We start from the raw sequence: 115343 nt of genomic DNA, 5'->3' as shown, positions 1-115343 counted from the left end.
TGCGACCATCGCCGAATCGCTGCACGCATTGGCCCCGCAATTCCCGCACGACGCTGCCTACCTCGAGGGACTCGTCTCCGACCTGGCCACCTGGAGTGCCTCGGGCTTTGGCATTCCCGACTTCCTTGACTCGCTGCGCGCCTTCGCCCCGCAGCTGGCGCGCGAGGATGGATTGCGCCATGTGGTGCTTTTCCCGATGTACACGCAAAACGGATCCACCGACAGGCTGCTCGAGGCGGTCCTCGTCGAGGTCATCTGGCCCGAGTTCATCGCCGGGCTTGAGGCCGGGGACTACTCCAACAAGCTCTTTGTCCCACTGCGCTTCCTGGATTTCACCCCGGGCTACGACACCAATTCGGCGGTGCTCTTCCCCGAGTCCGTCGCCATCCGCGAAACGCCCGCCTTCACCTGGGGCGCGATCTTCCAGGACCGCGAGGCGGCACGCTTCCGCCGCGTGCTCAAATCCGCCGCACAGATCACCAACCTGGAGCTGCCGGCGGATGCCGCCGAAATGCTCGAGGACCAGGCCCTCACCGAGGAAACCTTCGTGATGTGGGACCTGATCCACGACCGCACCCACATGCGCGGGGACCTGCCCTTCGACCCGTTCATGATCAAGCAGCGCATGCCCTACTTCCTCTACTCGCTCGAAGAGCTGCGCTGCGACCTCACCGCGTTCCGTGAATGCGTGAAGATCCAGCACGACGCCTCGGCCGACCCCACCACTCGGCACCGTGCCCGGCTGGTGCAGTACGCGGTGATTTTCGACCGGATCTTCCGCTTCGCCATGACCGGCACCCGCACCCGCAACTACGACGCCGTGGGCGGCCAACTGCTCTTCGCCTGGATGCACCAGCACCACGTGCTGCACTGGACCGACACCAAGCTGTCCATCGACTGGGATCAGGTCCCGGAGGTGGTCTCGGCACTGGGAGACGCCATCGACGAGCTGTACTGGCGCTCGATCGACCGCCCGAAGATCGCCCACTGGCTGGCCGCGTACGAGTTGGTCTCCGCGACCCTGGTCCCGCACCCGGGCTCGGTGTGGGCCAAGGGAGCCGACGCGCTGCCGCTTTCCTCCCCGCTGCGCGAGATGACCAACCAGGTCCTCGACGACGAGTTCCCGCACTCGATGTTCTACGAGGCCCTGGCCAAGAAATTGCGCCCGGTCATCGACTCCACCATCGGCATCACCGGCACCTCGTCCATCTGATCCCGCCGCCGAAACCACCAGCAAAGGCTAGACTCGCTTCCATGGCTGACCTCACTGATTTGAAGGTACTCATTGCCGGGGCCACCTCCGCCTCGGGTGTCGCGGCTGCCCATGCACTGTGCGCCGCCGGCGCCACGGTGCTGGCGGCAGGTTCCAATGCCGAAAGGCTTGCCGAACGGCTGCCCTTCGTGCACGGGCGCTACGAAGTCGATCTGGCCAACCACGCTGCGGTGACCGAGCTGCGCCAGCTCATCGACGTGGAGCGCGGTCCCGTCGACGGGTTGCTGCACTTGGTCGGCGGCTGGCGCGGCGGCAAGGGCCTGGCCGGGCAAAGCGACGACGACTACGAATTCCTGCACACGCAGGTCGTGACCACGCTGCGCAACACCACCAGGGTCTTCCGCGACGACCTGGTGGCCTCGCGCCGCGGCCGCGTGGCCATCGTCTCGGCCACCGCCGTCGATGCGCCGGCCGGCTCCAATGCCAACTACACCACGGCCAAGGCCGGGGCCGAGGCCTGGATGCGCGCGGTGGCCGCCGAGCTGCGCACGGCGCAGGCCGGGAACAAGGACAACCCGGTTCCCCAGCGCGCCGCTGCCGCCATCTGGGTCATCAAGGCGTTCACCGACGCCCAGGCCCGCGCGGCGCACCCGGAGCGCAACACCGCCGGACACACCGACGTCGCGGCCCTGGGCGCCGCTGCAGTTGAGCTTTTCTCCGGCGAGGCAGCCACGCTCAACGGTGCGCGCATCCACCTACCCACCCGGTAGCTTCCCCCCGCCCCCGCCCCCCACAATCCCCCCCTGTTAGGACGCAATGCCAGTGACTACTTCGATTCATGATTCCTCTGTGCGCGGCTTCGCCTCGGACAACTACTCCGGTGTCCACCCCGAGGTCCTTTCGGCCCTGACCCAGGCCAACGGCGGGCACCAGGTCTCCTACGGCGATGACCAGTACACCGAGGAACTTGGTTCCGTCGTCGCCGGGCACTTCGGCGAGGGCGCCACCGTCTTCCCGGTGTTCAACGGCACCGGCGCCAACGTCATCGCGCTGCAGTCCCTGCTGCCGCGCTGGGGAGCGGTCATCTGTGCCGCCACCGCCCACATCAACGTCGATGAGAACGGCGCCCCGGAGCGCATGGGCGGCATGAAGCTGCTCTCCGTGCCGTCCACCGACGGCAAGCTCACCCCCGAATTGATCGACATGGAGGCGTGGGGCTGGGGGGACGAGCACCGGGCCCAGCCGCTGGCCGTCTCGCTGACCCAGTCCACCGAGACGGGCACCCTGTACAGCCTGGAGGAATTGCGGGCCATCACCGACCACGCCCACTCGCTGGGCATGCGCGTGCACATGGACGGGGCACGCATTTCCAATGCCGCAGCCGCGCTGGGGGTGGGACTCGGCGAGATGACCACGGGCACCGGAATCGACATCCTGACCCTGGGCGGCACCAAGAACGGCATCATGTTCGGCGAGGGCATCGTGACGCTCTCGGAGGGTCCTGCCGAGTCGATGAAGTACCTGCGCAAGATGAACATGCAACTGGCCTCGAAGATGCGCTTCATCTCCGCCCAGCTGCTGGCGCTCTACGGCTCCGACCTCTGGCTGACCTCGGCCGCGCACGCCAACGCGATGGCCGCCAGGCTTTCGGCGGCGGTCGAGGCAACCGACGGCGTGGAGCTGGTCTACCCGACGCAATCCAACGGCGTGTTTGCCGAGCTGCCCAATGCCGTTGCCGACAGGTTGCGCGAGCGCTTCCGCTTCTACGACTGGAACCGCGCCGCGGGCCAGGTGCGCTGGATGTGCTCCTTCGACACCACCGAGGCGGACGTCGATTCCTTCGTCGCGGCCCTCTCGGAGGAACTTGCCGCCAACTAGGGGGGTGTGGTCCCCCACCGGACGCCGGAGGGCGGGGCGCAACGCGGTCCCGCTCCCCCGGCGTGCCGCAGGCGGCATGGCGACGGCCACACTTTAGAGTGGCCATGTGAGTTCAAACGGACCAGTCCAAGCAGTGCCGCCGGTCTTCCTCGAAGCCCTGGCCGCAGTTCGCCGTGCCAGCTGCCGGCGCGAGATCCAGCTCCAGGAAATTCCCGCACCGGCCCGCCTGGCGCCCTACGCCCTGGCCTTGTCCGCCGATGTCCTCGAACGCGTCCCGCGCAGGACGGACCAGTCGGCACCGGTGCACGCCGAGGAACTGGCCACCGGGCGCTTCGTGCTCTTGCACGATCCGGCCGGTTCAGCCCTCTGGGACGGCACCTTCCGCATCGTGACCTACATCAGGGCCCGCATGGATTCGGAAATGGGCAACGACGCCATGCTGGGCTCGGTGGCCTGGACCTGGCTGCTGGATGCACTGAACGAATCCGGCGCCGACTACCGACAGGCCGGCGGCACCGCGACCCGCGTGCTGTCGGAGAGCTACGGCACCCTGGAGGACCGCAGTGAAACCATCGACATCGAACTGCGCGCCTCCTGGACCCCCGGCGACCACCACATCTCCACCCACCTTGAGGCCTGGGCGGACATGGTCTGCACCTTTGCCGGCCTGCCCCCGCTGCCCAGCGGCGTCACGGCGCTTCCGCACCGCAGGCTCTCCTAGATCCATCCGCCCGCGGCCCGTCAAACCAGGTCCCGGGGCAATCGGTACTAGAATCGATAGACCATGACCAGCACCCCCCATGCCTCGAACCCCAGCCACAGCACCGTGGAGGACGATCCGTCCGCCCCGGCGCACGCCCCGGAAACCGACGAAGCGCCGCAGGAGGTGCTCCCCGAACCCGTCTTGCTGGACACCCCGCGCGACGGTGTTCCCGAGGTCGTCACCACTGAGCCCGGCCTGCGCCGCGCCGCGCGCGCCATTGCCGCAGGCACCGGCCCGGTCTCCGTTGACGCCGAGCGGGCCTCCGGCTTCCGCTACGGCCAGCGGGCCTTCCTGGTCCAGCTGCGCCGCGAAGGTTCGGGCAGCTGGCTCATCGACCCGGTGCCCTTCGAAAACCTGGACCCGATCCAGGAGGCCATCGGCGACGAGACCTGGATCCTGCATGCAGCCTCGCAGGACCTGCCCTGCCTGCGCGAGCTGGGCATGGACCCGGCACGACTCTTTGACACCGAACTTGCAGCCCGCATCGCGGGGTTGCCGCGCGTGGGATTGGGCCCCGCGGTGGAATCCCTGCTGGGGCTGCGGCTGGCCAAGGAACATTCGGCCGCCGATTGGTCGACCCGCCCGCTGCCCGAGCCGTGGCTGCGCTACGCGGCGCTGGACGTCGAGGTCCTTGACCGGTTGCGCGAAGAATTGATCAAGATCCTGCAGGCCGACGGCAAGCTAGGGTTCGCCGAGGAGGAGTTCGAGGCGGTGCGCAAGGCCCCCCCGGCACCACCTCGCGTGGACCCGTGGCGCCGCACCTCCGGCCTGCACCAGATCCGCGACCGCCGGACCCTGGCCGCAGTGCGCGCCCTGTGGGAGACCCGCGAATCCCTGGCCCAGACCCGCGACGTGGCCCCGGGCCGGCTGATCCCGGATTCCGCGCTGGTCGCCGCAGCCAAAGCCATGCCCAAGAGCGTTCCCGCGCTGCTGAAGACCCCCGGCTTCCACGGACGCTCGGCCGCCAAGGACGCCCCCAAGTGGCTGCGCGCCCTGCAGGACGCGGCCGCGACCAGCGACCTGCCGCCCAACCAGGTGCCGTCGAACTCGCCCCCGCCGCCCAAGGTCTGGGCCGACAAGGACCCGGTGGCCGCCGCGCGGCTGCAGACGGCCCGCGCGCGGGTGGCCCGCACCGCCGAGTCACTGAACATCCCCACCGAGAACCTACTCACCCCCGACACGCTGCGCCGGCTGTGCTGGAGCCCGCCGGCGGAGATCGATCCGGACACCGTGTCGGCGACGCTGCGGGGCCTGGGCGCCCGCGAGTGGCAGATCGAGCTGGTGGGACCGGTGCTCACCGTGGCGCTGCTGGATCCGGACGAGTTGGCCAAGCGCTGATGAAGGGCCGGGCAGGTTCCCTCGACAAATCGGGGGAACCTGCCCGGCCTTTTCCTTGCCCGGGAGCGCACGGCTTGCACTCTAAGTTACTCACCAGTAGCGTATGGGGTGGATCACATCCCCATCCCGATCACAAGGAGTACCGGTGAGCCCCCAGCCAGTGAACACGCGCAATGCGCGGCAGGTCCGCGACGTCGTCTTCGTCGACGGCGTCCGCACCCCCTTCGGCAAGGCCGGAGACAAGGGCATCTACCACGGCACCCGCGCCGACGACCTCGTGGTCAAGTGCATCCGCGAGCTGGTGCGCCGCAACCCCTCACTGCCACCCGAGCGCATCGACGAGGTGGCAATCGCCGCCACCACGCAGACCGGGGACCAGGGCCTGACCATCGGGCGCACCGCCGCGCTGCTGGCCGGCCTGCCCCGCTCGGTGCCCGGTTTCGCCATCGACAGGATGTGCGCCGGGGCGATGACGGCGGTGACCTCCACGGCCGGCTCCATCGCCTTCGGCGCCTACGACGTGGTCATCGCCGGCGGCGTCGAGCACATGGGCAACCACCCCATGGGCGCCGGAGCCGACCCGAATCCCCGCTTCCTGGCCGAACGCATCGTCGACCCTGCGGCCCTGAACATGGGCAACACCGCCGAGAACCTGCACGACCGCTTCCCCGCCATCACCAAGGATCGCGCCGATGCCTACGCGGCGGCCTCCCAACAAAAACTCGCCACGGCCTACGCGGCCGGGGACATCCAGCCGGATCTGGTCCCGGTCGCGGCGCGCCGCCCCGGTGAGGGCTTCAAGCTGCACACCTCCGACGAGCCGCCCCGTCCGGGCACCACGCTCGAGTCGCTGGCCGAGCTGCGCACCCCCTTCCGCGCCCACGGGCGGGTCACCGCCGGCAACGCCGCGGGCCTGAACGACGGGGCCACCGCCGCGGTGCTGGCCAGCGCCGAGGCCGCGGCGGAACTGGGCCTGAACGTCAAGATGCGCCTGGTTGCCTACGCCTTTGCCGGTGTCGAACCCTCGGTCATGGGCATCGGCCCGGTCCCGGCCACCGAGAAGGCCCTGGCCCAGGCAGGCCTTTCCATCGACGACATCGGGCTCTTTGAGATCAACGAGGCCTTCGCGGTCCAGGTTCTTTCGTTCCTTGACCACTACGGCATCGAGGACACCGATCCGCGGGTGAACCGCTACGGCGGCGCCATCGCCGTGGGACACCCGCTGGCCTCCTCGGGCGTGCGCTTGATGACCCAGCTGGCCCGCCAATTCGGGCAGGATCCCACGGTGCGCTACGGCCTGACCACCATGTGCATCGGGTTGGGCATGGGTGGCACAGTGATCTGGGAAAACCCGCACCACGCAGACTACGGAAAGGACGCCTAAGGCCATGAGCCAGAGCACCATTGAAAATTTCGCTTCCCTTGCCTCGCTGGTCCCCCACGAGATCATCACCCACTCGCTCGTGGAGGACGTCCAGCTGCCCGGCGGCCACAGGATGGCGCTGTTGACCCTTGACAACGGTTTCGACCACACCAAGCCAACCACCCTGGGTCCCAACACCCTGCTGGAACTGCACGCCACGCTCACCGAGCAAAAGCGCCGGGCCGCCGCCGGGGAGATCCAGGCCCTGGCCGTCACCGGAAAGCCGCACTTCCTGGTCGCCGGCGCCGACCTCTCCGGGGTCAAGAACCTCACCGAACCGGTGCACGGCCGCGCCATGGCGGAACTGGGCCACGCAGCCTACGACCTGCTCGCGGACCTGGGGGTACCGACTTTCGCGTTCATCAACGGCGTGGCACTGGGCGGCGGACTGGAAATCGCCCTGGCCTGCACCTACCGCACCGTCTCCACCGGAGCCAACGGCATCGGGCTGCCCGAGGCCTTCATCGGGCTGGTCCCGGGCTGGGGCGGGGTCTACCGGCTTCCGCGGCTCACCGGGCCAGAGGCCGCCATGACGGTCATGATCGAAAACCCGCTGAACAACAACCGCTCACTGGACGGAACCGCGGCCGCGAAGCTCGGCATTGCCGACGCCTTGTTCGAGCCTGCCGATTTCCTGGAGCAATCCCTGCTCTGGGCCGACGGCGTGCTCGGCGGCGGGACCACGGTGCAGCGCCCGAACGCGGTGGAACCGAACGGCAACCCGGCCATTGCCGCGCGCTGGGCCGCCGCCGCGGCCAAGGCCCGGGCCTTCGTGGAGGCCAAGACCTCCAACGCGGCCCCGGCGCCGGCCAAGGTGCTCGAGGTCTTCGAGGCCGGCGCCTCCATCACCCAGAAGGAATCCGCAGCACTGGAAATCGCGGCCCTGACCGAACTGATGCAGACCAACGCCTTCCACAACACCGTGTACGCATTCCTTGACCTGGTCCAGAAGCGTTCCAAGCGCCCCGCCGGAGCCCCTGACGCCAAGCTGGCGCGGCCCGTCACCAAGGTCGGCGTCGTTGGCGCCGGGCTCATGGCGGGGCAGCTGGCCCTGCTCTTCGCCAAGAACCTCAAGGTGCCGGTGGTCATCACCGACATCGACCAGGCGCGAGTGGACAAGGGCCTGGCCCACATCCACGGCGAGGTCGACAAGCAGCTGGCCAAGGGCAGGATCTCAGGCGATGCCGCCAACCGCACCAAGGCCCTGGTCACCGGCGCGGTGTCCAAGGAGGCCTTCGCGGACGCCGATTTCGTGATCGAGGCGGTCTTTGAAGAGCTGGCCGTCAAGAAGCAGGTCTTTGCCGAGGTCGAGGCAGTCGTCTCCCCCAAGTGCATCCTGGCCACCAACACCTCCTCGCTCTCGGTCACCGAGATGGGCCGGGACCTGAAGAATCCCGAGCGCCTGGTCGGCTTCCACTTCTTCAACCCCGTCGCGCTGATGCCGCTGCTGGAGATCGCGCGGGCCGAACGGACCGGAGAGGTGGCACTGGCCACCGCGTTCGCCGTCGGCAAGGCGCTGCGCAAGACCAGCGTGCTGGTCAAGGACGAGGCCGCCTTCGTGGTGAACCGCATCCTGCTGCGCCTGATGGGCGAGATCGCCCAGGCCTTTGACGACGGGACCGATGCGGCCACCGCCGACGGCGCACTGCGTCCGATGGGCCTGCCGATGACCCCGTTCACGCTGCTGGCAATGGTCGGGATCCCGGTGGCGCACCACGTCTCCGAATCACTGCACGCGGCCTTCGGCGAGCGCTTCCACGTCTCGAAAAACCAGCAGGTGCTCATTTCCCACGGCATCACCTCGCTCTGGACACCCACGGCGGACGGCGGAGCGGAAATCCCGGAGTCCACGCTTCGGTTGCTGGAATTCGGCAACAGCCCGAGCACCGCAGCGGACCTGCTGGTGCGCACGCAGGACGCACTGGCCCGGGAAATCGGGCTGATGCTCGACGAGGGCGTGGTCGCCGGCCCCCAGGACATCGACCTGTGCATGGTCATGGGAGCCGGCTGGCCCATGCACTTGGGTGGCATCACCCCGTACCTCGACCAGGTGGGCGCCTCCGAGCGGGTCAACGGCCGGAAGTTCCACCAGGATTGAGGTTTGGCACGGAAGTCGGCGTGACGCGGGCGGGGCATCGGATCGAACCGTTGCCCCGCCCGCGGCGTCCCCGGTGGTCGGGGGCAAAAAATTCCTGCTCCCTTCCATCGACCTTGGCGCGATTGTGCGCGACACTTTGCTTATGAAAGAAAAGATCACGCTTGTGCCCACCCGCAGAAGTGTCATTGGCGCCGCGCTGGTTTCCAGCGCCGCGGTGACCTTGGTGTCGTGCGGGTCCGACGATAAGCCCCAGGATCTCCCGGAAGCCACCGGCACCGGTACGGACGCCATCGATGTCTCCCGTTTGCCGGTGGACGGTACCGCCTCGGTCACCGTCAACGGAAGCGGATACCTGCTTTACCGCCCAGACGAGGCAACCGTCCTCGCGTACACCTCCGTGTGCACGCACCAGGGATGCAAGGTCGGCAGCGGCAGCGGCGAAACCTTCGAGTGCCCGTGCCACGGCTCCAAGTTCTCGAAAGCCGATGGCTCGGTCGCCCAGGGCCCCGCCGACGCGTCACTGAAGCGCTTTCCGGCTGCGATCGAGGGCGACAAGGTCAAGATCTTCCTCTGATCCGGAAGCCTGCCGGGCCCCGGCAGGGGTTGTAAGTGACATCGCACCGCCAGTTCGATCCTGCCTGCGCACGTGCATGGAATGATGGGAATCATGACTTCGCTTTCTTCCCCCATCACGCGTCGCGCCTTTGGTGGCACCACCGTGGCGGCCGGTGCCACCCTGGCCCTGGCCGCCTGCGGCGACGGTTCCTCGGCGGCACCCAACAACGTGCCCTCCGCCCCTCCGGAGCCCGTCGGCACTGGCACCGTGGTGGCGACCACCGCCGAATTGGCCGTGGGTACTCGCCTGTCGGTTGAAGCGGTCCTCACCCAGGGCGAGGCAGCGGGTAGGCAGGCAGGTTTCCTGCTGTTCCGCCCGAACCAAAAATCCGTCCTGGCCTACTCGGCAATCTGCACCCACCAGGGATGTGCGGTCGGCGCGAAGTCGCCCAACGATGACGAGGCGTTCTACTGCTCCTGCCACGGCTCCTTCTTCCAACCCGAGGACGGCAAGGCCGTCGCCGGTCCCGCCCGCGGCGCGCTGGAGCGCTTTGCCGCGGAAATCAAGGGCGACGACGTCCTCATCTACGTCTAGGCTGCGCCTTGGTTGGGTCTTTCGGCGGCCGGCCATCCGAGACTAGGCATCGAAACCGTGGGTCATGAAACCGATGGTTCCCTCATCGAGCCCCGACAGCGAGAGCCAGCCGGCCTCGCTGGGTGCCCCGGGCACGCCGAAGGCCGTGATGTTCGCTCCCCAGCGGGTGCACACCAGCTCGTTCGCATCGTTGACCCAGTGGGTGGCAACCAACAGTCCGTCGGCCCAGGCCTCGAAACGCCGGGCCGAAAGTACGCCGCCCAACGGGATGGGGAGTTCTTCGGGCGGGCCCACCTGCTGGATCCGCGCATTGGGTTTCGCGCGCCGAGGGACGAGGGGGTCGTGTATCTCCTGGCCGGACTCATTCAGGCGCACATACTCCACCGGGTTCCCGGGATCCCGAATGGCGCGCTGCAACATCAGGATGTCAGCAAAGCTCGGCATGGACTCCGCGGGCGGACCCTGCGTCTCCCGGCGCATGAGCCGGGCCTGGTCCATGGTTAGGTCGCGGAACCAGCTCAGCTCCCAGGCGTCGGAGCCCGGGTCAAACCGCACGCGCGACTCTGCCCGATAGGGTTGGATGCCCTCCTCCACCAGGACGCGGGTCAGCAACACGTTGGATTCAAGGTTCCGGTAGAGCACCCCGATCCGCTGCTGGTCGCGGACCAGCACATCCCACCGTTCAAAATCCTCTGGCATGTTTCTCCCATGGCTCGTTGGCCCCCAAGAAATCCCACACTACCGGCCCCGGCGGTCCCAACGGAGCCGATGCGTGGTTCCGGGACCCGCTTTCCCTTCTATGCCCGGGCGGCCCGGGCAGGTTCCATTCTGTGGACGCGGTGCGCGGTGGCAGCCATGAACGCCTCGTCATGGCTGGAGAAGAGCACGGCCCCGCCGCGGTCCAGCACCTTCCAGATCGCACCGTGCAGCCGCGCCATCCCTTCCGCGTCCAGCGCCTCGGTCGGCTCATCGAGCAACAGCACGCTCGGATCGCGCACCAGTACGGTGGCCAGGGCCACGAGGCGCCGGGCGGAGGCGGGCAACTCGTAGGGGTGGGTTTCCGCCTCGGCGGCCAGCCCCAGGGTGGCCAACACCTCCGGGACCCGCGCCGCCTGGGGACCGCGTTTGGGCAGGCCGAAGGCGACCTCGCGGCGGACCGTCCGTTCGAAGAGCTGGTCGGAGGGGTTCTGCAGCAAGAGCCCGATGGACCCGCCGGGGCGCGCATGCTCAACGACCCGTCCGGCGCCGGGGCGCAGCAACCCGGCCGCTGCCTTGAGCACCGTGGTCTTGCCCGCCCCGTTCGGCCCGGCCAGCGCGACGCATTCACCGGCCCTCACCTGCAGGTCCAGTGAAGCCACCACGGGGTCGGCGGATCCCGCGTAGCCGAGCTCCGTGCCGGCGAACTCGAGCAGTAAGGCCCCGCCAGCGCGCGGATTCCGGCGAGCCGGTGGTGGTGCCGGCACGCTGCCGGCCATATCGGCGCCCTCTACCGGGCTGGTGCTGCCGGCGCGCAGCGACAGCACCCGGTCTGCACCGGCCGCCAACCCATCGAGGCTGCGGGTGAGCAGCACCAGCGCTGTCCCCTCGGAGCGCAGGTGACCCAGCAGGGCCGAGACCTGGCTCGCCGCCGAGGCATCCAGCCCGGCCAGCGGTTCGTCAAGGACCAGCACCGGCGCGGCGCCCAGGGCGAGCGCGGCCAGGGCCACGAGGCGTTCCTGCCCGCCGGAGAGCTTCCCCGAATCACGGGGCAGCAGGGAACCGATTCCCAGTTTCCGGGCCAGCGCGGCGATGCCCAGGCGCATGTCTGCGCGCGGCACCCCGGCGTTCTCCAGTCCCAGGGCCAGTTCCTCCTCCACGGTTTCGCGTACCCCGGAGAGGTAGTGCCGGGCATCCTGGGGCAGCATTCCGACGTGGCGGGCCCACCCCACCGGATCGATGCGCGGGTCGGCGCCGGCACCGTGGCGGATCTCCTGCCCGGCGAGGGTGATGCGCCCTACCATGTCGTCGCCGTCGTGGCGGGGCAACATCCCCGCAAGCACAGCACCAAGCGTTGACTTGCCGGAGCCTGAGTCCCCCACGATTGCCGTCAGCGATCCCGGCGCCAGGGACAGGCACATGCCGGCAAGCGTGTCGTGCTCGGCCCCGGAGTAACGGAAGCGTTCCAATTCCAGCTCGAGCATTGCGTTGCGGGTCGCGGTCATGCGGCGGCCATCCATTCCGGGGCCAGGACCGCCAGGGGGCCGATGATGATGCAGGCAAGCGCTGCCCGGCGCAGTCGGGCCTGGGCGGCCGAGTCAGGAACCGAACGCAGGCGGGTGTGCGGCCCCGCAGCCGGGAAGCCGCGCGCGGCCAGGTGGGCGGAGCGGTCGGCTGCGTCCTGCAGGGCGAAAAGCACCAGCGGCACCGAGCACAAGCGGATCCGGCGCCACCAGCCAACCGGCCCGGCACCGGCGGCCGCCCCTCGCAGCGCCTGCGCTTGCCCGATGGCGCGCTGGCGTTCGGCCAGGCGGGGCAGCAGGGAAAGCGTGGCGGCCACCAGGTAGCCCAGTTGCGGAGGGGCACCGGAGAGATCGACGGCGGCGACGAGGTCGTGCCTGTCGATGAGCAGCGTGCACAGCAGCCCGGCGACCACCAGCACGGCGGTGCGCAGCCCCAGCTGCCCGGCGGTGGCCAGCCCCTCGATGGTGATCCTGAGCGGGCCGGCAACGGCCAGCACATGGCTTCCGGTACGGTCGATGAGCCCGTGGATCAGCAGCTGGGAGCCCCAGGCCGGCAGCAGGATGGCGGCAGCGAGCCCTGCCAGCCTCCGCCCACGGCGCGCCCACATCGCCAGCAGCACGCAGCCCAGCAGCACCGAGGCGCTGAGCCACCAACGGCCGGCCGCCGTGGTGGTGGCCACGACTGCCGCCGCGAGGGCGAGCACCGTGAAGGGATGCAATGGTGCGGTCCGGGGCACTGGCAGCTTCCTAGCGCGAGGCGCGGCGGCCGAGTACCCGATGACGGCGCACGAAGGCGAAGCCTGCACTCAGCCGCCCGGGCAGCGCATACACCAGCAGCGCGGCGAGCAGGAAGACGATGGCCTTGTCCCCGGGATCGGAGATCAGCGCCTGCTTGGTCACGGCGCCCAGCAGCGAGTCCCCCATCGAGCGGAATGCGGCGACCAGCGCGCCGGTGCCCACCCCGGAGGTCCCGCCGAAGACGAAGGCGGCGACGGGTGCGGAGAGAACGCCCACCAGGACCCCGGCCAAGAGCCCGGCCACCGGCGCCAGATAAGGGCGGCGCAGCGCACCGAAGCGGGCGGCGGTGCCGGCCAGGAAGCCGACCAGCGCGGCCCCGGCCGCGAAGGGCAGCACCGTCGGGTTGAACAACGACCAGATGAGCGTGCCGAGCACGCCGGTGGCTGCCCCGGCGCGGCGGCCGGCCAGGAAGCCGACAAGCACCGTGCCCAGCGAGTCCAGGTAAAGCGGGATCATCACGGAGCCGACAAACTGGCCCAGCACGATGTTCAGCGCAAGTGCCACGGGGATCAGGGTGAGCGTGGAGACCGGCAGCTCGGGCAGCACGGCCGCGAGCAGCAGGAGCGCGGCTGCCAGGTAGGCCGCGAAGGTGGCCAGGGCAACCCCTTGGCCGAGGCCGTCGACGAGGCCGGCCGGCTGGGTCAGGACCAGGACGGTGTAGGTGCCGGCCAGCAGGAGCACTCCGGCGGCGGCAAGGATCCGGCCGCGCAGGGCGTGCCCTGCGGCTTTCTCGGGCAGGGTCAGGTTCGGTGACATGATGGGGGCATTCCTCGGGTGCTGGGGGCGCAGCCGGTGAAGACCGGTGGCGCAGCTGGGCGGGAGCGGGGGCCTATGTCACCTCGGCCCGGTGAATGATTCTAGCCGATTTGGCCCGGGCCCGGTTCCCCTTGGGGAGCCCCGTCCAGCCGCCGGGCGAGGGCACCGAGGCGGGAAACGAGTTCGGCAAACCCCGCCGCCGGATCGTTCCAGGACACGACGCGGGCGTTGGCGGGCTTTCCCCAGAGCGCGCGGAAGTCAGCAACGGTGGTTCCCGTCAACAACGGGGATACGGTTTCGACATCCACGGTGGCGCCGGCGCTGCGGTACTCGAGCGTGCCGGCGGCGATCCCGGCGGCAAAGTAGTCGTGTACGTGGGCGATGTAGCCCTGGTCGTAGTGGCGGTGGAATTCGAAGTAGAAACGCAGCGCGTCGGAAAGATAGCGCACCAACGGGTTCGAGGCGGTGCTGCGCGTGCCTTCCGGGTCCCCGGCAAGCACCTGCTCGGGTTCGGCGCAGCCCGCCGCGGCGGCCAGGTCGGTGAGCAAGCCGGGCTGCATCTCGAAGCGCTCGGTGGAATCCAGCGAGCATACGATCGGCAACTTCTGGACGTCGAGACCCGCCTGGGCGGCCGCGGTGTAGGCGGCGTAGACCTCGGCGGCGGCGTGCGGGTCCACGTGGGTGTTCCACTCCGCGGTCGGGGTGGTGTTTCCCTGGTGGTAGAAGGCCCCGCCCATGATCACCACCCGGCCCAACAACCAGGGAAGCCGTGGTTCCCGGCGCAGCGCGAGCGCGAAGTTGGTCAGCGGCGCGCTCAGCAGGGCAGTGAGTTCCCCGGGGTTGGCGCGGGCTGCCTCGATCCAGTATTCGACAGCGTCTATTCCATGGCCGGCGGCGGGTCCGGGATCCGGCAGCGTCGCATAGCCGACCCCTTGCGGGCCATGGGTTTCCGGGGTGGTGGTCAGCGGCACCTGCAGGGGGGCCCGCGCGCCGATGAGCACCGGTACCTGCGGCTGCCCGCACAACGCCAACAGCGCCCGGTTGTTGGCAGCGACCTGGTCGGCGTCGACGTTCCCGGGCGTCGCGGTGACCGCCACGATTTCAACGTGGCCGCAGGCGGCGAGGTAGGCCAGCGCGAGGGCGTCGTCGATTCCGGTGTCGTTGTCCAGCAGGATCCGGATGCGGGGCGTGTCCATTGGCTAGAAGAGCGCGATCTTGGGCACGGCCGGGAAGATCGCGTCCAGCTCGGCAAGGTCCTCGGCGCCTGGCTTCCAACCGGCGGAAGCGGCGTTCTGCTTCACCTGTTCGGGGCGGGTGGCCCCGGCGATGACGCTGGCCACGGCGGGACGGGATGCCAGCCAGGAGAAGGCGACCTGAAGCTCGGTCAGCCCGCGGGCGGCGGCGAACGCACCGAAGTCGCGCAGCTGGCCGAAGTCGGCGGTGTCCATCAGGTGCCGTCGGGCGTGGGTCAGCCTGGAGCCTTCCGGGGCGGAGCCGCCGGAGTACTTGCCGGTCAACAGCCCGTTGGCCAGCGGGAAGTAGGGCAGCAGGCCCAGCGAGTACGCCTCCGCAGCCGGTGCCACCTCGAGCTCGGCACGCCGATCGAGCAGGTTGTAGTGGTTCTGCGTGGAGACGAAGCGTGCCCCGCCGGCGGCGCGTGCGGTGAACTCGGCCTCGGCGATCTGCCACCCGGCGCGGTTCGAGTGCCCGATGTAGCGCACTTTGCCGGCTGTCACCAGGTCATCGAGCGCGGCAAGGGTCTCCCCAATGGGCGTGAGCTGATCCGGGGTGTGGAATTGGTAGAGGTCGATGTAGTCCGTGCCGAGCCGCCGCAGCGATGCCTCGACTGCCCGCACGATGTAGCGCCGCGAGCCGCGGGCACCGAAGTCGTTGCCGTTGGCGCCGCCCATGTCCATGCCGAACTTGGTGCCAATGACCACCTCGTCGCGCCGCTGCCCCAGTGCCTTGCCGAGCATGGTCTCGGACAGCCCGGGCTCCCTGCCGTAGGTGTCCGCGACGTCAAAGAATGTGATTCCCGACTCAAGGGCGGCGTTGATGACGGCGTCGGTGCCGGCCTGTTCCTCGGTCGCGGTGCCTGTCCTGCCCAGGTTGTTGCACCCTAGCCCGACGGCCGAAACCACCAGTCCGGATGCTCCCAATCGACGGTATTCCATGGTGCCCATGCGCATTAGTCCTTTCACCGGTCATCCCTTGGCCAATGCCCCGCGCGTGCGCGGAAGGCATGGAGGCGGGTTGCTGTGCCCGCCTAAGCATTCAAGCATGCACCATGCCGGGCGGCACAGTGTGTCGGGGCCGAGGCGGCGTGGGTTCACGGTAAACGCCCATGAACCCTTAAGATGGGGGTTATGTCTAAAGTCCTCACCTCCCTGCCCGTTGGCGAACGCGTAGGTATCGCGTTCTCCGGTGGCCTTGATACTTCCGTCGCCGTTGCCTGGATGCGTGAAAAGGGTGCCATCCCTTACACGTACACCGGAGACCTCGGCCAATACGATGAGCCGAACATCGACGCCGTTCCGGGCCGCGCCCTGGAATACGGTGCAGAGGCCGCCCGCCTGGTCGACTGCAAGCCCGCCCTGGTCGAAGAGGGCCTCGTCGCCCTGGCCTGCGGCGCCTTCCACATCCGCTCCGGCGGCAAGGCCTACTTCAACACCACCCCGCTGGGCCGTGCCGTCACCGGCACCCTGCTGGTGCGCGCCATGCGCGAAGACGGCGTGGACGTGTGGGGCGACGGCTCCACCTACAAGGGCAACGACATCGAGCGGTTCTACCGCTACGGCCTGCTCTCCAACCCGAAGCTGCGCATCTACAAGCCGTGGCTTGACCCGGCCTTCGTGCAGGAGCTCGGCGGCCGCTCGGAAATGAGCGAATGGCTTGTCGAGCGCGACTTCCCGTACCGCGACTCCGCCGAAAAGGCCTACTCCACCGACGCCAACATCTGGGGCGCCACCCACGAGGCCAAGACCCTTGAACTGTTGAACACCTCGCTGGAATCGGTCCAGCCGATCATGGGCGTGCGCTACTGGGACGAGTCGGTCGAGGTCAAGACCGAAGACGTCTCCGTGACCTTCGAGGCCGGCCGTCCGGTCGCCATCAACGGCGTTCGTTTCGAGAATGCCGTTGCGCTGGTCGACGAGGCCAACAAGATCGGTGGCCGTCACGGCCTGGGCATGAGCGACCAGATCGAAAACCGCATCATCGAGGCGAAGTCCCGCGGCATCTACGAGGCCCCGGCCATGGCGTTGCTGCACATCACCTACGAGCGCCTGCTCAATGCGATCCACAACGAAGACACCGTGGCCAACTACCACGCAGAGGGCCGCCGCCTGGGCCGCCTGATGTACGAAGGCCGTTGGCTGGACCCGCAGGCCTTGATGCTGCGCGAGTCCCTGCAGCGCTGGGTCGGCTCCGCCGTCACCGGCACCGTCACCGTGCGCCTGCGCCGCGGCGACGACTACACGGTGCTGGACACCACGGGACCGAACCTCAGCTACCACCCGGACAAGCTGTCCATGGAGCGCGTTGGCGACTCCGCGTTCGGCCCGCTGGACCGCATCGGCCAGCTGACCATGCGCAACCTGGACATCGCCGATTCCCGCTCGCGCCTGGAGCAGTACGCCAACCAGGGCCTGCTCGGCGAAAAGACCGTGAAGCTGGTCGGCAAGCTTGAAGCCGGCGGCGCATCGGCAATCGTTGACGCCGAGGCGGTCGACGCCGACGAATTGGCTTCCGATCGCGCCCTCGAGCGTGCCGCGTTTGATTCGGGCACCGACTAGCAGCGCATCACCGGTGTGCCCTTAAGGCCGCCACATTTGGGGCGGGGCGCCCCTTGCCGGGAAACCGGCGAGGGCGCCCCGCCCTTTTTCATGATCTGGAATCGATGGCATCGAGGTCGCGCACCGCAAAGCGGTGGTGCTCCCATTCCTCCTGCAGGATCGTGTGGAGGCAACTCAGGATCGTCTCCGGGTGTTGGGGATTCCAGGACTCCCCCGTCTTCGAGCAGGTCAGCGTCGTTGAATGTCGCTCCGTACAGGCCGCCGGATGCGTTGACGACTGCCATGGTGCCCGGGTTCGCAGCACCGGTCCGTGCCGGCTTGCTAGACTTCTCGACCACGCCACGTTGCCTACATTATTCGGAGAAACCTTGTCGAAAAACATCCCACGCGCCCGGCTCTGGTCGTGGGCGCACGCCGAGCGCACCGCCCTGGCCCGCGACCTCGACGGGCTCGAGGACAACCAGTGGGCTACGACCTCGTTGTGCGGGCGGTGGAGCGTGGAAGAGGTCGTGGCACACCTGAGTGCCGCGGCAAGTGTGGGCCCGGCTCGCTGGATGGCCAGCGTACTGGGCGCCAGGCTCAATTTCGACCTGCACAATGACAGGCGCCTGTCAGAGTACCGCGGGGCAACACCTGCCGAAACACTGGCACGCTTTCGCGCGATCCTCACCAGCACCACCTCGACATTCGGTCCGGTCGAGGCGTGGTTGGGCGAAGTCCTCATCCACGGCCAGGACATCCGCGAACCCTTGGGGATCGAACACGAGGTCGATCCGGAGGCCGCCACCGCTCTCGCGGTTTTCCTGGCCCAACGGGATTTCACGGTTTCGAGCAAGACGAACATTGCCGGTTTGCGGCTCGAGGCTACCGACGGTCCTTTTGCCACGGGAGCGGGCCCACTGGCCAGAGGCACAACGATGGCGCTGGTGATGGCAATGGCCGGACGCGGAACCTATTGCGGGCAGCTGGACGGTGCGGGTGCCGAAGCGCTGCTGGCCCGATGCACGGCGGCTACGGACAGCTGATCCTGCCGTTGGACCTGACCTGGACAGCACAATGCCCGGCAACGATTCATCGTTGCCGGGCATTGTGCCCAAGGTGCTAGTCCAAGGTGAACGGTGTCTTGGCCGGAAGCGGGAATGCCTGCCTGGCCTTCTCCGGCGCCTCGAACGGTGCGGTGGCGATGGAAAGCTTGGTGAAGTCCAGCTTGGCCTCGCGCAGGCAGGTCTTGATGGCCGCCACGGCCTTCTTGGGCTCCGGGGACAGGACGCGGATGTTCAGCTTGCGCGGGGCGTAGTCCGAGGACTCCACGGTGCCCAGGCCGCGCCAGGCCAGGTGCCCGACCAGGGCTTCCTTGGCGGTGGATTCCAGGTACTTGTCGCGGTCGGTACCCACGGCGGTCTTCAGCGCGTACTGCACGATGACCCAACCCTGGTCTTCCTCGGCCAGCGGCACGAAGCCGTCTTCCTGGCAGGCCTCGGAGAACGCGTCCAACAGTCCCTCGGCCGTCGCGGGTGTGACGTCCTTGGCGGTCTCGGTCTTGGACTGGTGGCCCACGGTACCGTGGTTCACCACGAACTGGCCGAGTTCTTCGCCCTCGTAGGTGGAGAACCAGGCCTCTCGGAAGTACAGGGTTCCGTCTTCGTCGCGGCGGTAGGTGCGGACTATTGACATGCGGTGGTGCTCCTTAGCGGGATGATGAGTCTGAAAATGCCGTACGGCCGCGTGCGAGCCATCCGGTCGCGGTGCCGTCAAAGGGGGCGTGTGCCCCGCCGAGCGAGCCGAGCAGGCGGCTGGCCTCGTCGCTGATGCACGACACCAGCTCCGGCGGGTAGCCCATGGATGCGCTGTGCTCGGCGAATTCGTCCTCGTCGTCGAGGAAGATGCCGCGTGAGCGCGAGTCTATGACGTCGAGGTCCATGTCCACGGAGTTGGCTTCCCAGCCGCCGCGAGCCAGTTTGCGCCAACCGATCTGGGTCGACAGGTCAAGGTACACACGGAAGTCCTCGGCGGGGTCGTCGTAGAACGTGCCCAGCCATTGCCCGGCACGGGGCACCAGGCAGACCGCATCGGTGTCGGCCCAGTGTCCGTGGCCGGGACGCGATACCAGCGAGCCGGCGGGCTGGTAGATCCAGTGGCCGTGGTCGTCGGCGCCGAGGTAGCGCCCGGGCACCACCCAGTGCGGGTGCCCGTCGTATTTCCAGGCCCTGGCCACCACCAGGTCCCCGGGGCCGGCACCGGCAGGGTCCCGCGGCAGGCCCGCGGGCACCGGTGCTGCTGCGTTCACAGCTGGGGAATCTGTCCGGTGGGCATCTCTGCTCCGGGCAGCGGTCGGGCGAAGGGGACCTTGGTGCCCAGCACCTGGGCCAAGGTGTCGTTGGCGATTCGGTCGGCGGTAAGTCCCACTCGTTCCAAGACCTCGTCGCGGGTGGCGTGGGCCAAGAACTCGGTGGGCAGGCCCACCTCGTTCAGTGCCGTGTCGACGCCCGCCGCGCGCATTTCCTGACGGATACGCGAACCCACGCCGCCGGCGCGGACGCCGTCCTCGACGCACACCACGATGCGGTGGCGGGCAGCCAGGCCGATGATGGAGCGCGGCACCGGAAGCACCCAGCGCGGATCGACCACGGTGACCGTGATGCCCTGGGCGTTGAGCCGGGCGGCGACATCCAGGCAGAGTTCGCTCATGGCCCCGACCGAAACGATGAGCACGTCGCGTTCCTCGCCGCTTCCGAGCTTGGCGAGCACGTCCACGCCGTCGTGCAGGCGCTGGATGGCGACAATTTCCGGGCCCACGCTGCCCTTGGAGAATCGGACCACCGAGGGCGCGTCCTTGATGGCCACGGCCTCGCGCAGTTCCTCGCGCAGCCGCACCGCATCGCGCGGGGCTGCCAGGTGGAGGTTGGGAATGATCTGCATCAGGGCCATGTCCCACATGCCGTGGTGGCTGGGCCCGTCGGGCCCGGTGACCCCGGCGCGGTCCAGCACCACGGTGACGCCGGCCTTGTGCAGGGCCACGTCCATGAGCAGCTGGTCGAACGCCCGGTTCAGGAACGTCGCATAGACGCACACCACCGGGTGCAGCCCGCCGAAGGCCAGGCCCGCGGCGGAGGTCATCGCGTGCTGTTCGGCGATGCCCACGTCCAGCACCCGTTCGGGGTGGCGTTCGGACATGGTCTTCAGGCCCACCGGCTGCAGCATCGCGCCGGTGATGGCAACGATGTCGCTTCGTTCGTCGGCAATGTCGGCGATTTCCTCGCCGAAGACCGAAGTCCAGGAACGGGCAGAGGCCTTGGATACGGGTTCGCCGGTCTGCGGGTCGATGACGCCCACCGCGTGGAACTGGTCGGCCTCGTCGGCGCGGGCAGGGGCGTAGCCACGGCCCTTTTCGGTCAGTGCGTGCACGATGACCGGTCCGCCGAAGTTCCGGGCCTGCTGCAGCGCCTGGTCGACGGCCGTCTGGTTGTGCCCGTCGATGGGGCCGATGTACTTCATGCCCAGGTCCTCGAATAGGCCCTGGGGTGCCCACCAGTCCTTGATGCCCTTCTTGGTGGCATGCAGGGACTTGTAGGTGAACTGGCCCACGGGGCCTGAATCCTTCAGGCGGCTTTTGAGCCTGTCCATGGTGTTTTCGTAGGCCGGGTGCGTGCGGAACATGTCCAGGCGCTGGCGCAGGCCGGCCAACTGGTCGGCGAGTCCGCCAATGGTCGGGGCGTAGGAGCGGCCGTTGTCGTTGACCACGATGATTACGCGGCGATCCTTGTCGGCGGCGATGTTGTTGACCGCTTCCCAGGCCATGCCGCCGGTCAGGGCGCCGTCACCGACCAGGGCGACAACGTAGCGGTCGGCTTCCCCGGTGAGCTTGCGGGCCCGGGAGATCCCGTCGGCCCAGGACAGCGAGGAGGAGGCGTGGGAGGACTCTACGATGTCGTGCACCGATTCGGCGCGTTCGGGATACCCGGAGAGCCCGCCCTGCTGGCGCAGCGTGGAGAAGTCCTGGCGCCCGGTCAGCAGCTTGTGGACGTAGGACTGGTGTCCGGTGTCAAAGATGATGGAGTCGGTGGGTGAATCGAAAGCCCGGTGGATGCCCAGCGTCAGCTCGACCACACCGAGGTTGGGGCCCAGGTGTCCCCCGGTGCGGGCAACGTTCTTGATCAGGAACGACCGGATTTCCTTGGCCAGCTGGTGCATTTTAGCCGCGTCCAGGCCACGAAGGTCCCGCGGTTCCTTGATGGTCGGAAGCAGTGGCACGGAGGCAGTCCTTTCGCAGTGGCAAATACCCGTTCAATCTTACCGCTCGTCCCTTGCCGCCGGGCACCATGGCGGTGCACGCCACAGTGTCCCGTCCCACCATCGGCAGGCGCTGGATCAAGGAAGCCACCCTTGCGTAGGATCAAGTTGCGGGCAAACCCTGCCCTTCGCCATCCCCCGCCAAGCCCTAGGATCCACAGCCCCATGAGCACTTCGAGCCCCCAGACCCCCTCGGTACTCTTCGTCTGCAACACCAATGGCGGGAAGTCGCAAATTGCCGCGGCGCTATTGCGCCAGGCCGCAGGAGATTCCATTGCGGTGAAATCCGCCGGACTCATTCCGGCCCACCACATCAATGAACTGGCCGCCTCCGTGGTGGAAGAAGTAGGCGCCGACATGCGCGCAGAGGTGCCGACCGCGTTGACCGAGGAAGTGCTGCGTGCCGCGGACCGGGTCGTCATCGTGGGCGAGGCACAAGTCCCCGGCCTCGAGGGCGTCGTGATGGAGCGCTGGGTTCCCGCCGAAGCGCCCGCGGAGCTGAGCACCGAGCGCGAGCGCATGGAATTCCTGCGGGATGACATCGCAGCACGGGTTGCGATGTTGAACGATGATCTCGGAACGACTTCCGGTTAATCCCCTGTAGCCCGGAGGACCACCGGCGCCGCATCGGTGTACCCGCCTGCACGCTTTGTCACAGACCAACGTCATGTCATGCATGCAGGGGCGGAGCCAGATGCCGTGTCAGTGCCCGGTGACATCCCCGCCCCGATGGCGCCCGCCGTTTTCGGTTCCGCCGGAGGGATTTGCCTGCGTCGGCTGATCGGGATCTCTGAGTGTGTCCCGTCCAGCCTCGGACGAATCGCCTTCCCGGGTACCCCTGGTTTCGGCGTTCGTATTAAGCGGTTCCCGTCCGGCCTCGGACGCCCCACCATCCCGGGTACCCCTGGTTTCGGCGTTCGGGTCAAGCGCCTTGGCCTTGTTGGCCTGCTCCTGTGCACTGGCCCGTGCTGACTGGGCTTCGGCATTCTGGCTGCGGGCTTCTTTCTGGAGGCGTTCGGCATCAACCTGGGCCTGCTTGGCGTCCGCTGCCGCCCTGGCAGACTTTGCTTCTCTCTCCCGTGCATTGAGCTGCTCGTCGGCCGCCGACTGGCGGAGGGTTTCCGCCCGCTCGTGGTCCTTTTCCTTCTTACGTCGTTGGCCAAAGAAAAGCACTAGTCCAAGGACTACCAGTACGACAACGATTATAACGATGGTCCACACTAGTTGGCCTGAATCCATGATTTTCGACCTCGTTCCAATGGCAACAATGGGTGTAGAACCAGTAAAGCCCAAAACAAGATTGGTTGCCATGGATATGCCGCAGCAGCTCGTCGCGGTGTCCCGATGCCGTGGAATTCTGTGTCGCATTCACACGCGAGCCAGCCCCAGGGATTCTGTGCAGGGAGCGGGCTCCCTGCACAGAATCCGAGTCGGACGAATTGTTCCATCGGCCGCATCCCCCTGGCGTGCGTCTCGAAAATCCAACCCCTGCTGCATTAACGCCGCAAGGGCGGGCCTACCCGGACTTCTCCGGGTCGACCCGCCCTTGCGAGCGTGTATCTTCGCTAACTGGATTAGTTGGCGGAGATCTGACGCAGGACGTACTGCAGGATGCCACCGTTGCGGTAGTAATCTGCTTCGCCCGGGGTGTCGATGCGCAGGACGGCATCGAAGGAGACGGTCTTGCCGTCTTCCGCCACGGCGGTGACCTTCAGGGTCTTTGGGATGGTGCCGTTGTTGAGTTCGGTCACTCCCTCGACGGAGAAGGTCTCGGTGCCGGTCAGGCCCAAGGTCTCGGCGTTTTCGCCGGCCGGGAACTGCAGCGGAAGCACGCCCATGCCGATGAGGTTCGAGCGGTGGATACGCTCGAACGACTCGGTGATGACGGCCTTGACGCCCAGCAACGCGGTTCCCTTGGCTGCCCAGTCGCGCGAGGAGCCCGATCCGTATTCCTTGCCGCCCAGGATGACCAGCGGGGTGCCGGCTTCCTTGTAGTTCTGAGCAGCGTCGTAGACGTAGGCCTGCGGAGCCCCTTCCTGGGTGAAGTCGCGGGTGAAGCCACCCTCGACGTTGTCCAGGATCTGGTTGCGGATGCGGATGTTCGCGAACGTGCCGCGGATCATGACCTCGTGGTTGCCACGGCGCGAGCCGTAGGAGTTGAAGTCCTTGCGGTCCACGCCGTGGGCCAGCAGGTACTGGCCAGCCGGTGAATCGGACTTGAATGAACCCGCCGGGGAGATGTGGTCGGTGGTGACCGAATCGCCCAGCTTCAGCAGCACGCGGGCGCCGGAGATGTCCTCGACCGGTGCCGGGGTTGCGGTCATGCCCTCGAAGTACGGGGGCTTGCGGACGTAGGTCGAATCCTCTGCCCACTCGAAGGTGTTGCCCGCCGGGGTGTCGAGTGCCTTCCAGCGATCGTCGCCGTCGAAGACACCGTCGTAGCCCTTGGCGAACATGCCCTCATCGATGGAGGAATCCATCGTTGCCTGAACCTCGGTCGGGGACGGCCAGATGTCCTTGAGGAACACCTCGTTGCCGTCCGTGTCGGTGCCCAGGGAATCGGTTTCGAAGTCGAAGTCCATGGTGCCAGCCAGGGCGTAAGCGATGACCAATGGCGGGGAAGCCAAGTAGTTCATCTTCACGTCCGGGTTGATGCGGCCTTCGAAGTTGCGGTTACCCGAGAGCACTGCGGTTGCGGAGAGGTCGTGAGCCTGAATGGCCTCGGAGATCTCAGCGTCCAGCGGGCCGGAGTTGCCGATGCAGGTTGCGCAGCCGTAGCCCACGACGAAGAAGCCAAGCTTCTCCAGGTACGGCATGAGGCCGGACTTTTCGTAGTACTCGGTGACGACCTTGGAGCCCGGCGCGACGGAAGTCTTGACCCATGGCTTGGACACCAGACCCTTTTCCACTGCCTTGCGTGCCAGCAGGGCTGCGGCAAGCATGACCGAGGGGTTGGAGGTGTTGGTGCAGGAGGTGATCGAAGCGATCGAGACCAGACCGTGGTCGATGGAGAAGCTGGTTCCGTCGGCCTTGGTGACCTCTACGGACGTCGAGGGGCGACCGATGTTCAGTTCGTCGGCTGCACCAGCTGCGTAGTTGTGGATGTCCTTGCGGAACTGTTCCTTCGCGCTGGAAAGCTCGATGCGGTCCTGCGGACGCTTCGGTCCGGCGATGGAGGGAACCACCGTCGAGAGATCGAGTTCGAGGAACTCGGAGAAACGGATCTCGCGGCTCGGGTCGTGCCACAGGCCCTGCTCCTTGGCGTAGGCCTCGACGAGGTCAACGTTCTCCTCGGAGCGGCCGGTCAGGCGCAGGTAATCCAGGGTGACATCGTCGATCGGGAACATGGCCGCGGTGGAACCGAACTCCGGGGACATGTTGCCGATGGTCGCGCGGTTTGCCAGCGGCACCTCGGCGACGCCCTGGCCGTAGAACTCGACGAACTTGCCGACAACACCGTGCTTGCGCAGCATCTCGGTGATGGTCAGCACAACGTCGGTTGCCGTGGCACCGGCGGGGATCGATCCGTTGAGCTTGAAGCCCACGACGCGCGGGATCAGCATGGAGACAGGCTGGCCGAGCATTGCTGCCTCGGCCTCAATGCCGCCAACGCCCCAGCCCAGCACACCCATGCCGTTAACCATGGTGGTGTGGGAGTCGGTGCCGACGCAGGTGTCGGGGTATGCACGAAGCACGCCGTTGACTTCGCGGGTCATCACGGTCCGAGCCAGGAACTCGATGTTGACCTGGTGCACGATGCCGGTTCCCGGGGGAACCACCTTGAAGTCATCAAATGCGGTCTGGCCCCAACGCAGGAACTGGTAACGCTCCCCGTTGCGCTGGTATTCGATTTCCATGTTGCGCTCGAGGGCACCGGCGTTGCCGGCGACGTCGATCTGCACGGAGTGGTCGATGACCATTTCGGCAGGAGCCAACGGGTTCACCCGAGTCGGGTCTCCGCCAAGTTCCTTGACGGCCTCGCGCATGGTGGCGAGGTCAACGATGCAAGGAACACCGGTGAAGTCCTGCATCAAGACGCGTGCAGGGGTGAATTGGATTTCGGTGTTCGGTTCTGCGTTTGCATCCCACTGGCCTACGGCCTTGACGTGTTCTGCGGTGATGTTCGCGCCATCTTCGGTGCGAAGCAGGTTCTCCAACAGAACCTTGAGGCTGTACGGAAGGCTTTGCGCACCTTCGACTGCGTTCAGCCGGTAAATTTCATATTCGTTGCCCTTGACGTCCAATACGCCCTTGGCACCAAAACTGTCCACATTGCTCACGGGGACTCCTCTCGCCGGAATTACATCTTCGTTGCACGCCCACAAGGAAATCCAGTTAGGCGATCCTAACTGAGTTTACCTGTGTTTTATTAGCGGCAGAGCTATAAACAGTCTATCCCCCGCCACCCTTGAAACCCCGCCATCCCGACATTTTCGGGCCGGACGGGGTCATATCAACGCCTAGTGGCGGACAAACAGTCCCACGGTTTCCATGTGATGGGTGTGCGGATAAAGGTCAATGACATCAACCTCTTCCAAGCGGAACCCCGAAGCCAGGAGATCCGCAGTGTCACGGGCAAACGATGCAGGATCGCACGAAACGTAGGAAATCTTCTTGGCGCCCGAACGCACCATCGCGGAAACGGCGGTTTTGCCGGCGCCGTTGCGCGGCGGGTCGAGCACAATCGAATCCAGCTTGGCCTTGCGCGTATTCAATTCCCTGGACAAGGTCTTTTCAACGCGCCCCTGGGAAATGATCGCCTGGGGGAATTCACGCAGGTTCTTCAGGGCGTCCTTGCTGGTTCCCGGGGCTCCCTCAATGGACAGCAGCATGCCGTCGTCGCCCACGGCCTTGGCCAGCGGTGCGCTGAAGAGACCTGCCCCGGCGTAGAGGTCCGCGATGCGCGTCCCGTAGCCCGGCGCCAACTGGCTCATCACACGCTCCACCAGGGTGGCGGGGGCCAACCGGTGGATCTGCCAGAAACCTTCGCCGGTGATGCGGTAGTCGTGGCCCGCCACCGATTCGGAAAGCCACGTCCGCCCGCGCAAGCGCTGCAGGGCACCGCGCCCGTCGGCAGCCGATCCTCCGACCTGGGTCAGTGCCGCGGCGCTGGTCCCCTCGGGCAGGCGCTTGGCCGCGCGGCCCGCTGCCCCGGCTACCGTTCCGTCCTCGATGAAGAGCACCAGCACCCCGCCATCGTCGCCGGATCCGACGGCAACCTCGACGCGGCTGATGCCTGCCAGCGGCAGCTCCCAGAGCGCCAGCTCGTTGATCTTCGGGTGTGCCAACGGCATTTCCTTGACCGGCACCAGGTCGTTGGAGCGGAAGGCGCTCATGGCCAGGCGGCCCTTGGCGTCCACTGCGAAGGCCGTGCGCGTGCGCCAGCCCAGCCCGTCGGCGGATTCGCCCTCGGGCGCGCGAACCGCGGTGAAGCCGTGCTCGGCCGCGTCGATGCCGCCCAGGCGCTGCATCTGCTCGACGAAGATCTGGCCCTTGATCCGGCGCTGGGCGTCCAGTGCGATATGCCCGAATTCCGCGCCGCCCACCGGCAGGATGCCGCGCGGGGCCGCGTGCAGGGAGTCGGCCTGGGTCCAGAAATGCGGTACCCGGTCCGCTGAGGCCTCGTGGACCTCGACGACGTCGCCGCGCCAGAAACGGGCCTTTTCGCCGTCATCGCGCACGGCGACCGAAACCAGTTCGCCGGGAATGCCGTGGCGCACGAAGATCACCCGGCCCTCGTGTCGGGCGACAGTGTGGCCGCCGTGGGCCGGTGCGTCGAGGCGCACCTTCAGGATGTTTTCGTGCGTGCTCATGGCTTGTCTTTCGGATTGGAGATCTGGGGTGCCGCTGGATGCGGCATGGGCTTGGCGCCTGCCGAGGCTTCCTCGGTGGGGCCCAGGTCCATGGAGGCGTCGGAGGAGGCCAGGCGCCACGGCACCGAGGCCACCACGACCCCGGGCTCGTAATGCAGGCGGTTCTTGATGCGCATGGCGGTCTGGTTGTGCACCAGTTGCTCCCACCAGCGGCCCACCACGTATTCGGGGATGTAGACGACGATCAGGTCGCGCGGTGAATCGCGCTTGATCGAGCGGATGTGCTCAATCAGTGGCGGGGCGATTTCCCGGTACGGGGAGGCAAGCACCGTGATCGGCACCGGGATGCCCAGGGCCTCCCACCGGGCCAGCGTCGCCTCGGTGCGCTCCGAGTCGGCGTCCACCACGATGGCATCGAGTTTCGAGGGACGCGCGGCGCGGGCGAAGGCCACCGCACGCAGCACCGGCTTGCGCAGCGTGGAGACCAGCACCAGTGCGTGCACGCGGGCAGGCAGGGCGGTGGCCGATTCGTCCTCGCCAATGGCAAGTTCCCTGTCCACCTGCACGTAGTGGCGGTGCAGCGAATCCATCATCGCGAACAGCACGGCGATGCCCAGCACCGCCAGCCAGGCGCCGTGAACCAGCCGGGTGCCCAGCACGATGAGCAGCACAGCGGCGGTGAGCGCGAAGCCCGCGAGGTTCAGCAGCCTGGAGCGGTGGATGCGGGCGCGCACGCGCTTGTCCGGGGTCTGGGCCAGTTCGCGGCCCCAGTGCCGGATCATGCCGAGCTGGCTCAGCGTGAAGGACACGAAGACGCCCACCACGTAGAGCTGGATCAAGGTCGGAACGTGGGCGTCGAACACCCAGATCAACGCGATGGCGGCGATGGCCAGGGCCAGGATGCCGTTGGAGAAGCCGAGCCTGTCCCCGCGGGTGCGCAGCTGGCGCGGCAGGTAGCCGTCGGTGGCCAGGTGCGAGGCCAGGTTGGGGAAGGAATTGAAGGCCGTGTGCGCGGCTATCAGCAGCACCGCAACCGTCACCGCCAGCACCAGGTAGAAGCCGATGGACGCGCCGCCGAAGATGGCCTCCGCCACTTGGCCGAGGACCGGATGCTGGATGTAGTCGGCAGGGATCGGACCGCCGTCCAGGCGCAGGCCGGTGGCGGGATCCTCCACCACGCGGACCTGCACTGCCCGCGCCAGGTACATGGTCCCCAGGGTCAATGCGCCGGCGAATAGGCCCAGCAGCAGCAACACCGCAGCCGAATTGCGGGCCTTGGGGGCCGCAAGCTTGTGGACGTTGGAGATCGGGACCTCGACCCCGGTGAGCGCGGCGGATCCCGTGGAGAACGCGCGCAGCACCAGCAGCACCCCGGCCAGACCGGTGAGCCCGTGCGGATAGTCGGGGTCGGGAACCACCTCGAAGCCGGCACTGGGGGCGGTCCCCAGCGTGCCGGTGGCAGCAAGGATCCCGCCGGCTGCGAGCATCACGAGGACCACGCCGATGAACAAGTAGACGGGTGCAGCGGTGCCCATCTTGGACCGGCCCCGCCCGCGCAGGTTCAGCACCGTCAGCACCACGACCCCGGCGGTGGCGAACCATGCCTGGCTTCCGTCCAACGCCGGGAATGCGGCGATGACGTAGTGCGAGGCGGAGGAAATGGACACCGCCACGGTGAGCACGAAGTCGACCAGGAGGGCAGCTGCCACCGTGGTCCCGGCCCGTGGGCCCAGGTTCACGGAGGCGATCTCGTAGTCGCCGCCGCCCGAGGGGTAGGCCTTCACGGACTGGCGGTAGGAGGCGATGATGACAAGCATCACGACCATGACGGCAAGACCCACCGAGGGCGAGAAAGCCATGGCTCCCAGCCCCGCCAGCGCGAGGGTGAGGATCACCTCGTCAGGTGCATAGGCAATTGAGGAGAGAGCAGAGGCCGAAAAGATGGGCAGCGCAAGGCGCTTGCGCAGCGGGGCCTCCTTCAGGCGCTCGGTCCTGAAGGGGCGCCCCACCAGGATCCGTTTCAACGCGTCAAGGAATGAAAGCACGATCCAAAGCTAGCCCCCTTTGCCCGCACCTGTCATACACCACACCGTCGCGGGCGACGTGAAGAATCCCGCATCGGGGGCCCTAACCGTGAAACACTGGGGAATGAACCGTGCCACGGAGGACCGCAGGCACCTCGGCGGGAACAAGAAGGATGGATCATGGCGCACTTCGTCATCATGGGTTGCGGACGGGTGGGCGTGACCCTGGCCCACACGCTCGACGACGCCGGGCACTCGGTGGCGATCATCGACCAGGACGACCGCGCATTCCGCCGCCTGCGCCGCAGCTTCTCCGGACTCAAGGTCTCCGGCGTCGGATTCGACCGCGAAACCCTGGAACGGGCGAAGATCGCGGAGGCCTACGCCTTTGCCGCGGTCTCCAGCGGCGACAACTCCAATATCCTGGCCACCCGGGTGGCCCGCGAGACCTATCACGTCCCGCACGTAGTGGCCCGCATCTACGACCCGGGGCGGGCGGAGATCTACCAGCGCCTTGGCATCCCCACGGTGGCTGCGGTGCGCTGGAGCTCTGACCAGGTTTTGCGCCGGATCCTGCCCGAACATTCGCTTCACGGCGACTTCCGCGAGGCCTCCGGCCGGTTGATCCTCGGCGAGGTGAACATCCACGAGGGCTGGTACGGCTACGGGCTCGAGGAGCTCGAGGCGGCCGCCCCGATCCGCATCGCCTACCTCTCGCGCTTTGGCGAGGGCGTGCTGCCGGTTCCCGGCATGCGGCTGCAGCAGGGCGACATCGTGCACGCGATGATGCCCGTCAACGCCGACAAGGACATTGAGAAGGTCCTCTCGGTCGCCCCCAAACCAATCACGGAGCAAAACACGTAATGAAGGTCATGATTGCCGGAGCAGGGTCCGTGGGCAGCTCCATTGCCAAGGAATTGATCAGCCACGGGCACGAGGTGCTGCTCATCGACGAGAAGCCCGAGGTGGTTTCGCGGGCCGGGGTGCAGGGCGCCCGCTGGCTCTTCGGCGACGCCTGCGAACTCTCTGTGCTCAAGGAAGCCAAGCTCGAGGAAGTCGACGTGGTTGTCTCGGCCACGGGAGACGACAAGGTGAACCTGGTCGTATCGCTGCTGGCCAAGAGCGAATTCGGCGTCGGACGCACCGTCGGCCGGGTGAACAACCCGAAGAACGACTGGATGTTCGACGACGCCTGGGGCGTCGACGTCGCGGTGAGCACCCCGCGGCTGATGACGGCCCTGGTCGAGGAGGCGGTGGAGATCGGCGACCTGGTGCGCCTGATGACCCTGCAATCGGGCGTGGTTTCGATGGTGGAGTTCACCGTCCCGCACGATTCGGCGCTGATCGGGCGGACCCTGGGCTCGGTGTCGTGGCCCAATGAGGCCACGGTGGTGGCGATCCTGCGCGATGACATCCCACTGGCGCCCAGCCAGGATGATGTCATCGAGGGCGGGGACGAGTTGTTCTTCGTGACCACGATCGTGGCTGAGGACGAGTTGCGCACCGTGCTGCGCACCACCGGCGAGCAATAGCCCCGGCGCGAACCCCGCCAACCGCGGTCCACTCCCCGGGACGGCCCAGCGCCGTCCCGGCATGGACGCCAGGTGCACTGGACTGCGTGCGAATCGCGTAGCCGGGGGCCCGCCAGGCTAGGCGATGGTGTCCGGTGTCGGTTGGCCAGCCGGCGCCTTCTGCGGCCGCGAGATCATCCAGGCAACCCACAGCGCCGCAGCATAGAGCGGCACGCCCATGGCCAGGCGCGCCGCGCCCAGGGCCGGGACGTTGTCGGCCAGGTACAGCGGGAATTGGACGACCAAACGCGCGGCAAATACCGCCACCACGATCCAGGTCGCCCAGTCGTATTGCCTGGCGCGCAGCTTGTTTTCCCGCCAATGCGTTTGTTCCGAGCGGATGAATCCGAAGATCACGCCCATCAGGGGCCAGCGGACCATGATCGAAATGACCAACGCCGCCCCGTAGGCGAGGTTCGTGTAGAAGCCGGGGACGTAGTAGTCCTTGGCCTCCCCGGTGACCCTGGAGAAGATGGCGCAGATGGCCACGCCCGCCAGGCCGGTCAGCGCCTGGGTGAGGGAGCCGCGGCGCACCAGGCGCACCACGGTGAACACCAGGGCCACGGTCACCGAGGCAATCAGCGCGGTGTTCAGCTGCTGCCACAGGGTGAAGATGACCAGGAAAACCAGTCCCGGGAGCAACGACTCGACGAGTCCGCGCACCCCGCCAATGGTCTTGAGCACGTCGATCTGCCCGTCCTCGCGGCGTTCGATGCCGGAATTGGCGCCGATTCGCCGGGCCATGTCCTCGGCACCGGGCGCATCGTCCTCGGGCTGGGGCTGCTGTTCGTTGTGCTCGCTCATGGCGGTCCGTTGTCCTTGGGAAGACTCGAGGGTGAATGGGGGGCGGTGCGCACCGCTAGCGGGAGCTGCGCTCGGGCAGGATCTCGTAGCGGGGGTTGAAGACCGTGGGCACCGAATCAAGCGGTGCAACCATGCCTTCGTATTTGATCCGGGAGCCTGCCACGAGTCCCGGTACCCGGCGCTGGCCCAGGAACACCAGCCGCAGGTGCGGCACCGCGCTTCGGCGGCCACCGGGCGGCGCCGGGTGGTCAACGACCGTCGCGGAGAAGGCCGGGGCCTGCGCCAGGGGAAGGATCGTGATGGATTCGACGTAGCCGCGGTGCGCGATGCGCCCGCGTACCGGAAGCTCGGCCAGGGACGCCAGGGGCTGGACGCCCGTGGGTCCCTGCTCGCCCGGCTCACGGACGTCCGCGACTTCCGGTCGCTGCGACCAGGTGGCCTTCACCGCTTTGTCCTTGGGCAACGAATCAGCCGATCTGGGTGATTTCCGGGCCACGTTCGGGACGCTCGGTGCCGGGGGCCTCGCCGGTCTCATCCGGACGGGCCAGTGCACCGGAGGGCACCGTCAGGGACAGCAACTCGGTCGGCGGCATCGGCGTGTCGCCGCGCACCACCACGACCTGTGCCAGGGTGTCCTCCATGATCTTGGATTCGGCCGCATCCGTCAGCGCCGAACCGCCGATGACCGCGCGGAGGAACCAGCGCGGACCGTCGATGCCCAGGAAGCGCAGCGCCACGTGGCCTTGGCGTCCGTCGGGAGCTGTCTGCGGAACCCGGGCCAGCAATTCGTTGCCGAAGCGGCCGGGAACCATTTCCGTTTCCCCGCCCTGGTCGGCGATGCCGGTGGCGATCTGGGTGGAGATGCCTGGCCACAGCTCATCGGACTTGGGTGCGGCGAAGACCTGCAGCTGCATGCGCGAACCACCGATCTCCAGTGCCACGGCGATGACGCGCTGCGTGGATTCTTCGACCTCGAGGCGAAGTTGCAGGCCGGGGACCGGCTTGATCAGCAAGGCTCCCAGGTCGAGGAAGCCCTCGTGGTCCTCGATGTCATCACCGTCAAAGGGCCCGCCCGCGCGTTCCGGGGTTGCCGCCGGCGCGTCCTGCGCTGCGGCCTCCGCCTCTGGAGCCTTGGCAGGCTTTTCCGCCGCCGGTTCCCCGGTCCCGCTGGCGGCCGCGGCATTGAGTCCGGCGATGGTCTGTTCGGGCTGCGCCTCGGCGACGGCCTTCTTCTTACGCTTGAAAATCATTGAAGTTGCTCTCTTGCTGTATCGACCGTGAGATTTCGCTGGCCGGCCCTAGTGGCTGCTGTTTGCGGTTTCGAAACCACCGGTGGAGCCAAAGCCGCCGGCGCCGCGCGAGGAGTCGTCAAGATCTTGGACCTGGATGAAGTGGGCCCGCTCGACCTTCTGGATCACCAGCTGGGCGATGCGGTCCCCGCGCTTGAGCACGATCGGGGTGGTTGCATCCGTGTTCAACAACGTGACCTTCAACTCACCACGGTACCCGGCATCCACGGTCCCCGGCGCATTGACCACGGTCAGGCCGTGCTTGGTGGCCAGGCCGGAACGCGGGTGGATCAACCCGACGTAGCCCAGGGGCAGCGCCAGGGAGACGCCGGTGGGAACCAGCGCCCGTTGTCCCGGCTCCAGCGTCACGTCCTCGCGGGCACACAGATCTGCTCCCGCATCGCCCTCGTGCGCATAACTTGGTGCCGGAAGGTCCGGATCAAGCATTTTCAGGGCGATATCGACTCTCGATTCGGACATCTATTTTCCACTCCAAGGGGTTCAAGATTGGGTTCTGGCCACGGCACGGCCACTGCTGTTTCCCATTAACTCTAGTCCCTCGGGCGCGCCGGCGCTGGCCGGGTACGGACTCCCAACCGCCTATGCTTGAGGGTATGGCCGAGAACCCTTCACCGATGCAACCTGCCCCCGTCCACTTCAGCGAAAAGCTGTGGCCCGCATGGTGGATCTGGGTCGTGACGCTGGGCCTTGGCGCCACCGCCGCCATCGCGTTCATCCCGGTGGGACTGGGCTGGGGAGTCGTGGCCGGCGTCGTCGCCCTGGGCCTGATCTCCTTCGCCCTGGTCATGAGCACCCCGAAGATCGAGGTCCGCGACGAAACGCTGACCGTGGGACGTGCCACCATCGAACGTGAATTCGTTGGCGATGTCACCGGCTACCGCGGCGCGGCGGCCTACCACCAGCGCGGTCCGGGCCTGAACGGCATCGCCTTCATGTGCATCCGCGGCTGGATCGACCCGGTGGTGCGCATCCAGATCACCGACGAGCGCGACTCCACCCCGTACTGGCTGGCTTCGACCCGCCGTCCCGAGGAACTCACCGCCGCCCTGGGCGGCGTCATGGTGCAGTACCGCGAGCCCGTGGAGAACCCCGAGGCGCAGGATGGCAACTCCCCCGATGCCGCGGAGGAATCCGGCACCGCCTAGGCGCCAATCCACCGAGGCACAAAAACGCCCGCCATCCCCCTGCTCCCGCTTGTGCGGGGATTGAGGGGGTGGCGGGCGTTGTGTTGTGGCTAGCCCTCGCAGTCGGTGCAGTAGAGCAGGCCGTCCTTCTGCAGGGCGATCTGCGAACGGTGCCGCACCAGGAAACAGGACGCACAGGTGAACTCGTCCGCCTGCGCCGGCATCACCATGACCGCGAGTTCTTCGCCCGACAGGTCGGCACCCGGCAGCTCATAGCTGTCGGCCAGGGCCGCCTCGTCTTCATCGATGAGATTCGAGGCGTTGGTGTTCGTGCTGCGCTGGGCCTTCAGCTCGGGCAGGGCCTCGGGCTTCTCATCGTCTTCGGCATGCTTCCGAGGTGCATCGTAGTCGGTTGCCATAATTGCTGCTTCACACTCCGCTTGGTTCAAGCTGTTGTTCGTCTTGGGTCGTCCCGGGACCGGTTCCGGTCCCGCGGGTCAATCCACGCAAATTCATGCGCTTATGCTTCAACGCAGAATCATGCTTTTTTGTGCCCGGGCGGGAACCGACTGTTCATCATTGCACCTTCGGGTCCAAAGACGGGATTTTTTACCCGTTTTTACGCGCGTTTTCGGGCTTGGTGGGAATAATCATGAAGCCGGTCCGCGCCACACCAAGGCACCTCTTAGGTATTTGCCCCCGCAGGTGGCAAAGTTTTAGTCACAACACGACGGTTTGTGGAGGATAGTCATGCGTCAACTCCGACTGGTGGGAATCCACGAGAACGGTGAGAGCCTGCACCTGAGCAGCGACGACGGGAACAGTTTTGTGCTGCCCGTCGATGAAGCGCTGCGAAGTGCATTGACTCGAGCAGCCCGGGCCGATCGTTCGGAGGCGCAAGCCGCGCCGTTGTCACCCCGCGACATCCAGGCCCGGATCCGTTCCGGCGCCACGGCAGAGGACGTGGCGGCCGTTTCCGGCATGTCCTTGGAGCGCATCATGCGCTACGAGGGTCCGGTGCTGGCCGAACGCGAATACATTGCCTCCCAGGCGCGCAATGTGGAGGTTTCCGCCCCGCAGACCCATGACGGCTACCGCAGCATCTTCGGCGAGGAACCGGCCAACCTCGGCGAAATGGTCGCCTATCGAATCCACTCGATGGGCATAGACACCGAATCCCTGGCCTGGGACGCCTGGCGCGAGGCAGATGGTTCCTGGGAGGTCGTGGCAACCTTCGATTTGCCCGAATCCGACGCCAGCATCGCCTTGGACGCCGGTTCCGAGGAATCCGTCGCGCGCTGGTCGTTCCACCCGAACCGCAAATCGCTGCAGAACGCCAATCGCTGGGCCCAGGTCCTGAGCGAGCTGGAACCGCTCGACGCGCCGGTGGGTGCCCGCCGACTGACGGCCGTCGCGGACGATCCCTTCGACGTCGAGGCCGACGGGGACGACGTCGACTTTGAGGCAGCCGTGGCCGACTCGGAACAGCTCCTTGACGCGCTCAGCGCCCGCCGCGGGCAGCGCCTGGGACTCGACGAAGAGGGCGACGACGCGCTGGCCGCCATGCTTTCACGCTCCCCTCACCCGGAGGACGACCCGCGTCTGGCTGGCCCCGCGCCGCAGGACGACGGCCTGCCCCGACTCTATGACGGCGTCAGCTCAAGAACCACGACCATTTCCCTGGTGCCGAACCTTCGCCCGGAAACCCCTGACAAGGGGGAATCGGCAGAGGGGTCGGAAGCCGGTGCCCACGACGATGAGGCCGGTGGCAAGAAAAAGGCCAAGCGTTCCTCGGTGCCCAGCTGGGACGAGATCGTCTTCGGCCGGCGCAACAACAACGACTGACTCCACGTAGGCGCTGCACCCACGGGAAAGGTCCGGTTTTTGGCAAGGATTTGATGCCAAAAACCGGACCTTTGCTGTTGGGTGCTATTTCCCGGCCGGGCGCGCCAGGGTCAGCAGCGGAACCTCGCACTCGGCGCGGGTCAGCGAGCCGTGCTGCCCGATCATCGTGAATGCGGCGGGCTTGACCCTCCGCCCGTCGAGGAAGGCAATGTCCTCCGCGGACAGGATGAGCAGGTCCCCGATGCGTTCGCGCACCCGGTCATCCACCGGCCCGAACAGGCCCAGGTCGATGGCCTCGTCGCGGCCGAGCACCCAGGCCTTGGACCCAAAGCGTTCCCGCCATGCCTCGGCCACCGCCTCCCTCTGGGCCGGCGGGGTCTGGGCGTGGAAATGCAATTGCGCCCCTCGCGGCTCGCCGGAGGTCAGTTCGACCCCGTCCACCAGCTCAGGAAACTCGGAGTAGTCGATCCGCCATTTCTCGTCCACGTCGACCATGCCGTGGTCAGCCGTCAGCAGCAGCAACGTGCCGGCCGGGACCCGTGCGGCCAGGGTGCGCATGACCGAGTCCAGGTCCTCCAGCGCGTTTCCCCATTGTGCCGATGCCTTGCCGTGCCGGTGCCCTGCCTTGTCCAGCTCGTTGAAGTAGCAGTACACCAGGGAGCGGGGATTGGCCGCGAGGATCTCGCAGGTGGCGCGCACCCGTGCGTGCGGAGACTCCGCCGCGGTGAATTCGGGGCCGCGCAGTGCTGCCTTGGTCAGGGCCGAATCCCTGAATTGGGACAGGGACACCGTGGCGGTGTGCACCCCGGCCGCCGCCACCTGTTCGAACACCGTCCGGTGCGGCTGCCAGGACAGCGGGTCCAGGTCCTTGGGCCAGCCGCCCAACTGGTTCACGACGCGGCGGCGTTCGGGGTCTACCGCGTCGTAGCCCACGATCCCGTGCTGCCCCGGCGGCAGGCCGGTGCCCATGGAGGTCAGCGAGGCGGCGGTTGTGGAGGGGAAGGAAGCGTGCAGGGTCTGCGAGGTTTCCATGAGCTTGCGCAGGAACGGGGCATGTCCCCCCCGGGCCTTGAGCAGGGCCTTGCCCAAGCCGTCGACCATCACCACACAGATGCGGTTGGCCGTCGGAAGCCCCAGGGCGTTCTCGAAGCCCTTGACTCCCAGTGCCGCCGCCGCGCTGGGCAGCAACTCGGCGATGGTCTTGCTTCCATACGGAGGGGCCGCCGGCAAGGCGGTGGCAGGGGTTCTGCGGGTGCTGGTTGCCACGAGGCGGTGTTCTCCCTTGTGGCCTTAGCCCTGGTGGGTGTTTCGGCCGAAGCGCGAGCCGACGCGTCCGCGCACCTCGGCGGCGGGTCCCGCGGCCACGGGGCGGGACGCATCGGCGCCGCGAGGGGCCGAGGCACGGCGCATTGACTTTGCGAAGCCGCGGGCGGCGGTCACGGCATTGACGCCGTCGGCCTCGGCGCTCACGCGTAGCACGAGGTCCTCCTGCTGGGAGGTGCCGGTGTAACCGTGGTCGGCGTCGCAGGCGGGGTCGGCGCAACCGGCCGGGGCCAGGTCGATCCGCTGGGCACCGGCCCAGGCGATGCCCAGGGTCAATTCCTTGACCATGTCGCCGGTGCTGTAGTTCTGCGGCTGGTGGTATACGTAACTGGTGGCCACGGTGGTGACCTTGGAGAGCTGGACCAGCTCGGTGGAGACCTGGGCCATGACTTCCTTGCCCTTCTCGTCCAGCTGCTGGTCATCGACGTGGGCCACCAGCAGCACGTCCTCGGCCAGCACCAAAACGGTGATGTGCCGGTGGACCTCGTGCTGGTCGAAGTGGGTCTCCAGATGCACCAGGTGCGCGCCGGTCTCCCGCCCATCGAGTGCCTCGTCGATGATGTCGGCAACCATTTTCGGGTAGAACCCGGCACGGTCGAGGTCAGCTTGCAGGTCGGGGCCCGTGGCCGAAGAAAGGGGGGTCATGCCTACCAGTCTACCCAAGGGGACGAACCGGGAGGTCTGGGTGTGGTGTACGCCGCTGCCGCGATGCCGGCTCAGTGGCTCATGGCCCGGCGTGCGGAATCGGTGCGCTGCTCCGGGTTGCCCAGCCAGATCTCGACCGCCAGCACCGTCGTGCCGTTGGCGGTGGCCATGACCGGGTTGATTTCCAGCAGGGACACCTCCGGGTGGTTGTCCTTCAGGGTGGCCACGCGGTTCAACAGGTCTTCCAGTGCACCCAGGTCCACTGCGGGAAGTCCCTGGTAGCCGCGCAGTCGGGCCGAGGCCCGCGGGGCAGCCACCAGGTCCGAAAGGTCGGTGTTTGTCAGCGGCGGGGTGCCGTGCGCCCAGTCGTCGAGCAGGTTCACCGCGTCGCCAGCCAGGCCGAAGGACACCACCGGGCCCAGCAACGGGTCCTCGACGGCCCTGACCACGCAGCCCTGCCCTGCCGGGGCCATGGATTGGACCTCGAGGTCCTTCGCCGCATACGTCGCCAGGATCTCGCGCATGTGCCCGATATTGGAGCGCAGCGAGGCCTCGTCGGTGATATTCAGCCTGACCCCGCCGAGGTCCAGCCGGTGGCGCAGGTGCTCGTCGCGGGCCTTGAGCGCAACCGGCCAGCCCAGCCGTCCGGCAGCGGCAACCGCCTCGTCGGCGGTTTCGAAGCCCGAGGATTCAAGCACCCCGATCCCGTAGTGGCCCAAAAGTTCGGCTGCCTGTCCCTTTGACAGGTGCAGCAGGTCCACGCCCTCCACGGTGTCCAGGGCCTGCTCGATGAAGTCGGCGGCGGCAGGCACGTCGATGCCCGGCGGCTCGATGACCTCTCCCTGTTCCCGGGCGACCCAGCGCGCATAGTGGACGACCGCCGCCAGGGCGTTGACGGCGACCCCGGGGCTGGAATAGCAGGGCAGTCCGTAGTTGCCGCCATCCGGGTGGATCCCGGCATCCAGCAGCCCGTCGACAGTGGCCACGGGATCCATGAGGCCGGTGAACACTGCCACCACGGGCTTGCCCGCCTCAGCTGCCGCCTCGCGGATGCACCGGGCCAGCGCCTGGTTGGAAAGCCCCGGCTCCGGCAGCAAGGTGACGATCCCGCAATGCACTTCGGTGTTTTCCAGCGCCGTGGCCAGGGCCGCGGCAAGCCGCGGCAGCGCCCGGGACTGGCCATCCCCCAGGTGCACCCCAGCATCCGAGGCAACCACATCGAGGTGGTTCTGCTCGGCGGCGTCGGCGACCACGGAGGCCAACGCCGCGGAGTTGGACAACACCGCGATCCCTGGACCGGCCGGCAGCGGCTGGGCAGCCACCACCTGCGCGATTTCCATCAATTCCTCGTTGGTGCGCACCCGGATCACCCCGGATTGGCGCAGCATCGCGTCCACCGCCGCCGTGGGCGCCTGGGTGGTGCGCACCGCGTGGCCCGGCGGCAGCCGCAGCCCCATGACATCGGACTTGGCCACGATCACGGGCTTCGAGTGCGAGAGTCGGCGGGCGATGCGGGAGAACTTGCGCGGGTTGCCGAAAGACTCGAGGTACAGGCCCACTGCGCGGGTGGCGGGATCGTCTTCCCAGAACTGCATGGCGTCGTTTCCCGAGACATCCGCCCGGTTGCCCGCCGAAACAATGGAGGACACCCCGACGCCGCGGCGCACGGAGGCCGCGTAGAGCAGCACCCCGATGGCGGCGGATTGGCTAAAAAGCCCCAAGGTTCCCTGCTGGGGCATGCCGGGGGCGAGGGAGGCGTTCATGGAGGTCGCGGGGTCGGTGTTCACCAGGCCCAGGGATGCGGGGCCGATCACGCGCATCCCGTTGGCCCGCGCCAGCCGGACCAGTTCGCGCTGGCGGGACAGCCCAGCCTCGCCGTCCGCCTCGAAGCCTCCCGTGGCGATCAGCAGCCCCTTGACCCCGGCATGGGCGCACTGCGTGATGACCTGGTGGATCTGGTCCTGCGGGACGGCAATGACGGCCAGGTCGACGGGACCCGGGATCTCGGCCAGCGTGGCGTAGCTGCGCATGCCGCCGAGCTCGAAGGCCTGCGGGTTCACGCCGTAGACGGCACCGGTGAACCCGCCCTCGATGATGTTGTGCAGCAGCGTGTGCCCGACGGTGCCCCATTCGCGGCTGGCTCCGATGACCGCGATGGATCCGGGGGCCAGCAGCCCGGCCAGCGACTTGGCCTCGGCGCGGTGTTCGCGCGATTCCATCACGGCGCGGGACTTTTCCGTGGGGTCGATGGGGAATTCGAGCATCACCACGCCCTCGTCGAAGTGCCGCTTGACCGCATAGCCGGCCTCGGCGAAGACCGTGAGCATCTTACGGTTTTCGGGAAGGACCTCCGCGGAGAAACTCTCAATGTCGTTTTCGCGTGCGGCCGCGGCCAAGTGCTCCAACAGGATCGAGCCCACGCCCATGCCCTGGTAGGCATCGGAGATGTTGAAGGCCACCTCCGCGTCGGTGGGGTCATCAAGCCGGTCATAACGCCCCACACCGATAATGTCCTCGCCCCGGATCACGACGAAGGCCACCCTGTTGACGTGGTCGACCTCGGTGAAGCGCTTGAGCTCTTTGGCGGTGAGCGAGGATTTGTACGTAAAATAGCGCATGTAGACCGAGGCTTCGGATTGCCCGCGGTGCATTTTTTGCAAATTGTCGGCGTCGCTTGGTTGAATCGGGCGTAGATGTGCCGTGGATCCGTTGCGCAGGACAACGTCTGCTTCCCAATGGGACGGATATTCACCGGGTTTACGACCATCCACCATAGGCTTAGCCTAGCGGTCGGCGTCCGAAGAGCACTTGGATCGACGCGCCGGGACCGCAGCTAGAGATGAAACCTGCCCTTGCCCAAGGACAGGCATCAGTACCGAATCGAGGATTCACACCAAATATGGCGCGCAAAAAGCCCGAACCACTGCCCGCGGACTTCGTGGAGCACATCGTAGACATCGATGTGACCAAGGAAATGGAGGGATCCTTCCTGGAGTACGCCTACTCGGTGATCTACTCCCGCGCCCTGCCCGATGCCCGCGACGGACTCAAGCCGGTGCAGCGACGCATCTTGTTCATGATGTCCGAGATGGGCCTGCGCCCGGAAAAGGGACATGTCAAGAGCGCCCGGGTGGTCGGCGAGGTCATGGGCAAGCTGCACCCGCACGGCGACACAGCGATCTACGACGCGATGGTGCGCATGAGCCAAGGCTTCGCGCTGCGCCTGCCGCTGATCGACGGACACGGAAACTTCGGCTCGCTGGATGACGGTCCCGCGGCTCCCCGCTACACCGAGGCCCGGCTGGGGGCCTCCGCGGTGGCGATGACGGCGAACCTGGACGAGGACGTCGTGGACTTCGTCCCGAACTACGACAACCAGTTCATGCAGCCCTCGGTCTTGCCCGCGGCCTTCCCGAACCTCCTGGTCAACGGCACCACCGGCATCGCCGTGGGCATGGCCACCAACATGGCACCGCACAACCTCGGCGAGGTCATCGCCGCCGCCCGGCACCTGATCGCCCACCCGGACGCCGACCTGGCAGCCATCACGAAGTTCATCCCGGGCCCCGACATGCCCACCGGCGGCAAGATCGTGGGACTCGACGGCATCCGTGACGCCTACCGGGCCGGCCGCGGAACCTTCAAGACCCGGGCCAAGGTGGAGCTGGAACAGATCACCGCCCGCCGGCAGGGCCTGGTGGTCACCGAGCTGCCCTACATGGTCGGTCCGGAAAAGGTCATCGAGAAGATCAAGGACGCGGTCAATTCCAAGAAGCTCACCGGCATCGCCGACGTGGTCGACCTCACCGACCGCAACCACGGCCTGCGCCTGGTCATCGAGCTGAAGAACGGCTTCAACCCCAACGCGGTGTTGTCCCAGCTGTACAAGTTCACGCCGATGGAGGATTCCTTCGGCATCAACAACGTCGCCCTGGTCGAGGGCCAGCCGCGCACCATGGGACTGCTGGAGCTGCTCACCGTCTACGTCGAGCACCGCCTGCTGGTGGTTCGCCGGCGCACCGAGCACCGGCTGGCGAAGAAGCTTGACCGGTTGCACCTGGTCGAGGGCCTGCTCATTGCGATCGTCGACATCGACGAGGTCATCGCCATCATCCGGTCCTCGGACGAGACGGCCCAGGCGCGCGAGCGCTTGATGACGATCTACGACCTGTCCGAGTTGCAGGCCAACCACATCCTGGAACTGCGGCTGCGCCAGCTGACCAAGTTCTCCCGGATTGAACTGGAGAAGGAGGCCGAGGAGCTGCGCGCGGCCATCGATGAGTTGCGGGCGATCCTGGACTCCGATGAATTGCTGCGCGAGCTGGTCTCCGGCGAGCTGGCCGACATGGCCGAGAAGTTCGCCACCCCGCGCCGCACGGTGCTGCTGGAGTCCGAGTCGGGATCCCCGCTGAAGGGCACCTCGATGCCCGCGGCGGTGGGCACCGGCAAGGCGGCGCCGATGAGCCTGGAGATCGCCGACGATCCGTGCCGGGTGTTGCTTTCGGCCACCGGGCAGGTGGCCCGCACCGGATCGGCCGACCCGTTGGACGGTGCCGGTGCGCGGGTGAAGCACGATGTGCTCGCCTCCGTGGTGGCGACCAGCGCCCGCGGCGAAATCGGCGGGATCACCTCGACCGGGCGGATGCTGCGCCTGCAGGTCGTGGACCTGCCGCTGCTGCCCCCGGCCCACGGCTTCCCGCAGCTGACCGGCGGGGTGAAGGTGGCCGAATTCGCCCAGCTGGCCAAGGGCGAGAAGATGGTCGCGCTGGTTCCGCTGGATGCGGTGGTGGCCCTTGGCACCGCGAACGGCGTCGTCAAGCGGCTGAGCCCCGACTACCCGTTGAACCGCGACGAATGGGAAGCCATCACGCTCAAGGATGGCGACACCGTGGTGGGCGCCGCCGTGGGACCCGACGACGCGGACCTGGTCTTCGCCACCCGCGGCGCCCAGCTGCTGCGCTTTGCGGCCTCCGCCGTGCGCCCCCAGGGCCGCACCGCCGGCGGCATGGCCGGCATCAAGCTGGCTTCCGACGACAGCGTGATCTTCTTCGGCGTCGTCGAGGCAGCCGCGCAGGCACCCGTCTTCGTCTCGATTGCCACCGGATCCAACACCCTGCCCGGCACCGCCTCGCATTCGGTGAAGGTCACGGACTTCGCCGAGTACCCGGCCAAGGGCAGGGCAACCGGCGGGGTGCGGGCGCACCGCTTCCTGAAGGGCGAGGACCATCTGGAGCTTGCCTATGCCGGGGCAGGTCCTGCCCGGGCATCCTCCGCCGCCGGCGTGGTGCGTGCGCTGCCCACCGAGTACGCCAAGCGCGACGGCTCCGGTGTCCCCCTGGCGCAGGGCGTCGACTTGCTCGGCGGCACCCCGGCGACCGAAGCGTCCCCGGCGGAGGCCGCACTCTCGCCAAACGGAGGATTGCCGCTGCCCGGCAGCTCCACGCGCGCGCCGCTGGCCGCGCCCACCGAGGACAGCAAGCCCTTTGCCGATTCCGGGGTGGTCGAGGTCGAGTCCTCCCGCCGGGTTGCCATCCAGGACTCGTTGCTGGAGGAATAGGCTCCGGGCCCCGCGCACAACAGCGACTGGGGGGAGGTCGTGGACCGTCGCCCACCGTGGCGACGGCCCACGACCTCCCCTTTTCCGTGTCCGGCAACCCCGCGACGCCGATCGGGCACGAGACCAATACCTTTTCATAGGGTTTGGCTGCAAGGATTCCTTCACGGTTGACATGGGGCTTCGAACAGATTCGAGGCCCGCGGGCCCATACCCAAGGCCTTCAGGAAAACCGTCCGGCCTGGGATTCGAGGACTCCCCCACCCAACGAATCCCGGGCACGGAATGGCACCGACGGTGCGGCGCACGCGAGCGTCACGGTTTCCCCAAGCCGGAAACCTCGCGTGCGATCCCCGGCGGGTTCCCATGATCGGGCGATATGGCACCAGCGGAGAGATTGGTCTTCGACGGCCCTGGCCTGTGACCAAGAAAGGCCACTGCCGCTTGCACCCCTGTCATCTTCGTCATCCCGGTCGACCTCTCCCCGTTCCCCCTCTTGTCGGGCCGTGTACACGGAACCGTTGCGAATACCCGACACGGTATATCCCGGGCGAATGCTCCGCCGGGTCCAAACAAGCTCGATCCCCGTGGTCTCCACTGCGGTGGCCGGCAACACCGTCTCGGCCTTGGACGCATGAAAAACAACGTTCCCGGCCTCCCGGTGCCCCATTCCTTGGCGTTCGCGAAAACCGCACTTGACACGCTTATTTGCGGAGTGACGTGCCCAAGGTTTCCCTAAGGTGTTACACGCACAGTTGCCATACCTTTCGGATCGGCTGAGGAGTCAACATGAAATCCAACCAACTCAGGAGCTCGGGGCGGCACACTGCGGCGCCAAGAAACCTTCAAAGAAAAATTGCGATTACGACGATCGGGCTTCTGGCACTGGGCATGCATACCCCCGCCCAGGCGGCAACCCAGGTCATCGTCAAGAACCCCGGGGGAATCGTGGCCGTGGGTCCCGTCAACACGGATACCGGTTTTCCCAGTTTCTACCAGGACAGTGCCGGCACCCGCCTTGAGCTATGTCTTGACGCCTTGAATCCCCTGTGCGGATTCCTTCCCGGTGACGTCCCGAACGCAGAGGCACCGATTACCTTCCCCGACAATTTCCCGGACGAAGCCTTCTACATGCTGGCGTCCAGCGAATTGGAATTCCCCGGCGGGGGAAGCGCCGTTTTGGTCCTTGGACTCGAGGCGGCCTTCGCCAACGCCGTCCAGGCCGGAGACCAGGTCGTTTTCGGCCGACAACGCGTGGTGGTCAAGGACGGACCCGCCAACACGACGTTGACGTTCACTCATCCCTACGGCAGCCTGACCCTCGATACCGATGCAGCCGGGGACGGCAAACTCGTTGAAGACATTTCCCCTGCAATAGAAAACTTCACCACGCCGCTCAAGAGCAATATCGGCCCATTCCTGAAGTGGGATCCGGCCCAGGCCCCGGCAGCGCCGGACGGCTACCTGGGGAACCCCGACGCGGAGCACACCGTGACCGGAAGCCCCTTCGGCACCAACGCCTTCTCGGTCACCGGCGGAGGAGTGAACCTGTCCACGAATCTGTTTGGTCTCCAAGGGAAGATTTCCAGCGATGGAACGGAACCGCCGCTCAATCCCAACGACGTGACGGCTCCCTTGATGACCGCCCAGGCCCCGGCCGCCGCCGCCACCGGCATTCCCGTGGCGGCGAACATCACCGCGTCGTTCAGCGAGTCCGTCGCCGGATTCAACCCGAACAATGTGCGCCTGACGCATGCGGACGGCACGGTGGTCGCATCGACCATCAGCTATGACGCGGCAACCCGCACCGTTACCGTCGATCCGTCGGCAAGCCTGGCCAATAACACCGTCTACACGATGTCGCTGACCGCCGGCATCCAGGATGCGAGCGCCAACGCCCTGGCACCGGTTTCGTGGTCGTTCACCACCGATGTGGCACCGGCCGTCACGGCGCGGACACCCGTTGCCAACGCTGTGGATATCCCCCTCGGAAACACTGTCTCGGCGACATTCAGCGAAGACGTTCTCGGAATCGATGCAACCACCGTGACACTGGCAACGGCCGCAGGGACCGCAGTCCCGGCCACCATTTCCTATGACGCAGCGACCCGCACGGCAACCCTAGATCCGACGGCCAACCTGGCCCTGGGCACCACTTACAAAGTGTCCCTGTCCAACGCCATCCACGATGCGAGCGGCAGTCTGCTTCCGGCCACCGCGTGGACCTTCACCACGGATGCGGCACCGGTGATCACCGGCCGGACACCGGCGGTGAATGCCACCAACGTGGCACGCACCGGCAACGTGGACGTAAGGTTCAGCGAGGTCATGACCGGGGTCAATGCCACCAATATGCGGTTGACCACCTCGACCGGTGCCGCGGTGTCGGCAGTTGTCACCTTTGACGCGGCAACGCGCCTGGCAAGGCTGAACCCGACGGCCACCCTGGCCGCCGGCACCCGTTACACGGTCTCGTTGGGCGCGGGCATCAAGGACCCCCGGGGCAACGCACTGCCGGCCACCACGTGGTCCTTCACCACCGATCCGCTGCCAACCGTCACAGGTCGGACGCCGGCGGCCAATGCCACCAACGTGGCACGCACCACCAATGTGGCGGTGAAGTTCAGCGAACCCGTCACCGGCATCAACACCACCACCGTGCGGCTGACGAACCCGGCGGGAACCAACGTCGCGGCAGCCGTGACGTACAACGCCACCACGCGCACCGCCACGCTCAACCCCTCGGCCACCCTGGCCGCGGGCACCCGTTACACGGTTAGGCTCTCCAACGGCATCAAGGACGCCCGCAGCAACCCGCTGACGGCCACCACTTGGTCCTTCACCACCGATCCGCTGCCGACCATCACCGGACGGACACCGGCGGCCAATGCCACCAACGTGGCACGCACCACCAATGTCACCGTGAAGTTCAGCGAGGCGGTCTCCGGGGTCAACACCACCAACCTGTGGCTGACCTCCCCCACCGGCGCCAAGGTGGCGGCTGCAGTGAGCTACAACGCCACCACGCGCACCGCCACGCTGAATCCGACGGCCAGCCTGGCCTTGGGAACCCGGTACACGGTGCGGCTTTCCAGCGGCATCAAGGATGTCCGCGGGAACCCGCTGACGGCCACGACGTGGGCGTTCACCACCGATCCGGCGCCAAGGGTCACCGGGCGCAGCCCGGCAGTCAACGCCACCAACGTGGCTCGTGCCACCAATGTCACGGCGAAGTTCAGCGAGCCTGTCTCCGGCATCAACACCACCACGGTGAAGTTGACAAACCGGGCCGGCGCAACGGTCGGGGCAGTGGTTAGCTACAACGCCACGACTCGCACGGCCACGCTGAATCCCAAGGCCAGCCTGGCTGCGGGAAGCCGCTACACGGTTCGGCTCTCCAACGGCATCAAGGATGCCCGCGGCAACGCGCTCGCGGCCACCACATGGTCCTTCACGACGGGAGCCCGCTAACGACTCCGTGAAGTCCTAGCACAACAGGCCGGAGGCCAGGCTGCGCACCGCGCAACCTGGCCTCCGGCACGTTTTCCGCTTCCCAGAGTTAGACCGCGGCCGGCACCTGAAGCGACGCCGAATCCAGTTCATGGACCCTGTCAGCCAGTGCAGCAACGGCTCCGTCGTGGGTCACCAGCAGCACCGCTTCGCCGGCCAAGCCCGCGCGGAGATCGGCGACCAATGCCACCGATTCGTCCGCGCCCAGGTGTGCGGTTGGTTCATCCAGCAGCAGCACCCGTGCCCTTGCGGCCAGGGCACGGGCCACGGCCAGGCGTTGGCGCTGGCCGCCGGAAAGCTGGTGGCCCCCGGAACCGATGCGCTCATCCAAGCCCGCTGGCAGCGTTCCCAACCACGATTCCAGCCCGACCTTGGCCAGCACCGCCCGCAGTTCGGCGTCGGAGGGCTGGTCTTCGGCGTCCCTGCCTAGCCCGAGGTTGGAGCGCACGGAGGAATCGAAGAGGTGGGCTTCCTGCGGGCACCAGGCCACCCGGGCCAGGTCAGCGGCACCGATGGGCATCCAATCCCCATCACCCCGCCTGGCCTGCAGGGCACCGGACAGGGGCTTCAGGGCACCCAGCATGGCCGCCAGCAGCGTCGACTTTCCCGAGCCCGAGGGGCCGGTGATCGCGACCCATTCGCCCGGATTCACGTCAAGGTCGAGACCTTGGACAACCGGCTCCCCAGCGGCCCAGCCGATGTCGGCAGCGTGCAGACGCAGTCCCAGTTCCGCGGTCTGTACCTCCGTGGTCTGCACCTCCGCGACGCCGGTGGGTTCCGGGGTGTGGCCCGTGCCGCCGGCAGTGGTCCAGACGCGGCGCAACACGTCATCGAGTTGCGGCAATTGCTGGATGGACATGGAGGTGTTGGCGATCGGCTCGCCCAGGGCCAGGAGCAGCAGCGCGGCCACTGCCGCCGCTTCTCCGCCGGTCCCCACCAGGACCACCGCCAGCACCGCGGCCAGCGAGGAAAGCAGCACCGCCCCGCCCTGGGCGACACCGGCGCCACGGGCCGCGGCACGCAGCAACCTGGTTGCGCTCGCGTCGGCCGCGGTGAACTCCGACAGGGCCCGCGGGCCGACCCGGTTGGCACGCAAGTCCCCCGCCGCACCCAACAGCGTGGGCACCCGGGAAGCAAGCCACATGCGGTGCCGGCTGGTGTGAATGGTGCTGCGCCTTTCCACCGCAAGCACGGCCGCCGGCAACAGCACAAAGGCAGCGAGCCCCAACCCCAGCGCCAGCGGCAACGCCGCCGGGGCCCAGAAGCCGATTCCCACGGTCACGGCAACCCAGGTGGCGATTCCCGCGACCGGCGGCACCAGGACCCGGGGCACTGCGTCGCGCACCTCATCGACTTCGGCCACCAGGTGACCCAGTGCAGCACCCGAACGGGTGAGCCGGCCCCAGCCATGTGGCCGTGCTACCAGCGCATCCCAGAGGCGTTGCCGCAGGGTGGAGGCGAAGCCCATGACGGCGTCGTGCACGCGCAATTGCTCGGCGTAGCGCAGGACCGCGCGGCCGATGCCGAAGGTGCGCACGCCCACGATGGCGACCATCAGGTGCAGCATCGGGGGCTGGTGGCTCGCGGTGACGATGAGCCAGCCGGAGATTCCGGTCAGCCCTGCTCCGAAGATCGCCGCGGCCGCGGCCAGCACGAGACCCGGGAGCATGCCGTTGCGGAACCACGGCATGGAGCCCAGCAGCCGCCAGTGAGCGGCACGCGGGCCCGGGAGCGCGGCCCGGGGTTCGCGCACTGGAGCAGGGTGTGCGGGAACAGCGGCCAAGAGCGGGGGTTGCGCGGGTCCGTGGTCTTCGGCCGCCGGTCGCGCGGCGGCGTCCGGGGCCTGCAGCATCGTAGCCAGGGCCCTGTCGTGGGTGGCCACCAGCAGTGCGCATTGACCGCGCAGTCGGCGCATTGCCAGGCGGATGCGGACGGCGGACTCCTCGTCCAGGTGCGCTGTCGGTTCGTCGGCCAGCACCAGATTGACTCCGGGGTCGGCGGCCACCTTGGCGAGCACCCGCGCCACGGCCAGGCGGCGCAGCTCGCCGGGGCTGCAGTCCACCAGGTTCCGCTGCGCCAGGTGTGCGATGTTCGCCTCTTCCAGGACCGCCCAAAGCATTTCCCCGGACAGTCCTGCGCCGGCGTGCAGCCGGATCTCGCCTGACACGGTGGACTCGGTGAACCGGGGGTGCTGGGAGATGAACGCCGTGCGGGACAGGTCCACGCGAACCTCGCCGCCGATCTCGGCCCCCTGCCCAAGTTGGCCGAGGACCGCCTGCAGAAGCGTGGTTTTCCCGCTGCCACTTTCAGCATCCAGCACGCGCACCGCGCCGGCATCCAGCTGCAGGTCCAGCCCGGAAACCACCGGCTCGGACCGTCGGGCATAACTGACCGAAAGGCCCTTGATGGACAACACGGGCGAGGTCCCGGACGGTGTCCGGAGCCCGGAATCCGGCCCGTCCGATGCAGTGGCGCCTATGAATCCCTCTGTGCGTTCAAGGGCCTGGACCCCATCCTCCGAGGAGTGGAAGGCCGCCCCCAGCGCACGCAGCGGCAGGTAGCATTCAGGGGCCAGGATCAGGGCAATCAACCCGGCTTCCAGGCCCATATGTCCGTAGACCAGGCGCACGCCGATGAAGACGGCGACCACCGCCACCGAGATGGTGGCGATGAGTTCGAGGGCCAGCCCGGAGAGAAATGCCGTGCGCAGCGTCTTCATGCTGGACTCGCGGTAGTCCTCGGAGACCTTGGCCAGGGCCCTGCCCTTGCCCTCCGCCCGGCGCAGCCCAATGAGGGCGGGAAGCCCCTGGGCCAGTTCCAGCAGCTGGTTCGAAAGCCTGTCCAACCCGGCGGCCGCGGCCTGGACCCGATCCTGGGTATGCAGTCCAATCAGGATCATGAACACCGGAATGAGCGGGACCGTAAGGACGACGACAAGGGCGGAAATCCAGTCAGCGGCCAGGATCCTGGCGCCGACCAAGACCGGGATGACCATGGCAGATACCAACGCGGGCAAGTACTTCGTGTAGTAGTTGTCCAGCCCGTCCAGCCCGCGGCTGGCCAGTGCCGCCAGCGCCCCGTTTCCGGGGTCGGCACCGGCAACCCTCCCGTCCAGCCCGGCGGCCAGCAGCCGGGAGCGTAGCTGCTCCTTGGCCCCGAGCCCGGCCCGGTGTGCCGCGAACTCGGTGCCCCACACCGCCGCTGCCCGAAGGATCGTTCCGCCCAGGCCAAGCACCAGCAGCCGCTGGACATCGAGTGGCGAGCCGGCAGCCAGTTGGCTGATGGCAGTGGCCAGGGCGTCGGCAACCAGGACCATGCCACCGGCCTTGAATGCGGCGAGTCCGGCCAACAGGGCCAGGACCTTCCTGGAACCGGTCCCGGCGGGAAGAACGGGTTTCATGGTGGGGTTTCTCCTCGTGCCGGTCAGACGATCGAGGTCACGGTGTGTGCCTCGGGAATGTGGACCTCGGTGACCCGCTTGCGGAACACCCAGTAGGTCCAGGCCTGGTAGGCCAGGACCATGGGCAGGCCGAAAGCCGCCACGATGCTCATGAGCCTGAGGGTGTAGGGGGTCGAGGATGCGTTGGACACCGTCAGGTTGAAGGCAGCGTCAATGGTGGAGGGCAGGACGTTGGGATATGCGGCGGTGAAAATTGCCGCGACCCCCGCCAGCAGGAAGATGCCCAACCCGATGAAAACCAGGCCCTCGTAGTTTTTGCTCGCCTGGAACCAGGCGAACAGCAGGGCGCATACGGCCAGGCCCAGCGGTGCCACGGCGGCCATGCTGTGGTTCAGCAGCACCACCGCAACCGCCCATGCGGCCATGGGCAGCAAGGCCACGGGAAGCCAGCGGGCCACGAGCCGTGCCGCCCGGGTGCGGATGTCCCCGTCCGTTTTGAGGCCGAGGAAGGCCAACGCGTGAATCAGGCAGAATGCCACGACGGCGAGCCCGCCGAGGACCGCGTATATGTTGAACCAGGCAAAGGGCCCGCCCACGCGGTCGCCGTTGGCGTTCAGCGGAAGTCCGGTGGTGCTCAGCGCCAGCATCGCCCCGACGCCGAAAGCGGCGAGAAAGGAGCCCAGGAAGATGGCCCAGTCCCAGGCCTTTCGCACGGCGTGGGTGTGTGCCTTGCCGCGGTATTCGAAGGCCACTGCCCGGAAAATCAGGGCCACGAGCACCAAGGTCAATGGGACATAGAGGGCTGAGAAAAGCGAGGCGTACCAGTAGGGGAACGCTGCAAAGGTCGCGGCCCCGGCGGTGATCAGCCAGACCTCGTTGCCGTCCCAGACCGGGCCGACGGTGTTCAGCAGCACGCGGCGCTGCTTCTCGTTCTTGGCGAAGGTCTTCATGAGCATCCCCACGCCCAGGTCGAAACCTTCAAGGAACAGGTAGCCGCCCCAGAGCACGGCTATCAGGATGAACCACAGTGTGGGCAGGTAATCCACTTGTACAGTCCTAACTCTTGAGTCGGCGGTCAGTAGGCGAAGGACAGCACGTCGGTGTCCTTGTCCTGGTCATCGGGGTGCCCATCGAGCTCGGGCATGGCCGAACCGATCCCGCCACGGACGTAACGGGTCAGCAGAACGACCTCGACCACCAGCAGGAATGCGTAGATGGAGGTCAGGGAGATCAATGAGAAGAGCATCTCCCCCGCACTCACCCCCGGAGAGACGGCGGCCGCGGTGTACATGAAGACCTGGTCGATGCCTTGGAAGCTAGGGTTGGGTGCCACCACGAAAGGCTGGCGACCCATTTCGGTGAAGATCCATCCCGCGGCGTTTCCGCCAAAAGGTGCCAGGATTCCCAGGACGGCGAGCCTGGAGATCCATTTGCTGTGAGGCACGGTTCCCTTGCGGGTCAGCCACAGGGCCACCGCCGCGGCAACCGCGGAGAGTCCGCCCAGGGTGATCATCAGGCGGAAGCCCCAGTAGGTGACCTCCATGACCGGAAGGTAGTTGATCTCGGTTCCGGCGCGATCACCGTAGATCGGGTTGTCCGGAAGGTGGGTTCCGTACTTTTCCTGGTACTCGGGCAGGAGGGTGTTTACCCCCTTGACCTCGGTCGTGAAGTTGTCGTGGGCGAGGAAGGAGAGCAAGCCCGGAATTTCGAAGACGCCGACGACGTCGTCGCAGGTTGTTGCGCCGCCGCCCCGAAGGTCGCCCACCGACAACAGGGAGAACCCCGTGCCGTCATGGCAGGCCGCTTCCGCGGCTGCCATCTTCATCGGCTGTTGCTGGATCATCAGTTGGGCTTGGGCGTGGCCGGAGAGGGCAACACCCATGAACGCAACCATCGCCACGACGGCGCCAATGCGCAGCGACTTGATCCAGACCTGGTAGTCGACCTTGTCGCGGTTTTTCCCCAAGGTTGCAGACTCCCCCACCACGACCTTGCCCGAGGCGTCCATGGTGTCAATGCCCGACTGGCGGCGTTTGTGGAGGTGGTACCAGGAGATGCCCAACAGGAATCCGCCGGCGACGGCAAACGCCCCGAAGATGGTGTGCGGGAACGTGACCAGGGCGGTGTTGTTGGTGAAGACTGCCCAGGCATCGACCATGGTGGCGCGGCCGTCGACGATTTCGGTGCCGACGGGATGCTGCATCCAGGAGTTGGCCACCAGGATGAAGTAGGCCGAAAAGATACTGGCCAGCGAGGCAATCCAGATCGTGGCCAGGTGGAGGCGCTTGGGCAGCCGGTCCCAGCCGAAGATCCATAGCCCCAGGAGGACGGATTCAAGGAAGAACGCCAGCAACGCCTCCATGGCCAGCGGTGCACCAAAGACGTCTCCGACGAAGCGGCTGTATTCGCTCCAGGCCATGCCGAACTGGAATTCCTGGACGATTCCGGTGGCCACTCCCATGATGAAGTTGATGAGGAAAAGCTTTCCCCAGAACTTGGTCATGCGCAGGTATTCTTCCTTGCCGGTTCGGTGCCACGCGGTTTGCATCACCGCGACCGTGAGCCCCAGGCCGATCGTCAAGGGAACCATCAAGAAGTGATAAACGGTGGTGATCCCAAATTGCCATCTGGCAATTTCCAGTGCATCCATGCCAAACCCTTCAGTGCAGTAATTCGCGGCGTTGCTTCGGCCCCGCACCCGAGTTCTACGATCCGTAGAACTTCCTTTCTACCCACTGTAGAACATTTGGCCCCAACGCGGTAAACTGGATCCAGCGGGAAGCACTCAACACACTTCCCGCTGGCCTCTGCGTTAGCTGCACGGGGCCTGGAACACTTTGTAAGGAAATGAGATTGGCCACTCTTGGCGACCTTGAACGCGCAGTAATGGAACTCCTTTGGGATGCCGAATCCCCGCTCACGGCCAATGAACTTCGCGACCAGCTCGCAGCACCCGGCGACGTGGAGGGCAAGGAACTTGCCGTGACCACCGTCCTGACGGTGTTGGCCCGACTGGAAAAGAAGGGCTTGGTGGCGCGTGAGCGCGACATCCGTCCGCATCGCTACACGTCGGTGACGAGCCGCGAGGACCACACCGTGTCCTTGATGAACGAAGCCCTGGGTACCGTGCTGGATCGCGAAGCCGTATTGGCCCGCTTCATCGGCGGCATCTCCGCCGAGGAAGCACAGTCATTGCGCCTGCTCCTCGATACACCACGTAACGCCTAGCGACGACCGGCACGGTTACCAACGTGCTGCTGACGTCTTATCTCCTGGCTGGACTGGCCATTCTTTTGGCATGGCCCGTACCCGTCGCCCTTTCGCGCGCCCAATGGACGGCCCGATCCCCCTTTACTGCGATGGTGGTTTGGCAAGCCATCGCCCTGGCAGGTGGACTGTCCATGATCGGCGCGATGCTCTTTTGGGGCCTTGAGCCACTTGGAAACTCACTCCTGGGTGCGCTGGAAGGCGGGGCAAGGCTCGTCCTCGGCGATGCGGACGTCGCCTCCCCGGGAACCATCCACATCTTTGCCCTGAGCACCGCAGCACTGCTGGGAATCCATTTGGTGCTCACCTTGATCCGGGCCACCTGGCGCATCACCCGCCAGCGCGCACGGCACAGGCACATCCTTTCACTGCTCAGCCAGAAATCCACCGCCAATCCCGGAACCCTGGTGCTGGACCACGAGACCCCCATTGCCTATTGCCTTCCTAGCTTCGCCGGGTCCGTTACCGTGCTTTCGCGTGGCCTGGTTCAGCGATTGAACGAGGATGAACTGCAAGCAGTCCTGGCCCATGAAAAGGCCCACCTGGAGCAACGCCACGACCTTCTCCTGCTGGCCTTCGCCTCCTGGAACGATGCCCTGCCGTGGTTGCCAACGGCCAAGCACTCGCTGGCCGCCGTCCAGGAGTTGGTTGAGATGCTCGCCGATGACGCGGCCCTTAGGGTAGTGACCGCCCCCGTTTTGCTCCGCGCCTTGCTGACAGTCGCCACGGGAGCACTGGGCGAACCGGCCGAGCGGGGGCCGGCTGCCCTGCCGACCGCAGGCACCGGCGGCGCACCGACCGAAGAGCTTTCGTCGCATCGCCTGCGGCGGCTGTTGAGACCGCAGCCACCGTTGTCGACCATGGTGCGCTCCCTGATTCTTACGGCCGCGTTGCTGTTGCTGGCACTGCCCACCACAATGTTGGTGGCCCCGGGGCTCTTCAGCTGATCCAGCTCCGTGTTCAAACATGGAAATGGCCGGTCGGCGCCTACGAGGGCACCGGCCGGCCATTGTTTTCCCGTTATGCGTCGATCCTGTCACGTTCAAGGAGCTCGGCTCCTGAAATGATGAATTCCTTGCGCGGTGCCACATCCGAACCCATCAGCAAGTCAAAGACGCGCTCGGCCGATTCGGCATGTTCCAGCCCCACCCGGCGCAAGGTGCGATGCCGCGGATCCATGGTGGTCTCGGCCAACTGGTCGGCATCCATCTCACCCAGGCCCTTGTAGCGCTGTATAGGTTCCTTGTAGCGCTTGCCATCCTTTTCCAGGGCGGCCAATACCTCGTGAAGCTCGTTCTCCGAGTACGTGTAGACCATCTCGTTGTCCTTGGAGCCGTGGGTGATGACCTCCACGCGGTGCAACGGTGGCACTGCCGCATAGACCCTGCCCTGTTCAACCATGGGCCGCATGTAGCGGAAGAACAGCGTCAGCAACAGGGTGCGGATGTGCGCGCCGTCGACATCGGCATCGGTCATCAACACGACCTTGCCATAGCGTGCGGCCTCGATGTCGAAGCTTCGGCCTGAGCCCGCCCCGACCACCTGGATCAGCGCGGCACACTCCGCATTGGAAAGCATGTCGGCAACCGAGGCCTTTTGCACGTTCAGGATCTTGCCTCGAATCGGCAGCAGCGCCTGGAAGTCCGAGGAGCGCGCCAGGCGGGCGGTTCCCAGGGCGCTGTCACCCTCGACGATGAAGAGCTCGGTCCTGTCCGTGTCGGTGCTGCGGCAGTCCGCCAACTTGGTGGGGAGCGAGGAAGTTTCCAGGGCATTCTTGCGTCGCTGGGTCTCCTTGTGGACACGCGCCGAGATGCGCGACTTCATTTCGCTGACCACTTTTTCCAGCAGCATTGCAGCCTGGGTCTTGTCGCCCTTGGCCGTGGAGTTCAGCTTGTCCGTGAGGCTCTTCTCGACCACCTTGGCAACGATCAAGCGCACCGCCGAGGTGCCGAGGATTTCCTTGGTTTGGCCCTCGAACTGGGGTTCGGCCAGGCGCACCGTCAGGACCGCAGTCAGCCCGGCACCGACATCGTCTTTCTCGATCTTGTCGTTCCCGGCCTTGAGCTTGCGGGAGTTGGCCTCGATGACCTTGCGGAAGGTCTTGAGCAGGGCCTGCTCGAAGCCGGTTTGGTGTGTTCCGCCCTTGGGTGTGGAAATGATGTTGACGAAGGAACGCAGGTTCGTCTCGTAACCAATCCCCCAGCGCAAGGCGATGTCCACCTCACAGGTGCGCTCCACCTCGGTGATCCGGCTGTGGCCCGAATCATCGATCACCGGCACCGATTCCTTAAACGTTCCCGAGCCGTGGAAACGCCAGATATCGGTGACGGCCGCATCGTTGGCCAGGTATTCAACGAACTCGGAGATCCCGCCGTCGTGGTGGAAGACCTCTTCATAGGGGCCATCCTCCCCCAGGGTGCCGACCAGGCCGCGCTCGTCGCGCAGTGTGATCTTCAGTCCCGGCACCAGGAACGATGTCTGGCGGGCGCGTGCCTGCAATTCGGTGTAGGAGAACTTGGCATCGGGCGTGAAGATCTGTCGATCGGCCCAATAGCGCACGCGGGTGCCGGTGACTCCTCGCTTGGCCTTGCCCACCACGTCAAGCACCGAGGCCGTGGAGAAGGGTTCGAAGTTGGAGTCGGGCTTGGGCTTGCCCGTATCGGCAAATCGTCCGGGCTCGCCGCGGCGAAACTGCATCCCATAGGTCTTGCCACCACGGTCCACCTCAACGTCGAGACGGGAAGAAAGCGCGTTGACCACGGACGCACCCACACCATGCAGGCCGCCGGAGGCGGTGTAGGAGCCGCCGCCGAACTTGCCGCCGGCATGGAGCTTGGTGAAGACCACTTCGACGCCCGAGAGCCCGGTCTTTGGTTCGATGTCCACCGGAACGCCGCGGCCGTCGTCGTGGATTTCCACTGAGCCGTCGGCATGCAGGAAGACCTTGATCGATTGGCCGTGGCCCGCCAGTGCCTCATCGACGGAGTTGTCGATGATTTCCCAAAGACAGTGCATGAGTCCACGCGAATCGGTGGAACCGATGTACATGCCCGGACGTTTGCGTACCGCCTCGAGCCCTTCCAGGACGGATAGGTGTCGGGCGTTGTAGTCAGTGCTTTTGGCCACGGTTATTGAACTCCTCAAAAACGTCGGAACGACGCTAACCACAATAGTCTCTGGGCCCGCCATTTCGCTGATGCGTGCCGCCAGTGAGCGGCAGCTCACCCCCTGACGTGCTACGCGGTGAGCGAAAGATCGTATTTTCACGAAGAAAATAGCCCTATTGCTGGTTGTATTGAGTACACATCGAATGAAGGAGGTCATCATGACAACGACCGCAGTAACCCGAGAGCTGAATGCCCTTGATCGTTGCGACCGGTGCGGTGCACAGGCTTTTGTGCGTGCGGTATTGGAGACCTCCGGTGGTGAGCTATTCTTCTGCGGACACCACGCTCGCGCGGTAGAAGGAAAGCTGCGCCCCTTGACCAACGAATGGCAAGACGAAACGGCGCGTCTCTACGAGAAGCCCGTTTTCGACGACGAGGACTAAAAGAGTCGCCAGCCACATGCTGAGATGACCTTTGGGCGGGACCCTGGCTTGATGCCGGGGTCCCGCTGTCGTTTGGCGGGACCTCCCGGATGCGCCAGGCCAATGACGACCCGCTGCTTAAGACACAAAGTGCCGGTGTCGACCCCTGACTAGCTGGGGAAAACACCGGCACCTGCATCGGGCCCTGAGGCCGAACTCCTAGTCCAGGTAGTCGCGCAGGACCTGGGAACGGGAGGGGTGACGAAGCTTGGACATCGTCTTGGATTCGATCTGGCGGATGCGTTCGCGGGTCACGCCGTAGACCTTGCCGATTTCGTCAAGGGTCTTGGGCTGGCCGTCGGTCAGGCCGAAACGCATGGCAACAACGCCGGCTTCGCGCTCGGAGAGCGTATCGAGAACCGAGTGAAGCTGTTCCTGCAGCAGGGTGAAGGACACGGCATCGGCAGGGACCACGGCTTCGGAGTCCTCGATGAGGTCACCGAACTCGGAGTCGCCGTCTTCACCCAGCGGGGTGTGCAGTGAGATCGGCTCGCGACCGTACTTCTGGACCTCGACGACCTTTTCGGGGGTCATGTCCAGTTCCTTGGCGAGCTCTTCCGGAGTGGGTTCGCGGCCGAGGTCCTGAAGCATCTGGCGTTGCACGCGAGCCAGCTTGTTGATGACCTCGACCATGTGCACCGGGATACGGATGGTGCGGGCCTGGTCCGCCATGGCTCGGGTGATCGCCTGGCGGATCCACCAGGTGGCGTAGGTGGAGAACTTGAAGCCCTTGGTGTAGTCGAACTTCTCAACTGCACGGATCAGGCCCAGGTTTCCTTCCTGGATCAAGTCAAGGAAGAGCATGCCGCGACCGGTGTAGCGCTTGGCCAGCGACACCACGAGGCGAAGGTTGGCCTCGAGCAGGTGGTTCTTGGCGATCTTGCCGTCGTGCACGATCTGCTCGTAGTCCCAGCGCAGGCGCTTGTCCATCTTGCCCTCGTCGGCGTTAAGCTTCTCGTGGGCGAAAAGGCCTGCCTCGATGCGCAGGGCAAGGTCGACTTCCTGCTCGGCGTTCAGCAGGGCAACCTTGCCGATCTGCTTCAGGTAGTCCTTGACCGGGTCGGCAGTGGCTCCGGCAACCATGACCTGCTGCTGCGGGGCATCGTCTTCGTCGGAAGTGAGGACAAAGCCCTTGGAGTTCTCGTCGACGGCCGGTGCCTTCGGGGTTTGCTCGGCATCGTCGGCGTCGGTTTCAGCTTCTTCGGACTCTACGTCCTCATCGGCCTTGGCACGGGACTTTGCAGGAGCCCGCTTTGCAGCAGGCTTCTTCGCGGTGGCGGCCTTGTCGGCAGCCGGCACGGCAGCAGCCTTATCCGTAGTTGCATCCTGCGGATCGGCGGCAGCATCCGCTGCCTGGCCATTGGTGGTCGTCTCAGAAGACACGAAATACCTTTCTCACGGTTCGTCCGCGATGCCACCTACCGGTAACACCACTATGACCCTGTCAAGTCCGCGTCCCGCCGATTAACGACGAGTCGGGATTCAGGGTCCAGTAAGTGGAACGCCTTTTTCCCGCCATTTGTTCCCATCGAACCAACTCGATGGTGCCGGCTTGATAGCCATGGAACACGAACCCAACCGGGTCTGTTGGTTAACAGTGTCTCACGTTTCGGGGTCACGCAGATTCATCGGGCGCGTGTGCCGGTGAAATATCTTCCACCGGGCTTCCCTCCTGCATCATGCACTGAGCCGTCCTTCCAAGCGCAGCCGCCAGGCACGCGCCGGATCGGCCACCCACGAGGGCATCTCGCCCGATTCGAGCAGTTTGGCCATGAGTTGCGCCAGCCGGTAGTCCGGATCATTTGCCAGGGCCGTCCCAAAGAGTTTCAGGGCCGAGCTCCCCTTGCCCTTGGCCCAGTTCACCCAACCGAGCAGGCACAGCAACGCGGACGTCTCCTCGCGTTCCGCGACACCAAGCAGGTCGCGGCAAAAGTACCACAAGCGTTCGAGCCGGTCCCACTCGGGCGTGCACGCCGCGGTTCCCAGCAGGAAATCGGAGAAGTCCTGTGATGCGCGCCCGAATTCGACCCCTCGCGAGACTTCCTTCAGCGCCTCGAACGCCTGAAGCGTGCCCCGGCCCGCCAGATAGGGCAGGATGTCCCGAATCATGCGGTCGTTGAGGGAAAGCAGCAACGACGCGCACAACACGTCGTCCGTTCGCAGCCGACGCTCGGCGACGACCGGATCCTCATCCAGCAGCCGGGCCCAGTCCTTGATCAGCGACTCCCGCGGGACGGATCCGGAGAACTCCGCGGCCAGGATATCCAGGTTCGACCGCACTTCATTCTTGTTCTCCCATTCGGCAATCCCTGTGCCGTCCCAGAGTTGGTCCTCGGGTGCCGACCCGGCGACAACCATCCTCAGGTGCGTCTCGGTCAGCGCGAGGTCCGGCAGGTCGAAGCCTTCGCTGGGGCAGCAGTTTTCGCTGAGGCAGAAGTAGCTGTGCCAGCGAATGGTGCCCACGAACCAGGCATCGCGCACCTGGATTCCCGAGCGAACGAGCTCGGGCGCGAGCCGCTCCACGAGTTCGTGCCTGGGCAGGGAGTCATGGTTCCCGGTGGGGCCTTGTCCGGTGTAGACGGCGGCAAAGACTGCGGTGGCATCGGGTACCTTGTGCACCAGCTGAACCAGCTGGTCGGCCCACTGGGCTACCAAGTCGCTCGAGCCTTCCGCCGCCGGCAGGTCAACCCGAAGGGTGGCGGCAAGGCCCTTGCCCTGCATGATCAGCAGGACCACCGCATTACGGGGGTAAAAGCCCAAGGCGTGGGGAATGTATGCCAAGACCTCTTCGGGGCTGGCCAGGGAAAAATTCGACGCTGAAGGTGTAGTAGTCATGCACCCCATGCTGCGCCCCGGTCAACGGCGGCGGCAGGAGACGTCCGGATGCCTGTGGATACGCGCGCCCTTGGAATCGCGCCGGGTCTCCCCCCGTGTGCGGATCAGTGGTGCCGGCAGAAAGTCGTGCGCCCAGAGGGCGCGCTATTCGATTTCGGTGCGCCCGGACAGCCCCCGAGCGGACCGCGGGGTGTAATCGCCACGCGCGGCCATGTTGCGGCGAGCCTTGTTGCGGGTGATGACCATGCCGATCACGCCACCGAAAAGCACCAGGAACTGGAAGGAAAGCGCCCACCTGAACGCATCAAGGGAATAGAGCTCGGCACCGGAACCCGCAGCCTTCTGCTGGAGGTCAAGCAGCCAGCCCACCACGTACACCGTGACGAGCGCGGCCAGGAATCCCCCGACGTTGACGATTCCGGTGGCCGTGCCGATCACGTGCGACGGGTTGAAGGTGCGGGCAAAATCAAAGGCGATCATGGAGGCCGGCCCGCCCAAGGCAACGCATACGATCAGGACAACCAGAAGCCACATCGGCGCTTGTCCCGGCCAAAGCAGCACCACCAGCCAGCTCAGGGCGATCGCCCCAATGACGTTGAAGGCGATCGCCGACCGTCGATGCGGATGGCGCGCCACGGCCGAACCAAGGACGGGACCGGCCACCAGGGCAACCAGGACGAAAATGGATAGCAAGCCCGAAGCCGTGGCCGGACTGACGCCCTGCCCGGAAACCAGGAAGGGGTAGCCCCAGGTCAGCAGGAAGACGTTGGTCGTGAACTGGGTGGTGAAGTGCGTCCAGAAGCCCAGCCGGGTCCCCGGTTCCCGCCACGCATTGGAAAGCAGCACGCGGGCACGGGCGGGGGCCGGTGGAACCTCGTTGCTGAGCGGTCCGTTGCTGATGAGCACCAGGGCCAGGACAAAGCCCAGCACGGACAGCGCCGCCAGGGAAAGGAAGGCCGGGGTCCAGCTCCACGCGTGCAGCAGGGCAACAAACGGGATCAGCGAGAGCAGCTGCCCCAGTTGGCCCACCATGCCGGTGGCTTGGGTGAGCATCGGAATCCGGTATCCGGAGAACCAGATCGGCAGCAGCCGGATGACCGAGACAAAGGTCATCGCATCGCCGGCACCGACGAAGAACCGTCCGACCAGGCCGGCACCGACGGAATCCGCCATCGCCAGCAGGAGCTGGCCGACCATCATCAGTGCCGCTCCCCCGGTGATCATGGCCCGGGGTCCCCATCTGTCCACGAGGATGCCGACAGGAATCTGCAACCCGGCGTAGACAACCAGCTGCACAACGGAGAAGGTGGCAAGGATCGAGGCCGATGCGTCAAAGCGGTCGGTGGCCTCCAGGCCGGCCACACCGAAACTGGTGCGTTGGGTCACTGCGATGAGGTAGGCCGTGATGCTGACTATCCACACCACCCACGAGCGGACGGAGTCGTGGTGTTCGGCCTTGGCCACTAGGAGTCCTTGGCGGCCGTGCCACCTTGTTCGGGGAAGCCGGACAGGAAGGCCTCCACGGCCAGGGCAAGTTCCTCGCCGCCGGGGACCTCGGCATCGGGCGTGACCAGCAGCGAGCGGCGCTCGATATCCGGCACGTGCTGGTCAAAGCGTTCCTCGAAGTTTTCGACCATCCTGGCGACGTCGGGCGTTGCCGCAACCTGTTCGGCGATCTGCGATTCGAGGTTGCGCCCCGCCTCGCGCAGGCGGTCGGTCGGCAGGCCCAGCTCCATGGCGGCGCCGACATATTCCAGGACGCCCACGGCAACCTGCGGGTACTCGGCCTCGGAGAGGTAGTGCGGCACATGGATGGAATAACCCACCGCGTCCCTGCCGGCTTCAATCAGGCGTACCTCGATGAGGCTGGCCAGGCTCGCCGGCAGCTCCGCCGTCGGGGTCCAGGTGGAGATCCCGTCAATCAGGTCCTTGCGGTTGCCGTGTGCGGTGACACCGAGCGGGCGGGTGTGCGGAACCGGCATCGGCACCGCGTCAAAGGAAACGGACAATCGGACATTGAACGCCTCGACCAAGGCGACGATCGCGGCGGTGACCCGTTCCCAGGCCAGATCCGGTTCGGTTCCCGTCAGGAACAGGAAGTCGCGCTCCAGGCCATCGGTCAGGCGGTAAAGCTCCAGGCGCGGGGCCTGGTAGGCAGCGAAGTGGTCGCCGAGGAAGGAAATCTGGGGGCGTCGCTCGCGGTAGTTGACCAGCTGGTCGGTATCGAACGAGGCGATAAGCTTCGGTTCCAGCGAGTCCAGCAGCTCGGAGCGCACCTGGGCCAGCGCATGGCCGGCATCTGCGTGGCCGCGAAGGCCGATGAGCAGGTCAAGGCCCTGTAGCTCGGGTGCGTCCAGGTCGAGGTCTTCGAAACTGACCAAGGATTGTGGGTCAAGCATTGCCGCTGCTCCTTTCGGGTTGCATCGCTGGGTTTCACTGGCCACACCATCGCCTTGGCTCTGGCTCAAGGTGGCCTCCGGTCCCCCGGGCACGACCGATTCGGTGCAATGCCAACGACAGGGAAACCAGGGACATGGTGCGGGCCGGATGAACCCAGTCGGGGTTCTTTCGGTCGCCTACTACTGGGGGTCAACCCCAACTGACGGCGATTTCTTCCCGTGGCCCGCATCCAATTCTAGGCCGATTGGCCGACGAATGCGCTGTGGCATCGGTCTCAGCGATACGATCGCTAAAGGCCGATCGGCTTTTGCGTCCCGGGGACCCCGGTACGCGGCAGCCGTCCCGCCTCCTTCGACGCATGGGCACCTGACATGCATGCACAGAATCCAATGAAGAGGAATCGTTCCGTGATCAACTCCATCGATCTCAAGCTGACCGCCGTTTCGACCGACATCAAGCGCCTGGGCGCGGACGCCCTGGTTCTCGGTGTCGTCAAGGGCACCGATGGTCCCGTCCTGGTGGCCTCGCCCTTCAGCGCCAAGGTCACCGACACCCTCCAGGCCTCGCTGTCGGCCTTGAACGTCACCGGTGCGGCCGACGAGCTGGTCCGCCTTCCGGCCGGCGACGAGACCAAGGCCCGGATCCTGGTACTCGCCGGCCTCGGGTCCCACGAGGAATCCACGCTGACCACCGAGGCGCTGCGCCGCGGCGCGGGCTCGGCGGCACGCCAGCTCGCAGGTCTCTCGACGGTGGTCTTCGCCCTGCCGGCCGCCACCCCCGAACAGGCAGCCGCGGTGGCCGAAGGCGTGGCCCTGGGCGCCTACCACTTCAACAGCCACCGCTCCACGCCGGCCGCCAAGCTGCCGCTGACCGAGGCAGTCATTGCCACTGCCGCGTCGGCCGACCCGGACCTGCCGGCCGCACTGAAGCGCGCCGCAATCCTGGGACGCGCCGTGCGGGCCACCCGCGACCTGGTCAACGTCGCACCCAACGTGCTGTACCCGGCTTCCTTCGCGCAGGAGGTCAAGGACTCCACCAAGGGCCTGCCGCTGAAGGTCATGATCCTCGACGAGAAAAAGCTGGAAAAAGACGGCTACGGCGGCCTGATGGGCGTCGGCGGCGGATCCGATCGCAAGCCGCGCATGGTCAAGATCCAATACGCACCGGCCAAGGCGGGCAAGCACCTGGCCCTGGTGGGCAAGGGCATCACCTTCGACACCGGCGGCATCTCGATCAAGCCGGCCGCAGGAATGCACGCCATGAAGTGCGACATGGCCGGGGCAGCCACCATTTTCCAGGCGATCGTCGCGATTGCGGAGTTGGGCCTGCCGATCACCGTCACCGGCTGGCTCTGTCTGGCCGAGAACATGCCCGGCGGCGCCTCGACCCGTCCGGGCGACGTGATCACCATGCTCGGCGGCAAGACCGTCGAGGTGCTGAACACCGACGCCGAGGGCCGCCTGGTGATGGCCGACGGACTTGTGGCCGCCAGCGCCGAGAAGCCCGACGCACTGATCGACGTCGCCACGCTGACCGGGGCGCAAATGGTTGCCCTGGGCCTGCGCACCGCCGGAGTCATGGGCGACGAGGCGCTGCGCAACGCCGTGGTCTCCGCCGCCGAGAAGGCCGGCGAGACCGCCTGGGCCATGCCGATGCCCGAGGAACTGCGCCCCACCATCGATTCGCAGGTCGCCGACCTGGCCAATATCGGTGAGCGCATGGGCGGGATGATGACCGCCGCGGTGTTCCTCAACGAGTTCGTGGGCGAGGCCAACGGGACCAAGATCCCCTGGGCACACATGGACATCGCCGGCCCCGCCTTCAACGAGCAGGCCGCCTACGGCTACACCCACAAGAACGGCACCGGTTCCTCGGTGCGCACGCTGGTGGCACTGGCCGAGGAAATGGCCTCCGCGAAATAACCCCCGGGAGCTCCGCCCGCCAGGCACGTATTTCTACCCCCTGTAGTAGATATGCGCGCCTGGACGGCCCCGGCGGTCCCTGGGCCGCACCGAAAAGCCCCCGCCGCTGTGCGACCGGTCACAGGCGTGCGCAATCTGCCTCACCGTATGTGGCCGAGCGCGTATCAGGGGGATAAGGTAATCCTGATAGATCACTAGCATCACCGTATTTGCGCGAGCCCTGCACGGGGCCCGCACGTACACCCCATAGACCCACTGGCCGACCACAACGTCGGCCACTACTCATAACGAGGGAGCGTTCACGTGGCCGAATCGGCAGCAACGCAAGAATTCGACATCCTCATTCTCGGCGGCGGTTCCGCAGGCTATTCGGCAGCATTGCGCGCCGTCCAGCTGGGCTTCACCGTTGGCTTGATTGAAAAGGCCAAGCTCGGTGGCACCTGCCTGCACACCGGTTGCATCCCCACCAAGGCGTACCTGCACTCCGCCGAATTGGCCGAGAACGCTCGCGAAGGCGCGAAGTACGGCATCAACACCACCCTCGATTCCATCGACCTGGGTGCAGTGCGCAGCTACAAGGACGGCATCGTCGCCGGCAAGCACAAGGGCCTGACGGGGCTGCTGAAGATGAAGAAGGTCACCGTCATCGAAGGCAACGGCCGCCTGGTTTCCCAGGACACCGTCGACGTTGACGGAGTGGCGTACAAGGGCAAGAACATCATCCTCGCCACGGGTTCCACCTCCAAGACCATGGGCATCGAAATCGGCGGTCGCGTGCTCACCAGCACCGAGGCCCTGAACATGGACACCCTGCCCAAGAGCGCCATTGTGCTCGGCGGCGGCGTCATCGGCGTCGAGTTCGCCTCGGTGTGGAAGTCCTTCGGCGTCGAGGTGACCATCGTCGAGGGCCTGCCCTCGCTGGTCCCCAACGAGGACCCGGCGATCATCAAGAACCTGGAGCGTGCCTTCAAGAAGCGCGGCATCAAGTTCAACACCGGCGTCTTCTTCGAAAAGGTCGAGCAGGACGCCAACGGCGTCAAGGTCTCCCTGGCCGACGGCAAGACCCTCGAAGCCGAGATCGTCCTGGTGGCCGTGGGCCGTGGCCCGGTCACCGAGGGCCTGGGCTACGAAGAGCAGGGCATCCCGATGGACCGTGGCTTCGTGCTCATCAATGAGCGCTGCCACACCGGCGTGGGCAACATCTACGCCATCGGAGACATCGTCCCGGGCGTGCAGCTGGCCCACCGCGGCTACCAGCACGGCATCTTCGTCGCCGAGGAGATCGCCGGCCTGAAGCCGGTTGTCGTCGAGGACATCAACATCCCGAAGGTCACCTTCTGCGAACCGGAAATCGCTTCGGTCGGCTACTCCGAGCCCGCAGCAAAGAAGAAGTTCGGTGACGACCAGATCGAGACCACCGAGTACAACCTGGCCGGCAACGGCAAGTCCTCGATCCTGGGCACCTCCGGCTTGATCAAGATGGTGCGCGTGAAGAACGGCCCCATCGTGGGCGTCCACGGCATCGGCGGGCGCATCGGCGAGCAGATCGGCGAGGCACAGCTCATCGTGAACTGGGAAGCCTACCCGGAGGATGTCGCACAGCTCATCCACGCACACCCGACGCAGAACGAATCGCTCGGCGAGGCCGCCATGGCCCTGGCCGGCAAGCCACTGCACGGTTAGTCACATTTGCTGCACCGGGCATGCGTTCCCCCGCGGAACGCATGCCCGGTGCACTAAGCTCGGAGGCACTGACCTCCCACGGGATGTGCGGGAAACCGCGGATCTCTCGCACACAATTTTTTAGTTAATAGGAGAACGGGAACAAGATGTCTGAAACCGTGAACTTGCCCGCCCTGGGTGAAAGCGTCACCGAAGGCACCGTTACGCGCTGGCTCAAGCAGGTCGGCGACCGCGTCGAGGTCGACGAGCCGTTGCTGGAGGTCTCGACCGACAAGGTTGACACCGAAATCCCTTCGCCGGTCGCCGGCGTCATCGAAGAGATCCTCGTGGCCGAGGACGAGACCGCCGAAGTTGGAGCCGCACTGGTTCGCATCGGCGATGGTTCGGGTTCCGGCTCGGCACCCGCAGAGGCTGCACCGGCCGCCGAGGCTCCCGCCGCACCTGCCGAGGCACCCGCTGCAACACCGGAAGCGCCAGCCGCCGCACCGTCCCCCGCCGAGGCACCTGCAGCACCGGCTGCCGGCGCATCGGGCACCGAGATCACCCTCCCGGCCCTGGGCGAGTCGGTCACCGAAGGCACCGTCACCCGCTGGCTCAAGGCCGTTGGCGAAGAGGTTGCCGTTGACGAGCCCCTGCTCGAGGTTTCCACCGACAAGGTCGACACCGAGGTTCCTTCCCCGGTCGCCGGCACCCTGTTGGAAATCCGCGTTGCGGAAGACGAGACCGTTGAGGTCGGCGCCGTCCTGGCCATCGTCGGCGCAGCGGGAGCAGCAGCACCTGCAGCCCCGGCCGAGGCCGCTCCGGCTCCGGCCGCCGCAACCCCGGCTGAAGCACCGGCCCCCGCTGAAGCTCCTGCTGCACCGGCAGCCGCTCCGGCCCCGGCCCCTGCAACCCCTGCTGAAGCACCCGCCCCCGCAGAGGCTCCTGCTGCTCCGGCCGCCGCTCCGGCTCCGGCCGCTGAGGCCGCAGGCAACGACGGTTACGTGACCCCCCTGGTTCGCCGCTTGGCCAACCAGAACAACGTCGACCTGTCGACCGTCACCGGCACCGGTGTCGGCGGACGCATCCGCAAGCAGGACGTCATCGATGCGGCTGCCGCCGCAAAGAGCGCCCCGGCCGCGGCTGCTTCCACGGCTCCCGCCGCTGCGCCTGCTGCCAAGGCAGCGGCACCGGTTGTCGCGTCCTCGCTGCGCGGCACCGTCGCCAAGGCCCCGCGCATCCGCCAGGTCATCGCTCGCCGCATGCGCGAGTCGCTGGAAACCTCCACCCAGCTGACCCAGGTCCACGAGGTCGACATGACCCGCGTCGCCAAGCTGCGCAACGCCGCCAAGAACGAGTTCGCTGCCGTCAACGGCTCCAAGCTCACCTTCCTGCCGTTCATCGCCAAGGCCGTGGCCGAGGCCTTGAAGCAGCACCCGAAGCTAAACGCCGAGTACGACGAGTCCAAGCAGGAGATCACCTACCACAACGCCGAGCACCTGGCGATTGCGGTGGACACCGACAAGGGCCTGCTGGTTCCGGTCATCTCCAACGCCGGTGACCTGAACCTTGCCGGCTTGGCCGGCAAGATCGCCGACGTGGCAAAGCGCACCCGCGACAACAAGATCGGTCCGGACGAACTGTCCGGCGGAACGTTCTCGATCACGAACATCGGTTCGGTCGGCGCGCTCTTCGACACCCCGATCATCAACCAGCCGCAGGTTGCCATCCTGGGAACCGGTTCCATCGTGAAGCGTGCGGTTGTGGTGACCGGCGTCGACGGCGACGACACCATCGCCATCCGCCACATGATGTACCTGTCGCTGACCTACGACCACCGTTTGGTCGACGGTGCCGATGCAGGTCGCTTCCTGCAGACGCTGAAGGCACGCCTTGAGGAAGGCGCTTTCGAAGCCGATCTGGGCCTCTAACCCCAGGTAGCCTGTGAAAGGGGACGGCCACTGCCCTTGGGCGGTGACCGTCCCCTTTGCTATGTTCTCGACCACCATTGCCGGGACGAATTCATTGTGGTGTGCAGTTTCCATTAGGCTTGCTGGCATGACCTTTTTGCATGCAATCCTCATATTTCTGCACGTTTTGGGTGCAGCCGCGATCGTCGGCGGCTGGCTCGCCACGTTCAAGACCCCGACCGTGAACATCTGGCAGTGGTATGGCGCAATCGCCCAGCTGGTCACCGGCCTGCTGTTGGTCGGACTGGCCGAAATGGGTGACGGACAGGTCAACCATGCCAAGATCGCCGTCAAGCTCCTGCTGGCCGTCGGCGTCTTCGTCGCAGCCCTCCTGGGCCGTCGGAAGATCAAGAAGGGCCTCGAGGTTCCGACCGGCCTGGCCCACGGCACCGGCGGCACCGCACTGATTGCCATGGCGGTGGCCACCCTCTGGGTCTAAACGCTCGCGCGAAGTTTCACCCGGCCCCGCGCCGGAGAACAGTGGCGGTGTGTCATCGGGAGTCCCGATGACACACCGCTCCGCCATTTAAGAGGTTCCTTGGGTTCGACTGTCCCGGGCCATAGGATTGCCGTGGAGGCGCTCGCCTTCGTCCAGTTGCAGATTCAAGGAGTTGTCACCATGGCAGTCACCACCAGAAGCGCAAGCACCGTTTGGACAGGAGACCTGGCGTCCGGGTCAGGGGCGACCACCCTCGAGACCTCGGGCCTCGGAACGTTCCCGGTGACGTGGAAGGCCCGCACCGAGGAAGCCGAGAGCAAGACCAGCCCCGAGGAATTGATCGCCGCCGCCCATGCATCCTGCTTCTCGATGGCACTGAGCAACATCCTCAAGCAGGCCGGCCACGTGGCCGAGAAGCTGGAAACCACCGCCGAGGTGGACTTCGACACCACCGACGGCGCCAAGATCAGCGGAATCCGCTTGACCCTCGAGGCCTCCATTCCGGGGATCGATGCCGCTGAATTCCAGAAGCACGCAAACGCCGCCAAGGAAGGATGCCCCGTCTCCGTCGCATTGGCTGCCGTCCCCTCCATCACCCTGGACGCCCACCTGAACTAGTCGCCGTGCCGTCGGTGTGCCGACGCCGTGCAGGCGGTCCCGGCACACCGACCCAGGCGGGTCACTTTGATCCGGTCACCTGCCACATCCGCCAGGATCCATCGACGAATCGCAGGACCATGCGCACCCTTTGGCTTTCGGACTTCTTGGCGCTGGCGATGACCGCGCCCTTTCGATCGACATAGCGGTAGCCACTTTGCACGCTCGTCGCCTCGATGGTCGCCTCCAACGCGTTCTTCCCCGGCAGTACGGAAACTTCATTCAGGCTCGTCTTCAGCGCTTCAAGCCGAAGTCCAAGGTCCTGCATGCGGGCCACAACCTTTGCGTCCACTGCCAGTGCCGGCGATCCCACCACATGGACCTTCCTTAGCTCCTCCAAGCTCCCGTCCATCAGGCCACGATCTCGGCGCGCCGACAATTCCGCAGCCACCAGCACCAGTTCGCGACGCGTTTCCGGCGCTTCTTCCACATCCGTTTCACCGACACCCGACGGGGCGGCATACACTTGCGCCTGCGGAGGCCCGGCAATGGCCGTCTCGTTGGTCTGTTTGAGCATGCTGGTTGTCACTGCCGCCATGCCCACCACCAACAGCCCGATTGCCGCGGCCGCGGCTAGATTCCGGTTTCCGCGCTTCAATCCGTGGATTCGGTGTTGTTGTGCCCAACGCTGCTCTCCCCCTGCGGATTCGGTCCGTTCCTCCAGACCTGCCTTGACCTCAAACACCGCCCGCAGCCGGCGCGGTACCGGCTTCTGCTGGGCCTTGATCTGGGCCTTGCGTTCCTTCAGCATCACCTTGTCCGCCGCGGTCGGGTTTCCGGTACGCCGGCCTCTGCCCAGCAGCCCTCTAGCGGCGGGCGTTTGGCGCGTGGTGAGCATATGTTTGAGCGCATCCGGTTCGATTGCGGCGCTCAGCTCCACTGCTTCCGGCGTACCCGCAACGAAAATGCGTTGCCCGAACTGGGCCGCGCTCGGACGAAGCTGCGGATCAGGATCCAGCCCCTGCTCCAGAAGCTTCGCGAATTCGTCGTTGACTTCCGGAACCATGGCTCCCAGCGGAACCCTGCGGGCAGTGGCATTGGGCGGCCTGCCGGTCAGCAAATACCACGCGCAGGCGGCCAGGGCGTAGACATCCCGGGCTGGTTGCAGTTCGCCAGCACCTGCACCCGAGCAGGTTTCCGGGGCACAAAAACCCTGCGTTCCATACTCCCCGGGGGTCTGTCCCACCACCCGATGCGTTCCGAAGTCCCCCAGTTTTGGCTTCCCGGCGGCCGTAAACAGGATGTTCCGTGGGCTCAAGTCACCGTGGGTGAGCCCCCGGGCGTGCAAAAACGCCAAGGCTTCGGCGATCGGTGCCATGACGGTGATGGTCTCCCCCACATTCAGCGGCCCCCGCACCGCAACAATCTGAGCGACCGAGCCGGCAGGACAGTATTCCATCAGGATTCCCGGGCCGAGGGAGGTTTCGAGCATGCCAAACGATTCGACCAGGAACTCATGATCGACTCGCAGCGATTCGGCCTCTACGGTACTTCCGGGAGCGTCGTTTGCGAGGATCTTGACGACCAGTTCCTCATGCGTCGTGCTCTCTTGAACGATCCATATGCTGCGGCCCGAACCCTCATCCAAGTGCCGAAGCGTGCGATAACCATCGATCCGAGGGAATGGCAATGGCTCTTTCTGGGATTCCATGGTTCTTTTCTACGCGCAATGGAATTCCTGTGCTTAAGTTATCCACAAGCAACAATGTGTAGCCGATTCGAGGGCGTCCAGGGAAGCGCGTACTGTTGTCGCCATGACCATCAAATTCGAGAGAATTGGCCATGCCCCCGAGCTGGTCGATTACCGCGTTGCATGGGACATGCAGCGCCAGGTACACAAAGAGGTGACCGAAGGGGATTCCGGTCCCGTCGTTTTCCTCCTGGAACACGCGGCCGTTTACACGGCCGGCCGCAGGACCGAACCTGAAGACCTGCCGGTTGACGGCACCCCGGTGATCGATGTAGATCGCGGGGGCAAACTCACCTGGCACGGCCCGGGCCAGTTGGTGGGGTACCCGATCGTTCGTCTGTCCGATATGAAGGGCATCCGCGAATACGTTTCGATTCTCGAAGAAGCCTTGATTAACGTCGCCCTCGGCTACGGCATTGCCGCCACCCGCATCAAGGGCCGCAGCGGAGTGTGGGTGGCCGGGACAGACGGTGGCCAGGACCGCAAGCTTGCCGCAATCGGCATCCGCGTCGACCATGGTGTGACCATGCACGGCTTTGCCTTGAACTGCTCCAACGACCTGGCTCCGTATGCGCAAATCATCCCCTGTGGAATCACCGATGCAGGTGTCACGAGCATCAGCCTGGAAACCGGAACCACCGTCACCCCTGCCGATGTACTCGACAGCGTTGAACAAGAGCTGGATGCCTTGTTGAGCCCTATCGTGTCGCTGACTGCTACAACCCCCGAAGGAGCCCGTTCATGAGTGCCGCACCCGAAGGTCGCCGCCTGCTGCGCATCGAGCAGCGAAATTCCGAAACCCCTGTGGAGCGCAAGCCCGAGTGGATCAAGGCGAAGATCAACATCGGCCCCGAGTACGTGGGCCTGAAAAAGCTGGTCAAGTCCGAGGGCCTGAACACCGTCTGCGAAGAAGCAGGCTGCCCGAACATCTTCGAATGCTGGGAAGACAAGGAAGCTACCTTCCTCATCGGCGGCTCGGAATGCACCCGCCGCTGCGACTTCTGCCAGATCGACACCGGCAAGCCCCAGGCCATCGACCGCGCCGAACCGTTCAAGGTTGCCATGAGCGTAAAGAAGATGGGCCTGCGCTACGCCACCGTAACCGGCGTGGCCCGCGACGACCTCGCGGACGAGGGCACTTGGCTCTATGCCGAGACGGTGCGCCGTATCCACCAGCTGAACCCGGGCACCGGCGTGGAGCTGCTGATCCCCGACTTCTCCGGCAAGCCCGAGTATCTGGACGAGATCGCAGCGTCCGCCCCCGAGGTGTACGCACACAACCTTGAAACGGTCCCGCGACTCTTCAAGTCCATCCGCCCCGCGTTCCGCTACGAACGCTCGCTGGATGTCATCTCGCAGGGACGTGCCAACGGCATGATCACCAAGTCGAACCTGATCCTCGGCATGGGCGAAACCCGTGAGGAAATCACCGAGGCCATCAAGGACCTCGTGGATGCCGGCTGCGACCTGCTCACCATCACCCAGTACCTGCGGCCCACCGAGCGCCACCACCCGGTGGAGCGTTGGGTCAAGCCACAGGAATTCGTCGAGTTGCAGCAGGAGGCCGAGGAAATGGGCATTCTTGGTGTGATGAGTGGCCCGTTGGTGCGTTCCTCCTACCGCGCCGGACGCCTGTGGGCGTCCGCGATGCGCAAGAAGGGCAATCCGATCCCGGAGGCCCTGGCGCACATTGCCAGCTCCGGCGACACCCGTCAGGAAGCTTCCTCGCTGATCAGCTCCTAACAGGTGCCGACATCAATGTAGAATTGAATCACTATGGCCAAAAACACCGATAACGCCTCATCCGAGGCTGCAAGTCCTAAGCGCGGACTGTTCTCGCGCAAGCCGAAGGCCGAGAAGGCCAACAAGGAACCGGGCCGGCTGAAACAGCTGGGCCAGGTCTTCCAGATGACCCGCAAGAACGACCCCATGGTCGTCTGGCTGATGATTCTGGCTGCCCTTGGCGTCCTTGTTGTGGGCCTGATCGTTGGCCTCCTGATCAACAACTGGATCACGGCGGTGCTGATCGCGCTTCCGCTGGCCTTGCTCGCCGCAACCATGATCCTCTCCCGCCGCGCCGAGAAAGCTGCGTTCACGCAGCTTGAGGGACGTCCGGGTGCGGCCGGGGCGGCCATGAGCGTGTTGCGTCGCGGCTGGATCCTGAAGGACGAGCCGGTCGCCGTGAACCCGCGCACCAAGGACCTGGTTTTCTTGGGCATTGGGCGCGCAGGCGTCGTGCTTGTCACCGAAGGACCGAACACCCGGGTCCGCCCCCTCGTTGACGCCGAGCGCCGGCGCATGGGCCGCGTGCTTCCCAACGTTCCGATCCACGTGATCAACGCAGGTAACGAGGAAGGCCAAACCCCGCTTGCCGAGGTCGGCAAGAAGATGAAGAAGCTTCCCAAGTCGATCACCAAGCTGGAAATCAGCGCCGTCGACAAGCGCTTGAGCACACTTGGCAGCGCGAAGCTCCCGATCCCCAAGGGCATCGACCCCAACCGGGCGCGTCCCAACCGCAAGCAAATGCGCTAGCGCCTAGGAACGGGAACCGTTAAGCAAAGGCGGGTTTTGGAACCATTTGGTTCCAAAACCCGCCTTTGCTCTTTTCTCGGTCCTGGCGCTGCGCTAGGCTTTCAGCGATCCGGACTGATCAGATGCGTACCAGGATCGTCTTGCCGACCCGGTCGTGGTAGCCGCGCTGGTCGGAATCACTGAACAGAACCGGAATCACCAGGCAGAGCAGTGCGGTGCGAATGATCCCCGTCAAGGGTTTCACCGCACTGCCATCCAGGCCCTGGACTTGCATCCCGAAGACGCGGTGACCGATGGAGTGTCCGGTGACCCCAACGAAGAGCATCTGAGTGGCGGCGAAGATGACCAAGTTTGCGGTGGGGTCCGAATTGAAGAAGATCAGCGAGATCAACATCGCGATCCCCCAGTCCAACAACAAGGCCGCGACTCGCCGGCCGATGCGGGCAACCGAACCGGGCCCTTTTTCCGGGCGCCCCAAGCGCTTGCCGGGCCATTCCTGATTGCTTAATTGCGGCGGGCCCTCGAGCCACGAGCCAAAGTCTTTTCTTTCCACGTTTCCAAGCCTACCGGGGCAATCCACACCCGTCCGTGGTCGCGCCCTCATTTCAGATTGGGCATCGATGGATCTGGACACAGTGGACGTAATACGTGTGATCTATCCGACACTCTATTCTTGATAATCGCCGGGTGTGTAACGTAACGGAAACAATCGAGACACAGGAGAGTAATCGCTAGGGTCTAGTGTTGATAACACAGGAAGAAAAACGTTGGCAAACGTTTACGTCGCGGCACGCAAGCCGCCACAGCAGAAACCCCACACAGGAGTCCCTGACCATGTTCAAGAGTCCAGAAGAAGTCATCGCATATATTGCCGAAGAAGACGTCAAGTTCGTTGACATCCGCTTCACCGACCTTCCCGGCGTCCAGCAGCACTTCAACGTCCCGGCACGCACCGTCGACGCCGATTTCTTCCTCAACGGCCAGCTTTTCGACGGCTCCTCGATCGCAGGCTTCGCCGGCATCGCCGATTCCGACATGCAGCTGATCCCCGACGTGACTTCCGGCTTCGTTGACCCGTTCCGCCTGGAAAAGACCCTCGCGTTCAACTTCTCGATCATCAACCCGCGCACCGGCGATCCGTACCACCGCGACCCGCGCGGCGTGGCCGAGCGCGCCGAGGCTTACCTGTCCTCGACCGGCATCGCCGACACCGCATTCTTTGCCCCCGAGGCCGAGTTCTTCATCTTCGACAACGTCCAGTACGAGTCGAAGCCTCAGGGTTCCTTCTACAAGGTGGACTCGATCGAGGCACCGTGGAACACCGGCAAGAAGGAAGAGGGCGGCAACCAGGGTTACAAGACCCCCTTCAAGGGCGGTTACTTCCCGGTCTCCCCGACCGACAAGCAGGCCGACCTGCGCGACGCCATCTGCCTGGAACTGGAAGCAGCCGGCCTTGAGGTCGAGCGCAGCCACCACGAGGTCGGTGCAGCCGGCCAGGCCGAGATCAACTACAAGTTCAACACGCTGACCCACTCGGCCGATGACATCCTGAAGTTCAAGTACATCGTCAAGAACGTGGCCGATGCCTGGGGCAAGTCCGCAACCTTCATGCCGAAGCCAATCTTTGGTGACAACGGCTCGGGCATGCACTGCCACCAGTCGCTGTGGGCCAACGGCGTTCCGCTGTTCTACGACGAGAAGGGCTACGCCGGCCTGTCCGATACCGCCCGCTGGTACATCGGCGGTCTGCTGAAGCACGCCTCCGCAGTGCTGGCATTCACCAACCCGACGGTGAACTCCTACCGCCGCCTGGTCAAGGGCTACGAGGCTCCGGTCAACATGGTGTACTCGCAGGGCAACCGCTCCGCCGGTATCCGCATCCCGATCACCGGTTCGAACCCGAAGGCCAAGCGCATCGAGTTCCGCGCACCGGATGCCGCTTCCAACCCGTACCTGGCCTTCGCCGCACAGCTGATGGCAGGCCTCGACGGCATCAAGAACCGCATCGAGCCGGCGGACCCGATCGACAAGGACCTCTACGAGCTCCCGGCCGAGGAAGCCAAGGACATCCAGAAGGCCCCGGGTTCGCTCGACGAGGCACTCGATGCCCTGGAGAACGACTTCGACTTCCTGCTCGAGGGCGACGTGTTCACTGAGGACCTGATCCGCACTTGGATCGAATACAAGCGCGAATACGAAATCAAGCCGCTGTCGCTGCGCCCGAACCCGTACGAGTTCGAGCTGTACTACGGCTGCTAGGTAGAATTCAGGGCTAAACGGGGTTTAGTCCGCAGATGGGTCCGCACGAGCCGCCAGAACGTTATTCACGGCGGAACGTGCGGACTCATCTGTGTCTGGCCACACGTGGCCTTAAACATCCAAGGTTGTCTTTGCCGACGCGTGAGGAGCCGCGCCTGGACAACTTTCACATCAAGCCCCCATGGCCCCGCGCTATCCGAAAGGACGGCGCGGGGCTTTTTGCCTTTTCGTGGCTATTTCGTCGCGAGCGCGAGCGCGGCTATGCGGAGCGGGCAGGGGCGAGTATGGGCATTTGGTAGTTCGGTTAGTGAAGCCCCGCTATGCTGGTGCGGCGAGTTTCCTCCCACGCCGAACCGTCGTGGGTGGTAACCCGCACCTTTTCCAACCTAGGGTCTTCCCAGCCAGCTTTGCCCATTATGTCGAAGGAGAGAGAGTGCAGGTATTTCCCCCGCCAGTTGTTGCTTGAGAGCACAACCACCAAAACTCCCTCTTCGGGAGACGACCAGGAGTCTATGTTCCGGTGCGGGGTGCCCTCCATGAAGCCTGCCAAGCTCGCAGCTCCGTAGCCGTTCAGGAAGTGGTTGATCTGGGTGTCCGCCCAGGCTTGCGAGAGGTCTTCAGCTGAGGCTTCTTGAGTCACCGTCTCTACAACGGGTGGGCTGTAGACCTGAGGCAAGGAACTCTCGGACACGCATCCGGTGAGCGCAAGGGCCAACAGGGCGACGGTAGCTACTCTCTTCATGATTCCTCCAAGTGGTTTAGGTTGAGTCTAGGCAGGTGGGGCAATGATTGACCAAGTGACCACGGTGCTTGGTGGATCTTCCCGGTTAGGTACTCACTAGGCTGCAGTCCGCAGCAGGTCTACCGACGGCCACTTTTCGCCCTTCCTACCCAACAGCAGAACCCCGGAAATCACGCGGGAATCAGCGGCATTCAACCCATGCCAATTACCTTTTTCCAGTTCGAGCCCTACTACGGCTGCTAAGTAGGGCGCCGGGATTCTCCGGGCGCCATTGAAAAAGTCCGTGTGGCTGCGGTTGCTTCATCACGAAGCATCCGCAGCGGCACGGACTTTTTTGCATGTGACATTGTCGGGCAGTGGCCAGGGCTACGTCGCTTGCGCTGGTGCACCGTCTGGCGGCGCGCAGTGCGGCTTTTGGTCCCGCCCCGCCCTAACCGACCAGCGAAGTGAGCAGGAAAGCGCAGTCTTCGGTGGCAACAACGTTGTGAATGGCATCGGGCAGCACGAACAGGCCGCCGTGTGCTATCGCCCGTGAATCGCCCAACCAATTCACCACGATCGACCCGCGCAACACTTGAAGGGTCGCAGCCTCGGGCTTTTCATGGTCGTTCAGTGTTGACCCGGCCAGCAGGGTGATCAACGTGTGGCGCAGGCGCCCATCGTTGAGCACCGCAACGGCGCTGCGGCCGTTGTTGGAGGCGGTCGCCTTCTCAAATTCCCTGGCGACCAGTTGGTCAAGTTCCGCGCTGGTGACGTGCATGGCTATCCCCTGCCCTTTCAAAGACGAACGCATGGCCCCACTGTTTCCATCAGCCTAGGCGGTTCTCTCTTCAAAGCCATAGAAGTGGCGTTCAAAAACCTGCCGCGACCGGCGCGTGGTCTTGAGGTAGTCGTCCTCCATGACCGAGGCCTCTCCCGGTGCGTACCCACACCAGCGGGCCACCGCTTCCATGTCGCGCCAGGAATTCGGCAACACGTCTGAGACCCGTCCGGTGCAAATCAGGCCCCCGCTGCGGATCCTGGTGGCCAGGGACCACGCATCGTCCAGCAGCGCCACCTCTTCGGCGGGGATGAGCCCGGCCTCGGCAATGGCCTTCAGCGCCGGGCGCGTGGAGGTGGTGCGCAACGCCGGGTGGTCCTTGGCGTGCTGCAGTTGCATGAGCTGGACCAGCCATTCGACGTCGCTGAGCGAGCCGCGGCCCAGTTTCAGGTGCCGTTCCGGCTCGGCACCGCGGGGCAACCGCTCGGCCTCCACGCGCGCCTTGATCCTGCGAATTTCGCGAATCTGTTCCTCGCCCATGACCTGCTCGTAACGCAGGGGGTCGACCATGGCCATGAAGTCATCGGCCAGTTTCTCCGACCCGGCCATGGGGGTGGCGCGCAACAGAGCCTGTTGTTCCCAAATCTGGGACCAGCGCCGGTAGTACTCCTCGTAGGAGGCCAGCGAGCGCACCAGCGGCCCGCTCTTGCCCTCCGGTCGCAGCGCAGCGTCGATTTCCAGTCGCGGCTCTGCCTGGATCGCCGGCACCATGGGCCTGCCCAACAGCGACCCGAGCGCAGTGGCGATGCGCAGCGACTGCTCTTGTGCACCCTGCTGGTCGGCCTCGTCGAAGGCCCGCTGGACGAACATCACATCCGCGTCGGAGCAATAACCGATCTCGTGGCCGCCCTGGCGGCCCATCGCCACGACCAGGAATTCTCCCAGCTGCGGGGTCGAGGCGTATTCGGTGCTCTGGGCGACCTCCAGGGCACCGCGCACGGCTGCCCTGTCGTTGTCGGCCAGGGCCCGCCCCACGGTGTCCTGGTCGATGACCCCGGCGCCGTCGGCCAGGGAGATGCGCAGGATCTCGCGGCGCCTGATCACCCGGATCAACCGGATCGCCTGGTCGGAGCCCAGGTTCCGCTTCAGCTTCGAGGAGATCTCGCCCCACAGCGCCTCGTAGCCCAGGGGCTGCAGTGACTTGTTGGATCCGAGCCAGGCCGCCGATTCCGGGGAGACCTCCAGCAGATCGGTGATGAAGCGGGAGTTGGACAGGATCTTGCACAGGCGCTCGGCCGCTGCGGATGAATCCCGCAACATGCCCAGGTACCAGTGCGACTCCCCCAGCGATTCGCTCAGCCGCCTGAAGCCCAGCAAGCCGGCATCCGGGTCCACGCCCTCGGCGATCCACCCCAGGAGCACAGGCAGCAGCTGTCGCTGCAGGGCGGCGCGCCTGCGCATGCCGCCGGTCAAGGCCTCGATGTGGCGCATCGCCGCCTTCGGGTCCACGTAGCCCAGGGCGCGCAGGCGGGATTGCGCCGCTTCCGGGGACAGGCGCACCTCGTCGGCCGACAGGTTTGAGGCGCTGTTGAGCAGCGGCCGGTAGAAGATCCGTTCGTGGAGCAGGCGCACCAGGCGCCTGGTGTCGCCCCAGCGATCAAGCAGGCCGGCAGCGGTGGACAGCTCGACACCCAGGGTGGAGCGCACAGCACGCGCCAGGACGCGCTGTCCCGACTCCTTGTGCGGCATCAGGTGCGTCCGACGCAGGTTCACCAGCTGGATGCGGTGCTCGAGCACGCGCAGGAAGCGGTAGGAGCGGTCAAACTTCTCGGCGTCGTCGCGTCCGATGTATCCGGCCAGGCTCAACGCGGCGATGGCCTTGGTGGTGGAGCGCGCGCGCACGGTCTCATCCACCCGTCCGTGGACCAGCTGGAGCAGCTGGACGGTGAATTCGACGTCCCGGAGCCCGCCGGGGCCCAGCTTGAGCTGGTACGCCAACTCGGCCGGCTTGATGTTCGCGGTGACCCGGCGGCGCATGCGCTGCACCGATTCCACGAAGCCCTCGCGTTCCGAGGAAGACCAGACCAATGGTTCCACCATGGCCTCGTAGGCAGCGCCCAACTGCGCGTCCCCGGCGATCGCCCTGGCCTTCAACAGCGCCTGGAACTCCCAGGACGCGGCCCAGCGCGCGTAGTAGGCGGCGTGGGACTCCAGGGTGCGGCTCAGCGCCCCGTCCTTGCCCTCGGGACGGAGGTTCGCGTCCACCTCCCACAGGCCGGGTTCGATCCCGGCGGAGTCGATGGCCCGGGAGATGCCGATCGCAAGCTCCCTGGCCAGGGAATGGGCCAGATCCTCGTCCAGCCGGTCGCTGGAGTGCACGTAGATGACGTCGACGTCCGACACGTAGTTCAGTTCGTGGGCCCCGCACTTGCCCATGCCGATCACCGCCAGGCGCAGGTCGGCAATGTCCTCGGCTTCGAAGCGGTGCCGGGCCTCGGCCCGGCTGATGGCCAGGGCACCCTCGAGGGCGGCCGCTGCAAGGTCGGCCAGCTCCCGTCCGACTTCCGGCATGGCAGCCAGTGCATCGGCTGCCCCGAGGTCGCGGTGGGCCAGGCCGAGCAGGGCGCGGCGGTAGGCCACGCGCAACACGCGGTGTCCGTCCTCGCCGAAGACGGTGGCCACCGGGGGGATGCCCGATGCCGGGTCGGCTCCCACGGCGATCAGCAGCTCGGCACGCAATTCCTGGGCGCTGCGCCCGTGCATGCGTTCCGGTGCGGGCGCCTGCAGGATCTCCAGGCACGAGGGTTCGCGGATGAGGAAGTTCGCCAGGGCGTCCGAGGCACCGAGCAAGCGCAGGAAGCCCGGCGCGGTGCGCGGGCCCAGCGCCAGTTCCAGGGCCGCCGGGGCGTGTGGGATGAGGCGGATCAGCGCGAGCAGCGCCTGGTCCGGGTCCGCGGCATGGGCCAGGTGGCCCACGAGCGCCCGGTGGTCAATATCCGCCAGTTCCTTGTCGGCCAGAAAGCGCTTGGCACGCTCCAGGTCGTCGAACCCGGCCGAAATCAGCTGCCTCGTCGAGATCTGCAAGGGCATTTCCCTAGAGGATCCCCAGGTAGCGCCGGAGTTCGAACGGGCTCACGTTCTGGCGGTAGGCTTCCCATTCGTCGCGCTTGTTGCGCAGGAACGAGGTGTAGACCTGCTCGCCGAGGATGTCTGCGACCAGTTCGGATTCCTCCATGGCGCGGATGGCATCGTGCAGGGACCCGGGAAGCGGGTCGTGTCCGCTGGCGCGGCGCTCGGCGCTGCTCAGGCCCCACACGTCCTCTTCGGCCTGCGGTTCGAGCTCGTAGCCTTCCTGGATGCCCTTCAGTCCGGCGCCCAGCAGGCAGGCGTAGGCCAGATAGGGGTTGGTGGCCGAATCGATGCCGCGGTACTCGACGCGCGCCGACTGGCCCTTGCCCGGCTTGTAGAGCGGAACACGCACCAGTGCTGAACGGTTGTTGTGGCCCCAAGAGCGGTGGCTCGGGGCCTCCCCGCCACCCCAGAGGCGCTTGTAGGAGTTCACGAACTGGTTGGTCACCGCGGTGAACTCCGGTGCGTGGCGCAGGATCCCGGCAATGAATTGGCGGGCGGTGTCGGAGAGCTGGAATTCACGGCCCGCCTCGAAGAAGGCGTTGGTGTCGCCCTCGAAGAGTGAGAAGTGGGTGTGCATGCCGGAGCCGGGTTCGTCGGAGAACGGCTTGGGCATGAACGTCGCGTAGATGCCCTGCTGGATCGCGACTTCCTTGATCACGGTGCGGAATGTCATGACGTTGTCGGCCGTCTGCAGCGCATCGGCGTAACGCAGGTCGATCTCGTTCTGGCCGGGGCCGTTTTCGTGGTGGCTGAACTCCACGGAGATGCCCACGGCTTCGAGCATTGTCACCGCGGTGCGGCGGAAGTCCTGGGCGACGCCGCCAGTGACGTGGTCGAAGTACCCGCCCCGGTCAACCGGGACCGGGTATCCGTCGGTTCCCAGCTCGGAGGAACGTAACAAATAGAATTCAATCTCGGGGTGCGTGTAGCAGGTGAAGCCCATCTCGGAGGCGACGGCCAGCTGGCGCTTGAGCACCTGCCGGGAGTCGGCTGCGGCAGGCAGTCCGTCCGGGGTCAGGATGTCGCAGAACATCCGCGACGTAGGCTCGGTCTCGCCGCGCCACGGCAGGATCTGGAAGGTGGAGGGGTCCGGCTGCAACAGCATGTCCGACTCGTAAATCCGCGACATTCCCTCGATGGAGGAACCGTCGAAGCCCAGGCCTTCCTCGAAGGCACCCTCGACCTCGGCAGGGGCCAGGGCCACGGATTTCATGGAACCCACCACATCGGTAAACCACAGGCGCACGAAACGTACGTCCCTCTCCTCAATGGTTCTAAGGACGAATTCCTGCTGGCGATCCACGGCGGGTTCCTTCCACAAACGGTTTTGGCGGCGGTTCCCGCCCCACTGACTCACTTTATACGTTTTTACGGCCGGGACACGGGAGGACAGCTGCGCCGAATGTGCATTAGTCTCTTGCCCATGAGTGCTCATCCTTCCACACCAGCAAATTCCCCTGCCACGGGCGCCGTTTCCGGACCGCGAATCCGTCTGCACCACCTGCAAGCGGCGAAAAACGAGGGCCGGAAATTTGCGATGCTCACCGCCTACGACACGATGATGGCGGGCATCTTTGACGCCGCGGGCATTGAGGTGCTGCTGGTGGGCGACTCGGCGGCCAACACCGTGATGGGCTATTCCTCCACCTTGCCGATCACCATGGACGAAATGATCGTCTTTTCCAAGGCGGTGGTCTCCGGCGCCCAGCACGCGCTGGTGGTGTGCGACCTGCCGTTCGGATCCTACGAGGTCTCCCCCGAACAGGCCGTTTCATCGGCGGTGCGTCTCATGAAGGAAGGCGGTGTGCACGCCGTGAAGCTGGAAGGCGGGCAGTTTTTCGTCCCGCACGTGCGTGCCCTGGTGGCCGCCGGCGTTCCGGTGATGGCACATATCGGCTTCACCCCGCAGTCCGAACATGCGCTGGGAGGCTACCGCGTCCAGGGTCGCGGCGACGCCGCTGCGGTACTGGTCGCCGACGCCCAGGCGCTGGAGGCCGCCGGGGCCTTCGCCGTGCTGATGGAAATGATCCCCACCGGCACCGCGCGCCAAGTCGACGAAGCGTTGCGCGTTCCCACCGTCGGCATCGGCGCCGGTGCCGCCACCACCGGCCAGGTCCTGGTTTGGCAGGACATGCTGGGCCTGGGCAGCGGCAAGAGTGCGCGGTTCGTGAAGAAGTACGCGGACCTGCGCTCGGTGGTGTCGGGGGCAGCGACCGCCTACCGCGAGGACGTGCTGGCCGGAACCTTCCCGGCGGCGGAACACGAGTTCGGGGACCGGTAGCCCCCCCTACTCCTCCTCTTCCTCGTCTTCCTCGTCCCACTGCTCGTTGCGTTCGCGCACCTTGCTCATGGCCAGTTCCGCCTCGGCGCGCGAGGCATACGGCCCAAGGAGCTGCGACCAATCGGCCTGCGGCCCGGTTTCGACCTGGCCGGTGGTGATGTTGAACCAGAATTCGCCCTCGCCGGGCAATGCTCCACTCATCGGGATTGACCCACCTTTCGTTGACGCCACATTGACTCGATATGCCACCACCCTACAGCCGACGGCCGCCCGGGCAACGGCCCGACTCCTTGGCACACGGCACCATCGACCCCGCTAGAATGGGAACCATGCCTTTAGCAACAACCGCACCCATCGGATCCCTCGTTCCCGGTACCCCCACTCCGCAGCGAACCGTCCCCAACTCGATCCCCCGTCCCGAATATGTCGGGAGGCCGGCACCGCGCAAATCCGACGCACCCGAAGTCCGCTCCGCGGACATCATCGCCCGGATGCGCGTGGCGTCAAAGATCGCCGCGCAGGCGTTGGCGGAGGTCGGCAAGGCCGTCGTCCCGGGAGTCACCACCGACGAACTGGACAGGATCGGGCACGAATTCCTGCTGGACCACAAGGCCTACCCCTCGACACTGGGCTACCGCGGCTTCACGAAGTCGCTGTGCGCCTCCATCAACGAGGTCATCTGCCACGGCATCCCCGACACCACAGTGGTGCAGGACGGGGACATCGTGAACATCGACATCACCGCGTTCATCGGCGGGGTCCACGGCGACACCAACGCCACCTTCCTGGCCGGGAACGTCGACGAGGAATCGCGGCTGCTGGTCGAGCGCACCGAGGAATCCCTGCGCCGGGCCATCAAGTCCGTCATGCCGGGCCGGGAAATCAACGTCATCGGCCGCACCATCTCCGCCTACGCAAAACGCTTCGGCTATGGCGTGGTGCGGGACTTTACCGGGCACGGCGTGGCAGAATCCTTCCATACCGGATTGATCATCCCGCACTACGATGCGGCACCGGCCTACAGCCAGCTGATCGAACCGGGCATGACGTTCACCATCGAACCCATGCTCACCCTGGGCACCATCGAGTGGGACATGTGGGACGACGGCTGGACCGCCACCACCAAGGACCGCAAGCGCACGGCACAATTTGAACACACACTGCTCGTCAACGAGGACGGCGCCGAAATCCTGACCCTGGCCTAACCCCAGGGACCCCGTTTTAGCCCCCTCCTTAGAGAAAGAGCCCGACCCGCATGTCTGAACGCGCACTGAACCCATCGCCCACGGCCATTGGCATCGACATCGGCGGCACCGGCATCAAGGGCGGCATCGTCGACCTCGTAACCGGAAAGCTGATCGGCGAACGCGTCCGCATCGACACCCCGAAGCCTGCGACCCCGGCCGCGGTGGCCGAGGTGGTTGCGCAGATCGTTGCCCAGCTCGATGAGCGGGACGGGGCTCCCGGGGCGCAGACCCCCGTCGGCGTCACGTTCCCCGCCATCATCCACCACGGAGTGGCCCGCTCGGCCGCCAACGTGGACAAGTCATGGATCGGCACCGACGTTGATGCGCTGTTCACCGCGCAACTGGGGCGCCCGGTCCATGTCATGAACGACGCCGACGCCGCGGGCCTGGCCGAGGCACGTTACGGTGCCGGGGCGGGCGTGGGAGGTTCGGTGCTGGTGATCACCCTGGGCACCGGCATCGGCTCGGCGCTGATCCACAACGGCGTGCTGGTTCCCAACGTGGAGCTGGGCCACCTGGAGATCGATTCGGCGGTCGCCGAGACCCGCGCCTCGGCCGCGGCGCGCGAGCGCGAGGACCTGGGCTGGGACGAATACGCGGTGCGATTGCAGCGCTTCTTCTCCCACGTGGAGTTCCTCTTCTCCCCCTCGCTGTTCATCATCGGCGGCGGCATTTCCAAGCGTGCGGACGACTACCTGCCCCAGCTTTCGCTTTCCACCCCGATCACCGTGGCGAAGTCGAAGAACAACGCCGGCATCGTCGGGGCCGCCCTGCAGCAGTCGGGCCTTTCCTAGCCGGTTCCCGAAAGGGACGCCAATGGCGGGCCGCCTGCATCCCGAATCGGGAAGCAGGCGGCCCGCCATTGGTCTCCATTGCCTTGGTTGCGCAGCGGCGGACCGGGTCCTAGCGCGCGCCCAGCGGACGCTGGTGGCCCGAGGGCCGGGTGTCGCGTTCGGCCCGCAACTTCGCGATGGCCCCTTCGAAGTCCTCCAGGGACTTGAAATCCTGGTAGACGCTGGCGAAGCGCAGGTAGGCGACCTCGTCGAGTCGCTGCAGCGGCGTGAGGATCGCCAGGCCGACTTCGCGGGCGTTGATTTCCGCGGCGCCGCTGGAACGAACCGCCTCTTCAACCTCCTGGGCCAACAATGCGAGGTCGTCGTCGGTGACGGGACGCCCCTGGCACGCCTTGCGCACCCCGTTGATGACCTTGGCACGGCTGAACGGCTCGGCCACCCCGGAACGCTTGAGCACGTTCAGGCTGGTGGTTTCCGCGGTGCTGAACCGGCGGCCGCATTCGGCGCATTGCCGGCGGCGGCGAATCGCGGTGCCGTCGTCGGTCAGTCGGCTATCCACGACGCGTGAATCGGTGTGCCTGCAGTAGGGACAGTACATGGCACCCCTTCCTCGGGTCTCGTTCATGCAAAGCACATGCGTGCTCGGGATTAGTTTAGGGCCACATATAGCGTAGTCACAACAATGTCATTACCATATGTTGTGGTCTTCGCCACACCCCGCCCATCACGTCGCCGCCGGGCGGAACCGCTAGGCGAAACGGATGGCCACCGCGTCGCCGTGTGCTGGCAGGTCCTCGGCGTTGGCCAGGGCCACCACGTGGGGGGCCACCACCGACAGCGCGGCACGGTCGTAGTCGATGACCTGGATGGCCTTGAGGAAGGTGTTGACGTTCAGCCCCGAGGCGAAGGCAGCGGTTCCGCTGGTCGGCAGGACGTGGTTGGAACCCGCGCAGTAGTCCCCCAAGCTCACCGGGGAATGCGCCCCGACAAACACGGCACCCGCCGCTGTGACCAGTGCGGCGTCGGCGGCCGCATTGGCCGTGTGGATCTCCAGGTGCTCGGCCGCATACACGTTGCACACCGCGATGCCCGCGGCCATGTCGTCGACCAGGATCGTGGCCGACTGCTTACCGCCCAGCGCAATGCGCACCCGTTCTGAGTGCTTGGTGGTGGAGCACTGGCCCTCCAGCGCGCTCCGCACCGCTTCGGCAAGCTCGGGCGAATCGGTGATGAGCACCGCCGCGGCATTGGGGTCGTGCTCGGCCTGGGAAATCATGTCTGCGGCGATGAATTCCGGGTTCGCCGTGGCGTCGGCCAAGATGGCGATTTCGGTGGGGCCTGCCTCGGCGTCGATGCCGACCACGCCCTTGACCAGGCGCTTTGCCGTGGCGACAAAAAGGTTTCCGGGGCCGCTGACCACGTCGACAGGTTCGATGGCCAGTTGCGGGTCCATGTCCCCGGTGACCGGGACGCCGTAGGCGAAGGCGGCGATGGCCTGGGCCCCGCCCATGGCGTGGACCTCCTCCACGCCGAGCAGCTGGGCCGCTGCCAGGATCGTGGGGTGCGGCAAACCGCCGAATTCCTTTTGCGGTGGCGAGGCGATGGCCAGCGAGCCGACGCCGGCGGCCAGTGCGGGGACGGCGTTCATGATCACGGAGCTCGGGTAGACGGCCAGGCCGCCGGGAACATAGAGGCCCACACGGCGCACCGGCACCCAGCGCTGGGTGACGGTTGCGCCGGTGCCGTAGTCGATGCGGGTGTCTTCCGGTACCTGGGCAGCGGCAAAGGCGCGTGCCCGGGCAATGGATTCCTCCAGTCCCGCACGGACCTGCGGGTCCAGGTCCGCCAGGGCGCGTTCCATGGCCTCGGCCGGGACGCGGGTGTGGGTCTGGGTGACGCCGTCAAACCTTTCGGCCAGTTCGGACAGGGCGGCGAAGCCCTCGGCACGGACGCGGGCAATGATGCCCTCGACCGCCTCGGCGGCCGTGGCAAAGTTCAGCTCGGGCCGGGGAAGCACCGCCTTGAGGCTTGCATGGTCCAACGCGGCGCCCCGCAGGTCAAGGTCTTGGAGCGCGGAAAAGGTCTGGGGGCTGGCGTTGCTAGTCACCGCACCAGTTTATCGTGTCGGCGGACCGGCACCACGACATGCGCCTGGCATCGCCCTTAACAATCGAAACGACACTTCCCTCCCTACCAGGTGCTTCCCCCGCTGCATGCCGGTGCCATAGTCTGCACCTAGTACGCACGAATCCATGGAAAGGGGATCCCCATGCCACTGCCACACGGAAGCATCGAACAGTCGCCCACAGGATTGCGCATCGTGATCGAGCGCGAGGTCGCGTTTGGCCTGGAGGAAATCTGGAACGCCTTCACCACTCCGGAGGGACTCGAACCCTGGGTGGGAGTCCTGCGCGGAAACCGCGAAGCCGGAAACCTGCGCTTCTCCATGGTCGAGGAAGGGAAGGAAGCGGAGCCCGCGACACTGGAAATCATCCGTTGCAGGGCACCGCATGAACTGGCCTTCACCACGAACAGCGAGTACGGCGCCTGGCACCTCGGGCTCGAACTGTCCAGGCAGGACGGGGTGAGTTCGATTCGCTTCATCCAGGAACTCGGGCTGACCGACGATCCGAGCAGTATCGGACCTGGCTGGGAGTACTACGTCCAGCGGGCGATTGTTTCACTGGAGGGCGACGACGTCGATTCGGTCAAATGGGACGACTACTACCCGGCCCTGGCAGCAACATACGCGACGGCGCCCGAATAGATCCGCCCGCGGGCGGGCTTTTCATTCGGGCGCCGTGGCACCGGGTTTCGGCCCGTGTCAGCCGTCGAGGCAGGTCGAACCCAGCAGGACCTTCAGGTCCCCGAATAGCGCCGAGTTCGGGTTGACGCGGTATTCCATGCCCAGGCGCATGAGCGAGACGCCGCGGGTGCTGTGCAGCTTCACGCGCACCTCGGTCGTCCCCTGGTGCACGCGCAGCACTTCCCCGAGCGCGGAGATGACCTCCTCGGTGGCCTTGTGGTTGGCCATAGAGATGACCACCGGGCCGCCTTCGCCGTCCTCGCTGATTTCCGGGACCGTGAGCTCCTGGGCGTTGAGCGTGATGGAGCCGTCGTCGCGCTTCTGCACGCGGCCCTTGACCACCACGATCAGGTCCTCGGCCAGCACGTTGGCGATCGGCGCGTAGGCGTTGCCGAAGAACATGGTTTCCATGGACCCGGAAAGGTCCTCGATCTCGCATCTGGCGTACGGGTTGCCGCTCTTCTTGGCAATGCGGCGCTGCAGCGAGGTGATCATCCCGCAGATGGTCACGGTGTGCCCATCCTGGGGGCCGTCATCGGATAGCACCTGGGTGACGGACATGTCGGCGTTCTGCTCCAGCAGCCCACCCAGGCCCTTGAGCGGGTGGTCCGAGACATAGAGCCCGAGCATGTCGCGTTCGAAGGCCAACTTGTCCTTCTTCTCCCAGTCGGGCATGTCCGGGACCGCGACAGTCATCCCGGCAGCGGCGGTCGGGTCCTCAAACGCGCTAAAGAGGTCGAACTGGTTGGCTGCCTCGTTGCGTTTGACCGAGATGACCGAGTCCACGGCCTCCTCGTGGACCGCGACCAGGGCACGGCGGGCATGTCCCATGGAGTCGAAGGCGCCTGCCTTGATCAGGGATTCGATGGTCCGCTTGTTGCAGACCACCGCCGGGACCTTTTGCAGGAAGTCGGCAAAGTTCTCGAAATTCCCCTTTTCGGCCCGGGATTCGACCAGGGCGTTGACCACGTTCGCGCCGACGTTGCGGATCGCTCCCATGCCGAAGCGGATGTCGGTGCCCACCGGGGTGAAGTTCAGGGCCGACTCGTTCACATCCGGCGCCAACACGGTGATGCCCATGTGCCGGCATTCGTTCAGGTACATGGCCGTCTTGTCCTTGTCGTCCGCGACGGACGTCAGCAGGGCTGCCATGTACTCGGACGGGTAGTGGGCCTTGAGGTACGCGGTCCAGTAGGAGATCACGCCGTAGGCGGCCGAGTGCGCCTTGTTGAAGGCGTAGTCGGAGAAGGGCAGCAGGATGTCCCACAGGGCCTTGACGGCCTCCATGGTGTACCCGTTGTCGACCATGCCCTGGGAGAAGCCGGCGAACTGCTTGTCCAGCTCGGACTTCTTCTTCTTGCCCATGGCGCGGCGCAGGATGTCTGCCTGGCCCAGCGAGAAGCCGGCCAGCTTCTGCGCGATGGACATGACCTGCTCCTGGTACACGATCAGGCCGTAGGTGGTGCCCAGGATCTCCCGCAGGGGTTCCTCGAGCGTGGGGTGGATCGGGGTTTCTTCCTGGAGCTTGTTCTTGCGCAGCGCGTAGTTGTTGTGCGAGTTCGCGCCCATGGGTCCGGGCCGATAGAGGGCGAGCACCGCGGAGATGTCTTCGAAGTTGTCCGGGCGCATGAGCTTGAGCAGCGAGCGCATGGGCCCGCCGTCGAGCTGGAACACGCCCAGGGTGTCGCCGCGGGCCATCAGTTCGTAGGCCCCGGCGTCGTCCAGGGCCAGGGTTTCCAGGTCCAGTTCCACGCCCTGGTTCGCCTTCATGTTTTCCAGGGCGTCGGAAATGATGGTGAGGTTGCGCAACCCCAGGAAGTCCATCTTGATCAGCCCCAGGCCTTCACAGGTCGGGTAGTCGAACTGGGTGATGACCTGGCCGTCCTGGATGCGGCGCATGATCGGGATGACGTCGATGATCGGATCCGAGCTCATGATGACCCCGGCGGCGTGCACGCCCCACTGGCGCTTGAGCCCCTCGATCCCCTTGGCGGTCTCGAAGACGCGTGCTGCCTCCGGGTCGGTGGCCACCAGCTGGCGGAAGTCCCCGGCCTCGGAGTAGCGCTTGGACTTCGGGTCCTCGATGTCGTTGAGCGGGATGTCCTTGGCCATCACCGCCGGGGGCAGCGCCTTGGTCAGCGATTCGCCCATGGAGAAGGGATAGCCCAGCACGCGCGAGGAGTCCTTCAGCGCCTGCTTGGTCTTGATCGATCCATAGGTCACGATCATGGATACGCGTTCGTCGCCGTATTTCTCGGTGACGTACCTGATCACCTCCGAGCGGCGCCTATCATCGAAGTCGACGTCGAAGTCGGGCATGGAGACGCGTTCGGGGTTCAGGAAGCGTTCGAAGATCAGCCCGTGGACCAGCGGGTCCAGGTCGGTGATGCGCATGGCGTAGGCGACCATGGATCCGGCGCCCGAGCCACGTCCGGGTCCGACGCGGATGCCGTTGTCCTTGGACCAGTTGATGAAGTCGGCCACGACCAGGAAGTAGCCGGGGAAGCCCATCTTGATGATGACGTCGAGTTCGAAGTCGGCCTGCTTGCGCGAAGCCTCCGGGATGCCGCCCGGGTAGCGGTAGTGCAGACCCTTGTCGACTTCCTTGATCAGCCAGCTGGTCTCGTCCTCCCCCGGCGGGCACGGGAAGCGCGGCATGTAGTTGGCGCTGGTGTCGAAGGAGACCTCGGCGCGTTCGGCGATCAATAGGGTGTTGTCGCAGGCCTCGGGCAGCTCCTTGAAAAGGTGGCGCATTTCCGCCGGGCTCTTGAGGTAGTAGCCGGAACCGGAGAAGGCGAAGCGCGAACCGCCTTGGTCGTAGGTCGGTTCGTCGAGCGTCGATCCGGAGTTGATGGCCAGCAGCGCCTCGTGCGCCTTGGCATCGTGCTCGTGGGTGTAGTGCAGGTCGTTGGTGGCCACGAGCGGGATGTTCAGTTCCTTGGACAGGCGCAGCAGGTCCTGGGTGACCCGGCGCTCGATGTCCAGGCCGTGGTCCATCAGTTCGCAGAAGTAGTTTTCCTTGCCGAACAGGTCCTGGAACTCCGCTGCCGCGGCCTTGGCCTCGTTGTACTGGCCGAGGCGGAGCTTGGTCTGCACCTCGCCGGAGGGGCAGCCGGTGGTGGCGATGATGCCCTCGTGGTAGGTGTTCAGCAGGTCGCGGTCCAGCCGCGGGTACTTGCCGAAAACCGAATCGAGGGAGGCGATGGAAGAGGCCTTGAACAGGTTCTTCATGCCGGTGTTGTTGTAGCTGAGCAACGTCATGTGCGTGTACAGGCCACCGCCGGAGACATCGTCGCGCTTCTGGTTTTCCTCGGTGCGCCACTTCACACGGGTCTTGTCATCGCGTGCGGTGCCCGGGGTCACGTAGGCCTCGATGCCGATGATCGGCTTGACCCCGGCGGCGGTGGCCTTGGACCAAAAGTCGAAGGCACCGAAGAGGTAGCCGTGGTCGGTGGTGGCCAAGGCCGTCATGCCCAGCCGGTTGGTCTCCTCAAAGAGTTCCGTCAGGCGCGCGGCACCGTCAAGCATTGAGTATTCGGTGTGCGTGTGAAGGTGTACGAATCCATCGCGATTTGAGCTAGCCACCGATCCAGTCTAAGCGCTCGCACCGACACCCGACCACCTGCGCGCGCCAATGTGTGAAGATGCACCCGGTGTTGTTCCGGGTGCATCTTGGCACGGACTAGAAGTTGCCGTCTCGCAGCATTTCGAGGGCGTTGTTCAGGTCCAGCGGGTACTCGCTGGTGTACTCGACCCATTCCCCGTTCACCGGGTGGAAGAACCCCAGCAGTTGGGCATGGAGCCACTGCCGGGTCAGCCCGAGGGCCGCCGACAGCTTGGGGTCCGCCCCATAGGTCTGGTCGCCCGCGCACGGGTGCCGCAGCGCACTGAAATGCACGCGGATTTGGTGGGTGCGCCCGGTTTCCAGGGTGACTTCCACCAGCGATGCCCGGCCGAAGGCCTCGAGCACCTTATAGTGGGTCCTCGAATCGCGGCCATCCTCGACGACGGCGAATTTCCAGTCATGGCCGGGATGGCGGCCAAGCGGAGCATCGATGGTGCCTTCCAGCGGGTCCGGCAGACCCTGGACGACGGCATGGTAGATCTTCTTCGGGGTCCGCTCCTTGAAAGCGCGCTTGAGCGCCGTGTAGGCGCGTTCGGTCTTGGCGACGACCATCAGGCCGCTGGTGCCGACGTCCAGGCGGTGGACGATACCCTGGCGCTCGGCGGAGCCGGAGGTGGAAATGCGGTAACCGGCCGCGGCCAGCGCACCGACCACGGTGGGACCGACCCATCCCGGGGAAGGGTGCGCCGCAACTCCCACGGGCTTGTCGATGACGACGTAGTCGTCGTCGTCGGCAATGATCTTGAGGTCTTCCACGATTTCTACCCTGATTTCTAGTGGGTCCGGCCTAAGCGGGATAAAGACGTCGATGGTGTCGCCCACATTGGTCTTCTTCGACTTGCCCAGCACCTTGCTCCCAAGGGTTACGTTCCCCTCGGCGCAAAGCAATGCCGCCAGCGCGCGGGAGAGCTCAAGGCGTTTGACCAGAAAGGCGTCTATGCGCAGGCCAGCCTCCTCCGGGGCGACGACGAGCGATTCGGTCCGCTCCTGGGTCACTGCAGTTCCCTGGGCTCGGCCCCGGCGTCGTGTCCGGGTTCCTTTTTATCCGCCGGCTTGCTGCCATCGAGTTCGCGGCCGGTGAAGAGCAGCAGGCAGATCCCGATCATCGAGCAGACGATGAACATGTCGGCGATGTTGAAAATGGCAAAGTTGGGCAGCGCGATGAAGTCCACCACGTGGCCCTGCCCGAAGGATGGGGGACGAAAGAGACGGTCGGTGAGGTTTCCCGCGACCCCGCCCATCAATCCGCCCAGGGCCAGCGACCACGGCCAGACGCGGATCTTGCGGACCAGGAACACCGCCACGTAGATGAGCACCGCTGCCTGGATGATGCTAAAGATCCAGGTGTAGCCCTCCCCCATGGAAAACGCGGCGCCCGAGTTCTTGATGTAATACCAGCGCAGCAGCGGAGGGAAGACGTCGATGACTTGCCCCTCGCTCATGGAGGTTTCAACGATGCGCTTGGTGAATTGGTCCAGGACCAATGCAAGTACCGCCAGGATGCCCGCGGCGTAAATGAGGCGCCGTTTGGTTCCACTGCCTGGCGCGGGCGTGGCGGCGCCTTCCGACGCCGGTGGTGTGGAGCTGTTTTCCATCATGTCCTTTAACGCATTGTTGGCGGTCGGTAACCCGACCGCCAACAATCTTAAGCCATCAATATGTGAGGCAGGTGGTGAAGCAGATTAGCCGTTTTCCTTGGCTTCTGCCGTGTCCATGGAACCCTTGGCTTCGAGGTCGCGCAGCTGACCCTCGATGTAAGTCTTCAGGCGGGCGCGGTAGTCGCGCTCGAATCCACGCAACTGCTCGACCTTGCGCTCCAGAACAGTCTTCTGCTGCTCCAGGGCCGACAGGGTCTTGCGGCTCTTCTCCTCGGCCTCGGAAACGAGGCTGTTTGCCTCGAGCTGGGCTTCGGCGATGATCTTGTCACGCTGTTCAACACCTGCGGAGACGTACTCGTCGTGCAGACGTTGTGCCATGGCGAGGACGCCGGCGGCGGACTCGGCGGTGGAAGCCGGGGCTGCAGCTGCGGCGGCGGGGGCCACCGCTGCTGCCTTTGCCGGCTCTGCTGCCTTGGGTGCTTCCGGAGCCTTGGTCTCGTCCTTCTTGACCTCGGGCGCCTTGGCTTCCTTGGGCTTTTCCGCTTCGACGGGCTTGGCCGCGGGGGCTGCTGCCACAGGGGCTGGGACGGCCTGTTCGCCTTCGCTAATGCCGGCTTCCGACAGGCGGCGACGCAGTTCGTCGTTCTCCTGCGTCAGACGACGTAGCTCGACAACGATTTCGTCTAGGAAATCGTCAACTTCATCCTGATCGTAGCCTTCACGAAACTTCGTCGGCTGAAATCGCTTGTTGACTACATCTTCTGGCGTGAGAGCCATCTGGTCACCTCGATACTTGGTTCTCTCCTCGAACCGCTGAAGTGCGGCACGAGTACACTTACCGTTTATTGGTGCGCAACCCGGTGCAGTCGTTGCGCCTAATGTGACAACACTATAACGACTGGACCGGTAAAGGCTAAAGGAAACGAGTTTTCGTTCCGAAAATTCTTCGCCTTGACCCTTGTCGCACCGTAATTCTTACCTCCGCGGAGGCCTATCACTGAGCCGCGGCAACGCCCAAATTGTTGACAACAATCTTGAGCACTATTACCGCAAAGAACAAAATAATGAACGCCAAATCAAGGCGAATTCCGCCGAGATCCAGCGGTTTTATGCGCGATCGCAACCAGCGCATCGGAGGGTCCGTGGTCTTGGCAATCACCGAGACCGCAACCAGGGCCAGTCCACGCGGACGCCAGGAGCGCGCAAACGACTCCGTGACGTCAAGCACTATGCGCAACAGCAACATGACCTGCAGCACCGTCAGCACTACGTAAAGTAGCGCGAAAATAAGCTCCACTATGCCTTCGAACCCTTGAACTTAGCTCTGGTTGAAAAAGGTTGCCTGGTCTTCGGACTGTTTCTTGTCCTCACCCAGGACCTCTACCGTCGACGGCGAGAGCAGGAACACCTTGTTGGTGACCCGCTCGATGCTGCCGTGGAGGGCAAAAACCAGCCCCGCCGAGAAATCGACCAGGCGCTTGGCGTCAGCTTCGCCCATGTCCGTGACGTTCATGATGACTGGGATGCCATCACGGAAGTTCTCGCCAATGATTTTCGCGTCATTGTAAGAACGTGGATGAACGGTGGTGATTTGACGCAATGAAGAGTCCTCGTCCCGTGCTGAAGGCGCGCGCTTGATGGGTGTTACCGGAGCCCGGTATTCGTTTTCGGTGACAGGGCGGGGTGCCACTTGTGCTACCGGAGCTGGCTGTGCGGCAACCGGCTCTTCGCGGACCGGCTCGACAACGCGCACTTCTTCACGCGCTTCAATGTCGTGCTTGTCGGCCTCGAAGTTCTCGTCACCTTCGGCGAGTCCCAGGTAGATCATTGTCTTGCGCAATGCGCCAGCCATGGTCTTCTCCTTTTGATCGTGCGCGGTCGGCGGTCTACCGAACCGCAAATCTCTCCGCTAACTCGACGCTACAGCACCATTTGGCGGTGTCGGAGGACATCGGCGTGATTTGGGCGGTGTGTCGCCATGTGGCGTTCAGCGCGCGGGCCGCGGACCCGTTTCCGGACCACTGGACGGCGGGTTGAAGACTCAGGAAGGTGAGCCGGACACCATCTGGTCCTCTGCCTGCCACACCAATCCCGCCAGTCGTCCGGTGCGGGAGTCGCGGCGGTAGGAAAAGTAGGTCTCGTCTTCCAGGGTGCATGCCCCGGATTCGGTGACTGCTACGCCCAGATCGCGCAGTTCGGAAGCCGCTGCACGCGGGAGATCCAGGCCGGTGGTGCCACGGCTGGTGGTGGAACCGATCCCGGGGCGCAGGGCCACGGAATCGGCGGCCATGTCGGCGGGGACTTCATAGCAGCTGCCACATATCGACGGCCCGATCCAGGCCTCAAAGGCTTCCGCCCCGGTCGAGCGCATGCGCTTCACCGTTTCGGTCAGGATTCCGTCGAGCAATCCGCGTCGTCCGGCGTGCGCGACAGCTGTGACCGGCCCCTGTTCGGAGACGCCCACGAGGACCACGGGGACGCAATCGGCCACCATGACGGCCAGCGGTTGCGTTGCGTCGGCCGAGAACAGACCGTCACAGGTGGGAATGCCGGATTTCTCCGGCGGCCCGGTGACTTCAAGCACCGTGGCCGAATGGATCTGGTCCATGTAGCTGAACCGGTTCTCCCCCAGTCCCAGGTCCCGCTCCAGATCGCGACGCCGCAGCAGCACGGCGTCGCGATCATCAGGAACGTGGAAGGCAAGGTTCCCTTCGGCCGTGGATGTGAATGCAATGTGCACGCCGGGGGCGAGCAGTGACTGGTATCGCAACATGGTGGCTTGAAAGGTTCCCTTCTGCCGTCGGCCCGATTTACTTCAGGAAGTCGGGGACGTCCAGGTCGTCGTTGGCGGCCGAGAGGTCCGGCTCGACAATGGCGGGAAGTTCCTCGAAGCCCGGTTCAACGGTTGCCACGGCAGCGTGGACCTCTTCCCGGCGGGGTGCCGCCTGGGGCGAGACCGGTGCAGCGGCGGGAGCGGCGGGTGCCGCTGCCGGTGCTGCGGGGGCGTTGCGTACGGCCGGCTGCAGGGTCTGCGGCGCACTGGTGGCATCGACCTGGTCGAAGCCAGCAGCGATGACCGTCACGCGGGCCTCGTCACCCAGGGCGTCGTCAATGACGGCGCCGAAGATAATGTTGGCTTCCGGGTGGGCCACTTCCTGCACGAGGCGTGCCGCCTCGTTGATCTCGAACAACCCGAGGTCCGAGCCGCCCTGGATGGACAGCAGGACGCCGTGGGCGCCGTCGATGGAGGCCTCGAGCAGCGGGGAGGCGATGGCGAGCTCCGCGGCCTTGACCGCGCGGTCCTCGCCTCGTGCCGAGCCGATGCCCATGAGCGCCGAACCGGCACCCTGCATCACGGACTTGACGTCCGCGAAGTCGAGGTTGATCAGGCCCGGGGTGGTGATCAGGTCGGTGATGCCCTGCACACCGGAGAGCAGCACCTGGTCGGCCTGGCGGAATGCGTCCAGGACCGAGACGTTGCGGTCTGAGATCGAGAGCAGTCGGTCGTTGGGGATGACGATGAGGGTGTCGACCTCGTCGCGCAGCGCCTCGATGCCGTTTTCGGCACTGGTCGCACGGCGGCGTCCCTCGAAGGTGAACGGACGGGTGACCACGCCAATGGTCAGCGCGCCGAGCCCGCGTGCGATGCGTGCGATGACCGGAGCGCCACCGGTGCCGGTGCCGCCGCCTTCGCCCGCGGTCACGAAGACCATGTCGGCCCCGCGCAGCACTTCCTCGATTTCCTCCGCGTGGTCCTCCGCCGCTTGGCGACCCACGTCTGGGTTGGCGCCTGCGCCCAGGCCACGGGTGAGTTCGCGGCCCACATCGAGCTTGACGTCGGCATCGCTCATGAGCAATGCCTGCGCATCCGTGTTGATTGCAATAAATTCAACGCCTCGCAGGCCAACTTCGATCATGCGGTTGACGGCGTTGACGCCGCCACCGCCGATGCCGACGACCTTGATGACGGCGAGGTAGTTCTGTGGAGCTGCCACGTCCTGATTCCCTTGTTCGATGTGCTGCTGACCGAGGAAGCTCAACCGGACCAACGTTAACCCTCAACTCGAAGGTTATAGTTATGTCAAGCAACCGCTATGAAAACGCTATGTTTCGTAGTTCGTACATGCAACGACCAAGGCCGCGTGTCGCCCCTAAGTCGTTGTTTTTTCTTGTATTCGGGCCCTTGGCGGTCCGTTACCGGGCCACCGGGTGCTGCGGGCTGGAAATGTCGTACACCTTGATGGGTGCCTTCTTGTCTTTCGGGGCCGCCAAAAGGGCTTCCAAGACCTTGGTCTTGAGGGCCGAATCCTGGTCGTTGCCCCAAATCACCAGTTGTCCGTCGTTGAGCTTGAGCTCAACAAAGTCCTTGCTGGTGGCCGTCGCGTGGTCCACGTTTGCCAACAGCTTATCCGGTAGTTCCGAGAGAACCCTGGTGAGCATCGAAAACACCTTGGGGTCCTTGGTCACCTTCGAGGACCTGATCGTGGGGAGCTTGGGCTTGTCCTTGGCCTTCAGGGATGCCAGCAGCTGCCCCTCGGGCCCCACCAACGAGCGTTTCTTGCCCTCCAACAACACCGCCACCGGGACGAATTCGACGACCTGGACCTGCAACGTGTTCGGTGCCTCAGCCTGGACGATCGCGTCCTTCACCGCTGGCTGCCCGTCCAACAGTTCCATGACGCGGCCGGTACCGACCCGCGAAAGCGGGATACCGTGAAGCGGCTCGAGGGCCTTTTGCACGGTCTTGTCGCTGACCAGCGAATTGCCCGAGACGGTGATCGACTTGATCGCCAGGATCGGCGAATACGTCAGCACCAAAACAAGAAGCACCACCATGCCCGCGACCACCGAGGCGCCGATGATCCCACGCTTTTTTGCGCGAGCCCCCGGGTCCTGCGGCAGGTCCAGGACGTTGTTCGGGCCCTGCCCGGACCCGGCCTTGCCCGCCATCAGCTGCCCAGACGTTTTTCCAGCGCGGCCACGATGGCACCCGCCTGCTCGGTGACGTCACCGGCACCGATGGTCATGACCACGTCCCCGGGGGCCGCGACGGACGCGAGCACCTCGGCGGCCTCAGCCATGGACACCAGTCGCCCGGCGGTATTCAGCTCGCGCGTCAGCAATTCGCTGGTCACCCCGGGAATCGGGGTTTCCCGTGCCGGGTAGATCTCCAGTACGTACGCGGAATCGGCCAGGGAGAGCGCCTCGGCGAACTCGCGGTGGAACTCCTTGGTGCGGGAAAAGAGGTGCGGCTGGAACAAGACGTGCACGGCTCCGTCGCCGGCGACCGCCCGCGCCGCGCGCAGTGCCGCCGTCACCTCGGTGGGATGGTGGGCGTAATCGTCAAAGACCCGCACTCCCCCGGCCTCGCCGCGGAAGTCGAAGCGGCGAGCGGCACCGGTGAAGGCGCCAAGCCCGGCCACGGCGGCTTCGGGTTCCAGCCCGCAGTCAAGGCCCACGGCGAATGCTGCGGCGGCATTGAGCAGATTGTGGTTTCCGGGAACTGCCAGTTCCAGCGCGGCGGTTTCCCCGCTGCCCCACTCCAGGGTGCAGGCAAAGCGCAATCCGACGGGCTTCGCGTCGCTCAACCGGCGGTCCGCGACCTCGGCGAATCCGTAGGTCTGCACGCGCAGCTCCGGACGCTCGCGGCGCATTCGTACGGCCAGGGCCAGGGAGCCGGGATCGTCGGCACAGCAGATCAGCAGTCCCGAGTCGGGAAGCAGGCAGGCGAAGTCGTAGAAGGCGCGGTGCACGGCTTCGACGCTTCCGTAGTGGTCAAGGTGGTCGGCCTCGATGTTGGTGACCACAGCGACATCGGGGGCGTAGTTCAGGAACGAAGCGTCCGATTCGTCGGCCTCGGCCACGAATACCCGGCCCTGCCCGTATTCGGCGTTCACGCCCAGCGAGGCGATGTTGGCGCCGATGGCGAAGGTCGGGGAGATGCCGGCCTCTCGCAGCATGAAGGCGACCAGCGAGGTCGTGGTCGTCTTGCCGTGGGTCCCTGCCACGGTGATGACCTTGTGTCCCTCCATGGTCGCGGCAAGGCCCTCGGAGCGGTGCAGGATGCGCAGTCCGCGGGCGACAGCCTCGTCGTACTCCGGGTTGCCGTCCTTGATGATTGAGGAAACGACCACGGTGTCGGCATCCCCGAGATTGGACGCGGCGTAGCCCACGTTGATCCGGGCACCTGCCTCCCGCAGGTCATCGAGCACCGGCAGGTCCTTGGCATCGGTTCCCGAGACCGTCAGGCCGCGGGCCAGCATGAGCCTGGCAACGGCCGAGACCCCCACCCCGCCGATGCCCAGCAGGTGGACGTTGCCCAGTGTCGCAAGTGTGTTTTGTTCCTGCATGTCCCTTAGCTTCCCGTGTTGGCGGTCTGTTGCGGCCCTGCGTGGCCGAGCGATTCGCGGATCATCGATGCCATGACCTGGGCCGCGTCGGCGCGCCCCTGTGCCTTGGCGGCTGCGCCCATGGCGGCAAGCGCCTGCGGGTCCCGCAGCAGCGGCAGCAACGTCGTGGCCAGGTAGTCGGTGGTGAAGTCGGCGTTGTCAACGACCAGCGCGCCGCCGGCGGCGACGAGGTCGGAGGCGTTCAGGCGCTGCTCGCCGTTGCCGATGGGCAGCGGGACGAGCACCGAGGGGGTGCCGGCCACCGCCAGCTCGCACACCGTTCCGGCCCCCGAGCGGGCGACCATGAGGTCTGCGGCGGCGTACGCCTGGTCCATGGAATCCACGTACTCGACCTGCCGGTAGCCCGGTGCCGACAACGGGTTGCCGGCGGCGTCAAGCACCACCTTGCCGCGGCCGGTGATGTGCAGCACCTGCACTCCGGCATCGGCCAATTGGGGCAGGCCGGCGGCTATGGTCGCATTGATCGAGGCGGCCCCGGAGGAACCGCCGGTGACCACCAGCGCCGGGGCGTCCCCGGTAAGACCCAGGGCGCGGCGTGCAGGTTCCCGCTGGGCCGCCCTGTCCATGGTGGCAACGAATCCACGCATCGGCATGCCGACCACCTTCGCACCGGGAAGCCCGGTGCCGTTGAAGGCCGTCCCGACGCCGGCGGCGAAGCGGGCGCCGACCTTGTTGGCCAGCCCGGCGCGGGCGTTGGCCTCGTGGATGAAGACCGGCAGCTTGCGCTTCCTCGCCGCCAGGTACACCGGGGTGCAGACGTAGCCGCCGACCCCAAGCACCGCCTGGGCGCCGGTGTCGTCAAGGATCGCGCCGGCGGCCTTGATTGCGGCGCGGAAGCGCAAGGGCAGCTTGAGCAGGTCAAGGGACGGACGGCGAGGCATCGGGACCTTGGCGATGGTGCGCAGCTCGTACCCGGCCTCGGGCACCAGCCTGGTCTCCAGGCCGCTGGCCGTGCCCACCGCGGTGATCTGCGTATTTGGGTCCGCGGCGCGCAGGGCGTCGGCAATGGCAATCATGGGGGTGATGTGTCCGGCCGTTCCGCCGCCGGCGATCACCACGCGTAATGGCTCAGTCATGGGGTTTGGTGTACTACTTTCCACAGGTCGGTGTTTCGGGCGGACTACTTGGCCGAGCGGGCCTTCGCGAACATGGCGGCCAGGCCGCGCGGGGTTCCGGCCGGTTGCAGTCTAACGCGTTGTTCCCGGGCAAAGGACAGTACCACCCCGATGCCCAGGAACGCGGCAAGCAGGGCCGAGCCGCCGGAGGAGATGAAGGGCAGCGGGACTCCGATGACCGGCAGCAGGCCGGTGACCATGCCGATGTTGACGAAGGCCTGGCCGATGAGCCATGCCATGATGCCGCTGATGGCAACGCGCCCGAAGATGGTCCCGGTGCGCACCGCGATGCGGTACATGGCCACGGCCAGCATCCCGTAGAGCACGATCACGAACATGGTGCCCAACAGGCCCATTTCCTCCCCGAGGACGGCGAAGATGAAGTCGTTCTGCGCCTCCGGGATGTGCGACCACTTCTGCCTTGACTGGCCCAGGCCGACGCCGAACCAGCCGCCGGAGGCCAGGGCGAAGAGCCCCTGTTCGGCCTGGTAGCAGTAGTCCTGGGGGCCGTCGCCGCAGGCAATGTGGAGCCAGGCCAGGATCCGGCCCATGCGGTTGGGGGCCAGGATCACCATTCCCGCGATTCCGACAAGTCCTATCAGGCCGGCGATGCCAAAGAGCTTGGCTTTGGCGCCTCCCACAAACATCACCACGGCCAGTACCAGCAGCAGGATCAGCGCGGTGCCCAGGTCCCTGCCCAGCAGGACCAGGCCGACGATGAGCAGCCCGAAGGGCATCAGCAGCGGGACGACAGCATGCTTCCACTGGTCCATGAGCTTGGCCTTGCGCTCCACCACCCAGGCGCCCCACAGGGCGAGGGCGGCCTTGGCGAATTCGGAGGGTTGGATCGAGAACGGCCCGATGAGGATCCAGTTCTTGTTGCCATAGATTTCCTGGCCGATGAGCAGCACCAGCACCAGCAGCAGCCCGGCCGCCCCGAGGGCCGGCCAGGCCAGCCGCTTCAGCGTCGGCAGGGAAATCAGCTGCATGCACGCCAGGGCGACGACGCCGACCAGCGCCCACAGCGATTGCTTGAAGAAGGCCTCGAAGGCCGACTGGTTCCGGGCGATGGCTTCCACCGAGGAGGACGAAAGCACCATGATCAGGCCCATGAAGGTCAGGGCCAGCGTGGTGCCCAGCACGACGTAGTAGTTGATCTGGGCACCACGCAACGAGGGATCCTCGATGCGGGTGAACCACTTTGCCAGTCCACGCGGTTCCCGGCCTCGGCCGCGCTGCGGGCCCGGCGTGCCGGCCTTGGCGCTATTGCCCCGTGGCGTGCGGGATGTGCCGCTCACGACTGCTCCTTACCTGGGGTCGTCCCCCATGAGCGCACGGACCGCGTCGATGAAGGCATTGCCGCGTTGTGCGTATGAGGAAAATTGGTCCATTGATGCCGCCGCCGGGGCCATGAGCACGGTGTCCCCGGCCTTGGCGATGCCGGCGGCCGCCTTGACGGCCTGGGACATCACGGCCCAGCCGGCGGCGGATCCGGCCGAGCCGGCACCGCCTTGCACACCAGTTTCCCGCACCTGCGCCATGATCACCGGCACCTGTGGTGCGTGTCGTTCAAGGGCCTGAAGCAGCGTGGCGGTGTCGGTGCCGATCACCACGACGGCTTTCAGCCGCTTGGCATGGGCCGATACCAATTCGTCGTACTCCACGCCCTTGGAAAGCCCTCCGGCGATCCACACCACCGAGGAGAAGGCGCCCAGCGAGGCACCTGCAGCATGCGGGTTGGTGGCCTTTGAGTCGTTGATCCACAGTACGTCGTCGCGGCGCGCCACGGCCTGGATGCGGTGGTCGCCGGGATCGAACCCGGCCAGGCCCGCTGCCACGGCGGCGGGTTCGACTCCGCAGGCCCGTGCCAGTGCGGCGGCCGCTGCGGCATTGGCGGCCGTGTGCCGGGGCACCACCTCGCCGATCTGGTCCAGGGCGATCAGTTCGGCGGCCGAGTTCCTGCGGTCCTCGATGAAGGCGCGGTCCACCAGCAGATCCTCGACGACCCCGATCATGCTCAGCGACGGGACACCTGTGGTGAAGCCGATGGCGCGGCAGCCCTCGATGACGTCCGCGTTTTCGACCATGGCCTCCACGACCGGCTCGTCGGCGTTGTAGATCGCGGCGATCCTGGTGCGTTCGTAGATCTTGGCCTTGTCGGCCTTGTAGTTCCCGAAGCCGCCGTGCCAGTCGACGTGGTCCTCGGCGATGTTCAGCACCACCGAGGCCAGTGGGGAGATGCTGTGGGTGAAGTGCAGCTGGAAGGAGGAGAGCTCCACGGCGATCACGTCGAAACCCTCCGGGTCGCGGATCGCGTCCAGGATGGGGGTGCCGACGTTGCCGGCGGCGATGGCGCGCAGGCCCGCGGCCTTGAGGATCGACTCGGTCATTCCCACCGTGGTGGTCTTGCCGTTGGTGCCGGTGATGACGACCCACTCGGCGAGCTTGCGCCCTTCCTTCTCGCGCACCCGCCAGGCAAGCTCCACGTCGCCCCAGATCTCGATGCCGGCCTCGGCTGCTGCGGCGAGCATGGGTTGGCGCGGGTTCCAGCCCGGGGAGGCTATGAGCAATTGCGGGGCCTGGCCGTCGATCATCGGCAGCTCATCGGTGTGCCCGGCGCCCAGGAACACGTCGGCGGCGCCGACGATCTTCAGGGTGTCGGCCCGCGAACGGTTGACCTCGGTGTCGGCGCCGTCGATGACGACGACCTTGGCACCGAGTTCGATCAGGGTGTCGGCTGCGGAGAAGCCGGACAGGCCCAGGCCCGCCACCACGACGCGCAGGTCGGCCCAGTCCGATTCCCAGCGGGTGAGGTGGTCCAGGTTGGCGTGTGTCACAGGGCCACGACCCATTCGGAGTAGAAGATGCCCAGGCCGGCGGCCACGAAGAGCCCGCCGAGGATCCAGAACCTGACCACGACGTTCTCCTCGGCCCAGCCGGCGAGTTCGAAGTGGTGCTGCAGCGGAGCCATCCTGAAGACGCGCTTGCCGCCGGAGAGCTTGAAGAACCCGACCTGGATGATCACCGAGAGCGAGATAATGACGAAGAGCCCTGCCAGCACCAGCAGCAGGATCTGCGTGCGGGAAAGGATCGCGAAGGCGGCAATGGCGCCGCCGATGGCCAGCGACCCGGTGTCTCCCATGAAGATCTTCGCGGGCTTGGCGTTCCACCACAGGAAGCCGATCAGGGCCCCGCAGAGGATTGCGCCCAGCAGCGCGAGGTCCATGGGGTCGCGAACGGTGTAGCAGACGTTGGATGCAGCATCGAGCCCGCAGGCCTGGTTCTGCTGCCAGATCCCGATAATGGTGTACGCGCCGAAGACCATGATGGCGGCGCCGGTGGCCAGCCCGTCCAGGCCGTCGGTGAGGTTCACGCCGTTGGTGGTTGCGGTGACGATCAGGTTTGACCACAGCACGAAGAGGATCAGCCCGAGCAGCGGTCCGGCGAAGGCCAGGTCGACGTTGGTGTCGCGCAGGAAGGAGATCGCCGTCGAGGCGGGGGTCAGCCCGTGTTCGTTGGGGAAGTTCAGCGACAGCACGGCGAAGCCGATGCCCACCGCCGCCTGCAGCACGATCTTCTGCCACGCCCGCAGGCCCAGGGAGCGTTTCTTGGCGATCTTGATGAAGTCGTCCAGGAATCCGACCAGGCCCATGCCGGCGAAGAGCAGCAGGACCAGTAGTCCGCTGGCCGAGATCCCCGAGGAGGGCCTGCCCATCAGTGCCAGCAACCCGTGGGTCGCAAAGTAGCTGAGGATCACCGCCGCGATGATGATGACCCCGCCCATGGTGGGGGTGCCGGACTTGGTGGCGTGGCTGGTGGGTCCGTCGTCGCGGACCACCTGGCCATACTGTCTGACGGTGAGCATGCGGATGAACAATGGCATGGTGACCATTGTGAAGATCAAGGCAATGCCGGATCCCATGATTAGAGCAATCACTGCGCCGAGCCCTCCTTTGCGGCGGAAGAACCGCTGGTAGTTTCGGCAATTTGATCGCCCAGGTGCCGGAGCCCCGAGCCGTTGGAGGACTTGAAGAGCACGATGTCCCCGGGAAGCAGGTTCTCGTTCAGGATCCGTGCGGCGGCCTTGGTGTCCTCGACGTAGTACGCCTCGTCGCCCCAGCTGCCCTCGAGCACCGCGGAATTGTAGGCTAGCTTGGCCCCGCGCCCCACGACGAGCAGTTTCTTGATATTCATGCGCACCGCGATGCGCCCGAGCATGTCGTGTTCGTGGCGGGAGTCCTCGCCGAGTTCGAGCATTTCGCCCAGCACGGCCCAGGTGCGCCGGGCGTTGCCCTGTGCGTCGGGCAGGCCGAGTTCGGCCAGCGTGCGCAGTGCTGCACGCATGGAGTCCGGGTTGGCGTTGTAGGCGTCGTTGATGATGCTCACCCCGTCGGCCCGTTCGATGCGTTCCATGCGCCAGCGGCTGCTCGGGCCCAGGCCCTGGAGGGTCGCGGCGATTTTCGCCGGTTCCAGGCCCAGGTATTCGGCCACGGCGGCGGCGGCCAGGATATTGGCCACGTGGTGGCGCCCGATGAGCCCGGAGGTGACCTGGTGCGTCGAGGAATCGGCGGCGACCAGCGTGAACACCGGGTGGCCGTCGGCGTCGACGTCCAGATCCCGGGCCCAGACACCGGCCCCGGTCTCACCGGCGGTGCGCTGCACGCCAAAGGGGCGGACCGGGGCCACGGTGCGGGTGTGCATCGGGGCCACGAGGTTGTCGTCGTGGTTCAGCACGGCGAGCCCGGTGGCGGGCAGTGCCTCGACCATCTCGCCCTTGGCCTTGGCAATGTTCTCGATGCCGCCGAATTCCCCGGCGTGGGCCGAGCCGACGCCCAGGACCACCCCGACCTCGGGGTGGACCATGTCGGTGAGGTAGCGGATGTGGCCGATGCCGGTGGCACCCATTTCCATGATCAGGTACTTGGTCTCGGCGGTGGCGCGGAAGACCGTCAGCGGGACGCCGACCTCGCCGTTGTACGAGCCCACCGGCGCGATCGTCGGGCCCAGGTTGGCCAGCAACGCGGCGAGCAGGTCCTTGGTGGTGGTCTTGCCGGCCGAACCGGTGATGCCCACCACGCGCAGCCCGTTGGCCGCCTTGAGCCGCTCGACGATGGCGGCGGCGATCTGCCCCATCGCAATGATGGCGTCGGGGACGATGATCGCCGGGTGCACGGCACCGTCGGCGGACTGGGTTTCACGCTCGGCCAGGGCCAGCACGGCACCCTGGCCGATGGCAGCGTCGATGAAGTGGTGCCCGTCGGAGGACTCCCCCGGCTTGGCTACGAAGAGCCAGCCGGTTTCGCAATTGCGCGAGTCGGTGTCGACTCCGAGGATGGGAGTGTCGGCGCTAGCCGTTGAGGTGAGTCGCCCGCCGGTGATTTCGGCGATTTCGGCGGAAAGTAGTTCAATCATGGCAAGTAGGACTTTACCCTTCATCCGTGGGATCGAAGGAATCGGAAGCCGGCGCCAGGGGGCTGAAGCCGTGGGCCAGCAGTGCCCGGCGCAGTTCCTCGCGGTCGTCAAGTTCGAGGTTCACGCCCATGACCTCCTGGAAGACCTCGTGCCCTCGTCCGGCCACCAGGATCGTGTCCCGCTCCCCCGCCATGGCAACGGCCGCAGCAATTGCCGCCGCGCGCGGATGGATCTCGCGAACTTCGCTCAGCAGGCCGTGGGCCTGGATTTCGGCGCGGGCACCGGCGGCCACCGCGGCCCTGATGGGTGCAGGGTCCTCGGAGTGCGGGTCGTCATCAGTGACAATGACCACGTCTGCGTGTTGGGCGGCGACGGCGCCCATGATCGGGCGCTTGGTCGCGTCGCGTTCGCCGGTGGCCCCGAAGACCACGATCACGCGGGATCCGGGCTCGGCCGAGCGCACCGAGGACAGGGCGCGGGCCAGGGCATCGGGGTTGTGGGCGAAGTCAACGATGGAGGCCGGGGCCTCGGCGATGACCTGCATGCGCCCCGGCACCTCGACGGTGAGTGGGTTGGCCCGGTCCAGGGCCTCCTGCAGCCGGGCAGGGGCGACCCCGGAGGCCAGGACCATCAGGACGGCCAGGGCGGCGTTGGAGACGTTGAAGTCCCCCGGCAGGCCCGTGGCCGTCTCGATGACTGTCCCATCGGGTCCCCGCAGCTGGAACCGGTGGCCCAGACCGGCCGGAACGACGTTGTCGATGACCCAGTCGGCACCGGGCGTCGCAGGGTCGCTGGCCAGGGTCCAGACCTCGGCCGTGGCCTGCCGGGCCATCTCCAGGCCCCAGCTGTCATCGACCATGATCACGGCGCGGTCGCTGCGTTCCAGGTCGAAGAGCAGCGCCTTGGTCTCGAAATACTCCTGCATCGAGCCGTGCAGGTCCAGGTGGTCCTGGGTGAGGTTGGTGAATCCGGAGACCGCGAACCGCAGCCCGTCGACCCGCCGGTAGGACAGGGAATGGGACGAGACCTCCATGGTGGCTGCCTCGACACCGAGTTCCCGCATGCGGGCCATCAGTCCGTGCAGCTGGGGGGCTTCAGGGGTGGTGAGGATGCTGGGAATCGGCGTATCGCCGGCGGCAATCTCGATGGTGCCCACTAGGCCGGTTTCCCGACCCAGGGCACGCAGTACCGAGCGAATCATGTAGCTGGTGGTCGTCTTGCCGTTGGTTCCGGTCAGTCCGAAGAGTTCGGGACAGGCTTCGTCGGTTCCGTAGACCAGTGCGGAGAGTTCGCCAATGACTTCGCGGACCTGTTCCACCAGCAGCACCGGCACCCCGGCTGCCGAGGCGGCGTCTTCGCCTTCGATGTCGGTCAGGATCGCGGCTGCACCGGTCTCCACGGCGGCCTGGGCGAATTGTGCGCCGTGGAAGCGGGCGCCGGGCGCGGCAACATAGATGTCCCCGGGCTGGACGGCGCGCGAATCCAGGCAGATCCCGGTGACCGTGGCCCCGCCGTCTCCGATGATGTTCGCACCCCGCCCGGTTTCGTGCAGGTATTCGAGCATTGCTGTCAACGTCGTGGTGCTTTTGTCCAGCGGACGCAGCAGGGCTTCCGCCGAGCGGGGGGTGAGGGCTTGAGGCATTACCAGGATTTCTTTTGTTCGGAACCGATGAACACGTCGTACCCGTTGGGCTTCGAATTGCTCGGTGCAACATTGTAGGCGTTCAGGGTCTTGCCCATTACTTCACTAAAGGTATCGCCGACCGTCCATGACTTCCAGTTGCCCTTGGGCCGGTACATGGTGACCACGACGGCGATCTCGGGGTCCTCCAGCGGAGCGACCCCGGCAAACGAGTTGGTGTACCCGTCGTATCCGCCGTTGGGGCCGGCAGCCTGGCCGGTGCCCGATTTTCCGCCAACGCGGTAACCGGACACAGCCATCTTAGTGCCGGTGCCCTCCATGACCACTGTCTCCATCATCCGGAGCATTTCCTTCGACGTCTTTTCCGAGAACACCCGCTTGCTCTTGGGTGCGGCGGGCTTCTCGATGGTGCCGTCCGGATTGATATAGGAATCGATCAGCGTCGGGTAGATGCGCACGCCGCCGTTGGCAACCGTCTGGGTGATCTGCGCGGTGTGCAGTGCCGTCTGCGTGTAGGCCTGGCCGAACATGGTCGCGTACTGCTGGCGCCGCTCCCAGTCCTGCGGCTCGGCGAGGATGCCCTTGCTGGCCCCGGTAAGGCCAATGTCGATGGCCTCGCCCAGGCCGAGTTTTTTCATGTAGGCGTGACGCGTCTCATTGCTCATCTTGTTGCCGATCATGACCGTGCCGGTGTTGTAGGAGCGGGCGAAGATCCCCGCGGCGGTCATGTCGTAGGTGGAGTGCTTCAACGAGTCGTTGATGGTTTCCTTGTTGATGGTGTACGCGTTGGGGACCTTGAAGGCGTCGGTGGGCTTGACCACGCCCTCCTCGAGGGCCGCCGCAAACGTCGGGACCTTGCCGGTGGAACCAGGCTCAAAGGCCTGGGTGATCGATGCCGAGGTGCGGAAGCGCCCCTCGGTGGCGCTGGGGTCGTTGGGGTCCATTTGGTTTGAGTCCCCAATGGCAATGATCCGTCCCGTTTTCACTTCGGTGACGATGACCGAGACCCAGTCGGCGTTGAACTGCTCTTGCTTCTTCAGGGCCTCTTCCTGGGCGATGAAGTTGATGTCACTGTCGATGGTGAGCTTGATGTCCTGGCCGTCGACGGCGGGCACCTCGGTCATTTCCGCCACCGGAATCCGTACGCCGTCCGCACCGATCTCGTAGGTGCGGGTTCCCGCTGTCCCCTTCAGGCGGTCATTTTGGCTCAGTTCCAGGCCTTCGGCGCCGTTGTGGGATTGCTGGTCCTCGGAATTCCTCACGAAACCCAGCAGTGGCCCGGCCACAACGCCGTTGGGGTACTGCCGTTCGCTGCGGAGCTGGCCCGTCAGCGTGGGGATGCGAAGTTCCATGACCGCATTGCGCACCTCGGGGGTTACGCCCTTGGCCACGACGGAATAGGCGTTCTTTTTGGCCCCGGGATCCCCGACAATCGCGGTGCGCACGGTATCGATGTCCTGGTCAAGGATTGCGGCCAGTTCGCCCACGGCCTGTTCAATCGTGACCTTTTCGCGCGTGGCACCGCCGGAGGGCTTGTTGCGCACGATCGGCTTGTTCGCATCCACCTTGCGTTGGTCGATGACCAGGTCATAGCGATCGACACTGGTGGCCAGGATCGTCCCCGTGGTGTCGAGGATCTGTCCGCGCTTGGGCTGGGTTTCCTGGACCCGGGTGCGGTTCTTGACCGCGTCGGCTGCCACGGCCTTGGCGTTGAGTGACTGGACGAAGAACAGCCGGCCGCCAATGAGCAGAAGCAGGACCAGGGCGAAGACCACGACCATGCGCAGGCGCGGATGGGTCGTTCCGGTGTTGGACGGGGATTTCTTGGGCATTCGGTCCTCAGCTCATACCGGGTGGGCGGGGTGGTGCTTGTCATGTTCCGGGGATGGCCCGGAAATCGATGTACCCCTATTGTCCCGGGGTCTTAAGGCTCGGTGCCGGGATGGTTCCGCCGTTGAGCTCGGTCTTGGAGAAGTCCGGGCGGGAACCGTCGGTCGTCGCAGGAGCTTCCGAGGCCGTGGTCTTCGGTGCGTTCCAGTTGTCGGCTGCGGTATCCGGAGCCACGGCCGGGGCAGTCGGCTGGGCAGTCGGCTGGGCAGCTTTGACCGGGGCCTTCTTCTCCACGGGGGCCGCCGGCTTCGCCGGTGCCTTGAGCACGCCTGCTTTCGGCGAGGCGTCCTTGCCTGGCTTCTCGGCGGGCGTTGCGGTTCCGCTGACCTTTCCGGTTTCCAGATTGATGGCCGCGGGCGTCCCGGGCTTGACCATGCCCAGGTCTGCCGCCTTCTTGGCGACTACCTGAGGTGCTCCGAGATACAGGGCTTCCTGGCGCAATGCCTCGTTTTCCTGTGAGAGGGACCGCTCTTGGGAGCGCAATTCAACTGCGGTGTATTGGCCGTTGGCGATGTACACGTTGGTCAGGAGCACGGCCACCACCGAGGCGATGACCAGCACGAAGATCGAGACGATGAACGGGACCCGACGCTTTGAACCAAGTGCCGGAACCACCGAAAGCGTTGTGCGGCGCTTGGCGGCAGGTTCCTGGGGTCGCGTGGCCGGTATCGGTTGCGGGGCATGGCTGAGCGCATTGGCACCCTGAGTGGCTGGAAGCTCGACGACGCGAGAACGTACGCGGCTGGGTGTCCGGTTGCTCATTTTCAGCTCCTCTTCAGGATGCGTTCCACGGCTCGCAGCTTGGCTGAGGCTGCGCGTGAGTTTTCTGCGATTTCTTGGTCAGTGGGCTTCTCGGTTCCTCGTGTCAGGACCTTGAATTGCGCCTTGTGTTCTTCCAGCTCGACGGGGAAGCCCGCCGGTGCCGAGGACTTGGATCTCGAGGCGAAGTGCCGCTTCGTGATCTTGTCCTCCAGGGAGTGGTAACTCATCACCACGACCCTGCCTCCTGTGTGAAGGGAATCCATCGCTGCCGGAATGGCCCGATCCAACACGTCAAGCTCTTCGTTGACTTCGATTCGAAGGGCCTGGAAGGTTCGTTTGGCAGGATGCCCCCCGGTGCGGGCGGCGGCGGCCGGCACGACGGAGCGAATGGCTGCCACCAGCTCCTCAGTGGTGCTGAAGGGTTTCACCTTGCGGGCCTCTGCGATCGCCGAAGCGATACGTCCGGCGAATTTTTCCTCGCCCCAGGCCCTGATGATCCGCACCAATTCCGCTTCGCTGTATTCGTTCACGATGTCGGCGGCCGTGGGGCCGCGCGAGGTGTCCATGCGCATGTCCAGCGGCGCATCGTAGGAGTACGCGAAGCCGCGCTCCCTTTCGTCAAGTTGCAGGGAGGAGACACCGAGGTCAAAGAGCACGCCGTCGACCCCGTCGAACCCGAGATCGGCAACGACATCGGCGATCTCGTCGTAGATGGCATGTACGAGGTCCGTGCGATTTGCGTAGGGTTCCAGTCGCGCGCCAGCCAAGGCCAAAGCCTGCTCGTCACGATCAAGCCCGATCAGGTGGACGTCGGGGAACCGTTGCAGCAGTGCCTCGGAGTGGCCCCCCATGCCCAAGGTGCAGTCCACGACCACGGCCAGGCCACGCGCGGCAATGCCGGCTTCAATCCCCGGCTCCAAGAGCCCTACGCATCGATCGAGCAGTACTGGAACATGGCGTTCCGAGGCGGGTCGCTCTGCGGCTCCGTCTAAATTCACCGCTCCCCCTTTCGCGTGGGCGTTGTGCTTCAGGTGTTGGCTGGGATCAGATCCCCCTCCGACCCGCGGCCGCCCAGCCTGACTCCGGGGAAGTGGAGTCAGGATGCACGTTTTGCGGGCGGCTGGAGATCTCATCCAAGCCACTTTCGGGCCTTCAGCCACCGTGAGGTGGCTAGGATCCCGGAAGTACTTCGTCATCCGTTTCGGAGAACACGTCCTCCTGTTGTTCGAGGTAGGAATTCCATGAGGAGGAATCCCAAATCTCGACCCGGTTGCCCGCGCCGATCACTGTGACCTCGCGGTCCAGCCCCGCATATGAACGAAGCATGGACGGAATGGTGACCCGTCCCTGCTTATCTGGTAATTCATCCGAAGCACCAGAGAGAAAAACACGCGCATAGTCCCTTGCCTGGCGTGACGAGATCGGAGCCTGGCTCATTTGCTCATGCTGCTTCTCAAACTCACGTTGACTAAAGACGTATATGCAGCGTTCCTGGCCACGAGTCAGAACCAAACCATTGGCTAATTCATCGCGATACTTGGCCGGGAGGATTAATCGCCCTTTCTCATCGAGGCGCGGTGTATACGTTCCAAGGAACATACAGACCGCCTCCCGGTTGAAAGAAGCATCTTGCTCCATTCCCCTCTATTTCGCTCCACTTTACTCCACAACCCTCCACTGTCAACGACCGTTTCGGCATTTTGGCCTGTAAACCGAACGAAAACTGTTGATTTTTCGGGCTTTTCTAGTGGGGAGTCGAGTGGAGGGGTTTTTATTCAGATCAAACTCCCAGAAAACTTCGCGTGATGGCCGACATAGTCGCGTTTTCGAAAATACGCGGATTTACAAGGTGTTTCGAGCGTTCGGGGAGCGATGTGGAGGGAAGTGGCAGGTGGACGTGGGGGAAAGTGGAGGAAAACGGGACAGCCCTCGCGGAGGGCAAAAGCGTGCCCGGAAAAAGAATTTACGTCGATTGGCCATACTCGGCGCGTCGTCGGTCCTCCAAGCCTCACGGCTATTCCCTTAAGTCCCGGGCAGCGTCGGGACACCAGTGGACTCGCGCCCCTGCCCCGGCAGCGTTCGACTGCAATTACGGGGCATTAAAAAGACCAAGGCCCCGCGCTTTGGTGCGGAGCCTTGGTCGAACGATTGTGGCGGAGCGTCAGGGCTCCGATGGGCGAGGACTAGGAACCGTGCTCGTCACGCTTTCTCTGTTCCCACTTGTTTTCCAGGTCACTCATGAATCCCGGTTTCTGCGGAAGCTTCGAGGCGCCGGTCGCGCCGCTCTTCTTGGTGCCGCCCTTACGCGAAAGGGCCAGGTACACTCCGCCAAACATGACGATGAACCCCAAGACGCCAACGATGATCAGCTGGCTTGAAACGCCATAGATCAGCACACCAAGCCCAACGATGCCGATCAACGCACCCAAAGCCAGGTTGCGCGTTGAATAGTTCCCCGCCGTCGACGCGGATTTCATCGTCGACGCGAAGCGATGGTCTTCATGTAGCTGCTTTTCCAGCTGCTCCAGAAGACGTTGCTCATGCTCGGAAAGTGGCATCGTCTCTTCCCCTTCACTCCACGGTCCCGGCTCTCGCCTTTACCTACTTGAACGTTGTAAGCCCCGGCAATGTTCCCGCCAATTCGGCTGGCCAACTTCTACTTCCAGAATAGTCCTGAAACTCGCTAATTAGGTAGTCAGGATTCGCCTCTGGGCAGACTCGCGGCGAATAAGTCACGATGGCCGCTCAGGTTTTTGCTCTTTTTGCCCGTGATCCAGCAGGGATGCCGGCCGAAGGGCACCTGCCGGGAACCGGGAGCGGACCAAGTCCATGGTTGCCTCGGCCTGTCTCCAGTTGTCATCGCGCGGATCAATACTCAATTGCATTCCGCCACCGGCGTTTCCCAGCTTCTCCGCCCGGATGCCCACGAGTCTTACTGCTTGAGGCCGTGTGCCGAGTTTCTCCAGAAGGCCTTCGGCAGCCGCCACGAGGTCACCGGCGGCGTTGCTTGGCACCGGAAGCGTGCGGCTGCGTGACAGCGTGGAAAAGTCGCTGTAGCGCAGCTTCAACGCCACCACCCCTGCCACTTTCTCGGCCTGGCGGAGTCGCGACGCAACGCGATGCCCGAGATGCAGTATTTCGCGGTGCAATACCGCCTCATCCCACAGGTCCACCGCGAAGGTCTCTTCGGCGCCGATGCTTTTTTCCTCGCGTTCGCTCTCCACCGGACGATCGTCCAGCCCCCAGGCCAAGTCGTGAAGGTGGACACCCGTGGCCCCAAGCCGCCTACTGAGCGTATCTTGGGGAGTCTGGGCCAGCTGGGCTACTGTGCTGATGCCCATTTCCCGCAGCACGACGGCGGTCTTGGCGCCCACTCCCCACAACACCCCCACCGGCAGGGAATGCAGGTAGGACAGCGTTTGATCGGGGCGGATCACCAGCATGCCATCGGGCTTGGCGCCGGTGGAGGCGACCTTGGCCACGAATTTCGAGGCGGCAAGGCCCACGCTCGCCGGCAATCCGAGCTCGGTGCGCAGCCGCACACGAATCATCTTGCCGATGGCCTCTGGAGGCCCAAGGCGCCTGATGCTGCCTGTCACGTCCAGAAAGGCCTCATCGACGCTCACTTGCTCCACCAGGGGTGTGACCTGGTGGAAAATCTCCATGATCCGGGCGGAGTACTCCGAATACAACGAATGGGTTGGTTTGATGACAACAGCACGCGGCGCCATCCGCATGGCCACGGCCATCGGCATTGCCGATTTCACCCCCAGGGCCCGGCATTCATAGGAGGCCGAGAGAACGACGGAGCGTTCCCCCGGAAAACCGACGATTACCTGCTGTCCCACCAGCTCGGGTCGGCTTAACAGCTCAACCGACACGAAAAAAGCATCCATGTCGACGTGAAGTATCGCGCGTGCCTTGCCCTGAGCCATGGAGTGAAGTCTAGCCAACTTGGCCGACAATCCGATGGGAGCCGGTGGCCCGGCTAGAGTTAAGGAAATAACGACGCTGTGCGATCTATGGATGGGAAACATGACACTTTTTGCTGCGGACACTTCCGACTCCGAACAGGCACGGTTACTTTCCGCAGACTTCTCGGATCGGCTCGAGACATTGCTCTCGACCTTCCTTGCAGAACAACATGAAGTCATCTCGGACATTGCCCCGGCGGCCGCCGAAATCGTCACCGCGATCGACGATCTGACACGCGGCGGCAAGCGCCTCCGGCCGCTTTTTGCCTTCTGGGGATACCTGGGCGCGGGCGGCGACGCCGAAGCCGATGACATCGTGCAGGCCGGAGCGGCCATTGAGCTCTTCCAGGCCGCCGCGTTGATCCACGACGACCTCATTGACCGCTCCGACACGCGGCGGGGCCAACCCAGCATCCACCGCCGCTTCGAATCCCTGCACCGCGCCTCTGGATGGCAGCGCGATGCCTCGCGATTCGGCGAGGCCGCCTCGATCCTGGCCGGGGACCTGTGCCTGTCGCTCAGTGAACAGCTTTTCGCCACGATCAGCCCCTCGGTTCCCGAGGCGCGGACGATCTTCGACCGCATGCGTGCCCAAGTCATGGCCGGACAGTACCTGGATGTCCTGGAGGAATCCGCCGGCCCCTCCTACGGACCCGCGGATGCCGTCAAGAGGGCACGGACCATTGTGCGGTACAAGTCGGCGAAGTACTCCGTGGAGAACCCGACGCTGCTCGGAGGCGCGCTGGCCGGGGCGCCCGCGGAACTCTTGGAGCAGTATTCCCGGTTTGCGCTGCCTTTAGGCGAGGCATTCCAGCTGCGCGACGATGTCCTGGGCGTGTTCGGGGACCCCGCAATCACGGGCAAGCCCGCGGGCGATGACCTGCGCGAGGGCAAGCGCACCGAGATCATCGCCCACGCGCTGACCCTGGCCTCCGAGTCGGACCAGGCATTCATCCAGTCGCGGCTTGGGGCAGACGACCTGCAGGACGGCGAGGTCTCGCGCATGAGTGCTTTGCTGGAGTCCTGCGGCGCGTTGGCGGCTACAGAATCGTCGATTGCCGACCTTTCCGAGCAGGGCTTTTCCGCCCTGGAGGAACTCACTGTCGGGACCTTGGCCCGCCACGGTCTTCGGACCCTCGGCCTGGCGGCGATTCGCCGCACCTCTTAGACTGAGGTTACGTTAAGGAATTGCCTCGGAACCGCATGGTTCCGGGGCAATTCCCCTCTTTTGGCCGAAAACTGTAGCCACTAAAGTTTTCACGAAAAGCCTTCCAATCTCCGCGAGCAG

General features: G+C 65.6%; 95 protein-coding genes (1 of these 95 running past the window's edge). 35 read left to right on the top strand and 60 right to left on the bottom strand.

All coding sequences use genetic code 11. The annotated features are described in order from the left end of the window. The 9 genes from OIU93_RS13945 to OIU93_RS13905 form a co-directional block, all read left to right on the top strand. On the top strand, positions 1-1213 hold the 3' portion of the coding sequence (locus OIU93_RS13945) for a DUF6421 family protein (protein WP_264270679.1). 161 nt of this gene lie to the left of the window's left edge; the window shows 1213 of its 1374 coding nt (coding positions 162-1374); the start codon falls outside the window, past its left edge; its stop codon occupies positions 1211-1213. 41 nt (positions 1214-1254) lie between these two features. Then, positions 1255-1983, top strand: a complete 729-nt coding sequence (locus OIU93_RS13940) for an SDR family NAD(P)-dependent oxidoreductase (protein WP_264270678.1) — start codon at positions 1255-1257, stop codon at positions 1981-1983. Between the two features lie 46 nt (positions 1984-2029). After that, complete coding sequence (locus OIU93_RS13935) at positions 2030-3091, top strand: low specificity L-threonine aldolase (protein WP_264270677.1); 1062 nt, start codon at positions 2030-2032, stop codon at positions 3089-3091. Positions 3092-3197: 106 nt separating this feature from the next. Beyond that, the gene (locus OIU93_RS13930) at positions 3198-3812 is read left to right on the top strand and encodes a DUF3000 domain-containing protein (protein ID WP_264270676.1); all 615 of its coding nucleotides are present in this window, start codon (positions 3198-3200) and stop codon (positions 3810-3812) included. A gap of 63 nt (positions 3813-3875) precedes the next feature. Further along, the gene (locus OIU93_RS13925) at positions 3876-5192 is read left to right on the top strand and encodes a ribonuclease D (protein WP_264270675.1); all 1317 of its coding nucleotides are present in this window, start codon (positions 3876-3878) and stop codon (positions 5190-5192) included. 145 nt (positions 5193-5337) lie between these two features. Then, positions 5338-6576: an acetyl-CoA C-acyltransferase gene (locus OIU93_RS13920; protein WP_264270674.1), complete on the top strand. Its 1239-nt coding sequence runs from the start codon at positions 5338-5340 to the stop codon at positions 6574-6576. A 4-nt stretch (positions 6577-6580) separates the two neighbouring features. After that, the gene (locus OIU93_RS13915; protein WP_264270673.1) at positions 6581-8713 is read left to right on the top strand and encodes a 3-hydroxyacyl-CoA dehydrogenase NAD-binding domain-containing protein; all 2133 of its coding nucleotides are present in this window, start codon (positions 6581-6583) and stop codon (positions 8711-8713) included. 142 nt (positions 8714-8855) lie between these two features. After that, complete coding sequence (locus OIU93_RS13910; protein ID WP_264270672.1) at positions 8856-9287, top strand: Rieske (2Fe-2S) protein; 432 nt, start codon at positions 8856-8858, stop codon at positions 9285-9287. A 93-nt stretch (positions 9288-9380) separates the two neighbouring features. Beyond that, the gene (locus OIU93_RS13905) at positions 9381-9863 is read left to right on the top strand and encodes a Rieske (2Fe-2S) protein (RefSeq protein ID WP_264270671.1); all 483 of its coding nucleotides are present in this window, start codon (positions 9381-9383) and stop codon (positions 9861-9863) included. Between the two features lie 42 nt (positions 9864-9905). Here the strand turns inward: OIU93_RS13905 and OIU93_RS13900 are convergent, their stop codons facing one another. The 6 genes from OIU93_RS13900 to OIU93_RS13875 all read right to left on the bottom strand — a co-directional run bounded on the left by OIU93_RS13900 (position 9906) and on the right by OIU93_RS13875 (position 15810). Next, positions 9906-10562, bottom strand: coding sequence for a hypothetical protein (locus tag OIU93_RS13900; protein ID WP_264270670.1), 657 nt, complete (start codon positions 10560-10562; stop codon positions 9906-9908). Between the two features lie 98 nt (positions 10563-10660). Continuing rightward, complete coding sequence (locus OIU93_RS13895) at positions 10661-12064, bottom strand: ATP-binding cassette domain-containing protein (RefSeq protein WP_264270669.1); 1404 nt, start codon at positions 12062-12064, stop codon at positions 10661-10663. Further along, positions 12061-12819 (bottom strand): energy-coupling factor transporter transmembrane protein EcfT, encoded by a 759-nt coding sequence (locus tag OIU93_RS13890; RefSeq protein ID WP_264270668.1) that lies wholly within the window; start codon positions 12817-12819, stop codon positions 12061-12063. The genes OIU93_RS13895 and OIU93_RS13890 overlap by 4 nt, the downstream gene beginning before the upstream one ends. Positions 12820-12829: 10 nt before the next feature. Then, a complete protein-coding gene (locus tag OIU93_RS13885) occupies positions 12830-13636 on the bottom strand; it encodes an ECF transporter S component (RefSeq protein WP_264270667.1) in 807 nt (268 codons plus the stop codon). Positions 13637-13737: 101 nt separating this feature from the next. After that, a complete protein-coding gene (locus tag OIU93_RS13880) occupies positions 13738-14832 on the bottom strand; it encodes a nucleoside hydrolase (protein ID WP_264270666.1) in 1095 nt (364 codons plus the stop codon). 3 nt (positions 14833-14835) lie between these two features. Then, positions 14836-15810 carry an aldo/keto reductase gene (locus tag OIU93_RS13875; RefSeq protein WP_264270690.1) on the bottom strand — a complete coding sequence of 325 codons (975 nt, stop codon included), beginning with the start codon at positions 15808-15810 and terminating at the stop codon, positions 14836-14838. Between the two features lie 192 nt (positions 15811-16002). Between OIU93_RS13875 and argG the strand changes: the two genes are divergently transcribed. Next, positions 16003-17430, top strand: coding sequence for an argininosuccinate synthase (argG, locus tag OIU93_RS13870; RefSeq protein ID WP_264270665.1), 1428 nt, complete (start codon positions 16003-16005; stop codon positions 17428-17430). Positions 17431-17798: 368 nt separating this feature from the next. After that, on the top strand, positions 17799-18455 hold the full coding sequence (locus OIU93_RS13865; protein ID WP_264270664.1) for a maleylpyruvate isomerase family mycothiol-dependent enzyme: 657 nt from the start codon (positions 17799-17801) through the stop codon (positions 18453-18455). Positions 18456-18531: 76 nt separating this feature from the next. Here the strand turns inward: OIU93_RS13865 and OIU93_RS13860 are convergent, their stop codons facing one another. The 3 genes from OIU93_RS13860 to dxs are packed head-to-tail and all read right to left on the bottom strand — an operon-like array spanning position 18532 to position 21681. After that, the gene (locus OIU93_RS13860) at positions 18532-19104 is read right to left on the bottom strand and encodes a hypothetical protein (RefSeq protein WP_264270663.1); all 573 of its coding nucleotides are present in this window, start codon (positions 19102-19104) and stop codon (positions 18532-18534) included. A 13-nt stretch (positions 19105-19117) separates the two neighbouring features. Beyond that, positions 19118-19717: a DUF402 domain-containing protein gene (locus tag OIU93_RS13855; protein ID WP_264270662.1), complete on the bottom strand. Its 600-nt coding sequence runs from the start codon at positions 19715-19717 to the stop codon at positions 19118-19120. After that, positions 19714-21681, bottom strand: a complete 1968-nt coding sequence (gene dxs, locus OIU93_RS13850; RefSeq protein WP_264270661.1) for a 1-deoxy-D-xylulose-5-phosphate synthase — start codon at positions 21679-21681, stop codon at positions 19714-19716. Before dxs ends, OIU93_RS13855 begins: the two co-directional genes overlap by 4 nt. A 204-nt stretch (positions 21682-21885) precedes the next feature. Here dxs and OIU93_RS13845 point away from each other — a divergent pair, with 204 nt between their 5' ends. Next, complete coding sequence (locus OIU93_RS13845; RefSeq protein ID WP_264270660.1) at positions 21886-22314, top strand: low molecular weight phosphatase family protein; 429 nt, start codon at positions 21886-21888, stop codon at positions 22312-22314. 108 nt (positions 22315-22422) lie between these two features. On the opposite strand, the gene OIU93_RS13840 is transcribed toward OIU93_RS13845, so the two are convergent. The 4 genes from OIU93_RS13840 to OIU93_RS13825 form a co-directional block, all read right to left on the bottom strand. Further along, complete coding sequence (locus OIU93_RS13840) at positions 22423-23031, bottom strand: hypothetical protein (protein WP_264270659.1); 609 nt, start codon at positions 23029-23031, stop codon at positions 22423-22425. A gap of 263 nt (positions 23032-23294) precedes the next feature. After that, positions 23295-26000, bottom strand: a complete 2706-nt coding sequence (gene acnA / locus OIU93_RS13835) for an aconitate hydratase AcnA (RefSeq protein ID WP_264270658.1) — start codon at positions 25998-26000, stop codon at positions 23295-23297. A gap of 180 nt (positions 26001-26180) precedes the next feature. After that, entirely contained in the window at positions 26181-27533 is a 1353-nt protein-coding gene (locus OIU93_RS13830) for a class I SAM-dependent RNA methyltransferase (RefSeq protein WP_264270657.1), read from the bottom strand. After that, entirely contained in the window at positions 27530-29578 is a 2049-nt protein-coding gene (locus tag OIU93_RS13825; RefSeq protein WP_264270656.1) for an APC family permease, read from the bottom strand. The genes OIU93_RS13830 and OIU93_RS13825 overlap by 4 nt, the downstream gene beginning before the upstream one ends. Positions 29579-29737: 159 nt before the next feature. Here OIU93_RS13825 and OIU93_RS13820 point away from each other — a divergent pair, with 159 nt between their 5' ends. Both OIU93_RS13820 and OIU93_RS13815 read left to right on the top strand, forming a co-directional pair. Further along, positions 29738-30421, top strand: coding sequence for a TrkA family potassium uptake protein (locus OIU93_RS13820; RefSeq protein WP_264270655.1), 684 nt, complete (start codon positions 29738-29740; stop codon positions 30419-30421). After that, complete coding sequence (locus OIU93_RS13815; RefSeq protein WP_264270654.1) at positions 30421-31089, top strand: TrkA family potassium uptake protein; 669 nt, start codon at positions 30421-30423, stop codon at positions 31087-31089. The genes OIU93_RS13820 and OIU93_RS13815 overlap by 1 nt, the downstream gene beginning before the upstream one ends. Before the next feature lie 117 nt (positions 31090-31206). Here the strand turns inward: OIU93_RS13815 and OIU93_RS13810 are convergent, their stop codons facing one another. From OIU93_RS13810 to dut, 4 genes are read right to left on the bottom strand one after another with little or no spacing between them, the layout of a single operon-like run. Next, positions 31207-31932: a DUF3159 domain-containing protein gene (locus OIU93_RS13810; protein ID WP_264270653.1), complete on the bottom strand. Its 726-nt coding sequence runs from the start codon at positions 31930-31932 to the stop codon at positions 31207-31209. Positions 31933-31987: 55 nt separating this feature from the next. Further along, complete coding sequence (locus tag OIU93_RS13805; RefSeq protein WP_264270652.1) at positions 31988-32395, bottom strand: hypothetical protein; 408 nt, start codon at positions 32393-32395, stop codon at positions 31988-31990. A 4-nt stretch (positions 32396-32399) separates the two neighbouring features. Then, a complete protein-coding gene (locus OIU93_RS13800; protein WP_264270651.1) occupies positions 32400-33182 on the bottom strand; it encodes a DUF3710 domain-containing protein in 783 nt (260 codons plus the stop codon). A 48-nt stretch (positions 33183-33230) separates the two neighbouring features. Continuing rightward, the gene (dut, locus tag OIU93_RS13795; RefSeq protein ID WP_264270650.1) at positions 33231-33701 is read right to left on the bottom strand and encodes a dUTP diphosphatase; all 471 of its coding nucleotides are present in this window, start codon (positions 33699-33701) and stop codon (positions 33231-33233) included. Positions 33702-33835: 134 nt separating this feature from the next. On the opposite strand from dut, the gene OIU93_RS13790 reads away from it, so the two are divergent. After that, entirely contained in the window at positions 33836-34387 is a 552-nt protein-coding gene (locus OIU93_RS13790) for a DUF3093 domain-containing protein (protein ID WP_264270649.1), read from the top strand. 89 nt (positions 34388-34476) lie between these two features. On the opposite strand, the gene OIU93_RS13785 is transcribed toward OIU93_RS13790, so the two are convergent. Continuing rightward, positions 34477-34785 (bottom strand): DUF4193 domain-containing protein, encoded by a 309-nt coding sequence (locus OIU93_RS13785; RefSeq protein WP_264270648.1) that lies wholly within the window; start codon positions 34783-34785, stop codon positions 34477-34479. 331 nt (positions 34786-35116) lie between these two features. On the opposite strand from OIU93_RS13785, the gene sepH reads away from it, so the two are divergent. Beyond that, positions 35117-36211, top strand: a complete 1095-nt coding sequence (gene sepH, locus OIU93_RS13780) for a septation protein SepH (RefSeq protein ID WP_264270647.1) — start codon at positions 35117-35119, stop codon at positions 36209-36211. A gap of 84 nt (positions 36212-36295) precedes the next feature. Here the strand turns inward: sepH and OIU93_RS13775 are convergent, their stop codons facing one another. The 3 genes from OIU93_RS13775 to OIU93_RS13765 all read right to left on the bottom strand — a co-directional run bounded on the left by OIU93_RS13775 (position 36296) and on the right by OIU93_RS13765 (position 40953). Next, positions 36296-37477, bottom strand: coding sequence for an alkaline phosphatase family protein (locus OIU93_RS13775; RefSeq protein ID WP_264270646.1), 1182 nt, complete (start codon positions 37475-37477; stop codon positions 36296-36298). A gap of 24 nt (positions 37478-37501) precedes the next feature. Next, complete coding sequence (locus OIU93_RS13770) at positions 37502-38179, bottom strand: DUF5998 family protein (RefSeq protein WP_264270645.1); 678 nt, start codon at positions 38177-38179, stop codon at positions 37502-37504. A gap of 71 nt (positions 38180-38250) precedes the next feature. Continuing rightward, positions 38251-40953: a bifunctional GNAT family N-acetyltransferase/acetate--CoA ligase family protein gene (locus OIU93_RS13765; RefSeq protein ID WP_264270644.1), complete on the bottom strand. Its 2703-nt coding sequence runs from the start codon at positions 40951-40953 to the stop codon at positions 38251-38253. 125 nt (positions 40954-41078) lie between these two features. Here OIU93_RS13765 and OIU93_RS13760 point away from each other — a divergent pair, with 125 nt between their 5' ends. After that, positions 41079-43736, top strand: coding sequence for a DNA topoisomerase (ATP-hydrolyzing) subunit A (locus OIU93_RS13760; RefSeq protein WP_264270643.1), 2658 nt, complete (start codon positions 41079-41081; stop codon positions 43734-43736). A gap of 888 nt (positions 43737-44624) precedes the next feature. Next, positions 44625-47204, top strand: coding sequence for an Ig-like domain-containing protein (locus tag OIU93_RS13755; RefSeq protein WP_264270642.1), 2580 nt, complete (start codon positions 44625-44627; stop codon positions 47202-47204). 88 nt (positions 47205-47292) lie between these two features. Here the strand turns inward: OIU93_RS13755 and cydC are convergent, their stop codons facing one another. The 3 genes from cydC to OIU93_RS13740 are packed head-to-tail and all read right to left on the bottom strand — an operon-like array spanning position 47293 to position 53293. Next, on the bottom strand, positions 47293-50643 hold the full coding sequence (cydC, locus tag OIU93_RS13750; RefSeq protein WP_264270641.1) for a thiol reductant ABC exporter subunit CydC: 3351 nt from the start codon (positions 50641-50643) through the stop codon (positions 47293-47295). Positions 50644-50666: 23 nt separating this feature from the next. Continuing rightward, on the bottom strand, positions 50667-51689 hold the full coding sequence (gene cydB, locus OIU93_RS13745) for a cytochrome d ubiquinol oxidase subunit II (protein ID WP_264270640.1): 1023 nt from the start codon (positions 51687-51689) through the stop codon (positions 50667-50669). Between the two features lie 29 nt (positions 51690-51718). Beyond that, positions 51719-53293 (bottom strand): cytochrome ubiquinol oxidase subunit I, encoded by a 1575-nt coding sequence (locus tag OIU93_RS13740; RefSeq protein ID WP_264270639.1) that lies wholly within the window; start codon positions 53291-53293, stop codon positions 51719-51721. Positions 53294-53496: 203 nt separating this feature from the next. Here OIU93_RS13740 and OIU93_RS13735 point away from each other — a divergent pair, with 203 nt between their 5' ends. Together OIU93_RS13735 and OIU93_RS13730 are read left to right on the top strand one after the other, a co-directional pair. Then, the gene (locus tag OIU93_RS13735; RefSeq protein WP_217389836.1) at positions 53497-53871 is read left to right on the top strand and encodes a BlaI/MecI/CopY family transcriptional regulator; all 375 of its coding nucleotides are present in this window, start codon (positions 53497-53499) and stop codon (positions 53869-53871) included. A 23-nt stretch (positions 53872-53894) separates the two neighbouring features. Beyond that, positions 53895-54857 (top strand): M56 family metallopeptidase, encoded by a 963-nt coding sequence (locus OIU93_RS13730; protein WP_264270638.1) that lies wholly within the window; start codon positions 53895-53897, stop codon positions 54855-54857. Between the two features lie 73 nt (positions 54858-54930). Here the strand turns inward: OIU93_RS13730 and OIU93_RS13725 are convergent, their stop codons facing one another. Further along, a complete protein-coding gene (locus tag OIU93_RS13725; RefSeq protein ID WP_264270637.1) occupies positions 54931-57036 on the bottom strand; it encodes a type IIA DNA topoisomerase subunit B in 2106 nt (701 codons plus the stop codon). Between the two features lie 199 nt (positions 57037-57235). Between OIU93_RS13725 and OIU93_RS13720 the strand changes: the two genes are divergently transcribed. Beyond that, positions 57236-57460: a hypothetical protein gene (locus OIU93_RS13720; RefSeq protein ID WP_264270636.1), complete on the top strand. Its 225-nt coding sequence runs from the start codon at positions 57236-57238 to the stop codon at positions 57458-57460. A 198-nt stretch (positions 57461-57658) separates the two neighbouring features. Here OIU93_RS13720 and OIU93_RS13715 read toward each other — a convergent pair whose 3' ends face one another. From OIU93_RS13715 to OIU93_RS13700, 4 genes are all read right to left on the bottom strand, one after another. Beyond that, entirely contained in the window at positions 57659-58882 is a 1224-nt protein-coding gene (locus tag OIU93_RS13715; RefSeq protein ID WP_264270635.1) for an RNA polymerase sigma factor, read from the bottom strand. A 294-nt stretch (positions 58883-59176) separates the two neighbouring features. Next, on the bottom strand, positions 59177-60334 hold the full coding sequence (locus OIU93_RS13710; protein ID WP_264270634.1) for a DUF4192 domain-containing protein: 1158 nt from the start codon (positions 60332-60334) through the stop codon (positions 59177-59179). Positions 60335-60478: 144 nt separating this feature from the next. Beyond that, positions 60479-61798 carry a nitrate/nitrite transporter gene (locus OIU93_RS13705; protein ID WP_264270633.1) on the bottom strand — a complete coding sequence of 440 codons (1320 nt, stop codon included), beginning with the start codon at positions 61796-61798 and terminating at the stop codon, positions 60479-60481. After that, complete coding sequence (locus OIU93_RS13700) at positions 61798-62733, bottom strand: proteasome assembly chaperone family protein (protein WP_264270632.1); 936 nt, start codon at positions 62731-62733, stop codon at positions 61798-61800. The genes OIU93_RS13705 and OIU93_RS13700 overlap by 1 nt, the downstream gene beginning before the upstream one ends. Positions 62734-63141: 408 nt before the next feature. Between OIU93_RS13700 and OIU93_RS13695 the strand changes: the two genes are divergently transcribed. The 5 genes from OIU93_RS13695 (at position 63142) to OIU93_RS13675 (ending at position 69345) form a co-directional block, all read left to right on the top strand. Next, positions 63142-64656, top strand: a complete 1515-nt coding sequence (locus OIU93_RS13695) for a leucyl aminopeptidase (RefSeq protein WP_264270631.1) — start codon at positions 63142-63144, stop codon at positions 64654-64656. A 303-nt stretch (positions 64657-64959) separates the two neighbouring features. Beyond that, positions 64960-66339: a dihydrolipoyl dehydrogenase gene (gene lpdA / locus OIU93_RS13690; protein WP_264270630.1), complete on the top strand. Its 1380-nt coding sequence runs from the start codon at positions 64960-64962 to the stop codon at positions 66337-66339. A 146-nt stretch (positions 66340-66485) separates the two neighbouring features. Further along, the gene (gene sucB / locus OIU93_RS13685) at positions 66486-68249 is read left to right on the top strand and encodes a 2-oxoglutarate dehydrogenase, E2 component, dihydrolipoamide succinyltransferase (RefSeq protein ID WP_264270629.1); all 1764 of its coding nucleotides are present in this window, start codon (positions 66486-66488) and stop codon (positions 68247-68249) included. Positions 68250-68376: 127 nt separating this feature from the next. Further along, positions 68377-68727 (top strand): hypothetical protein, encoded by a 351-nt coding sequence (locus OIU93_RS13680; protein ID WP_264270628.1) that lies wholly within the window; start codon positions 68377-68379, stop codon positions 68725-68727. A gap of 180 nt (positions 68728-68907) precedes the next feature. After that, positions 68908-69345 (top strand): OsmC family peroxiredoxin, encoded by a 438-nt coding sequence (locus tag OIU93_RS13675; protein WP_264270627.1) that lies wholly within the window; start codon positions 68908-68910, stop codon positions 69343-69345. A gap of 61 nt (positions 69346-69406) precedes the next feature. Here the strand turns inward: OIU93_RS13675 and OIU93_RS13670 are convergent, their stop codons facing one another. Continuing rightward, positions 69407-71035, bottom strand: a complete 1629-nt coding sequence (locus OIU93_RS13670) for a protein kinase (protein ID WP_264270626.1) — start codon at positions 71033-71035, stop codon at positions 69407-69409. A 103-nt stretch (positions 71036-71138) separates the two neighbouring features. Here OIU93_RS13670 and lipB point away from each other — a divergent pair, with 103 nt between their 5' ends. From lipB to OIU93_RS13655, 3 genes are read left to right on the top strand one after another with little or no spacing between them, the layout of a single operon-like run. Continuing rightward, the gene (gene lipB / locus OIU93_RS13665; RefSeq protein WP_264270625.1) at positions 71139-71819 is read left to right on the top strand and encodes a lipoyl(octanoyl) transferase LipB; all 681 of its coding nucleotides are present in this window, start codon (positions 71139-71141) and stop codon (positions 71817-71819) included. Beyond that, positions 71816-72817 (top strand): lipoyl synthase, encoded by a 1002-nt coding sequence (lipA, locus tag OIU93_RS13660; RefSeq protein WP_264270624.1) that lies wholly within the window; start codon positions 71816-71818, stop codon positions 72815-72817. Before lipB ends, lipA begins: the two co-directional genes overlap by 4 nt. Before the next feature lie 33 nt (positions 72818-72850). Further along, positions 72851-73606 carry a DUF4191 domain-containing protein gene (locus OIU93_RS13655; RefSeq protein ID WP_264270623.1) on the top strand — a complete coding sequence of 252 codons (756 nt, stop codon included), beginning with the start codon at positions 72851-72853 and terminating at the stop codon, positions 73604-73606. A 118-nt stretch (positions 73607-73724) separates the two neighbouring features. Here OIU93_RS13655 and OIU93_RS13650 read toward each other — a convergent pair whose 3' ends face one another. Then, on the bottom strand, positions 73725-74159 hold the full coding sequence (locus tag OIU93_RS13650) for an RDD family protein (RefSeq protein ID WP_372342932.1): 435 nt from the start codon (positions 74157-74159) through the stop codon (positions 73725-73727). 281 nt (positions 74160-74440) lie between these two features. On the opposite strand from OIU93_RS13650, the gene glnA (OIU93_RS13645) reads away from it, so the two are divergent. Next, positions 74441-75865 (top strand): type I glutamate--ammonia ligase, encoded by a 1425-nt coding sequence (gene glnA, locus OIU93_RS13645; protein ID WP_264270621.1) that lies wholly within the window; start codon positions 74441-74443, stop codon positions 75863-75865. A gap of 304 nt (positions 75866-76169) precedes the next feature. Here glnA (OIU93_RS13645) and OIU93_RS13640 read toward each other — a convergent pair whose 3' ends face one another. The 4 genes from OIU93_RS13640 to glnA (OIU93_RS13625) all read right to left on the bottom strand — a co-directional run bounded on the left by OIU93_RS13640 (position 76170) and on the right by glnA (OIU93_RS13625) (position 81802). Beyond that, on the bottom strand, positions 76170-76607 hold the full coding sequence (locus OIU93_RS13640; RefSeq protein WP_264270620.1) for a hypothetical protein: 438 nt from the start codon (positions 76605-76607) through the stop codon (positions 76170-76172). A 430-nt stretch (positions 76608-77037) separates the two neighbouring features. Then, positions 77038-77367 carry a cupin gene (locus OIU93_RS13635; RefSeq protein WP_264270619.1) on the bottom strand — a complete coding sequence of 110 codons (330 nt, stop codon included), beginning with the start codon at positions 77365-77367 and terminating at the stop codon, positions 77038-77040. 54 nt (positions 77368-77421) lie between these two features. After that, a complete protein-coding gene (locus OIU93_RS13630) occupies positions 77422-80457 on the bottom strand; it encodes a bifunctional [glutamine synthetase] adenylyltransferase/[glutamine synthetase]-adenylyl-L-tyrosine phosphorylase (protein ID WP_264270618.1) in 3036 nt (1011 codons plus the stop codon). Positions 80458-80461: 4 nt separating this feature from the next. Continuing rightward, positions 80462-81802 carry a type I glutamate--ammonia ligase gene (gene glnA, locus OIU93_RS13625; protein ID WP_264270617.1) on the bottom strand — a complete coding sequence of 447 codons (1341 nt, stop codon included), beginning with the start codon at positions 81800-81802 and terminating at the stop codon, positions 80462-80464. Positions 81803-81922: 120 nt separating this feature from the next. On the opposite strand from glnA (OIU93_RS13625), the gene panB reads away from it, so the two are divergent. Further along, positions 81923-82780, top strand: a complete 858-nt coding sequence (panB, locus tag OIU93_RS13620; RefSeq protein WP_264270616.1) for a 3-methyl-2-oxobutanoate hydroxymethyltransferase — start codon at positions 81923-81925, stop codon at positions 82778-82780. A 6-nt stretch (positions 82781-82786) separates the two neighbouring features. Here the strand turns inward: panB and OIU93_RS13615 are convergent, their stop codons facing one another. Beyond that, positions 82787-82981 (bottom strand): SPOR domain-containing protein, encoded by a 195-nt coding sequence (locus OIU93_RS13615; RefSeq protein WP_264270615.1) that lies wholly within the window; start codon positions 82979-82981, stop codon positions 82787-82789. Positions 82982-83109: 128 nt separating this feature from the next. Between OIU93_RS13615 and map the strand changes: the two genes are divergently transcribed. Both map and ppgK read left to right on the top strand, forming a co-directional pair. After that, positions 83110-83985 carry a type I methionyl aminopeptidase gene (gene map, locus OIU93_RS13610; RefSeq protein WP_264270614.1) on the top strand — a complete coding sequence of 292 codons (876 nt, stop codon included), beginning with the start codon at positions 83110-83112 and terminating at the stop codon, positions 83983-83985. 50 nt (positions 83986-84035) lie between these two features. Further along, positions 84036-84821 carry a polyphosphate--glucose phosphotransferase gene (gene ppgK / locus OIU93_RS13605; protein ID WP_264270613.1) on the top strand — a complete coding sequence of 262 codons (786 nt, stop codon included), beginning with the start codon at positions 84036-84038 and terminating at the stop codon, positions 84819-84821. A 109-nt stretch (positions 84822-84930) separates the two neighbouring features. Here ppgK and nrdR read toward each other — a convergent pair whose 3' ends face one another. Both nrdR and hisD read right to left on the bottom strand, forming a co-directional pair. Then, positions 84931-85419 (bottom strand): transcriptional regulator NrdR, encoded by a 489-nt coding sequence (gene nrdR / locus OIU93_RS13600; RefSeq protein WP_264270689.1) that lies wholly within the window; start codon positions 85417-85419, stop codon positions 84931-84933. Positions 85420-85569: 150 nt separating this feature from the next. Further along, positions 85570-86928, bottom strand: coding sequence for a histidinol dehydrogenase (gene hisD, locus OIU93_RS13595; protein WP_264270612.1), 1359 nt, complete (start codon positions 86926-86928; stop codon positions 85570-85572). Between the two features lie 162 nt (positions 86929-87090). On the opposite strand from hisD, the gene OIU93_RS13590 reads away from it, so the two are divergent. Then, positions 87091-87588 (top strand): SRPBCC domain-containing protein, encoded by a 498-nt coding sequence (locus OIU93_RS13590; protein WP_264270611.1) that lies wholly within the window; start codon positions 87091-87093, stop codon positions 87586-87588. 57 nt (positions 87589-87645) lie between these two features. Here the strand turns inward: OIU93_RS13590 and dnaE are convergent, their stop codons facing one another. The 22 genes from dnaE to dinB all read right to left on the bottom strand — a co-directional run bounded on the left by dnaE (position 87646) and on the right by dinB (position 114016). Next, positions 87646-91212, bottom strand: a complete 3567-nt coding sequence (dnaE, locus tag OIU93_RS13585; RefSeq protein WP_264270610.1) for a DNA polymerase III subunit alpha — start codon at positions 91210-91212, stop codon at positions 87646-87648. A gap of 97 nt (positions 91213-91309) precedes the next feature. Next, on the bottom strand, positions 91310-92248 hold the full coding sequence (locus OIU93_RS13580) for an RluA family pseudouridine synthase (protein WP_264270609.1): 939 nt from the start codon (positions 92246-92248) through the stop codon (positions 91310-91312). Then, positions 92245-92847, bottom strand: coding sequence for a signal peptidase II (gene lspA / locus OIU93_RS13575; RefSeq protein WP_264270688.1), 603 nt, complete (start codon positions 92845-92847; stop codon positions 92245-92247). Before lspA ends, OIU93_RS13580 begins: the two co-directional genes overlap by 4 nt. 87 nt (positions 92848-92934) lie before the next feature. Continuing rightward, positions 92935-93627 (bottom strand): DivIVA domain-containing protein, encoded by a 693-nt coding sequence (locus tag OIU93_RS13570; protein ID WP_264270608.1) that lies wholly within the window; start codon positions 93625-93627, stop codon positions 92935-92937. A 217-nt stretch (positions 93628-93844) separates the two neighbouring features. Further along, a complete protein-coding gene (locus OIU93_RS13565; RefSeq protein WP_264270607.1) occupies positions 93845-94147 on the bottom strand; it encodes a YggT family protein in 303 nt (100 codons plus the stop codon). 21 nt (positions 94148-94168) lie between these two features. Then, complete coding sequence (locus OIU93_RS13560) at positions 94169-94702, bottom strand: cell division protein SepF (RefSeq protein ID WP_264270606.1); 534 nt, start codon at positions 94700-94702, stop codon at positions 94169-94171. 189 nt (positions 94703-94891) lie between these two features. After that, positions 94892-95623: a peptidoglycan editing factor PgeF gene (pgeF, locus tag OIU93_RS13555; protein ID WP_264270605.1), complete on the bottom strand. Its 732-nt coding sequence runs from the start codon at positions 95621-95623 to the stop codon at positions 94892-94894. Between the two features lie 37 nt (positions 95624-95660). Continuing rightward, complete coding sequence (ftsZ, locus tag OIU93_RS13550) at positions 95661-96845, bottom strand: cell division protein FtsZ (protein ID WP_264270604.1); 1185 nt, start codon at positions 96843-96845, stop codon at positions 95661-95663. Between the two features lie 199 nt (positions 96846-97044). Beyond that, the gene (locus OIU93_RS13545; protein ID WP_264270603.1) at positions 97045-97800 is read right to left on the bottom strand and encodes a cell division protein FtsQ/DivIB; all 756 of its coding nucleotides are present in this window, start codon (positions 97798-97800) and stop codon (positions 97045-97047) included. Next, entirely contained in the window at positions 97800-99200 is a 1401-nt protein-coding gene (gene murC, locus OIU93_RS13540) for a UDP-N-acetylmuramate--L-alanine ligase (protein ID WP_264270602.1), read from the bottom strand. The genes OIU93_RS13545 and murC overlap by 1 nt, the downstream gene beginning before the upstream one ends. 5 nt (positions 99201-99205) lie before the next feature. Then, on the bottom strand, positions 99206-100336 hold the full coding sequence (gene murG / locus OIU93_RS13535; RefSeq protein ID WP_264270601.1) for an undecaprenyldiphospho-muramoylpentapeptide beta-N-acetylglucosaminyltransferase: 1131 nt from the start codon (positions 100334-100336) through the stop codon (positions 99206-99208). A 44-nt stretch (positions 100337-100380) separates the two neighbouring features. Continuing rightward, the gene (ftsW, locus tag OIU93_RS13530) at positions 100381-101673 is read right to left on the bottom strand and encodes a putative lipid II flippase FtsW (protein WP_264270600.1); all 1293 of its coding nucleotides are present in this window, start codon (positions 101671-101673) and stop codon (positions 100381-100383) included. A 9-nt stretch (positions 101674-101682) separates the two neighbouring features. Further along, the gene (gene murD / locus OIU93_RS13525) at positions 101683-103227 is read right to left on the bottom strand and encodes a UDP-N-acetylmuramoyl-L-alanine--D-glutamate ligase (protein WP_264270599.1); all 1545 of its coding nucleotides are present in this window, start codon (positions 103225-103227) and stop codon (positions 101683-101685) included. Then, the gene (gene mraY, locus OIU93_RS13520) at positions 103209-104312 is read right to left on the bottom strand and encodes a phospho-N-acetylmuramoyl-pentapeptide-transferase (RefSeq protein WP_264270598.1); all 1104 of its coding nucleotides are present in this window, start codon (positions 104310-104312) and stop codon (positions 103209-103211) included. The genes murD and mraY overlap by 19 nt, the downstream gene beginning before the upstream one ends. Then, complete coding sequence (gene murF / locus OIU93_RS13515) at positions 104309-105787, bottom strand: UDP-N-acetylmuramoyl-tripeptide--D-alanyl-D-alanine ligase (protein ID WP_264270597.1); 1479 nt, start codon at positions 105785-105787, stop codon at positions 104309-104311. Before murF ends, mraY begins: the two co-directional genes overlap by 4 nt. Positions 105788-105800: 13 nt before the next feature. Further along, entirely contained in the window at positions 105801-107429 is a 1629-nt protein-coding gene (locus OIU93_RS13510; protein WP_264270596.1) for a UDP-N-acetylmuramoyl-L-alanyl-D-glutamate--2,6-diaminopimelate ligase, read from the bottom strand. Next, on the bottom strand, positions 107429-109261 hold the full coding sequence (locus tag OIU93_RS13505; protein WP_264270595.1) for a penicillin-binding protein 2: 1833 nt from the start codon (positions 109259-109261) through the stop codon (positions 107429-107431). Before OIU93_RS13505 ends, OIU93_RS13510 begins: the two co-directional genes overlap by 1 nt. 76 nt (positions 109262-109337) lie before the next feature. After that, positions 109338-110081 (bottom strand): hypothetical protein, encoded by a 744-nt coding sequence (locus tag OIU93_RS13500; protein WP_264270594.1) that lies wholly within the window; start codon positions 110079-110081, stop codon positions 109338-109340. 2 nt (positions 110082-110083) lie between these two features. Beyond that, a complete protein-coding gene (gene rsmH, locus OIU93_RS13495) occupies positions 110084-111079 on the bottom strand; it encodes a 16S rRNA (cytosine(1402)-N(4))-methyltransferase RsmH (RefSeq protein WP_264270593.1) in 996 nt (331 codons plus the stop codon). Positions 111080-111251: 172 nt separating this feature from the next. Then, positions 111252-111680 carry a division/cell wall cluster transcriptional repressor MraZ gene (gene mraZ, locus OIU93_RS13490; protein WP_264270687.1) on the bottom strand — a complete coding sequence of 143 codons (429 nt, stop codon included), beginning with the start codon at positions 111678-111680 and terminating at the stop codon, positions 111252-111254. 584 nt (positions 111681-112264) lie between these two features. Next, entirely contained in the window at positions 112265-112639 is a 375-nt protein-coding gene (locus OIU93_RS13485) for a DUF3040 domain-containing protein (RefSeq protein WP_264270592.1), read from the bottom strand. Between the two features lie 174 nt (positions 112640-112813). Beyond that, a complete protein-coding gene (dinB, locus tag OIU93_RS13480; protein WP_264270591.1) occupies positions 112814-114016 on the bottom strand; it encodes a DNA polymerase IV in 1203 nt (400 codons plus the stop codon). Between the two features lie 100 nt (positions 114017-114116). Between dinB and OIU93_RS13475 the strand changes: the two genes are divergently transcribed. Beyond that, entirely contained in the window at positions 114117-115223 is a 1107-nt protein-coding gene (locus OIU93_RS13475; RefSeq protein WP_264270590.1) for a polyprenyl synthetase family protein, read from the top strand. Positions 115224-115343 lie beyond the last annotated feature (120 nt).

Source organism: Paeniglutamicibacter sp. ZC-3, from assembly GCF_025847175.2.
GTDB lineage: Bacteria > Actinomycetota > Actinomycetes > Actinomycetales > Micrococcaceae > Paeniglutamicibacter > Paeniglutamicibacter sulfureus.
This window is presented reverse-complemented; position numbering and strand designations above follow the sequence as displayed.

Coding starts and splice junctions, on each gene's coding strand:
- OIU93_RS13845 (WP_264270660.1), top strand. CDS start 21,886: ATGAGCACTTCGAGCCCCCAGACCCCCTCGGTACTCTTCGTCTGCAAC.
- OIU93_RS13770 (WP_264270645.1), bottom strand. CDS start 38,179: ATGACCCCCCTTTCTTCGGCCACGGGCCCCGACCTGCAAGCTGACCTC.
- lspA (WP_264270688.1), bottom strand. CDS start 92,847: ATGGAAAACAGCTCCACACCACCGGCGTCGGAAGGCGCCGCCACGCCC.
- OIU93_RS13900 (WP_264270670.1), bottom strand. CDS start 10,562: ATGCCAGAGGATTTTGAACGGTGGGATGTGCTGGTCCGCGACCAGCAG.
- OIU93_RS13700 (WP_264270632.1), bottom strand. CDS start 62,733: ATGCTTGACCCACAATCCTTGGTCAGTTTCGAAGACCTCGACCTGGAC.
- panB (WP_264270616.1), top strand. CDS start 81,923: ATGAGTGCTCATCCTTCCACACCAGCAAATTCCCCTGCCACGGGCGCC.
- OIU93_RS13905 (WP_264270671.1), top strand. CDS start 9,381: ATGACTTCGCTTTCTTCCCCCATCACGCGTCGCGCCTTTGGTGGCACC.
- OIU93_RS13790 (WP_264270649.1), top strand. CDS start 33,836: ATGGCCGAGAACCCTTCACCGATGCAACCTGCCCCCGTCCACTTCAGC.
- pgeF (WP_264270605.1), bottom strand. CDS start 95,623: ATGTTGCGATACCAGTCACTGCTCGCCCCCGGCGTGCACATTGCATTC.
- OIU93_RS13500 (WP_264270594.1), bottom strand. CDS start 110,081: ATGAGCAACCGGACACCCAGCCGCGTACGTTCTCGCGTCGTCGAGCTT.
- OIU93_RS13925 (WP_264270675.1), top strand. CDS start 3,876: ATGACCAGCACCCCCCATGCCTCGAACCCCAGCCACAGCACCGTGGAG.
- mraZ (WP_264270687.1), bottom strand. CDS start 111,680: ATGTTCCTTGGAACGTATACACCGCGCCTCGATGAGAAAGGGCGATTA.
- dinB (WP_264270591.1), bottom strand. CDS start 114,016: ATGGCTCAGGGCAAGGCACGCGCGATACTTCACGTCGACATGGATGCT.
- OIU93_RS13820 (WP_264270655.1), top strand. CDS start 29,738: ATGGCGCACTTCGTCATCATGGGTTGCGGACGGGTGGGCGTGACCCTG.
- OIU93_RS13755 (WP_264270642.1), top strand. CDS start 44,625: ATGCATACCCCCGCCCAGGCGGCAACCCAGGTCATCGTCAAGAACCCC.
- OIU93_RS13570 (WP_264270608.1), bottom strand. CDS start 93,627: ATGGCTCTCACGCCAGAAGATGTAGTCAACAAGCGATTTCAGCCGACG.
- sucB (WP_264270629.1), top strand. CDS start 66,486: ATGTCTGAAACCGTGAACTTGCCCGCCCTGGGTGAAAGCGTCACCGAA.
- OIU93_RS13875 (WP_264270690.1), bottom strand. CDS start 15,810: ATGGAATACCGTCGATTGGGAGCATCCGGACTGGTGGTTTCGGCCGTC.
- OIU93_RS13545 (WP_264270603.1), bottom strand. CDS start 97,800: ATGGCGGGCAAGGCCGGGTCCGGGCAGGGCCCGAACAACGTCCTGGAC.
- ppgK (WP_264270613.1), top strand. CDS start 84,036: ATGTCTGAACGCGCACTGAACCCATCGCCCACGGCCATTGGCATCGAC.
- lipB (WP_264270625.1), top strand. CDS start 71,139: ATGACCATCAAATTCGAGAGAATTGGCCATGCCCCCGAGCTGGTCGAT.
- OIU93_RS13910 (WP_264270672.1), top strand. CDS start 8,856: ATGAAAGAAAAGATCACGCTTGTGCCCACCCGCAGAAGTGTCATTGGC.
- glnA (WP_264270621.1), top strand. CDS start 74,441: ATGTTCAAGAGTCCAGAAGAAGTCATCGCATATATTGCCGAAGAAGAC.
- OIU93_RS13740 (WP_264270639.1), bottom strand. CDS start 53,293: ATGGATGCACTGGAAATTGCCAGATGGCAATTTGGGATCACCACCGTT.
- OIU93_RS13680 (WP_264270628.1), top strand. CDS start 68,377: ATGACCTTTTTGCATGCAATCCTCATATTTCTGCACGTTTTGGGTGCA.
- OIU93_RS13635 (WP_264270619.1), bottom strand. CDS start 77,367: ATGCACGTCACCAGCGCGGAACTTGACCAACTGGTCGCCAGGGAATTT.
- argG (WP_264270665.1), top strand. CDS start 16,003: ATGTCTAAAGTCCTCACCTCCCTGCCCGTTGGCGAACGCGTAGGTATC.
- OIU93_RS13915 (WP_264270673.1), top strand. CDS start 6,581: ATGAGCCAGAGCACCATTGAAAATTTCGCTTCCCTTGCCTCGCTGGTC.
- murD (WP_264270599.1), bottom strand. CDS start 103,227: ATGGGTCGTGGCCCTGTGACACACGCCAACCTGGACCACCTCACCCGC.
- OIU93_RS13880 (WP_264270666.1), bottom strand. CDS start 14,832: ATGGACACGCCCCGCATCCGGATCCTGCTGGACAACGACACCGGAATC.
- OIU93_RS13830 (WP_264270657.1), bottom strand. CDS start 27,533: ATGAGCACGCACGAAAACATCCTGAAGGTGCGCCTCGACGCACCGGCC.
- OIU93_RS13860 (WP_264270663.1), bottom strand. CDS start 19,104: ATGTCAATAGTCCGCACCTACCGCCGCGACGAAGACGGAACCCTGTAC.
- sepH (WP_264270647.1), top strand. CDS start 35,117: ATGCGTCAACTCCGACTGGTGGGAATCCACGAGAACGGTGAGAGCCTG.
- OIU93_RS13765 (WP_264270644.1), bottom strand. CDS start 40,953: ATGGTGGATGGTCGTAAACCCGGTGAATATCCGTCCCATTGGGAAGCA.
- murF (WP_264270597.1), bottom strand. CDS start 105,787: ATGATTGAACTACTTTCCGCCGAAATCGCCGAAATCACCGGCGGGCGA.
- OIU93_RS13510 (WP_264270596.1), bottom strand. CDS start 107,429: ATGCCTCAAGCCCTCACCCCCCGCTCGGCGGAAGCCCTGCTGCGTCCG.
- OIU93_RS13840 (WP_264270659.1), bottom strand. CDS start 23,031: ATGGCAACCAATCTTGTTTTGGGCTTTACTGGTTCTACACCCATTGTT.
- OIU93_RS13590 (WP_264270611.1), top strand. CDS start 87,091: ATGCCACTGCCACACGGAAGCATCGAACAGTCGCCCACAGGATTGCGC.
- OIU93_RS13885 (WP_264270667.1), bottom strand. CDS start 13,636: ATGTCACCGAACCTGACCCTGCCCGAGAAAGCCGCAGGGCACGCCCTG.
- map (WP_264270614.1), top strand. CDS start 83,110: ATGCCTTTAGCAACAACCGCACCCATCGGATCCCTCGTTCCCGGTACC.
- OIU93_RS13935 (WP_264270677.1), top strand. CDS start 2,030: ATGCCAGTGACTACTTCGATTCATGATTCCTCTGTGCGCGGCTTCGCC.
- OIU93_RS13675 (WP_264270627.1), top strand. CDS start 68,908: ATGGCAGTCACCACCAGAAGCGCAAGCACCGTTTGGACAGGAGACCTG.
- murG (WP_264270601.1), bottom strand. CDS start 100,336: ATGACTGAGCCATTACGCGTGGTGATCGCCGGCGGCGGAACGGCCGGA.
- OIU93_RS13670 (WP_264270626.1), bottom strand. CDS start 71,035: ATGGAATCCCAGAAAGAGCCATTGCCATTCCCTCGGATCGATGGTTAT.
- OIU93_RS13655 (WP_264270623.1), top strand. CDS start 72,851: ATGGCCAAAAACACCGATAACGCCTCATCCGAGGCTGCAAGTCCTAAG.
- OIU93_RS13800 (WP_264270651.1), bottom strand. CDS start 33,182: ATGATTTTCAAGCGTAAGAAGAAGGCCGTCGCCGAGGCGCAGCCCGAA.
- OIU93_RS13485 (WP_264270592.1), bottom strand. CDS start 112,639: ATGCCACTTTCCGAGCATGAGCAACGTCTTCTGGAGCAGCTGGAAAAG.
- OIU93_RS13785 (WP_264270648.1), bottom strand. CDS start 34,785: ATGGCAACCGACTACGATGCACCTCGGAAGCATGCCGAAGACGATGAG.
- OIU93_RS13505 (WP_264270595.1), bottom strand. CDS start 109,261: ATGCCCAAGAAATCCCCGTCCAACACCGGAACGACCCATCCGCGCCTG.
- OIU93_RS13760 (WP_264270643.1), top strand. CDS start 41,079: ATGGCGCGCAAAAAGCCCGAACCACTGCCCGCGGACTTCGTGGAGCAC.
- dut (WP_264270650.1), bottom strand. CDS start 33,701: ATGTCCGAATCGAGAGTCGATATCGCCCTGAAAATGCTTGATCCGGAC.
- murC (WP_264270602.1), bottom strand. CDS start 99,200: ATGCAGGAACAAAACACACTTGCGACACTGGGCAACGTCCACCTGCTG.
- OIU93_RS13895 (WP_264270669.1), bottom strand. CDS start 12,064: ATGACCGCGACCCGCAACGCAATGCTCGAGCTGGAATTGGAACGCTTC.
- OIU93_RS13615 (WP_264270615.1), bottom strand. CDS start 82,981: ATGAGTGGAGCATTGCCCGGCGAGGGCGAATTCTGGTTCAACATCACC.
- OIU93_RS13475 (WP_264270590.1), top strand. CDS start 114,117: ATGACACTTTTTGCTGCGGACACTTCCGACTCCGAACAGGCACGGTTA.
- lipA (WP_264270624.1), top strand. CDS start 71,816: ATGAGTGCCGCACCCGAAGGTCGCCGCCTGCTGCGCATCGAGCAGCGA.
- nrdR (WP_264270689.1), bottom strand. CDS start 85,419: ATGTACTGTCCCTACTGCAGGCACACCGATTCACGCGTCGTGGATAGC.
- OIU93_RS13560 (WP_264270606.1), bottom strand. CDS start 94,702: ATGGCTGGCGCATTGCGCAAGACAATGATCTACCTGGGACTCGCCGAA.
- OIU93_RS13710 (WP_264270634.1), bottom strand. CDS start 60,334: ATGACTACTACACCTTCAGCGTCGAATTTTTCCCTGGCCAGCCCCGAA.
- OIU93_RS13815 (WP_264270654.1), top strand. CDS start 30,421: ATGAAGGTCATGATTGCCGGAGCAGGGTCCGTGGGCAGCTCCATTGCC.
- cydC (WP_264270641.1), bottom strand. CDS start 50,643: ATGAAACCCGTTCTTCCCGCCGGGACCGGTTCCAGGAAGGTCCTGGCC.
- OIU93_RS13810 (WP_264270653.1), bottom strand. CDS start 31,932: ATGAGCGAGCACAACGAACAGCAGCCCCAGCCCGAGGACGATGCGCCC.
- OIU93_RS13630 (WP_264270618.1), bottom strand. CDS start 80,457: ATGCCCTTGCAGATCTCGACGAGGCAGCTGATTTCGGCCGGGTTCGAC.
- OIU93_RS13640 (WP_264270620.1), bottom strand. CDS start 76,607: ATGAAGAGAGTAGCTACCGTCGCCCTGTTGGCCCTTGCGCTCACCGGA.
- OIU93_RS13720 (WP_264270636.1), top strand. CDS start 57,236: ATGACAACGACCGCAGTAACCCGAGAGCTGAATGCCCTTGATCGTTGC.
- OIU93_RS13940 (WP_264270678.1), top strand. CDS start 1,255: ATGGCTGACCTCACTGATTTGAAGGTACTCATTGCCGGGGCCACCTCC.